This window comes from Pseudomonas sp. TE9122 (genome assembly GCF_056278925.1).
The window spans coordinates 3,130,819-3,246,161 of record NZ_JBWBQI010000001.1; the positions used below are offsets into that span (position 1 = coordinate 3,130,819).

A 115,343-nucleotide genomic window follows, 5' to 3' on the forward strand; every position below is an offset into this window, starting at 1 on the left:
GCCTTCGTGCCGATTCTCGGCGACAAGCCGCATGCGCTGGGACGTCCTTTCAGCGACATCTGGAAAGAAGCCTGGCATGAGATCAGCCCGATAGCCGAGGCGGCCTATGCCGGCCAAGCCACCTACATCGAAAACTTTGCCCTGAAGATCGAACGCGGCAACGGTCCGGAGCAGGCGTTCTTCACTTTCTGCTACAGCCCGATTCGTGACTCGCTGGGCAATGTCGTCGGCATGCTCGACACGGTCACCGAGACCACCCAGACCGTTTATCTCAACCAACGCCTGGCCGTCCTCGATGCCATCGGCGAAGCGGTGACCAATGCCACCGATGCGCAAGCAATCCTGGCGGCGAGCACCCGGCTGATGGTCGAGCAGTTGCAATTGTCCAACTGCGCGTACGCCGACATGGATGCCGACGAGGACGGCTTCACCATTCGCGGCGACTATGCGGCACCGGGTTCGCCAAGCATCGTCGGCCACTACCGCCTGCGCGATTTCGGTGAGAAGGCAGTGCGTCTGCTGCGCGCCGGGGAACCGCTGGTCATCCATGACAACCGCAGCGAGCTACCACCGGAAGAGTCGGCGACCTTTCAGGCCATCGGTATTACCGCGACCATTTGTGTACCACTGATCAAGCAGGGCCGTCTGACCGCATTGATGGCCGTCCACGACAAAGTGCCGCGGGTCTGGTCGCAATTTGAGCAGGCATTGATGAGCGAAGTGACCGAACGGTGCTGGGCGCACATCGAGCGGGTGCGCGCCGATGCCAATGTGCGCGAAGGCCTGCTGGCGCTGGCTGAGCTCAACGCCACGCTGGAGCAACGGGTCGAAGAGCGCAGCTTGCGCCTGGCCCAGGCCGAGTCGGCGTTGCGCCAGTCGCAGAAGCTCGAAGCCATCGGCCAATTGACCGGCGGCGTCGCCCACGACTTCAACAATCTGCTGACGATCATTCGTTCGTCGGTGGATTTTCTGCGCCAGCCCAACCTGCCGGAAGAACGCCGTCAGCGCTACATGCGCGCGGTGTCCGACACCGTCGAGCGCGCCTCCAAGCTGACCAGCCAGTTGCTCGCCTTCGCCCGCCGCCAGCCGCTCAATCCGCAGGTAGTCGACGCCGGCGAACGTTTGGCAAACATCGGCGAGATGCTCGAATCGGTCACCGGCGCGCAGATTCACGTGTGCGTCGAACGCCCGGATCACCCCTGCTACATCCGTGTCGACCTCAGTCAGTTCGAAACCGCGTTGATCAACATTGCGCTTAACGCCCGCGACGCCATGAATGGTCAAGGTGAGCTGAAATTGCGCCTGGAGTGCCACAAAGCGCTGCCGCCGATTCGCGGTCACGCCGGGTCCAGCAGCCATTTCGTGTCGATTGCCCTGGCCGACACCGGTGCCGGCATCGACGCACACACCCTTGAACACATCTTCGAACCGTTCTTTACCACCAAGGCGGTCGGCAAAGGCACGGGGCTGGGGCTGTCGCAGGTGTTCGGCTTCGCCAAGCAATCCGGCGGCAACGTCGATGTTTCCAGCGTCCTTGGCCAAGGCACCGAGTTCACCTTGTATTTGCCGCAAGTGCCGGCGATCGAGGCAGAAATGGACCAGGCAGAGGACGATGGCGAGGTGCAGCCGGCCTGCGAAAAACGCCGGGTGCTGGTGGTAGAAGACAATCTCGACGTCGGCCGTTTCGCCAATCAGATCCTCCAGGATCTGGGCTATGAAACCGCGTGGGCGACCAACGCCGAAGAAGCCCTGCAGTTGGCGGGTAGCGATGCCAGCGCGTTCGATGCGGTGTTTTCCGACGTGGTCATGCCAGGCATCACCGGCGTCGCGCTGGCCAGGGAGCTGCGCCAGCGCCGCCCCGATCTACCGGTGATTCTGACCTCCGGCTACAGCGAAGAACTGGCCCGCAGCGGGTACGAAGGTTTCGAGTTTCTCGCCAAGCCCTACTCCGCCGAACAGGTCTCGCGGATTCTCGGCAAGACCTGGCTCAAGGACGCAAAACCAGCGGCGTCAGTCGTGATCGACGCCGGCGCGCTTGAGTAATTTCTTGCAGCGTTCCGACAGATGAAACACCTGTAAGTGCTTGCCAGCCTTGGCGTAGCGTTCACGCAGGGTTTTCAACGCGGCAATCGCCGAGTAATCGACAAAGCTCAGGTGTCGGCAGTCGAGAATGACTTTCGCCGGATCGTTGGCCGGATCGAACTGATTGAGAAACGGCGTGGTCGAGGCAAAGAACAGCGTGCCGTGCAGGCGATAGAGCTTGCTGCCGTCGGCCTCCAGGTGTTCATCGGCGTACAGTTCGCGCGCCTGCTGCCAGGCGAAGTTGAGCGCGGCGATGATGATCCCGCACAGCACGGCCGTGGCCAGATCGGTGAACACGGTGATGGTGGTCACGGCGATGATCACCAGCACATCGTGCAGCGGCACCTTGTTGATCACCCGCAACGACGCCCAGGCGAACGTCTGCTGCGATACCACAAACATCACCCCCACCAGTGCGGCCAGCGGAATACGCTCGATCAGCGGTGACAGAAACAGAATGAACAACAGAATCAGCACACCGGCAACCACGCCGGACAAGCGCCCGCGCCCGCCGGAGCTGAGGTTGATCACGGTCTGCCCGATCATCGCGCAACCGCCCATGCCACCGAAGGCCCCGGACACCATGTTGGCCGCTCCGAGCGCTACGCACTCGCGATCCGGGTAGCCACGGGTTTCGGTAATCTCGTCGGTCAGGTTCAGTGTCAGCAAGGTTTCCAGCAGGCCGACCATCGCCATCAGGATCGCGTACGGAGCGATGATGCGCAGCGTTTCCAGGCTCCACGGAATGTCCGGCATGGCGAAAGTCGGCAGACCGCCGGCAATGTGCGCCATGTCACCGAGGGTACGGGTCGGCAGGCCGAACAGGTAGACCAGCAGGCCGACACCAAGGATCGCCACCAGGGCCGGCGGTACCGCTTTGGTCAGGCGCGGCAGGATGTAAACGATGGCCATGGTCAGTAGCACCAGCCCGGTCATCAGATACAGCGGCGTACCGCTGAGCCAGTGCTCGCCGCTTTTGAAGTGCTCCAGTTGCGCCAGGGCAATGATGATCGCCAGGCCGTTGACGAAACCGAGCATCACCGGATGCGGCACCATGCGCACCAGTTTGCCCAAGCGCAGCAGCCCGAACGCCATCATGATCAGACCGCCGAGCAGCACCGTTGCCAGCAGATATTGCACGCCGTGTTGCACCACCAGCGCGACGATCACCACCGCCATCGAGCCCGCCGCGCCGGAAACCATGCCCGGCCGGCCGCCAAACAACGCTGTCAGCGTGCAAATGATGAAAGCGCCGTACAGGCCCATCAGCGGATTGAGATGCGCGACCAGGGCGAAAGCAATGCATTCGGGCAACAGGGCGAACGAGGTGGTGAGTCCGGCGAGGACATCGGCGCGCAGACGAATCGGTTTCATGGCTTACCTGACTGAGCGGCCGCTGGGCACGGCTGCTGTTTTCGCGAAAAAAGAGGGAGGCGAATGTTACGGAATTGTTCGGCCTCGGGCCAGTGAAACGCTGACATGGAGTGGCGCGGGCCTTATCCTTGCAGGCTTGTCCATCGAATCGAGTCGCAGCATGTCAGCGTTTTTGTCCGCCCGGGATGTGTGTCAGCGTCTGCGCGAAGCTGCGCTGGGCGTGCTTGCGTTCGAAGTCTGCGAGGTAATGTCCCAGTCCGGGCTGATTGCCGTCTACATCGAGGGCTGGCATCTGCTGTTGGACTTCGCCGAGGGACACTTGCATCACTGTGAATACGCGCGCAACTGCGCCGGGGACGAAGCGACGCTGGACACTTGGCAGCGTTATGGCACGGACCCGGTGAGTCTGCTCAGCACATGGGAACTGGCGCAGATCGAGCGGTTGCTGTGTGAGGCGAATAGTGTCCAAACCTAGTGCATCGTTTCCGACTGCGGTGCTCTCTGATGTTGAGACCGACCAAACGCCTGTGGGAGCGAGCCTGCTCGCGAAGGCGGTATATCAGTCGGTTTGATCTTGGCTGTCATAGCGCTTTCGCGAGCAGGCTCGCTCCCACAGGGGGTTTGTGTGAGTTCAGAAGGTGATCTCGGCTGCCGGTTTGACGTCGATCCGTGCCACGGAACCGGTCAGGGCGGCGAAGTCCTTGTTGTGTTGGGCAATGATGTCTTCAGCGCTCATGTTGCCGTTATCGACCGTCGAATGCGCATCCCGTGCAACGACGATGTCGTAGCCCAGTGAATGCGCGCTGCGCACCGTGGCGTTGACGCAGTAATCGGTTTGCAGGCCGCAGATGATCAGGCGTTCGAAGTCCTCGCTGGGCAGCAGCTTGCCGAGATCGGTCTGGTAGAAAGAATCCCCGGTAGTCTTGCCTACACGCAGGTCTTTCGTCGAAGTCAGCAAACCTTCGGCCAGTTGCCAACCGTCCGCGCCATGCACGAACGGACCGTCCTTTTCTTCGTGCTGAATCAACACCACCGGAACGCCAGCCGTGCGGGCGCGTTGGCTGAGATCATTGATCGTGGCGATCACGCGGTCGATTTCAAAACACTGATATTCACCAGCACACAGCGCCTGCTGGACGTCGATGATCAGTAATGCGGTGGTCATGTCGAGCCTTCCTTGATCAGTCCTTGAGATGGGGCGGACCTGAGCCCGCCCCTTTTTACTCCGCTCAGTAACCCAGTGACAAGCCGGTATTACGCCGTGGATCATTGGCGCCGTAGAAGCGATTCTTGCCAACCGGTTTGCCGTCCAGTGACGGCGCGCCGACCAGAATCGCGGCGATGTGGTTGGGATCCTGCGGGCCGGCAAACTTGTGGCCCCAGCTCTCGAGGAGCTTTTTCGTATCCGGGCTGGCGGCGAAGTCTTCGAGGTTGGTTTCCTCCGGCATCCACTGCTGATGGAAGCGCGGCGCGTCGACCGCTTCCTGCAGCCCCATGCCGTAATCGATCACATTGAGCATGGTCAGCAAGGTCGCGGTGATGATCCGGCTACCACCCGGCGTGCCGACCACCATCACCACTTTGCCATCCTTGGTGACGATGGTCGGACTCATTGACGACAGCGGCGCCTTGCCCGGCGCGATGGCATTGGCTTCCCCCTGAACCAGACCGTACATGTTCGGCACGCCGACCTTGGAGGTGAAGTCGTCCATTTCGTCGTTGAGGATCACCCCGGTCTTGCTCGCCATCACGCCAGCGCCGAACCAGTCATTAAGGGTGTAGGTGACCGAAACGGCATTGCCCCACTTGTCGACGATCGAATAGTGCGTGGTGTTGCTGCCTTCATGCGGCGCTACACCGGGTTTGAGCTCAGCCGACACGCCGGCCTTTTGCGGCTGGATGGCGTTGCGCAGTTTGGTCGCATAGTTCTTGTCCAGCAGGTGCTCGATCGGATTCTTCACGAAATCCGGATCGCCGAGGTAGCTGTTGCGATCAACGTACGCGTGGCGCATCGCTTCGATCTGGTAGTGCATGCCCTGAGCGGAATGGAAGCCCAGGTCCTTCATCGGATAGCCTTCGAGGATATTCATGATCTGGCAGATCACCACCCCGCCGGAGCTGGGCGGTGGCGCCGAGACTACGTGATAGCCGCGATAATCGCATTCCACCGGGGCCAGTTCGCGAGTCTTGTATTTGTCCAGGTCGGCCTGGCTGATGATGCCTTTGTTGGCTTGGCTGGACGTGACAATGGCATCGGCGACCCAACCTTTGTAGAAGCCGTCGGCGCCCTTCTCGGAAATCGTCCGCAGGGTTTTCGCCAGATCCTTCTGCACCAGTTTCTGCCCGACCTGCATCGGCTCGCCGTTGCTGAGGAAGATCGAGCCGGAATCGCGCATGTCCTTCTTGAACACATCCGTCGCGTATTCGAGCAGCTCGACATCGCCCTGCTGCAGCTCGAAACCGTCTTCGGCCAGTTTGATCGCCGGGGCAATCATGTCCTTGCGCTGTTTGGTGCCATATTTGCTCAGCGCCAGCTCCATGCCGGACACAGTGCCCGGCACCCCGACGGCCAGATGGCCGCGCGTGCTCAGTTCCGGAATGACGTTACCGTCCTTGTCCAGATACATGTTGGCGGTCGCTGCCAGCGGGGCTTTCTCGCGGAAGTCGAGAAAGGTCTTGCGTCCGTCCGCCAGTTGAATGGTCATGAACCCGCCACCGCCAAGATTGCCCGCAGCCGGATAGACCACCGCCAGCGCATAGCCCACGGCCACTGCCGCATCCACGGCATTGCCGCCGTTTTTCAACACATCGACGCCGACATGGGTCGCCAGATGTTGCGCGGTGACCACCATGCCGTTTTCCGCCGCCACCGGCGCCACTGATGCCGCGTGAGCCATGAGACAGCTGAGCGCCAGGGAGGTCGCAATGAGCGATCTGGCCAAAGGTTCGTACTTCATGAGTCGATCTCTTTTTGTTTTTGGGGACTGCGCAAAACGCAGGGCAGCGCTTCAGGAGCAACAAGCAGTATGGCCGGCTTTGCGTATTGCGCCTCCCCGTTCAGCCAGTATGCTGAGCCATCGCAGCATTTGGCAGCTCCTGAAAAATGCGTCGAAGGCTGCGATCTTTCATCAAGCGAAGAGGTTGTTCATCGCTGCGTATTGCAACAGCATGATGGTCTTGGCGTCACAGATCTCGCCGCGTTGAAATGCTGCCAGTGCCTCATCGAAGCCCCACTCGAGCACTTCCAGTTCTTCGGTTTCCTCTTCCAGCCCACCACCGTCGCTGACTTTGGACGCGGCGTCGTATTCGGCGATAAAAAAGTGCAGCTTCTCCGTCACCGAGCCGGGGCTCATATACGCCTCGAATACTTTTTTCACGTCATGCACGCGATAACCGGTTTCTTCCTCGGCTTCGTCACGAATGCGTTGCTCAGGGGCGGCACCTTCCAGCAACCCCGCCGCCACCTCGATCAACAATCCATCGTGGCCGTTGACGAACACCGGCAAACGAAACTGGCGGGTCAGCACCACCGTGCGCTTTTCGCGGTTGAACAGCAGAATCGCCGCGCCGTTGCCCCGGTCGTAGACCTCGCGGGTCTGGCGCTGCCATTCACCGTTGTTGCGGTGGTAGTCGAAAGTGATTTTCTTCAGCAGATACCAGTCGTGGGACAACACCTGTGTGTCGACGATGTTGACCCGTTCGGCTGTGTTGGACATCGCGTCTGATCCTGTCTTCATGGGGGACTGCCATGGTCGGACAATTGCGCCGACAAAAAAAGCCCGGCAGCGCTACCGGGCTCGTTCAGCCTGGGTTGTTACTGGAAGTCGACGTCGAAGGCCTGGTAGAAGGCGTTGCCGGTGTTGGCGACGATCCACATCAGCACAATGACGTGATGACCCTTCTTGTTCGTCGGCAGTTGCACTTGGTGATCAACCTTGGCCTTCAATTCGCCGGCATGGCTGTAATACGGCACTTGCAGGTAGAAGTCTTCGAAGAACGGCTGGGTTTCGAGCTGCGCACGGCTGATGCGTTGCTGTGGATCCCAGCCGTCTTTGGTGATCAGCCAGCGATAACCACGGGTGGTGTGCGGCGCGGTGTAAGCCCAGCCGACCTCGAGAATCTGCCCCGGATCGACATTAAGCAGCGGCCAGTTGAATGAACGGCCGAGCTTCTTGCTCATCTCGTCGTCGGTGTAATTGACGCAATCGCGGGCATCGGTCTTGCCGCCGCTGAGAATGTAGCCATCGGCCGGCGGCGCGACGCTGTCCGAGTCGGTCTCGAAGGGTTGCGGGAACGGCCCGGCATTCACGGCCGGAAAGTTTTTGCCGCCCTCCATTTCATTGACTTGCCAAGCGCCGAGCAAGCCGAGGTCAATGGCCACTGCGCCGCGACTTGCTGGCGAGATGACACGACCGTGTTTGAGTTGGGTTTGTGGGATTGCCTGATTCATCATGTTCACTCCGTTGATTTGAGAACTCTCCTTCCCGAGGAGAGGCCTTCAAGCTAACGGAGGTGAATTTTTTGTCCATCGGCGCTTTTGTCACAGTCCCACCGTGCAAGACGTAAAACGCCCGGAAATACTGGATGCATAACCAGTGCCCGACGACGCATCGCACTCAACGTGTAGCTGAACACCTACACGCCGAGTCGCCTTTGGTCATTCAGACAGTTGCGCCTGATACTCCTTTTCGTACTGCCCGGCGAGTTGGGTTTTCTGTTTATCGTCGAGCAGCTTGCCGGCCATCTGGAAGAATTTGTGCTCTTCCTCTTCCAGGTGGTGATGCACCTTGTCGGAGAGCTTTTTGGCCGTGGCCAGCCACGCCGGACTGGACATCTCGGTCTCGTCGAGTTCTTCCATCATCTCGTCCATTTCGTGGTGCTCGGCGATGGCGTGGCGGCTCAGGTCAACGCCTTCGTCGATTTCCATCAACGGGATGTAGAAGTGCCGCTCTTCAGCGGTTTCATGCGCTTGCAGTTCTGCTTTGAGCTGCTTGTAGGCCTCGACCCGCTCAGGGCTGTCGCCGCTGGTCGCGATCAGAGCCTTGGCGTAAGTGCGCTGGCGCTCGTGGCTTTCGCGCAGGGCTTCAAAAATATTCACGGGATTTCCTCATCAATCGCGCTCAGGGAAAGACGCGATAAAAGCCTAGACCGCAACGCTGGTTTGACGGTTCCGCTTGTTCGATCGAAGGGCTTGGAGGCGTTTGCCCGGACGGGTTAGGCTGGGCGTTCAATTACACAAGGAAGTCATGCATGAATTTGCGTATCGAGTTGACAGAAAATCCTACCGAGGAACAGCGCCAGGCCATTCTCCAACCGTTGATTGAATACAACGATGCGAAGACCGGCATATCGAAAACCGAGCCGTTCGCCTTGATGGTAAAAGATGAGTATGGCGCGATACTGGGCGGGTTGTACGGGCGAGTGACTTTGCGCTGGATGTTCATCGATTTGCTGTCAGTACCGGAACAAAGTCGCGGACAGGGGATTGGTTCCAGGTTAATGGCACAGGCAGAAGCATTGGCCGAAGACAGGAACTGCTACGGAATCTGGCTCGACACCTTCGATTTTCAGGCGCCGGAGTTCTACAAGAAGCTGGGCTTCAGCCAGTTCGGTGAGATCGTTGACTATCCACCGGGGCACAAGCGGCATTTTTTCCAGAAGCGGCTGATCGACTGACTGTTTCGCCCTTTGCGCGAGCAGGCTCGCTCCCACACTGGAAAGCATTCAACCTGTGGGAGCGAGCCTGCTCGCGAAAGCGCCAGCCGCCTCGACACACAATCAGAGGCAGGTCGCCATCGCCGCCATCCGCCGCATCGCGACAAAATCACTCTTCTGCGCGTAGTAGTTCAAGGTTGTGCCGGACGCTTCGGTGATCACATCGACAAACGACTCCGCTGAACGCGTGTAGACCGTCGTGCCGCCAGACTCGCGCGGCTCCAGATAGGCCGCCGCGTCCACGCCGAAAACCGCTTCGTCCTGCCAGGCGAATTGCACGCACCGGGCGACGTCTTTCTCCGGCTTGTCCGAGGTCAGGACCTTGTCCGGGCTCTTGCTGCGAGCATCGTTCATCACCGAACCGGCGCACCCGGCCAACAGGGCCGCCGCCAGCACTACCATCAGCATTCGCATTGCATTTGCTCATCGAGAAAAAAGCGGACTGTAGCACTGCAACGCGGCAAATCGTTCTGCTTTACTGTTTTTATGCGCGACACGCGTGAGCAGCTGCGGCACTCTGAGATCTTCAGCCACACAAGGACATTACATGGCGCCTAGCGACCAACGACATGAACACGCCCTGAAACTGTTTCTCGATGCGCGCCCCGAACTGCGCGAGACCCTCGACCATCTCAACCCGCTGTTGGCTCAGGCCAAGGGTGAAACCCAGGCGCAGTACCGCGAAGAACGCTTGCATGAAGCATTCGAGGCTGAGGCGGAAAGCCAGGGGTTGTTTGCCTGGGAGCTGACGTTGCAGCTGACCGCTGATTCACCGGAGGACTATCACGCGCAACGGCTGGAAGTGCATCGGGAAGTGGCGGAAATGGCGGGGATGGACTGGATCGAGTATTGCGATCTTTACGGCATCACCCCGTAATCGATGTAGGAGCTGCCGAAGGCTGCGATCTTTTGATTTTGCTCTTCAAGATCAAAAGATCGCAGCCTTCGGCAGCTCCTACAAAGGTATCTGCGTAAAACTCGGGTTTCGCGGCACGAGCGATAAAGCTTTATCATGGCCGCAGTTTCGCTGATCGAGTCCATCATGAAGTTCGCCATCGCGCTGTTTTCCGCCGCCCATGCGCCCTCCTCGCGCCGTGCCCTGCTGTTTGCCCAGGCCGCGCTGGCCGGCGGCCATGAGATTGTCCGGCTGTTCTTCTATCAGGACGGCGTGTTCAACGCCTCCGATGCAGTGGTGACGCCGCAGGATGAACAGGATTTGCCCAAGCAATGGCGCGCCTTCATCAACGAAAAGCAACTCGACGGCGTGGTCTGCATCGCCGCCGCTCTGCGCCGTGGCGTGTTGAACGAAGAAGAAGCCAAGCGTTACCAGCGTGAAGCGATTTCGCTCAGCGCGCCGTGGGAATTGTCCGGTCTGGGTCAATTGCACGGTGCCGTGCAGGACGCTGACCGTCTCATCTGTTTCGGAGGTGCTTGAACATGGCCAAATCGCTGTTGATCATCAGCCGCCAATCGCCATGGTCCGGCCCCGGTGCGCGGGAAGCGCTGGATATCGTGCTGGCCGGTGGCGCCTTTGATCTGCCGATCGGTTTGCTGTTTCTCGATGACGGCGTGCTGCAACTGGCCGCCGGGCAGAACGCCAAGGCCTTGCAGCAGAAAGACCTCAGCGCCAATCTGCAGGCGCTGCCGATGTTTGGTGTCGAAGAGCTGTTCTATTGCGCCGAAAGCGCCAATGCTCGCGGTCTTGGCAACCTGTCGCTGGACGAGGCGCAGCCGCTTGCTGCTGACCACATCACCGCCCTTATTGACCGTTACGATCAGGTGATCACCCTCTGATGTCGACTTTGCATGTGTTGTCTCATTCCCCGTTCGGCGACGATCGTCTGAGCAGTTGCCTGCGCCTGCTCGGCAGCGCCGATGCGGTATTGTTGTCCGGCGATGCGGTGTATGCGCTGCAACCGGACACTGTGCCGTTCTCAACCCTTCAAGAGCGAGCAATCAGACTGTTTGTATTGATTGAGGACGCACAGGCGCGTGCGATCGAGATTCCAGACTGGGCCGAGGCCATCGACTACCCGGCGTTTGTCGAACTGTCGATCCATCACGCCAAGGTCAACAGCTGGCTATGAATTCAATGACCGTCGGCGCCCGCGCCATCGAACTGGACAAGGATGGCTTTCTCGTTGACCTCAGCGACTGGTCGGCTGAAGTCGCCAGCGCCCTCGCCGCCGCTGAAGACATCGAGTTGACGCCCGAACACTGGGAAGTCCTTGAGCTTCTGCGTAGCTTCTACGCCGAATTCCAGCTATCGCCGGCCACGCGGCCGCTGATCAAGTACACCGCGTTGAAACTCGGCGCGGACAAAGGCAACAGCCTGCACCTGAACCGACTGTTCAAAGGCACCCCTGCCAAACTCGCCGCGAAACTGGCGGGCCTGCCCAAACCGACGAATTGCCTATGAACGACTTTCCAGCATTGACCCTCGAAACGCCTGCCGAGCATCCGTTCGCGCAATTCGTGCGCATTCTCGGCAAGGGCAAGCGCGGCGCCCGCGACCTGACGCGCGAGGAAGCCCGCGAGGCCATGGGCATGGTGCTCGATGACAAGGTCGAAGATACGCAACTGGGTGCCTTCCTGATGTTGCTGCGCCACAAGGAAGAAAGTGCCGAGGAAATGGCCGGTTTCACCGAAGCCCTGCGCGCACGCTTGCAGGCGCCGTCGCTGAATGTCGACCTGGATTGGCCGACCTACGCCGGAAAAAAACGCCATCTGCCGTGGTACCTGCTGGCAGCCAAGTGCCTGGCGCAAAACGGCGTACGCATCTTCATGCATGGCGGCGGCGCGCACACGGCCGGGCGCCTGTATAGCGAACAACTGCTGGGCGGACTGAACATTCCCCTGTGCCGCAATTGGCAGCAGGTCGGCGCGGCACTGGACAACGGCGGCCTGGCGTTTATGCCGCTCGTGGACTGGGCGCCGCAGTTGCAAAAGATGATCGACCTGCGCAATACCTTGGGCCTGCGGTCGCCGATCCACTCGCTGGCGCGGATTCTCAATCCGTTGGGCGCACGCTGCGGCCTGCAAAGCATTTTTCACCCGGGTTACCAGGCGGTGCATCGCGATGCCAGCGGCTTGCTCGGCGACACGGCAATTGTGGTCAAGGGCGATGGCGGTGAAATCGAGATCAACCCCGACGCCACCAGCCACCTGTATGGCACCAGCGGCGGTCAGAGCTGGGATGAAGAATGGCCGCAGCTGTCAGCGCAGCGCCACGTCAAACCCGCCTCGCTGGACATCGAGCACTTGAAAGCCGTGTGGCGTGGCGATGTGGTCGACAGTTACCCGCAAATGGCTTTGATTGCGACCATGGCTCTCGCCCTGCGCGGTCTCGGTCAGAATCGCGAAGAGGCGTTCGCAACCGCCGAGCAGTATTGGGCGGCGCGCAACACATCGATCTAACCGATCATTAGCGCCCGATCTTTGCGCTTTTTGTTCGAACTCATCGGAATAGACTCGACTCCAACGAATATTGGTTTAGGGAGTCTTGATCATGGGTTTACTCGTCGACGGCCACTGGCAGGACAAGTGGTACGAAAGCAGCAAGGACGGCGCGTTCCAGCGCGAACAGGCGCAACGCCGCAACTGGGTGACCGCCGATGGTCAGCCAGGCCCCAGCGGTGAAGGCGGTTTCACTGCCGAAGCCGGACGCTATCACCTGTACGTTTCCCTCGCCTGCCCTTGGGCGCATCGCACGCTGATCGTGCGCAAACTCAAAGGGCTGGAAAGTCTGATCGACGTGTCGGTGGTCAGCTGGCTCATGCTGGAGAACGGCTGGACCTTCGACAAGGCGCTCGGTTCGACAGGCGACAAACTCGATGGCTTCGATTTCATGCACCAGCGGTATACGGCTGATACGCCTGACTACACCGGGCGCGTGACGGTGCCAGTGTTGTGGGACAAGAAACTCAAGCGCATCGTCAGCAATGAATCGGCGGAAATCATCCGCATGTTCAACAGCGCCTTCGACGGGATCACTGGTAACGATCTGGACTTTTATCCGGCGCCGCTACGCAACGAAATCGATGCGCTGAACGAGCGGATCTACCCGGCGGTGAACAACGGAGTCTATCGTGCCGGGTTCGCCACCTCGCAACAGGCGTACGAACAGGCGTTCGATGAAGTATTCGCCGAATTGGATCATCTGGAGCAACTGCTGGGTGCCAATCGCTACCTGAGCGGGGAATACCTGACTGAGGCCGACGTGCGCCTGTTTACCACGATGATTCGCTTTGACGCGGTGTATCACGGGCACTTCAAGTGCAACCTGCGGCGGATTGCCGATTACCCGAATCTGTCGAACTGGCTGCGCGAGATGTATCAATGGCCGGGTATTGCCGAGACGGTGGATTTCCAGCACATCAAGCATCACTACTATGGCAGTCACAAGACCATCAACCCGACCGGCGTGGTGCCGAAGGGGCCGCAGCAGGATTTCAGCGTGGCGCATGACCGGTCGCGGTTGATCGGGAAAGGGGTTTGGTTAAAGGGCTAACAGCAGAAGCAAAAGATCGCAGCCTTCGGCAGCTCCTACATGAGAATACGTTCCTCTGTAGGAGCTGCCGAAGGCTGCGATCTTTTGATCTGACTCAGACCTGCGCTTGAGCCCCTTCAAACCACGCCAGCTTCTCGCGCAGTTGCACCACTTCGCCGACGATCACCAGAGTCGGCGCATGCACTTCATGCTCCGCCACCATTCGCGGCAGATCCGCCAGCGTGCCGGTGAAAACCCGCTGATTGACTGTAGTGCCCTGCTGAATCAACGCCGCCGGGGTATCCGCCGCGCGACCATGCTTGATCAACTGCTCACAGATGATCGGCAAACCCACCAGGCCCATGTAAAACACCAGCGTCTGCGCCGGGGCGACAAGATCGGCCCATGGCAGATCGGTGGAACCATCCTTCAAGTGGCCAGTGACAAACCGCACGGACTGCGCATGGTCACGGTGGGTCAGCGGGATCCCCGCATAAGCGGCGCAACCGCTGGCCGCCGTGATGCCTGGCACCACCTGGAATGGAATACCGTGGGCCGCCAGCTCTTCGATCTCTTCGCCACCGCGGCCGAAGATAAACGGATCGCCGCCCTTCAACCGCACCACACGCTTGCCAGCCTTGGCCAGATCGACCAGTTGCTGGTTGATCTGATCCTGCGGCACGGCGTGTTCGGAGCGACGCTTGCCGACATACACCCGCTCGGCATCGCGACGGCACAACTCGAGAATCGCCGGCGCCACCAAGCGGTCATAGAGCACCACATCGGCTTGCTGCATCAGACGCAGTGCGCGGAAGGTCAACAGATCCGGATCACCCGGACCGGCACCGACCAGATAAACCTCGCCAGTGGTGACCATTGGCTCGCCATCGACCTTGGCCTGCAACAGGCGCTCGGCTTCAGCGCCCTGCCCGGCCAGTTGACGATCGGCGATCGGGCCCTGGAAAACGTCTTCCCAGAAGCCGCGACGCTGCTGAACATCCGGAAACAGGTTTTTCACCTGATTGCGGAAACGCGCAGCTAATCCAGCCAACTGGCCGTAAGTCGAAGGAATCCAGGTTTCGATTTTCGCGCGGATCAGACGCGCCAGTACCGGCGCATCGCCGCCGCTGGACACGGCGATGATCAACGGCGAGCGATCGACGATCGCCGGGAAGATCACGCTGCACAAGGCCGGCGCATCGACCACGTTGACCGGCACGCAACGGCGGTGGGCGTCGGTGGAGACTTGCGCGTTGAGCGTTTCGTCGTCGGTAGCGGCAATGATCAGCCCGCAACCGTCCAGATCCGTTTCGGCGTAACCGCGCAACAGGCATTCACCGCCGCTGGCAGCGACCAGTTCGGCCAGTTGCGTTTCGATTTCAGGTGCGACCACCCGCAGTAGCGCACCGGCATCGGCCAGCAGGCGGGATTTGCGCAAGGCAATTTCCCCCCCACCGACAACCAACACACGACTGCCGCGCAGGTTGTGAAACAGCGGCAGATATTTCATTTAGCCGATGACCTCAAGGCCACCCATGTAAGGCTTCAGCACGTCCGGCACACGGATCGAACCGTCGGCCTGCTGGTAGTTTTCCAGTACCGCAACCAGAGTACGACCGACCGCCAGACCAGAGCCGTTCAAGGTGTGCACCAGCTCAGGCTTGCCGGTTTCCGGGTTACGGAAACGCGCCTGCATGCGACGCGCCTGGAAGTCACCGCAGTTGGAGCACGAGGAGATTTCGCGGTATTTGTCCTGGCTCGGAATCCACACTTCGAGGTCGTAGGTCTTGACCGCGCTGAAGCCCATGTCGCCGGTGCACAGCGCCAGGGTGCGGTAAGGCAGACCGAGCAGCTGCAGGACTTTTTCGGCGTTGGCAGTCAGGCTTTCCAGCGCTTCCATCGATTGCGACGGCTCGACGATCTGGACCATTTCGACTTTGTCGAACTGGTGCTGGCGGATCATGCCACGCGTGTCGCGACCCGACGCGCCGGCTTCGCTGCGGAAGCATGGGGTGTGGGCGACAAACTTGATCGGCAACAACTTCGAATCGACGATTTCGCCGGCAACGATGTTGGTCAGCGACACTTCGGCGGTTGGAATCAGGTACAGATCAGCTTCGCCTTCGCGGGCAATCTTGAACAGATCTTCTTCGAACTTCGGCAGCTGGCCGGTACCTTGCAGCGCCGGAGCCTGAACCAGATAAGGCGTGTAAGCCTCTTCGTAGCCATGTTCGGTGACATGCAGGTTGATCATGAACTGCGCCAGTGCGCGATGCAGACGCGCGATCGGGCCGCGCAGCAAGGCGAAACGAGCACCGGACAGCTTGGCGGCGGTTTCGAAGTCCAGCCAGCCGAACTTCTCGCCGAGGGCGACGTGGTCTTTCACTTCGAAATCGAACTGAGTCGGGGTGCCCCAACGGCGTACTTCGACGTTGTCGTCTTCGTCCTTGCCGACCGGAACCGATTCGTGCGGCAGGTTGGGGATACCGAGCAGGATCGAATCGAGTTCGGTCTGGATCGCGTCCAGCTCAACCTTGCCAGCGCTCAACTCGCCTGCCATGCGCTCGACGTCCGCCATCAGCGGCGCGATGTCTTCGCCGCGCTGCTTGGCCTGCCCGATGGATTTGGAACGCGCGTTACGCTCAGCCTGCAGTGCTTCGGTGCGGGTCTGGACGGTCTTGCGCTGTTCTTCCAGCGCTTCGATGCGCGCGGTGTCCAGGGCAAAGCCACGGGAAGCCAGGCGGTCCGCTACGTCCTGAAGGTTGCTACGTAACAGTTTGGAATCGAGCATGTCGGTTTCTCGTTATCAAAGTTTGGTCAGGGACAGGCCGGCCCACGTTGCGAGCAGCCCGCCGAATACGCTGAGTGCCGCGTAGCTAAGGGCCAGCAACACTTGCCCGCTTTCCAGCAGGCGCACCGTATCCAGTGAAAAGGATGAAAAAGTCGTCAGCCCCCCGAGGAAGCCGACCATCAACCCGGCGCGCACCTCGATCGGCACCTCCGGGCGTATCAGAAACAGGCCGTACAACACGCCAATCAGCAGGCAGCCCACGATATTAACGGCCAGCGTCGCGGTATAGAAGTGCCGCGGCCAATTGGCGCTGACCCAATTACCGGTGGCGAAGCGCAACAAGGTGCCGGCAACACCGCCGACCGACACTGCGAGTATCAATGGAACCACTATTTTCTCCGCTGCCGAGGGCTCAGACGATCGAGTTGAGCGAGGTGATTGAGTTTTTCGCCGATCTTCAACTCCAGGCCGCGGGGCACGGGCTGATAGAACGGAATCGGCTCGAGTTCTTCCGGAAAATAGTCTTCACCGGCAGCATAAGCATCCGGTTCATCATGGGCGTAGCGGTATTCGTCGCCGTAACCCAATTGCTTCATCAGCTTGGTCGGTGCGTTGCGCAGATGCAGCGGCACTTCCAGCGAGCCGTTCTCAGCCGCCGCGCGCAGCGCGGTTTTGAAGCCCATGTACACCGCATTGCTTTTCGGTGCACAGGCCAGATAAGTAATGGCCTGGGCGACTGCCAATTCGCCCTCGGGGCTGCCAAGACGCTCCTGCACTTCCCACGCCGCCAGGCACAGGCTCAGCGCACGCGGGTCGGCGTTGCCAATGTCTTCGCTGGCCATGCGCACCACGCGCCGGGCCAGATACAGCGGATCACAGCCGCCGTCGATCATCCGCGCGAACCAGTACAACGCGCCGTCAGGGTTGGAACCGCGCACGGATTTGTGCAGCGCCGAGATCTGGTCGTAGAACGCTTCACCGCCCTTGTCGAACCGCCGGCGCGTATCGCCGAGCAGACTTTGCAGCAGCTCGATGCCGATTTCGCTGTTGTCTTCTGCCAGATCAGAGGCGTTTTCCAGCAAATTGAGCAGACGCCGGCCATCGCCATCCGCGGCCGACAGCAACATCTGGAAGCCTTCATCGCTCAGGGTCAGGTTGCGCTTGCCCAGGCCGCGCTCTTCGGTGAGTGCGCGGTGGACCAGTTTGCGCAAGGCAGCTTCGTCGAGGCTTTTCAGCACGTAGACGCGGGCCCGAGACAATAAGGCGTTGTTCAGTTCGAACGAAGGGTTTTCGGTGGTGGCGCCGATGAAGATCAGCGTGCCGTCTTCAACGTAAGGCAGAAACGCGTCCTGCTGCGACTTGTTGAAACGGTGTACTTCGTCGACAAACAGGATCGTGCGCTTGCCGTACTGGCCTGCCTGCTGCTTGGCAATTTCAACGGCCTGACGGATTTCCTTGACCCCGGCGAGCACCGCCGAGACCGTTTCGAAGTGCGCATCCGAGACTTCTGCGAGCAAGCGCGCCAGGGTGGTCTTGCCCACGCCCGGCGGTCCCCAGAAGATCATCGAATGCAGCGCGCCCTGCTCCAGCGCCTCACGCAAAGGCTTGCCGCGAGCGAGCACGTGTTCCTGACCGACGTACTCATCCAGATTGGCCGCACGCAGACGGGCGGCCAAGGGTTGGGCAATCGGTGCACTGCGAAACAGATCCATCACGTAGCGTTGAAACCTCTGATTTTCTGAAATCTGCTGAAGTACCTGTGGTGAGGGGATTTATCCCCGTTGGGCTGCGAAGCGGCCCCAAAAGCGACGACTGCTGCGCAGCCGGACGGGGATAAATCCCCTCGCCACAATAGCGCCTCAATAGCGGGCCCTCACCACAAAGGCCCTGACACAAAGGGCCGGTGTTTATTCCTGGATAACGTCGGCACCCTTGGGAATGTCGAATTTGAATTTGGACGCAGGCACCGCTTCGTTGGCCTTGACCCCGGTAAACAGGATATTGGTGCGCTGGCCGACGCTGTCAATCAGTTGCATGTCATTGAGCAGGCCGTTGCGGAACGACAGGCGCAGATTGTCGAACAGGGTGTCCTTGGTTTTCGGCTTGAGGGTGAAGTCGATGACACCGCCCGCCTCTTTTGCGCTGATATCGAAGCTCTGGCTGATCTTCGAGACATCGCCGGACAACAGCAAGGCCGGCGTCTGGGTCAGACGCTCATCGAGCTTCTTGATGGTTGCCTGCTCCAGATCCGGGTCCCACAGGGTGACTTTCTTGCCATCGGAGACCATGGTCTGCTCGGCCGGTGCGTTGGTGTGCCAGTAGAACAGGCCCGGACGCTGCAGGGTCATGTTGCCGGTGGTTTCCTGCAACTGGGTGCCGGTGCCATCGAGGGTCAACTGCGAAAAGTTCGCCGACAGGGTTTTCGATGTTTCGAGCAATTGGGTCAGACGCGCCACGTCCTTTTCATCGGCGTGGGCCGTGAGTGTGGTCAGCGCCAGTACTGGCAACAGCATGCGGATAAGGCGCATGAGAGTCCTCTTGAATACTCGTGGGAGAGCGAGTGGCGCGTCATTGCGCCACTCGAGTCGTTGCGTTTCAGTCGCGTACCGGGCCTGGGGCCAGGACTTCACGCGAACCGTTGGTGTTCATTGAGGTAACGACGCCAGCCATTTCCATCGCCTCGATCATCCGCGCGGCACGGTTGTAGCCGATCTTCAGCTTGCGCTGCACAGCGGAAATCGACGCACGACGACTTTCGAGGACGAACTGCACCGCTTCGTCATACAGCGCGTCGGCTTCCGGATCATCACCGTCGCCACCACCGCTGCTGCCTTCAAAGCCGCTGCCCGCCTCTTCGACACCGTTGAGAATGTCGTCGTTGTACTCAGGCGCACCGCGCAATTTCCAGGCCTCGACCACGCGGTGAACCTCATCGTCGGAGACGAACGCGCCGTGAACCCGGATCGGCAAACTGGTGCCCGGCGGCATGTAGAGCATGTCACCGTGACCGAGCAGTTGCTCGGCGCCACCCTGGTCGATGATGGTTCGCGAGTCGATCTTGCTCGATACCTGAAACGCCATACGAGTCGGGATGTTGGCTTTGATCAGACCAGTGATCACGTCCACCGACGGGCGCTGGGTGGCAAGAATCAAGTGAATCCCCGCCGCACGCGCCTTTTGCGCAATACGTGCGATCAGCTCTTCAACCTTCTTGCCGACGATCATCATCATGTCGGCGAATTCGTCCACCACTACGACGATGGTCGGCAGTTTCTGCAGCAGCGGCGCTTCGTCGTGAATGCTTTCGCGCTTGTAAAGCGGATCGCTCAACGGCTCGCCGGCATCCTGGGCTTCCTTGACCTTGGCGTTGAAGCCGGACAGGTTACGCACGCCCATTTTCGCCATCAGCTTGTAGCGACGCTCCATCTCGGCAACGCTCCAGCGCAAGGCGTTGGCAGCGTCCTTCATGTCGGTCACAACCGGGCAGAGCAGGTGCGGAATGCCTTCGTAGATCGACAGCTCAAGCATTTTCGGGTCGATCATGATCAGCTTGGCGTCGTCAGGGCCGGACTTGAACAGGATCGACAGAATCATCGCGTTCACGCCCACGGACTTACCGGAACCGGTGGTACCGGCCACCAGCAAGTGCGGCATCTTCGCCAGGTCGGTGATGACCGGCTTGCCGCCGATATCGTGACCGAGCGCCAGGGTGACCGGGGATTTGAAGTTGTCGTACTCGGGGGTCGACAGCACCTCGGAGAAACGTACGATCTGGCGGTCTTCGTTGGGAATCTCGATACCGACAGTGGTCTTGCCCGGAATCACCTCGACCACCCGCACACTGGTCACCGCCAGCGAACGCGCCAGGTCTTTGGCCAGGTTGGCGATGCGGCTGACTTTTACCCCGGCGGCAGGCTGGATTTCGTATCGGGTAATCACTGGACCCGGATGGATCGAATCAACGGTGACTTCGACGCCGAATTCCTTGAGCTTGATTTCCAGCAAGTGGCCGACTGCTGCCAAGGACTCAGGCGAATAGTTGAGCTGTTTCTTTTCCGCAGGATCAAGAATCGAGATCGGCGGCAAGGTGCCTTCGACCGCGCTGTCGACGAACAACGGCGCCTGCTTCTCTTTCTGCACGCGCTTGCTCGGCTCCGGCGCCTTGGCCGGTGCCGGCGCGATCACCGGTGGCACCTGCTTCTCGCGGTCGGACATGTGCTTGCTCAACGCTTGCTCACGCTCGATCAGGCGTTCCTTGACCTTGGCCTGTTCGCGTTTGTCGGTGACAGTCGGTGCGACCACATCGTGGACGCGGTCATCAACCTCACGCAGTTGCGCAACCAGTTGCTTGCGTTCAGTGCGCGCCGACCACCAGCGGTTGAGCGCGCCCTGGAACAGCTCGAACAGATCGAGGGTGATCTTGCCGGTGACGTCCATCACCTTGAACCACGACAGGTCGGTGAATACGGTCAGGCCGAACAGGAACAGAGCGATGAACAACAGCGTGCTGCCCTGGATGTTCAGCGCATTCTTCGCCAGATCGCCAAGGCTTTCGCCCAGGGCACCGCCAGCACCGGCCGGCAGACCGGTCGCGGCATGGAAATGAATGTGCGCCAGCGCAGCACCGGAGAGCACGAGGAATACCAGGCCGATCAGACGCCAGGAAAACAGCCAGCCGCTCCACTGCCATGGTTCGTGGCGTTGACGGAAGATCTGGTACGCCTTGACCGCCAGCAGCAACGGAAAGATATAGGCGAAGTAACCGAGCACCATGAACAGGATATCGGCGCTGTACGAGCCGGCCGGGCCGCCGAAGTTCTGCACATCGTCGATCTTGCTGTTATGGCTCCACCCCGGATCGTCCTTGCCGTAGGTCAGCAAAGCCATCATCAGGAACAGGCACAAAGCGCCAATGGCGATCAATGCACCTTCCTTGAGCCGGTAGTGCAGTTGCTGGCGCCAGAGCGGAACGACTGTTTTGGGTGCTTCGGTGGTCTTCTTCAAAACGCTTCTTTTCCTGCGCCCGAGGCGCGTCCATCTATTGAATGACGATAAAAAACTGCCCAATCCAGGCAGGTAAAAAAGGCGAAAAGCTCAACTGGGACTACTTTTAACACTGTGCCACTGGTTTTATAAACACAGCCATAAACACTGTGCGCAGCGTATAGCCTGTCACAACCCGGCATTGTACGGGTTTGTGCGTCCGATGCCATGTTTGAGACCCCAGCCTTGAGCATAGCCAAACGTACATGCACTGCGTTGCAATTGGAGCATGCATTGTCTTTTGTGACAAAGGCTTATGAGCTGTATTTGATGAACGTAGCGAACCTGGCCGGATCAGGCTCACAGGAATGCTCGACAGCATCGGTACGGTGACGCTTACGACCACGGGCGACACATCAAGTTGCAGCTCAATGCTCACTGCAGCAGACATCTGTGCAGGACAGCGGCGCCGTTTCGCGGCAAACTCTTTCGCGGGGGCTGCACGCCCCTGACTGCCCTCCCCTTCTGCAAGCCTGGATGCCATGCTGACTTGGTTACAACGTAACTCCCTGACCTTTCCGCCACTGGAAAAAGCCATGCGCGAGCCGAACGGATTGCTCGCCGCCGGCGGCGATCTTTCCGCCGATCGACTGATCCAGGCCTATCGCCATGGCTGCTTTCCCTGGTTCTCCGAGGGCCAGCCGATTCTCTGGTGGTCGCCAGACCCTCGCACCGTGCTGTTTCCCGACGAACTGCACGTCTCGCGCAGTCTCGGCAAGCTGCTGCGCAAGCAACGCTATCAAGTGACCTTCGATCAGGATTTCGACGCCGTCATCCGCGCCTGCGCTGCACCGCGTGATTACGCCGACGGCACCTGGATCACCGAGGCCATGCAGGATGCTTACGTAGAATTGCATCGGCGCGGTTTCGCTCATTCGGTTGAGGTCTGGGACGAGGGACAGCTGGTCGGCGGCCTGTACGGCCTGGCGATGGGCCAACTGTTTTTTGGCGAGTCGATGTTCAGCCGCGCTGACAACGCGTCCAAATATGGCTTTGCCACGCTGGTCCAGCATTTGAAAGCCGCCGGATTTGTGCTGATCGACTGCCAGATGCCGACCGATCACCTGCACAGCCTCGGTGCGCGGTCGATTCCGCGCGGCGAATTCGCCGACTATCTGCGGCGCCATCTAGATCAACCGAATTCAGCGACCTGGGTTTGCTGAGCGACTTTTGCGTAGGTGGCTTACACTTAATCCACCAGCTTATCCCGAGGGTTGATTCATGACCGAGTTGGCGCGTTTGAAGTTTTATGCCACTCAGCCCCACTCTTGCAGTTATCTGCCCGAGGAGCAGGCCACGACGCTGTTTCTCGACCCGAGTCAGCCCATGGATGTGCATGTCTACGCAGACCTGTCGGAAATGGGCTTTCGTCGCAGCGGCGATCATTTGTACCGGCCGCATTGCCAGAATTGCAATGCGTGCGTGCCTGCGCGCATTCCCTCCGCACAATTCATCACTAATCGCCAGCAAAAGCGCATCTACAAACGCAACGCGGATTTGCAGGTGCAGCCGGTCAAACCGCACTTCAGCGAAGAATATTTCGACCTGTACCAGCGCTACATAGAACAGCGCCATGCCGACGGCGACATGTACCCGCCAAGCCGCGATCAGTTCTCGACGTTCCTGGTGCGTGACCTGCCCTTCTCGCGCTTCTACGAGTTTCGACTCGACGGACGGTTGCTCGCGGTGGCGGTGACCGATCTGCTGCCCAACGGTTTGTCAGCGGTGTACACCTTCTACGAACCGAACGAAGAACGCCGCAGCCTCGGCCGTTACGCAATCCTCTGGCAAATCGCCGAGAGCCAGCGTCTGGGCCTTGAGGCCGTGTACTTGGGTTACTGGATCAAGAACTGCAAAAAGATGAACTACAAAACGCAATATCGGCCCATCGAATTGCTGATCAATCAGCGCTGGGTCATCCTGAACTGAACCCGCGGCCTAAACCCCTTGGCGTAAACACCATTTTTCGGGCACAATGCACGCCGCTTTTGCCTGGCGCAGTTGCACCGGGCCATTCATTGGATACCGAGGGCTTTACTGCATGTCGAAAGAAGACAGCTTCGAAATGGAAGGCACTGTCGTCGACACCCTGCCCAACACCATGTTTCGTGTGGAGTTGGAAAATGGGCACGTCGTAACCGCGCATATTTCCGGCAAGATGCGCAAGAACTACATTCGTATTCTTACCGGTGACAAAGTGCGCGTCGAGCTGACGCCCTATGACTTGAGCAAAGGGCGGATCACTTACCGCGCTCGTTAATCAAGTCAATACAGAACGCCCGGGTTATGCCGGGCGTTTTTGTTTGTCTGGGGTTTGGATTTTTGTGGGTTTTGCTGGCATATCCGTTGCTGCGGGTGCTGCGGCTGGCGGTTTCGCTCTTACAGCGACTCACTTTTTCAAACGCCGGAGTGCCGGCCCAGCAAAAAGTAAGCAAAAGGCTTTGCCCCGGCCTTCGGCCCACTCGCTGGGGCTCGGGGTTCCTTCGTTACGGGATCGATCCGGGCGCAGCGTCTCCGGTTTGCTTCGCTGCACCTACACTCGCTGTGTACGACTGCGTCGTACGGTCGCTGCGCTCCCACGCCCGGATCGATCCCGTAACGAAGCCTGCCGAAGGGGCAAAAGATCAAGAGCCAGAGCAAAAGCAGAAGCCAGATCAAAAGATCGCAGCCTTCGGCAGCTCCTACAGTTGGATCGTGGGTCTCTGATGGAAATTGGTTGACCAGCAGGGCGCCATCGCGAGCAGGCTCACTCCTACAATTGGATCGATTACAACCTCAAGAAACAGGTCGGCTGTCAGGCCGCCTTCGCGAGCAGGCTCGCTCCCACAAAAAGGCAAAGCAGCGCAGCTGCCCGCGGCGAAGCCGCACCACTCAACAATGAGCGTTAGCTCGAGTGCTTTTGATCTTGATCCACCGGCGACGTCGGAAGGCTGAGCGGAGGGATTGATCCGGGCTTGGGAGCGCAGCGACCGTCTGGCGCAGCCAGACACAGCGGAAGGAGGTGCAGCGAAGCAAACCGGAGCCGCTGCGCCCGGATCAGTCCCGCAGCGAAGGAACCCGAGCCTGCGAGGGCCGAACGCAGGAGCTAGCGTTTTTTGCTTACTTTTTTAGGCGCTTGTAAAAAAGTAAGTCGCCGTCAGGCGAAACCGTCAGTGGCCGCTACCGAAGCAACGGATATTCACCCAAACCCACCAAACAACGAGCAACAAAAAGGCGCCCGAAGGCGCCTTTCCAATCTACATCAAGCCATCAGGCCATCTCAGCCGTGGTTTCGAAGTCGAACGTCAACTCCCCATCCTTGATGTCGATGTGCACCACACCGCCATGCTCGGCCAGCTCGCCAAACAGAATCTCCTCCGCCAGCGGACGCTTGATCTTGTCCTGGATCAGACGCGCCATCGGACGTGCGCCCATCGCCGAGTCATAACCACCCGCCGCCAGCCAGCTGCGTGCCGCATCAGTAACCTCAAGCAACACACGCTTGTCTTCCAGCTGCGCCTGAAGCTCGGTGAGGAACTTGTCCACCACACTTTTGATGACCTCATGACTGAGGCGACCAAACTGGATAATGGTGTCCAGACGGTTACGGAATTCCGGCGTGAAGCTCTTCTTGATCACTTCCATCGCATCGGACGAGTGGTCCTGATGGGTGAAACCGATCGAAGCCCGCGCGGCCGTCTCGGCACCGGCGTTGGTGGTCATGATCACGATCACATTGCGGAAGTCCGCCTTGCGCCCGTTGTTGTCGGTCAGCGTGCCGTGGTCCATGACCTGCAACAACAGGTTGAAGACTTCCGGATGCGCCTTCTCGATTTCATCGAGCAGCAATACGCAATGTGGCTGCTTGGTGATCGCTTCGGTCAGCAGACCGCCCTGATCGAAACCGACATAGCCTGGAGGCGCACCGATCAGACGCGATACGGTGTGACGCTCCATGTACTCGGACATGTCGAAGCGCACCAGCTCGATGCCCAGCGCCTTGGCCAGTTGTCGCGCGGCCTCGGTTTTACCGACACCGGTAGGCCCGGCGAACAGGAACGAACCGACCGGCTTGTCTGGCGACTTGAGCCCGGCACGCGACAGCTTGATCGCAGTGGACAGCGAATCGATCGCCGCGTCCTGACCAAACACCGTAAGCTTCAGGTCACGCTCCAGGTTACGCAGCAGCTCCTTGTCGGAACTGGTGACGTGCTTCGGCGGAATCCGTGCGATCTTCGCGACGATGTCCTCGACCTGTGGCACTTCGATACGCTTGACGCGCATCTCCACCGGTTGCAGACGCTGGTAGGCGCCCGCCTCATCGATCACGTCGATGGCCTTGTCTGGCATGTGCCGGTCATTGATGTAGCGCGACGCCAGTTCGGCAGCGGCACGCAACGACTCATCGCTGTATTCGATATTGTGATGCTGCTCGAAACGCCCTTTCAGGCCACGCAGGATACCGATGGTGTCTTCCACCGACGGCTCGACGACATCGACCTTCTGGAATCGACGTGCCAAGGCACGGTCCTTCTCGAAGATGCCGCGAAATTCCTGGAATGTGGTCGAACCTATGCAACGAATGTCGCCAGACGACAGCAGCGGCTTGAGCAGATTGGACGCATCCATCACGCCACCGGACGCAGCACCCGCACCGATGATGGTGTGGATCTCGTCGATGAACAGGATCGCCTGCGGACGTTTCTTCAGTTCATTGAGCAGCGCCTTGAAGCGCTTCTCGAAATCACCGCGATACTTGGTACCCGCAAGCAGAGCGCCGAGGTCGAGCGAATAAACAACCGCATTGGCCAGCAGATCCGGCACCTGATTGTCGACGATGCGCTTGGCCAGGCCTTCGGCAATCGCGGTTTTACCCACGCCTGCCTCACCCACCAGCAGCGGATTGTTCTTGCGCCGGCGCGCAAGAATCTGCGCGACACGCTCGACTTCCGACTCACGACCAACCAACGGATCAATGCGACCCTGGCGCGCGAGTTCGTTGAGGTTGCTGGCATAAGCATCCAGAGGATTGCCTGAAGAAGAAGACTCACCGCCCTCGTCGTCCTGCATATCTTGTTCACCTTCAGAGTGATCGCCGTGCCCCGGTACTTTCGAAATGCCGTGGGCGATGTAGTTGACGACATCGATGCGCGCCACGCTCTGCTGTTTCAGCAGGAACACGGCCTGACTCTCTTGCTCACTGAAGATGGCGACCAGCACGTTGGCGCCGGTCACTTCGCGCTTGCCCGAGCTCTGTACGTGAAAAACAGCACGCTGCAGGACACGCTGGAAGCCCAGGGTTGGCTGGGTTTCGCGATCCTCGTCATGGACGGGGATCAATGGCGTGGTGGAGTCGATGAACTCCTGCAGATCATGCTTGAGTTTGTCGAGGTTTGCGCCGCAGGCACGCAAAACGGTGGCGGCAGCCTCATTATCCAATAGGGCCAGCAGGAGATGTTCGACGGTCATGAACTCATGACGCTTCGAACGAGCCTCCTTGAAGGCAAGATTGAGGGTGACTTCGAGCTCGCGGTTTAACATAGCTTCACCTCATACCCAAGTGGTCGGCGATTAACCGTCCTTCTCGATTTCACAGAGTAGCGGATGCTGGCTTTCCCTGGCGTACTGGTTGACCTGCATGGCCTTTGTCTCGGCGATGTCGCGGGTAAACACTCCACATACTGCCCGTCCTTCTGTATGGACGGCCAGCATGACCTTGGTCGCCAGCTCGCGATTCAGGTTAAAAAACACCTCGAGCACTTCGACGACGAAATCCATCGGTGTGTAGTCATCGTTGAACAAAACCACCTTGTACATCGGCGGCGCCTGTAACGCGGGCTTTGCTTCCTGAACAGCAACGCCTGCCGAATCGTCGTCGTGCTCCTGTGGAAGATCCTTTTGGAGAAGCGGGCGATCCTGATTGAATGTTAGTCGAATCTGGCTGATTGCATGCATGGAAAAAAAGGTTCGTCAGTTGTGCGAATACAGTGGTGGGGGCGGTTGCACACGTTTTCAACTACGACTGCCCGGTCACCTTGACTATCGGGAAAACGGTGTTACAACCAATAGAGCCCACAGTGGGTAAAAAAGATCCGCGGAGTCAATTCTTTTATCGAATTCGATTGCGGATGTCGTGGATGATACTCCAGCGATGGAGTCTGTTGCAGAGGGATTTGAGCATGGCTGTCGGCAAGGTGAAATGGTTCAACAATGCCAAGGGATTCGGCTTTATCAATACCGACGCCCGGGAAGGTCGCGATGAGGATGGCAAGGACATTGATTTCTTTGCCCACTACTCGGCCATTGAAATGGATGGGTACAAGACCCTGAAAGCGGGTCAGGCGGTGAACTTCGAGATCGTTCAAGGCCCCAAAGGCTTGCATGCCGTGAAGATAACTTCGGTCGAAGTCGCTTCGGCGCCGAGCGCGATTGCCACGGAAAAACAAACGGCAACCAGTTGAAGCCTCAAAATATTCGGTCATAAAAAAACCGCCTGACTCAACCCATCGAGCCAGGCGGTTTTTGCGTGCCTGCAACTTTTACATATGCGAAATCAGCGCATCTCCGAACCCGGAGGACGAAACCAGCTTCGCGCCATCCATCAAACGCTCGAAATCATAAGTAACAGTCTTCGCGCCGATCGCACCGTTGGTGCCTTTGATGATCAGGTCCGCCGCTTCAGTCCACCCCATATGACGCAACATCATCTCGGCCGAGAGAATCAGCGAGCCCGGGTTGACCTGGTCCTTGCCGGCATATTTCGGTGCGGTACCGTGGGTCGCCTCGAACATCGCTACGGTGTCGGACAGGTTGGCACCCGGCGCGATGCCGATACCGCCCACTTCCGCCGCCAGGGCGTCAGACAGGTAGTCACCGTTGAGGTTAAGCGTTGCGATGACATCGTATTCGGCCGGGCGCAGCAGGATCTGCTGGAGCATGGCATCGGCGATGGCGTCCTTGACCACAACGTTCTTGCCGGTTTTCGGGTTCTTGAACTGCATCCACGGACCGCCGTCCAGCAGCGTCGCGCCGAATTCTTCGGCCGCCACTTCGTAGGCCCATTCCTTGAAGGCACCTTCGGTGAACTTCATGATGTTGCCTTTGTGCACGATGGTCAGCGAGTCGCGGTCATTATCGACCACATATTGCAGAGCCTTGCGCGCCAGACGCCTGGTGCCTTCGCGGGAGACCGGCTTGACGCCGATGCCGCAGTTTTCGTCGAAACGGATCTTGGTGACGCCCATTTCTTCTTTAAGGAATTTGATGACCTTGGTGGCTTCCGGCGAACCGGCCTTCCATTCGATACCGGCGTAAATGTCTTCGGAGTTCTCGCGGAAGATGGTCATGTCGACATCGCCGGGCTTTTTCACCGGGCTTGGCACGCCTTCGAACCAGCGCACCGGGCGCAGGCAGACGTACAGGTCGAGCTGCTGACGCAGGGCCACGTTCAGCGAGCGGATACCGCCACCGACCGGAGTGGTCAGCGGGCCTTTGATCGAAACCACGTAATCCTTGACCGCGTCGAGGGTTTCCTGCGGCAGCCAGGTGTCCTGGTCATAAACCTGAGTGGCCTTTTCGCCGGCGTAGACTTCCATCCAGGAAATCTTGCGCTTGCCGCCGTAGGCCTTTTCAACAGCAGCATCGACAACCTTGATCATCACCGGACTGATGTCGACACCAATACCGTCACCTTCGATGAAGGGGATGATCGGGTTATCAGGAACATTGAGAGAATGGTCTGCATTGACGGTGATTTTGTCGCCGACGGCTGGAACCTGAATCTTCTTGTAACCCATGCTGAACTCCATTGTTTGGATTGAACACCTGGCTTGCTTCGAGCGTAACCCAGTTGAATCAACACGCAAACCCTATGTTCCTGCGCCGCGCACATCTCGTTTCGTACAAGCCTGAAAGCAAAGGGAAAAGCGCCAAACTCCAGCATTCGTAACGAGTCTTTGCCCGGTCGCGCCCTGCGACCTTTAGACCAATGGACGAGAATCGTTGCATATGAACCATCGGCAGATTGCCAGCTACCTATGTATAATGCCGCCCGCTGACCACAGGGTCACGACGGCTGGCCTCTCTAGCACGAGACTTTCCGCCTGATTGGTCGGGTTGTTACCGCAGCCTGACTGCTTGACGCTCTACTGATGCACCCAACATCACCGCGAAGAATCTCGACATTCGGTTCATGGATGACTTTGAACGAACGCGCTTACCCGGCGCCCCTCGAGTTTCTGCGCACGCTTTAGCAAAGAAGAGAGAGTTAATCCGAATATGCCCACCCGCTCGAAGATCATCTATACCTTCACCGACGAAGCTCCTGCCCTCGCCACCTATTCCCTGCTGCCGATCATCGAGGCTTACACCGCCTCGGCCGATATCGCCGTGGAAACCCGCGATATCTCTCTTGCAGCGCGCATCCTGGCAAGCTTCCCCGAGCAACTGGGCGACAAAGCCGTAGCCGACCACCTCGCCGAACTGGGCGACCTGGCCGTTACGCCTGAAGCCAACATCATCAAGCTGCCGAACATCAGTGCTTCGGTGCCACAGCTGCAAGCCGCGATCAAAGAGCTGCAGGCGCAGGGCTACAACCTGCCGGACTACCCGGAAACCGTGACCAGCGACGCCGACAAAGACGCCAAGGCGCGTTACGACAAGGTAAAGGGCAGCGCCGTGAACCCGGTTCTGCGTGAAGGCAACTCCGACCGCCGCGCTCCGCTGTCGGTGAAGAACTATGCGCGCAAGCACCCGCACAAAATGGGCGCCTGGGCCAAGGACTCCAAGTCCCACGTCGCTCACATGAGCACCGGCGATTTCTACGGCAGCGAAAAAGCTGTCCTGATCGACGCCGCTGACGCCGTGAAGATCGAACTGGTCGCCAAGGACGGTGCCGCTACCGTTCTGAAAGAAAAGACCACCGTTCAGGCTGGCGAGATCCTCGACTGCGCCGTGATGAGCAAAAACGCCCTGCGTGCGTTCATCGCTGCCGAGATCGAAAGCGCCAAGGCCCAGGGCGTGCTGCTCTCGGTTCACCTGAAAGCGACCATGATGAAGGTCTCCGACCCGATCATGTTCGGCCAGATCGTTGCCGAGTTCTATAAAGACGCACTGACCAAGCACGCTGACGTGCTGAACCAGATCGGCTTCAATCTGAACAACGGCATCGGCGATCTGTACGCGCGCATCAAGGCCCTGCCGGCCGAGCAGCAAGCGCAGATCGAAGCCGATATCGCAGCGGTCTACGCCGTTCGTCCGTCGCTGGCGATGGTCAACTCCGACAAAGGCATCACCAACCTGCACGTGCCTAGCGACGTCATCGTCGACGCCTCGATGCCAGCGATGATCCGTGACTCCGGCAAGATGTGGGGCACCGACGGTCAGCTGCACGACACCAAGGCTGTGATCCCGGATCGTTGCTACGCGACCATCTACCAGGCTGTGATCGAAGATTGCAAAGCCAACGGCGCTTTCGACCCGACCACCATGGGCAGCGTGCCGAACGTCGGTTTGATGGCGAAGAAAGCCGAAGAGTACGGCTCGCACGACAAGACCTTCCAGATCAAGGCTGACGGCGTTGTTCGCGTCACCGACAGCAAGGGCAAGCTGCTGATGGAACAGGCTGTCGAAGCCGGCGACATCTTCCGCATGTGCCAGACCAAAGACGCGCCGATCCAGGACTGGGTCAAACTGGCCGTCAACCGTGCTCGCGCGAGCAGCACGCCGGCGATCTTCTGGCTCGACCCGATGCGCGCTCACGATGGCGTGGTGATCGAGAAGGTTCAGGCCTACCTGAAGGACCACGACACCAGCGGTCTGGACATCCAGATCATGGCGCCGGTCGACGCGATGAAGTACACCCTGCAGCGCACCCGCGAAGGCAAGGACACCATTTCGGTGACCGGCAACGTACTGCGCGACTATCTGACCGACCTGTTCCCGATCATGGAACTGGGCACCAGCGCCAAGATGCTGTCGATCGTGCCGCTGATGAACGGCGGCGGCCTGTTCGAAACCGGCGCCGGCGGTTCGGCGCCGAAGCACGTGCAGCAACTGGTTGAAGAAAACTTCCTGCGCTGGGATTCGCTGGGTGAGTTCCTTGCCCTCGCCGCTTCCCTTGAGCACCTGGGCGTGAACTACAACAACCCGAAAGCACTGGTGCTGTCGAAAACCCTGGACCAGGCCACCGGCCAGTTCCTCGACAACAACAAGTCGCCATCGCGCAAGGTCGGCAACATCGATAACCGCGGCAGCCACTTCTACCTGGCGATGTACTGGGCTCAGGCCCTGGCTGCCCAGACCGAAGACGCTGCACTGCAAGCGCAGTTCGCGACTCTGGCCAAAACCCTGACCGAGAACGAGGCAACCATCGTTGCCGAGCTCAACGCCGTTCAGGGCAAGCCAGTCGACATCGGCGGTTACTACCACGCCGACGCCGAGCTGATCAGCAAGGCGATGCGTCCAAGCGCAACCTTCAACGCGGCGATTGCTGCGCTGGTTTAAGGTTGTAATGCGGTGAACAGACCCCGGCCTTGTGCCGGGGTTTGTGTTTCCGGGTTTTGTGATCACCACAAAACTTTGTGGGAGCTGGCTTGCCAGCGATGGCGGTTTATCATCCAGCATGGATGGTGACTGAACCACCGCTATCGCTGGCAAGCCAGCTCCCACAGGGATTGGGGTTTAACCAATAGATTGAGGAAGGTTTTATGGAATGGCTCCCCCACATCACCGTCGCCACCATCGTCGAGGACAACGGTCGCTTCCTGATGGTCGAAGAGCACAAAGGTGGGCGTAATGTGCTCAACCAGCCCGCCGGCCATCTCGATCCGGATGAAACCCTGATCGATGCGGCCATTCGCGAAACCCTCGAAGAAACCGGCTGGGACGTCGAACCGACAGGCGTGATCGGCATTTATCTGTACACCGCACCGAGCAACGGCGTGACTTACCAGCGCATATGCTTCAGCGCCAAAGCCGTGCAGCATCACCCGGATTACCAGCTTGACGACGGCATCGTCGGCGCCAAGTGGCTGACCCGCGACGAATTAATCGCCCAGCGCGATAACTGGCGCAGTGAACTGATCATCCGTTGCATCGACGATTATCTGGCCGGTCATCACTTCAGCCTCGAACTGATCCGCCCTTCTCTTTAGCCTTGCGGCCGCGAGCCTGATAGAATCGCGCCCTTTTCCAAGACACTCATTGAATCCCTATGCGTGATCCAGCCCCTTCTGACACATCCAAGAAGCGCGTCATTGTCGGCATGTCCGGCGGCGTGGACTCTTCCGTTTCCGCCCTTCTCCTGATCGAGCAGGGTTACGAAGTGGAAGGCCTGTTCATGAAGAACTGGGAAGAAGACGACGGAACGGAATACTGCACCGCGATGGACGACCTGGCGGATGCTCAGGCTGTCTGCGACAAGATCGGCATCAAGCTGCACACCGCCAACTTTGCCGCCGAGTACTGGGACAACGTGTTCGAGCACTTTCTCGCCGAATACAAGGCCGGGCGCACGCCGAACCCGGACATCCTGTGCAACCGCGAGATCAAGTTCAAAGCGTTCCTCGACTACGCGATGATGCTCGGCGCCGACCTGATCGCCACCGGCCACTACGTGCGCCGCCGTGATATCGATGATCGCACCGAACTGCTCAAGGGCCTCGATCCGAACAAGGATCAGAGCTATTTCCTGCACGCCGTCGGCGGCGAACAGATCGCCAAGACCCTGTTCCCGGTCGGCGAACTGGAAAAGCCGCAAGTGCGCGAGATTGCCGAGAAGTACGAACTGGCCACCGCCAAGAAGAAGGATTCCACCGGGATCTGCTTCATCGGCGAGCGCCGTTTCAGCGATTTCCTCAAGCAATACCTGCCGGCACAACCGGGCGAGATCAAGACCACCGAAGGCGAAGTCATCGGCCGTCACCACGGCTTGATGTACCACACCATCGGCCAGCGCCAGGGCCTCGGCATCGGCGGCTTGAAGGATGCCGGTGACGAGCCGTGGTACGTGCTGCGCAAGGATCTGCAGAGCAACGAGCTGATCGTCGGCCAAGGCAACAACCATCCGTGGCTGTTCTCCAGCGCCCTGCTCGCTTCGGAAATTTACTGGGTCAACCCGATCGACCTGAGCCAGCCGCTGCGCCTGACGGCGAAAGTGCGTTATCGCCAGAGCGATCAGGCCTGCACCCTGGAAAAAACCGCCAGCGGTTATCGCGCCGTGTTCGACGAACCGCAACGCGCGGTGACGCCGGGCCAATCGGTGGTGTTCTATGACGGTGAAATCTGCTTGGGTGGCGGCGTGATCGAAGTGGCCGAGCCGTGGAGCGGCCAGGCATGAGCCCGACTCAGGAGCAACTGACGGCGCTGGGCGGCGTGTTTCTCGCCGCCGTGCTGGTCGATCGCATCGCCAAGACCGGCCAGACCAACGAGGCCGGCCTGAGTTGCATGCTCGGCAGCCTGCTGGTCCGCGACCCAAAAGATACGCTGGACGTCTACGGCGGCGACGACATCAATCTGCGCGAGGGTTATCGCGCGCTGATTGGCGCCCTTGAGCGCGATCCGAGCACCTTGCAGCGCGAGCCGTTGCGCTACGCGCTGTCGATGCTCGGTCTGGAGCGGCAACTGGCCAAGCGTGACGACATGCTTGAGACGATTGCCAAACGCCTGCCGCAGATCCAGTCGCAGGTGGAGCATTTTGGCCCGGCCCACGAAAACGTCGTGGCCGCTTGCGGTGCGTTGTACCAGGACACTTTGAGCACTCTGCGCCAGCGCATTCAGGTGCACGGCGACATGCGCAACCTGCAACAGCCGAGCAATGCCTCGAAGATCCGCGCCCTGCTCCTCGCCGGTATCCGCTCGGCGCGCCTGTGGCGTCAGCTCGGTGGTCATCGCTGGCAGTTGGTGATCAGCCGCCGCAAGTTGCTTAAAGAGCTTTATCCGTTGATGCGCAGCGAGTAAACGCCGCGTCACGAAGGCTTTGTAGTCTGTAACGCGTAATACGCCGGTCAGTTGGCGACGGACCGGCGGATTTTTTCATGTATGATACGCGCCCCATTTCGTTGCCCGACTGTCCGAGAACACCCCATGCAGCTCTCTTCGCTCACTGCGGTTTCCCCTGTTGACGGCCGCTACGCCGGCAAAACCCAGGCCCTGCGCCCGATTTTCAGCGAGTACGGCCTGATCCGTGCCCGCGTTCTGGTTGAAGTGCGCTGGCTCCAGCGCCTGGCCGCCCATGCTGGCATCCCTGAAGTGCCAGCCTTCTCCGCCGAGGCCAACGACGTTCTCAATGAACTGGCTGAAAACTTCTCGCTGGAGCACGCCGAGCGCGTCAAAGAGATCGAGCGCACCACCAACCACGACGTCAAAGCGATCGAATACCTGCTCAAAGAGCAGGCGGCCAAGCTGCCGGAGCTGGCCAAGGTCAGCGAATTCATCCACTTTGCCTGCACCAGCGAAGACATCAACAACCTGTCCCACGCCCTGATGCTGCGCGAAGGTCGTGACGACGTGATGCTGCCGCTGATGCGCCAGACCGCCAACGCCATCCGCGAACTGGCGATCCGTTTCGCCGACGTGCCGATGCTGTCGCGCACCCACGGCCAGCCGGCTTCGCCGACTACTCTGGGTAAAGAACTGGCCAACGTGGTTTACCGTCTCGAGCGTCAGATCGCTCAAGTCGCTGCCGTGCCGCTGCTGGGCAAGATCAACGGCGCTGTCGGCAACTACAACGCACACCTCTCGGCCTACCCGCAGATCGACTGGGAAGCCAACGCCCGCGCCTTCATCGAAGACGAGCTGGGCCTGGGCTTCAACCCGTACACCACGCAGATCGAACCGCACGACTACATCGCCGAGCTGTTCGACGCTATCGCACGCTTCAACACCATCCTGATCGACTTCGACCGCGACATCTGGGGCTATATCTCCTTGGGTTATTTCAAGCAGCGCACCATCGCTGGTGAAATCGGTTCGTCGACCATGCCGCACAAGGTCAACCCGATCGACTTCGAAAACTCCGAAGGCAACCTGGGTATCGCCAACGCATTGTTCCAGCACCTGGCGAGCAAGCTGCCGATCTCCCGCTGGCAGCGCGACCTGACCGACTCCACCGTCCTGCGCAACCTCGGTGTCGGCTTCGCCCACAGCGTGATCGCTTACGAAGCCAGCCTCAAAGGCATCAGCAAACTCGAGCTCAACGAGCAGAAGATTGCCGCTGACCTCGATGCTTGCTGGGAAGTATTGGCTGAGCCGATCCAGACCGTGATGCGTCGCTACAACATCGAAAACCCGTACGAAAAGCTGAAAGAACTGACCCGCGGCAAGGGCATCAGCCCTGAAGCGTTGCAGACTTTCATCGATGGCCTGGACATGCCAGCCGAAGCCAAAGCCGAGCTCAAGCAACTGACGCCGGCCAACTACATCGGCAACGCAGTGGCACAAGCCAAACGCATCTGATCGACCGTTTGCTCCGTTTGAGACGCCCGGCCGCGCCGGGCGTTTTTATTCCCGTCTGAAAAGTGCTTTTTTTCAATAGGTTACATATGAATTCCGATATTCCTCTTCAACTTCTGGGCGGCCTCACAGCACGCGAATTCCTGCGTGACTACTGGCAGAAAAAACCGCTGCTGATTCGTCAGGCGATTCCTGACTTCGAAAGCCCGATCGACGCCGACGAACTGGCCGGCCTGGCCCTGGAAGAAGAAGTCGAATCGCGCCTGGTGATCGAACATGGCGAGCGTCCATGGGAACTGCGTCGCGGCCCGTTCGCCGAAGACGAGTTCAGCAAATTGCCAGAAAAAGAGTGGACACTGCTGGTGCAAGCGGTTGATCAGTTCGTGCCGGAAGTCAGCGAACTGCTGGAAAACTTCCGCTTCCTGCCGAGCTGGCGCGTCGATGACGTGATGATCAGCTTTGCCGCACCGGGTGGCAGCGTCGGCCCGCATTTCGACAACTACGATGTGTTCCTGCTGCAGGGCCATGGCAAGCGCAACTGGAAAATCGGCCAGATGTGCGATTCCGAGAGCCCGCTCCTGCAGCACGCTGACCTGCGCATCCTCGCTGAATTCCACGAGACCGAAGAATGGGTGCTGGAGCCAGGCGACATGCTCTACCTGCCGCCGCGTCTGGCCCATTGCGGCGTCGCAGTCGACAACTGCATGACCTACTCGGTCGGCTTCCGTGCGCCGAGCGCTGCTGAAGTGCTGACCCACTTCACCGACTTCCTCAGCCAGTTCCTGACCGACGAAGAGCGCTACACCGATGCCGACGCCAAGCCGGCGGTCGATCCGCACCAGATTCAACACGATGCGCTGGATCGTCTGAAAAGCCTGCTCGCCGAACACATGAGCGATGAGCGCCTGCTGCTGACCTGGTTCGGCCAGTACATGACCGAGCCGCGCTACCCGGAACTGGTGGTCGGCCCGGAAGACGTCGAAGAAGAAGACTTCCTCGCCGCCCTGCAGGACGGCGCCGTGCTGATCCGCAACCCGAGTGCGCGCCTGGCCTGGTCGGAAGTCGACGACGATCTACTGCTGTTCGCCAGCGGCCAGAGCCGTTACCTGCCGGGCAAGCTGCGCGAACTGTTGAAGCTGATCTGCGCCGCTGACGCCCTGCACGCCGACAACCTCGGCGAATGGCTGAGCGATGAAGACGGCCGCAGCCTGCTCTGCGAACTGGTCAAGCAAGGAAGCCTGGGGTTTGCCGATGAATAAAATTCGCGTTCGTGTCGCAGACTGGCAGAAGGATATCGCCGAGATCCGGCGCATTCGTGAAACGGTGTTCATCGCCGAACAATCGGTGCCACCCGAGCTTGAGTGGGACGCCGATGACGCGACCGCCGTGCATTTTCTGGCGTTCGAAGGCGACTTCCCGATCGGCACGGCGCGACTGCTGCCCGATGGGCATATCGGTCGGGTTTCGGTACTCAAAGACTGGCGCGGAATGAAGGTCGGTGACGCGCTGATGCAAGCGGTCATCGCCGAAGCCGAAGCGCGCGGCTTGAAGCAACAGAAGCTCAGCGCTCAGGTGCAAGCCACGGCGTTCTATGAGCGCCTGGGCTTCAGCCTGGTCAGCGAGGAGTTTCTCGAGGCCGGCATTCCGCATGTCGACATGGTTCGGCATTCGGCCTGATTCCGAGACCTCTAGATCCCCTCGCCACAATGGCCGCCAGCACACCACAAAACGCCCCGCCATTTTCGGATGCCGGGGCGTTTTGCTGTCTACGATTCAACTTGCCCCACCCCGGGCCGACAAACTGGCAATATCAAGCCTTTCGAACGCGGAGATAACGGACATGTCCCTACGCACCCTGCTCACCACCCTGCTGCTCGGCTGCAGTTTTTCGGTGCTGGCAGCCACAGAAATCGTCCCCCTCAAATACCACACCAGCGCTGACATGTTGCCAGTGGCGCAGGATTTCATCGGCCAGGACGGTCAGGTCAGCGCTTACGGCAATCAGCTGATCGTCAAAGCCGAGCCGGCCAAGATACAGGAACTGAAAGATCTGCTGGCGCAACTCGATACCGCACCGAAGCGCTTGCTGATCACCGTCGACACCAACGAAAACAATGGCCGTGGCGACGAAGGTTATGCGGTCAACGGCGCCCAGCCGAACCAGACCCGGATCATCAGCCGCAGCACCACCAGCCGCAATGGCGGCGTTCAGCAAGTGCAGACCAGTGAAGGCACTCCGGCGCTGATTCAGGTTGGCCAGAGCGTGCCGATCACCAACACCCAGAGCGACTCCTACGGCGGTTACAGCAGCGAGACCCAATACCGCAACGTCACCCAGGGTTTCTACGTCACCGCCAGCGTCACCGGCGAGACCGTTCATCTGGCGATCAGTACCAACCGTGACCGCATGAGCCAGGAACGTCCCGATGTAGTGAACGTGCAAAGTACCGACACAACCGTCACCGGGCGCCTCGGTGAGTGGATCACTCTCGCCGGCGTCAATAGCCAGACTCAGGCCGATAAACAGGGGCTTACCCGCAGCTACTCGACTCAAGGCCGGGATGACATGACCTTGCGGGTGAAAGTCGACACCCTGGACTAAAGCACCGAAAACTGACTGATTAGTCGTATTAGACGAAAGATGTAGTGCCTTAAAAAAAGCACTACAAAACGTTTGACGAGGCCAAAAAGCGAAGGCATGATGGCCTCGCTCCCGCTAATCAGAGGCCCTGGCAAGGGCCTTCGAAGCGCCGTTCGCACCTATCCCGCGAACCGTTTCGTGTCTGTACCGCCCACAAGGTGTGTTTGACGAGGTTGCCGACTGGAACGAAGTTGTCCCGAGGGACGGAAGCGTATTTAGGTAACCCGGCTTCACGCTGCAGACCGTATAAAGGCCCACGACGCCGGAATGCGCCCGCACCGCGCCACTACCTGCTCACCTCCCCTCGAGCCCATCGTTCATCCCGTCGCCTACCCCGCCGAATCCGACTTGACCACCTAAGCTTCTGGTCAGCGAGCGCAGGAATTTTCCACCGCAGAACAACTTTTCATAAAAGACGCGACGAGGTTTATCTCCATGGCACTGACACGCGAACAGCAAATTGCAGCCCTCGAAAAAGACTGGGCCGAGAACCCGCGCTGGAAAGGCGTGACTCGCACTTACTCCGCTGCTGACGTGGTCCGCCTGCGTGGCTCGGTTCAGCCTGAGCACACCTTCGCGAAGATGGGCGCCGAGAAGCTGTGGAACCTGGTTACCCAGGGTGCCAAGCCGTCCTTCCGTCCAGAGAAAGATTTCGTCAACTGCATGGGCGCCCTGACCGGCGGCCAGGCTGTTCAGCAGGTCAAGGCCGGTATCCAGGCGATCTACCTGTCCGGCTGGCAGGTGGCTGCGGACAACAACTCCGCCGAATCGATGTACCCGGATCAGTCGCTGTACCCGGTTGACTCGGTACCGACCGTGGTCAAGCGCATCAACAACTCGTTCCGTCGTGCTGACCAGATCCAGTGGAAAGCCGGCAAGAATCCGGGCGATGAAGGCTACATCGACTACTTCGCGCCAATCGTGGCCGACGCTGAAGCCGGCTTCGGCGGCGTACTCAACGCCTACGAGCTGATGAAGAGCATGATCGAAGCAGGCGCCGCCGGCGTTCACTTCGAAGACCAACTGGCTTCGGTGAAGAAGTGCGGCCACATGGGCGGCAAGGTTCTGGTGCCAACCCAGGAAGCCGTGCAGAAGCTGACCGCTGCCCGTCTGGCCGCTGACGTTGCCGGCACGCCGACCATCATTCTGGCCCGCACCGACGCCAACGCGGCTGACCTGCTGACTTCCGACTGCGACCCGTACGATCAGCCATTCGTGACCGGCGAGCGTACTCAGGAAGGTTTCTACAAGGTACGTGCCGGCCTGGATCAAGCGATCGCCCGTGGCCTGGCTTACGCACCGTACGCCGACCTGATCTGGTGCGAAACCGCCAAGCCGGATCTGGAAGAAGCCCGTCGCTTCGCTGAAGCGATCAAAAAGGAATACCCGGACCAGCTGCTGTCGTACAACTGCTCGCCTTCCTTCAACTGGAAGAAGAACCTGGACGACGCGACCATCGCCAAGTTCCAGCGCGAACTGTCCGCCATGGGCTACAAGCACCAGTTCATCACCCTGGCCGGCATTCACAACATGTGGCACAGCATGTTTAACCTGGCGCACGACTACGCCCGCAACGACATGACCGCCTACGTGAAGCTGCAAGAGCAGGAATTCGCTGACGCTGCCAAGGGTTACACCTTCGTTGCGCACCAGCAGGAAGTGGGCACTGGCTACTTCGACGACATGACCACCGTGATCCAGGGCGGCTCGTCCTCGGTGACCGCGCTGACCGGTTCGACCGAAGAAGAACAGTTCCACTGATTCGGCTTCACCTGAGCAAACGGCCTTTGCGGATCGAATAAAAAGCTAACCGCAGAGCCGCAAGACTGACGCCCCGACTGGATCGGGGCGTTTTTTTGCCTGTTGGAATCTCAAAGCCCCCATAAATTTCCTGTGGGAGCGAGCCTGCTCGCGAAGGCGATAAGTCAGCTTGCACATCTGGAGGCTGATCCACCGCTTTCGCGAGCAGGCTCGCTCCCACAGGGCTACCGTCAGCCGAGAGATGGAACATTGATCTGAAGCGCTACAAGCGTCAGAAATTTCCGCTAAAACGGTAGGCTTCGCTACTTGCAGTAATGCGCAAGTAAGACAACTTCCCAGCCACTCACTGGTTAAACAGTTACAAAACCACTCCAAACGATATCAATTATCATTTAGCAGCAACTATGTTCGTTACAAAGCCTACAAAACATAATTGACGGAAACCCGGCTAATGCCCGCAACGCATGGGCCGCAGCGCCTTCAGCAGACGCTATGTCCTTAATCCGGTAAATAATTTCGCCTTTGGAATTTTACTTGCCGGGTGTTTAGCCATAAAATCAGCCCGATTGATTGCTGCGACATATCGTCACTGCCTTATTTCTTTATCAAGCTCAGAGACCTTTGCTCTCTGTTAAGGATTACCAGCATGCCCGAAGCGACAGGACTCATGGCCCACAACTGGGGCTTTGCCATTTTCCTTCTGGGTGTCGTCGGCCTGTGTGCCTTCATGCTTGGCGTCTCCAGCCTCCTCGGGTCAAAAGCCTGGGGTCGCAGCAAAAACGAACCGTTCGAGTCGGGCATGCTACCTACCGGTGGCGCCCGCTTGCGGCTCTCAGCCAAATTCTATCTGGTCGCGATGCTCTTCGTGATCTTCGATATCGAAGCCCTCTTTCTCTTTGCATGGTCTGTGTCCGTCCGCGAAAGCGGCTGGACCGGATTCGTCGAAGCTCTCGTTTTCATAGCAATTCTGTTGGCAGGTCTTGTCTACCTGTTCCGAGTGGGCGCCCTTGACTGGGCTCCGGAAGCTCGTCGCAAGCGGCAGGCGAAGCTGAAACAATGAGGCTTTGGCAATGCAATACAATCTCACCAGGATCGACCCCGATGCTCCTAACGAGCAGTATCCGATTGGCCAGCGGGAAACCGTTGCCGATCCGTTAGAAGATCAAGTCCACAAAAACATTTTCATGGGCAAGCTGGAAGACGTGCTGAGTGGCGCGGTCAACTGGGGACGTAAGAACTCCCTGTGGCCGTACAACTTCGGCCTGTCGTGCTGCTACGTGGAAATGACCACCGCCTTCACGGCGCCCCACGACATCGCGCGCTTTGGCGCCGAAGTCATCCGGGCCTCGCCGCGTCAGGCCGACTTCATGGTTATCGCCGGTACCTGCTTCATCAAGATGGCGCCGATCATTCAGCGTCTCTACGAGCAAATGCTCGAACCGAAATGGGTTATCTCCATGGGTTCGTGCGCCAACTCCGGCGGCATGTACGACATCTACTCCGTGGTTCAAGGGGTGGACAAGTTCTTGCCCGTGGACGTCTACGTACCTGGCTGCCCGCCCCGTCCGGAAGCATTTCTGCAAGGCTTGATGCTGTTGCAGGAATCGATTGGACAGGAGCGTCGTCCGCTTTCCTGGGTCGTTGGTGATCAAGGCGTGTATCGCGCCGACATGCCATCGCAGAAGGAACAGCGCCGCGAACAGCGAATCGCAGTCACCAATCTGCGCAGCCCTGACGAAGTCTGATCCAGTTCTGTTCCAAGTAACGAGAAGCTGGCTTCATTCTTTACGTTGACCGAAAGCGAAAAAATAACCATGACTACAGGCAGTGCTCTGTACATCCCGCCTTACAAGGCAGACGACCAGGATGTGGTCGTCGAACTGAACAACCGTTTTGGCGCCGAAGCGTTCACCGCGCAGGCAACCCGCACCGGCATGCCGGTGCTGTGGGTGGCCCGTGCCAAACTGGTTGAAGTCCTGACTTTCCTGCGCAACCTGCCCAAGCCGTACGTCATGCTCTATGACCTGCACGGCGTGGACGAGCGTCTGCGCACCAAGCGTCAAGGGCTGCCGACCGGCGCCGATTTCACCGTGTTCTATCACCTCATGTCGCTGGAGCGTAATAGTGACGTGATGATCAAGGTGGCCTTGTCCGAAGGCGACCTCAGCATGCCTTCCGTCACCAGCATCTGGCCCAACGCCAACTGGTACGAGCGCGAAGTCTGGGACATGTTCGGCATCGACTTCAAAGGCCACCCGCACCTGTCGCGCATCATGATGCCGCCGACCTGGGAAGGTCACCCGCTGCGCAAGGACTTCCCGGCGCGCGCCACCGAATTCGATCCGTTCAGCCTCAACCTCGCCAAACAGCAGCTGGAAGAGGAAGCCGCGCGCTTCCGTCCGGAAGACTGGGGCATGAAGCGTTCCGGAGCCAACGAGGACTACATGTTCCTCAACCTCGGCCCGAACCACCCTTCGGCGCACGGTGCGTTCCGCATCATCCTGCAGCTGGACGGTGAGGAGATCGTCGACTGCGTCCCGGACATCGGTTACCACCACCGTGGCGCCGAGAAGATGGGCGAGCGTCAGTCCTGGCACAGCTACATTCCGTACACCGACCGCATCGACTACCTCGGCGGCGTGATGAACAACCTGCCTTACGTGCTCTCGGTCGAGAAGCTTGCCGGCATCAAGGTGCCGCAGAAGGTCGATGTCATCCGCATCATGATGGCCGAGTTCTTCCGGATCACCAGCCACCTGCTGTTCCTCGGTACCTACATCCAGGACGTCGGCGCCATGACCCCGGTGTTCTTCACTTTCACCGACCGCCAGAAGGCGTACACGGTGATCGAAGCGATCACCGGTTTCCGTCTGCACCCGGCCTGGTACCGCATCGGTGGCGTCGCCCACGACCTGCCGCGCGGCTGGGAAAAACTGGTCAAGGATTTCGTCGAGTGGATGCCCAAGCGTCTGGACGAATACACCAAGGCCGCCCTGCAGAACAGCATCCTCAAGGGTCGTACCGTCGGCGTCGCTGCCTACAACACCAAAGAGGCCCTGGAATGGGGCGTCACCGGTGCCGGCCTGCGGTCGACCGGTTGCGATTTCGACCTGCGCAAAGCGCGTCCGTACTCGGGCTACGAGAACTTCGAATTCGAAGTGCCGCTGGCCGTCAATGGCGATGCCTACGACCGCTGCATGGTCCGCGTCGAAGAGATGCGCCAGAGCATCAAGATCATCGATCAATGCATGCGCAACATGCCGGAAGGCCCGTACAAGGCGGATCACCCGCTGACCACGCCGCCGCCGAAAGAACGCACGCTGCAGCACATCGAAACCCTGATCACGCACTTCCTGCAGGTTTCGTGGGGCCCGGTCATGCCGGCCAACGAATCCTTCCAGATGATCGAAGCGACCAAGGGCATCAACAGTTATTACCTGACGAGCGACGGCGGCACCATGAGCTACCGTACCCGGATCCGTACTCCGAGCTTCCCGCATCTGCAACAGATCCCTTCGGTGATCAAAGGCAGCATGGTCGCGGACTTGATTGCGTACCTGGGTAGTATCGACTTCGTTATGGCCGACGTGGACCGCTAAGCATGAACAGCACGCTTATCCAGACAGACCGTTTCACCTTGAGTGAAACCGAGCGCTCGGCCATCGAGCACGAGCTGCATCACTACGAAGACCCGCGCGCGGCGTCGATCGAAGCCCTGAAGATCGTCCAGAAAGAACGCGGCTGGGTGCCGGATGGCGCCCTCTACGCGATCGGCGAGATCCTCGGCATCCCGGCCAGCGACGTTGAAGGCGTGGCGACGTTCTACAGCCAGATCTTCCGTCAGCCGGTCGGCCGCCACATCATTCGCGTCTGCGACAGCATGGTCTGCTACATCGGCGGCCACGAGTCGGTGGTCAGCGAAATCCAGAACAATCTGGGCATCGGCCTGGGTCAGACCACCGCCGACGGTCGTTTCACCCTGCTGCCTGTCTGCTGCCTCGGCAACTGCGACAAGGCACCGGCGCTGATGATCGACGACGACACCTTTGGCGACGTGCAGCCTGCTGGCGTGGCCAAACTGCTCGAGGGCTACGTATGACCCTGACATCTTTTGGTCCAGCCAACCGCATCCAGCGCTCGGCCGAGACGCACCCGCTGACCTGGCGTCTGCGCGATGACGGCGAAGCCGTGTGGCTCGACGAGTACCAGGCCAAGAACGGTTACGCCGCTGCGCGCAAAGCCTTCGCCGAGATGGATCAGGACGCGATCGTCCAGACCGTCAAAGACGCTGGCCTCAAGGGTCGCGGCGGTGCCGGCTTCCCCACTGGTGTGAAGTGGGGCCTGATGCCCAAGGACGAATCCATAAACATCCGCTACCTGCTGTGCAACGCGGATGAAATGGAGCCGAACACCTGGAAAGACCGCATGCTGATGGAGCAACTGCCCCATCTGCTGATCGAAGGCATGCTGATCAGTGCCCGCGCGCTGAAAACCTACCGTGGCTACATCTTCCTGCGCGGCGAATACACTACCGCCGCCAAGCACCTCAACCGTGCCGTGGAAGAAGCCAAGGCGGCCGGCCTGCTGGGCAAGAACATTCTCGGTTCGGGTTTCGATTTCGAGCTGTTCGTCCACACCGGTGCCGGGCGTTACATCTGCGGTGAAGAAACCGCGCTGATCAACTCCCTCGAAGGCCGCCGCGCCAACCCGCGCTCCAAGCCGCCCTTCCCTGCCGCCGTCGGCGTGTGGGGCAAGCCGACCTGTGTGAACAACGTCGAAACCCTGTGCAACGTGCCGGCGATCATTGCCGACGGCGTTGACTGGTACAAATCGTTGGCCCGCGAAGGTTCCGAAGACATGGGCACCAAGCTCATGGGCTTCTCCGGCAAGGTCAAGAACCCGGGCCTGTGGGAACTGCCATTCGGCGTCACCGGTCGTGAACTGTTCGAAGATTACGCCGGCGGCATGCGCGACGGCTTCAAGCTCAAGGCCTGGCAGCCAGGCGGCGCCGGTACCGGTTTCCTCCTGCCCGAGCACCTCGACGCACAAATGTATGCCGGCGGTATCGCCAAGGTCGGCACCCGGATGGGTACCGGTCTGGCGATGGCGGTGGATGACAGCGTCAACATGGTCTCGCTGCTGCGCAACATGGAGCAGTTCTTCGCTCGCGAATCCTGCGGTTTCTGCACCCCGTGCCGCGATGGTCTGCCATGGAGCGTCAAGCTCCTGATGGCCATCGAACAGGGCAAGGGCCAGCCGGGCGACATCGAGACCCTGTTGGGCCTGGTCGGTTTCCTCGGCCCGGGCAAGACCTTCTGTGCTCACGCACCGGGAGCCGTGGAGCCGCTGGGCAGCGCGATCAAATACTTCCGTCCAGAGTTCGAAGCCGGTATCGCGCCTGTCAGCGCCGCCGTCCCGCCTCTGGCAAGGCCGATCGTAGTCGGCGCTTAAACGCTTAAAAAGGCGAAGGGTCCGTGCCCTTCGCCTTTCGTCCGATGACGCCCTCCGGGGCTGTTTGGATTCGGACGCATAACAAGATTCCATTAGCCACGCCCGCTGACACCGGGCCAACGAAGACCTTTGAACCATGGCCACTATCCACGTAGACGGCAAAGCGCTCGAAGTCGACGGGGCAGACAACCTGTTACAGGCATGTCTGTCGCTGGGCCTCGACATTCCATATTTCTGCTGGCATCCCGCGCTTGGTAGCGTCGGGGCCTGCCGCCAGTGCGCGGTCAAGCAGTACACCGACGAGAACGACACCCGTGGTCGCATCGTCATGTCCTGCATGACGCCCGCCACCGACAACACCTGGATCTCCATCGACGATGAAGAATCCAAGGCGTTCCGCGCCAGCGTTGTCGAATGGCTGATGACCAACCACCCGCACGACTGCCCGGTGTGCGAGGAAGGCGGTCACTGCCACCTGCAAGACATGACAGTGATGACCGGCCACAACGAGCGCCGTTATCGCTTCAGCAAACGCACCCACCAGAACCAGCAACTCGGCCCGTTCATTTCCCACGAAATGAACCGCTGCATCGCCTGCTACCGCTGCGTGCGTTTCTACAAGGACTACGCCGGCGGTACCGACCTCGGTGTATTCGGCGCCCACGACAACGTGTACTTCGGTCGCGTTGAAGACGGCACCCTCGAAAGTGAGTTCTCCGGCAACCTCACCGAGGTCTGCCCGACCGGCGTGTTCACCGACAAGACTCACTCCGAGCGCTACAACCGCAAGTGGGACATGCAGTTCGCCCCGAGCATCTGCCATGGCTGCTCGAGCGGTTGCAACATTTCCCCGGGCGAGCGTTACGGTGAACTGCGTCGCATCGAAAACCGTTTCAACGGTTCGGTGAACCAGTATTTCCTCTGCGACCGTGGCCGTTTCGGTTATGGCTACGTGAACCGCACTGACCGTCCACGTCAGCCGCTGCTGGCCGATGGCACCAAGCTCAGCCTAGACGCTGCGCTGGACAAAGCCGCCGACCTGCTGCGCGGACGCAACATCGTCGGCATCGGTTCGCCACGCGCCAGCCTTGAGAGCAACTACGCGTTGCGCGAACTGGTCGGTGCCGAGCACTTCTATTCGGGTATCGAAGCCTCCGAACTGGAGCGCATTCGTCTGGTCCTGCAGGTGCTGAACGACAGCCCGCTGCCAGTGCCGAACATGCGCGACATCGAAGACCACGACGCGATCTTCGTCCTCGGTGAAGACCTGACCCAGACCGCTGCACGTATGGCGCTGGCTCTGCGTCAGTCGGTCAAGGGCAAGGCTGAAGACATGGCTGAAGCCATGCGCGTCCAGCCTTGGCTCGACGCGGCGGTGAAGAACATCGGCCAGCACGCGCTGAACCCGCTGTTCATCGCCAGCCTCGCCGAAACCAAACTCGACGACGTTGCCGAAGAATGCGTACACGCCGCTCCCGACGATCTGGCGCGCATCGGTTTCGCCGTGGCTCACGCGCTGGATGCCAGCGCGCCGGCCGTTGAAGGTCTGGACACCGAAGCCCTGGAACTGGCGCAGCGCATCGCCGATGCCCTGCTCGCCGCCAAGCGCCCGCTGATCATCGCCGGTACTTCGCTGGGCTCCAAAGCCTTGATCGAAGCTGCCGCGAACATCGCCAAAGCCCTGAATCTGCGCGAGAAGAACGGTTCGATCAGCCTGATCGTGCCGGAGGCCAACAGCCTCGGTCTGGCCATGCTCGGTGGCGAGTCGGTCGACGCCGCGCTGCAAGCGGTCATCGATGGCAAGGCCGACGCGATCGTCGTGCTGGAAAACGATCTGTACACCCGCACCGCCAAAGCCAAGGTCGATGCCGCACTGAACGCTGCAAAAGTGGTGATCGTTGCCGACCATCAGAAAACCGCCACCACCGATCGCGCGCACCTGGTTCTGCCAGCGGCGAGCTTCGCCGAGGGCGACGGTACGCTGGTCAGCCAGGAAGGCCGCGCCCAGCGCTTCTTCCAGGTTTTCGATCCGCAATACCTGGACGCGAGCATTCTGGTGCACGAAGGCTGGCGCTGGCTGCACGCCCTGCGCGCGACCCTGCTGAACCAGCCGATCGACTGGACGCAACTCGACCACGTCACCGCTGCCGTTGCCTCGAGCACCGCGCAACTGGCGCGCATCGTTGATGCTGCACCGTCGGCTGCTTTCCGCATCAAGGGTCTGAAACTGGCCCGTGAGCCGCTGCGTTACTCCGGTCGCACCGCAATGCGCGCCGACATCAGCGTTCACGAACCACGCACTCCGCAAGACCAGGACACCGCGTTCGCCTTCTCCATGGAAGGTTACTCGGGCTCTGCCGAACCGCGTCAGCAGGTGCCATTCGCATGGTCGCCGGGCTGGAACTCGCCACAAGCCTGGAACAAGTTCCAGGACGAAGTCGGTGGTCATCTGCGCGCTGGCGATCCGGGCACGCGCCTGATCGAAAGCACTGGCGACTCGCTGAACTGGTTCGCTGCTGCTCCGCGCGCATTCAATCCGGCGCCGGGCACTTGGCAGGCCGTGCCGTTCTACCACCTGTTCGGCAGCGAAGAAAATTCTTCGAAAGCCGCGCCGGTGCAAGAGCGCATTCCGGCTCCGTACGTGGCTCTGGCGAAATCCGAAGCGGATCGCCTCGGCGTCAACGACGGTGCTCTGCTGAGCCTGAACGTTGCCGGCCAGACCCTGCGTCTGCCGCTGCGCATCAATGAAGAACTGGGCGCCGGTCTGGTGGCATTGCCTGCGGGCATCGCCGGCATTCCACCGGCATTCGCCGGCGTATCCGTCGACGGTCTGCAGGAGGCAGCGCAATGACCTGGTTCACCCCTGAAGTGATCGATGTGATCCTGACGGTCATCAAAGCCATCGTGATCCTGCTGGCCGTGGTGGTCGCGGGCGCCTTGCTCAGCTTTGTCGAACGTCGCCTGCTGGGCTGGTGGCAGGACCGTTACGGTCCGAACCGCGTTGGCCCGTTCGGCATGTTCCAGATCGCCGCCGACATGCTGAAGATGTTCTTCAAGGAAGACTGGACCCCGCCGTTTGCCGACAAGGTGATCTTCACTTTGGCGCCGGTGGTGGCCATGTCCGCCCTGCTGATCGCCTTCGCGATCATCCCGATCACCCCGACCTGGGGCGTGGCGGATCTGAACATCGGCCTGCTGTTCTTCTTCGCCATGGCCGGTCTGTCGGTGTACGCGGTGCTGTTCGCCGGCTGGTCGAGCAACAACAAGTTCGCCCTGCTCGGCAGCTTGCGTGCCTCGGCGCAGACCGTGTCCTACGAAGTGTTCATGGGCCTGGCCCTGATGGGCATCGTGGTGCAGGTCGGCTCGTTCAACATGCGCGACATCGTCGAGTACCAGGCGCAGAACCTGTGGTTCATCATTCCGCAGTTCTTCGGCTTCTGTACCTTCTTCATCGCTGGCGTCGCCGTGACTCACCGTCACCCGTTCGACCAGCCGGAAGCGGAACAGGAACTGGCCGACGGTTACCACATTGAATACGCCGGTATGAAATGGGGCATGTTCTTCGTCGGTGAATACATCGGCATCATCCTGATCTCGGCGCTGCTGGTCACCCTGTTCTTCGGTGGCTGGCACGGTCCGTTCGGCATCCTGCCGCAACTGTCCTTCGTCTGGTTCGCACTGAAGACCGCGTTCTTCATCATGCTGTTCATCCTGCTGCGCGCTTCCATCCCGCGTCCGCGTTATGACCAGGTGATGGATTTCAGCTGGAAATTCTGCCTGCCACTGACCCTGATCAATTTGCTGGTGACCGCTGCGGTTGTGTTGATGAACACGCCTGCGGTTGCGGTTCAGTGAGGATTTGACCCATGTTCAAATATATTGGCGACATCGTTAAGGGTACCGGTACCCAGTTGCGCAGCCTGGTCATGGTTTTCGGCCATGGCTTTCGCAAGCGCGACACCCTGCAATACCCCGAGGAGCAGGTCTATCTGCCGCCGCGCTACCGTGGCCGCATCGTCCTGACCCGCGACCCCGATGGCGAAGAACGCTGCGTAGCCTGCAACCTGTGCGCCGTGGCCTGCCCGGTGGGTTGCATCTCGCTGCAGAAAGCTGAAACCGAAGACGGTCGCTGGTACCCGGACTTCTTCCGGATCAACTTCTCGCGCTGCATTTTCTGCGGTCTCTGCGAGGAAGCCTGCCCGACCACCGCAATCCAGCTGACCCCGGATTTCGAGATGGCCGAGTTCAAACGTCAGGACCTGGTGTACGAGAAAGAAGATCTGCTGATCTCCGGCCCCGGCAAAAACCCTGATTACAACTTCTATCGTGTTGCAGGTATGGCAATCGCTGGCAAGCCGAAAGGCGCTGCGCAGAACGAAGCCGAACCGATCAACGTGAAGAGCTTGCTGCCTTAAGGAAGAACGATGGAATTCGCTTTCTATTTCGCATCGGGTATTGCTGTGGTGTCCACGCTGCGTGTGGTCACCAACACCAACCCCGTGCACGCCCTGCTCTACCTGATCATCTCGTTGATCGCCGTGGCCATGACCTTCTTCGCCCTCGGCGCGCCGTTCGCCGGTGTGCTCGAAGTGATCGCCTACGCCGGTGCCATCATGGTGCTGTTCGTGTTCGTGGTGATGATGCTCAACCTCGGTCCCGCCTCGGTGCAGCAGGAACGCACCTGGCTCAAGCCCGGCATCTGGGCAGGACCGGTGATTCTTGCCGCGCTGCTGCTGGCCGAACTGCTGTATGTGCTGTTCGCTCACCAGAGCGGTCAGGCCATCGGCCACACCACCGTAGACGCGAAAGCCGTGGGCATCAGCCTGTTCGGCCCGTACCTGCTGGTGGTCGAACTCGCCTCGATGCTGCTGCTCGCCGCAGCCGTCACGGCGTTCCATTTGGGCCGTAACGAGGCGAAGGAGTAAGACATGCCTGCTATCCCTCTCGAACATGGACTGGCCGTCGCCGGCATCCTGTTCTGCCTTGGTCTGGTCGGCCTGATGGTCCGCCGCAACATTTTGTTCGTGTTGATGAGTCTGGAAGTGATGATGAACGCCTCTGCCCTGGCCTTCATCGTTGCGGGCGCCCGCTGGGCGCAGCCGGATGGACAGATCATGTTCATCCTGGTGATCAGCCTTGCCGCAGCCGAGGCCAGTATTGGCCTGGCGATCCTGCTGCAACTGTATCGCCGCTTCCACACGCTCGATATCGACGCTGCCAGTGAGATGCGCGGATGAACCTACTCTTTCTGACTTTCGTATTCCCTCTGATCGGGTTCCTGTTGCTGTCGTTCTCGCGCGGCCGCTTCTCGGAAAACCTCTCGGCGCTGATCGGTGTCGGTTCGATCGGCCTGTCGGCCATCGTCACCGCTTACGTGATCTGGCAATTCAACGTCGCGCCGCCGGAAGGTGGCGTGTACACCCAGGTGCTGTGGCGCTGGATGTCGGTGGAAGGTTTCCAGCCGAACTTCGCGCTGTACCTGGATGGCCTGTCGGTGACCATGCTCGGCGTGGTCGTCGGCGTCGGCTTCCTGATCCACCTGTTCGCGTCCTGGTACATGCGTGGCGAAGACGGTTACTCGCGCTTCTTCTCGTACACCAACCTGTTCATCGCCAGCATGCTGTTCCTGATCCTCGGCGATAACCTGCTGTTCATCTACTTCGGTTGGGAAGGCGTGGGCCTGTGCTCGTACCTGTTGATCGGTTTCTACTACAGCAACCGCAACAACGGTAACGCGGCACTCAAGGCGTTCATCGTCACCCGCATCGGCGACGTGTTCATGGCCATCGGCCTGTTCATCCTGTTCCAGCAACTGGGCACGCTGAACGTCCAGGAACTGCTGGTACGTGCGCCGGAGCACTTCAAGGTCGGTGACTTCTGGATCGTTCTGGCAACCCTGATGCTGCTCGGTGGTGCTGTCGGTAAATCGGCGCAACTGCCGCTGCAAACCTGGCTCGCGGATGCGATGGCCGGCCCTACCCCGGTTTCGGCACTGATCCACGCCGCAACCATGGTGACCGCCGGTGTCTACCTGATCGCCCGTACCCACGGTCTGTTTGCGCTGGCGCCGGACATCCTGCACCTCGTCGGCATCGTCGGTGGCGTGACCCTGGTACTGGCCGGTTTCGCCGCGCTGGTGCAGACCGACATCAAACGTATCCTCGCCTACTCGACCATGAGCCAGATCGGCTACATGTTCCTGGCGCTGGGCGTTGGTGCCTGGGAAGGCGCTATCTTCCACCTGATGACTCACGCCTTCTTCAAGGCCCTGCTGTTCCTTGCTTCCGGTGCGGTGATCGTTGCCTGCCACCACGAGCAGAACATCTTCAAGATGGGCGGTCTGTGGAAGAAACTGCCACTGGCCTACGCCAGCTTCATCGTCGGTGGTGCCGCGCTGGCCGCTCTGCCACTGGTTACCGCAGGCTTCTACTCCAAGGACGAAATCCTCTGGGAAGCGTTCGCCAGCGGTAACCAGGGTCTGCTTTACGCAGGTCTGGTCGGTGCGTTCATGACGTCGCTGTATACCTTCCGCCTGATCTTCATCGCGTTCCACGGTGAAGCCAAGACCGAAGCCCACGCCGGCCACGGCATTGCCCACTGGCTGCCATTGTCGGTGCTGATCGTGCTGTCGACTTTCGTCGGCGCGATGATCGTGCCACCGCTGCACGGCGTACTGCCGCAAAGCGTCGGGCATGCCGGTGGCGAAGCCAAGCACAGTCTGGAAATCGCCTCGGGCGCCATCGCCCTGGCCGGTATCCTGCTGGCAGCGCTGCTGTTCCTCGGCAAGCGTCGCTTCGTCACGGCAATTGCCAACAGCGGCATCGGCCGTTTCCTTTCGGCCTGGTGGTTCGCTGCCTGGGGCTTCGACTGGATCTACGACAAACTGTTCGTCAAGCCGTACCTTGCGATCAGCCATGTACTGCGCAAAGACCCGCTCGACCAGACCATCGGTCTGATCCCGCGTATGGCCAAGGGTGGTCACACTGCCCTGAGCCGCACCGAGACCGGTCAACTGCGTTGGTACGCCGCCTCGATGGCTGCTGGTGCCGTGCTGGTGATCGGCGCCATCGTGCTGGTAGCGGTCTGATATGAACCTTGCGAATTTGCGAAAGGAAACGAGCCCGTCATGATTCTGCCTTGGCTAATCCTGATCCCCTTCATCGGCGGCCTGCTGTGCTGGATGGGTGAGCGCTTCGGCGCTACCCTCCCGCGCTGGATTGCGCTGTTGACCATGACCCTGGAACTCGCGCTCGGCCTCTGGCTGTGGGCCCACGGTGACTATTCATTCGCACCGGCGCCGGGCGCCGATCCGACCTGGGCGCTTGAGTTCAAGCATGTCTGGATCCAGCGTTTCGGCATCAACGTGCACCTGGCCCTCGACGGCCTGTCGCTGTTGATGATCCTGCTGACCGGTCTGCTGGGTATCCTCTCGGTACTCTGCTCGTGGAAAGAGATTCAACGTCACGTTGGCTTCTTCCACCTGAACCTGATGTGGATCCTGGGCGGCGTCGTCGGCGTGTTCCTCGCCCTCGACCTGTTCATGTTCTTCTTCTTCTGGGAAATGATGCTGGTGCCGATGTACTTCCTCATCGCGCTCTGGGGTCACAGTTCTTCGGACGGCAAGAAAACCCGGATCTACGCAGCGACCAAGTTCTTCATCTTCACTCAGGCGTCCGGCCTGATCATGCTGGTGGCGATCCTCGGTCTGGTGCTGGTCAACTTCAACAACACCGGCGTGATCACCTTCAACTACGCCGACCTGTTGAAAACCAAGATGTCGATGACCACCGAGTACATTCTGATGCTCGGCTTCTTCATCGCCTTCGCGGTCAAGCTGCCCGTCGTACCGTTCCACTCCTGGCTGCCTGATGCTCACGCCCAGGCACCGACAGCCGGTTCCGTCGACCTCGCCGGTATCCTGCTGAAAACTGCGGCCTACGGTCTGCTGCGTTTCGCCCTGCCGCTGTTCCCGAACGCTTCGGCGGAGTTCGCGCCGATCGCCATGACCCTCGGTCTGATCGGGATCTTCTACGGCGCGTTCCTCGCGTTCGCACAAACCGACATCAAGCGTCTGATTGCCTTCTCTTCCGTTTCCCACATGGGCTTCGTGTTGATCGGTATCTACTCCGGCAGCCAACTGGCGCTGCAAGGCGCAGTGATCCAGATGCTGGCGCACGGTCTGTCGGCAGCTGCGCTGTTTATCCTCAGCGGTCAGTTGTACGAGCGTCTGCATACGCGTGACATGCGTGAGATGGGCGGTCTGTGGTCGCGTATCGCTTACCTGCCGGCGATCAGCCTGTTCTTCGCGGCGGCGTCGCTGGGCTTGCCGGGCACCGGTAACTTTGTCGGCGAGTTCCTGATCCTGATCGGTTCCTTCGCCAGCGCTCCATGGGTCACGGCGATTGCCACTTCCGGTCTGGTGTTCGGTTCGGTCTACTCGCTGATCATGATTCACCGTGCCTACTTCGGCCCGTCGAAATCCGACGCGGTGCTGCACGGCATGGACGCGCGCGAACTGATCATGGTGCTCGGTCTGGCGGTGTTGCTGATTTACCTCGGCGTCTACCCGCAACCGTTCCTCGACACCTCTGCCGCCACCATGCATGGCGTGCAGCAGTGGCTCGGCACCGCCTTCTCTCAACTCGCTTCGGCCCGGTAAGAGCGCTATGGAATTCACGATTCAACACTTTATTGCGCTTGCGCCACTGTTGATCACCAGCCTCACCATTATCGTGGTGATGCTGGCAATCGCCTGGCGCCGCAACCACTCGCAGACCTTCCTGATTTCGGTGGCGGGTCTGAACCTGGCCCTGCTGTCGATCCTGCCTGCGTTGAAAGTCGCGCCTCTGGCCGTCACCCCGTTGCTGCAGATCGACGCGTTTGCCTGCCTGTACATGGCGATGATCCTGGTCGCCACCCTCGCCTGCGTCACCCTCGCCCACGCCTATCTGGGTGATGGCGGTTCGGGTTACCCGGGCAATCGCGAAGAACTGTACCTGCTGATCCTGATGGCCGCCGCCGGTGGTCTGGTGTTGGTCAGCGCGCAGCACCTGGCCGGGTTGTTCATCGGTCTGGAGCTGCTCTCGGTACCGGTCTACGGTCTGGTCGCTTACGCCTTTTTCAACAAGCGTTCGCTGGAAGCCGGCATCAAGTACATGGTGCTGTCGGCCGCCGGTTCCGCGTTCCTGCTGTTCGGTATGGCGCTGCTCTACGCCGACGCCGGTTCGCTGAGCTTCGTCGGCATCGGTCAGGCCCTGGCCGCGACCGGCCTGCCAAGCCCGCTGGCGCAACTGGGCCTGGGCATGATGCTGATCGGTCTGGCGTTCAAGCTGTCGCTGGTACCGTTCCACCTGTGGACGCCGGACGTCTACGAAGGTGCTCCGGCACCGGTGGCGGCGTTCCTCGCCACCGCTTCGAAGGTGGCGGTGTTTGCGGTGATGGTGCGTCTGTTCCAGCTCTCCCCTGCTGCCAGCAGTGGTGTGCTGAGCGATGTGCTCAGCGTTATCGCGGTCGCCTCGATCCTGTTCGGTAACCTGCTGGCCCTGACCCAGAGCAACCTCAAGCGTCTGCTCGGTTACTCGTCGATTGCGCACTTCGGCTATCTGCTGATCGCGCTGGTGGCGAGCAAGGGTCTGGCGGTGGAAGCCATCGGCGTCTATCTGGTGACTTATGTCATCACCAGCCTCGGCGCGTTCGGCGTGATCACCCTGATGTCCTCGCCGTACAACGGCCGCGACGCCGACGCCCTGTACGAGTACCGCGGCCTGTTCTGGCGCCGTCCGTACCTGACCGCCGTGCTCACCGTGATGATGCTGTCCCTGGCCGGCATTCCGCTGACCGCTGGCTTCATCGGCAAGTTCTACATCATCGCCAGCGGCGTCGAAACGCGTCAGTGGTGGCTGGTCGGCGCACTGGTACTGGGCAGCGCCATCGGGGTGTTCTACTACCTGCGCGTGATGGTCACCCTGTACCTGATCGAGCCAAACCTGCGTCGCCACGACGCCCAATTGCACTGGGAACAGAAGGCAGGCGGCGTAATGCTGCTGGCCATCGCCCTGGTCGCTTTCTTCCTGGGCGTGTACCCGCAGCCATTGCTGGTGCTGGTACAGCAGGCGGGTCTGGCGGGCTGATTGCTCGGCTGATCTGGCTACACATGAAAACGGCACCTTCGCAGGTGCCGTTTTTTTTGTCCGGGATTTGTTGCACAGCAAACTACCCTCGACGATTACCGCGCCTCACTCCCCTTGTCGACGCTTGCTCAGCCACTACTTTCCATAGCGGTTACGAATGGTCAGGCTTGCAGACTCTCCGTCGTAGTAGCTGATAAATATCCAGCCATCGCGAGCAGTAACATTTTCCATGGTTGGCTTGCCAGTCACCGCGACGGTCACCGGCACTCCCCCCGCCGGCAGCCCCGTGAAAGTGGAAACCGCGCGAATGCCATATCTCCAGAACGAGGCCGAACCTCCCATTTGCTGAGGGCCGAATCTTTCAGATACCTCAGCACTGTTATGCGCCAGCGACATGGGCAACTCCAGCGAACTGAATTCCAGCGCCGGCACCTTCAACCAGACTGCGAAATCGCCGGCACTGGTACTGTCGACGCAGTTCAGCAACCAGCTCAACCCGTCCTCGCCGAGCGTTTGCGGGATGCTCGGACTCAAGGTCACGCCTAGATCGGCCGCTTGCGCACTCAACTCCAGAACCACGTCCTGGCCGAGCAAAAAACTGCTGTCCTGGGGTCGCAAAGTCAATGTATGCGTGGCCCCAAGGCAGGGGTACGCCGGGGCACCACCGAACACCTGGGGGAACCCATCCAGATCAAACCTCACGGCGTCAGCCAAATCCCCCGCTTCCACTCGCCCGGGCAGCTCCCAGTCGGGCAGTATCGAACTGGCCAGACTCAAACCATAAAAACCACTGTTCGCCTCTTCGGTAGAAATATACCAATGGATTGACGATCCTTTGTTTATTGTCAGCGGCGTGCCCAGATCAGGGTTGAAAGTCAGGCCTCGTTCCTTCGCGCCCCAGAAGTTCTGCAAAGTGACGGTAGAGCCAATCAAAACACTGTCGTCGGCAATCTTCAGCTCCAGCTTATAGGGCAGGTTTTTTCTCAACAGCACGAGTTCGCTTGCAGCGTCGACGCGCTCACCGTCCAGATAAAGCTCTGCTGCCTGCGCCCAGACATCGTCCAGTACGGCATTCACTTCATAGAGTTCGGTCAAAATCACACCGGCGTTATCCTGAGTGACGTCCGCCAGAATGTCATGCTTGCCGACTGTCTCAGGTGTATAGCGATAACTGGTCCAGCCGTTGACATCGGTCTGCGTTGTCGCCAGCAATTCCTCCTCGCCATTGACGCGCCACTTCACCTCCACGCCAGCCGCTACCTCCCCGCTGACACCGGAGATGACCTGGATTCGCAACAGCACGCTCTGCTCGGTGCCCACCACCGGTGTACCGATGGCGGGTGTAGCGTCGCCAATGGCATACCGCGATTCGCTGACCTTGAAGGAGCGAGCCTCAGTCCAGTCGGACCAGTCGCCGTCGAATGTCTGCCGGGCCTGCACGGCGTAGTCTCCGAGGGGCCACGCTTTTTCTGCGGTCCAATTCCACCGGGTTGAACCGTCGACGATGGCAAACTCTTCCTTGGGATCAAGCGCATGACGCAGGACAATCTCACCTCCCGTTGCTCCTGTGCCTCGAATCCTCGGATAGCGGGATGTTTCGGAGTTCGCCCGTGGCGCTTCGATCGATGGAGTTGACGGGGCAGCCTTGACCGTAAACCGATGCGGCGCGCTCCAATCCGAATCAGTCCCACCGCTGGCCTGTTTAGCCTCAAGGACAATGGTGCCTGGATCCAACGGTTCCACCACTGTGAATGTCAGGATCCCGTCTGCACCCGCTGTCTCTTCGTGCAACGTCGCACCGTTCTCAAAACGAACGGTTTGCAGCGCGCCTGGCAGGCCGGCGATCTTGAGGGAGGGATACCGTGAGGTTAAGCCCCCCGCCTGCGGTTGCTGGAATTGAGGGGCGTCGGGCCGGTCCTCCACCTCCACGGTGAAAGTGCACAAGTCACTGGGGTCAGAGTCCACGCCGTCTACTGTTTGCATGACGTAGACGGTGTTTTCGCCGGGCGACCAGTCCTCCACCGGAGTGAAGAGGCGGTTGGCTCCGCTGGCAGTGAATTTGCCAGCCAACGGTCTGTTGGCCTCAGTGAGCATTTGCAAGCTGACGGCGCCTGACGCTACACCGGTGATTTTCAGAGATTGCTTCAGCGCGACCGGGTGGCTTGGCGGCTCGATAGCAGGCGTCGCCGGCTTGATGGAGAACTCAAGAATCTCGGTAGCTTCAGACGTTTCCCCACCAATGCTCTGCTGTGCTTTGATCTGTTGCGGACCGGCCAGCCAGGCATACTCGAAATACCATGTCGTGCCACTGTAGGTCAGGTTGCCTTGCAGAAAGTTGCCAGCGGCATCTTGCACGGCGATCGTCGCTCCAGCCACGCAGGTTCCTTGCACCCTGAGATCGGCATGATGACTGGTGTGGGGTAAAGGCTGAGTGATTACGGGTGTGGGAAGCTTCCCTATTACCGAAACAGTGACCGGATCGCTTGGATGGGAAAGTACATCATCTACGATCTGTACCACATTGACTTTGGTGGTTCCTGTCCAGTCAATGGCCGGCGTGAAGGTGCGGAATTCGCCATCGCCGTTGAAATAACCCGGCACCGTTTCGCCGTCCTCGTAGAACATGTGCAGGGTCACGTCACCGGCATACACGCTGGAAATACTCAGTTGGTGCTTCGAAGTGACAGGGTTGTATGGTGGTTGGATGAAGGGCTTTCGGGGAAGGATCTCTAATAAAACAGGATCGCTAAACTCGGAACCCACGCCGTTTATGTCCTGTTTTGTCATGACCTCGGTCCTCCCCGGTGGCCACCCGTTTCTTGGCGTGAAGGTGGCGGGAGTACTGTACGCGCTGAATTCGCCATCCAGCCTGATGCCCGCTGCCGTGTACATTCGCAGGATGACGGGACCGTATGAACGTCCCCTGTTGATGTTCAGCACATGACTAAATGTTGCCGGGATGGGTGGTTGTTCTATTTCCGGCTTCGGCGGGGGCGCATACACAGTAACAACATTACTAGGCTGCGACGCGCCACCGTCGACAGTCTGCACGACCACGATTTTGCGCGTGCCTGCCCAGTCCTCAGCGGGTGTGAAGATACGAGACGTGTCGACTCCCGTGAAATCACCTTCAATCGCCGCCCCGTCCTCGGTAAGCATCTGCAAGGTAACGGCGCCGGGGTCGACCCCGATAATGTTCAGTCGCTGTCTCGGCAAGGCAGGTTTTGGTGGCGGCTCGATTTCCGGCTTGGCGGGTATGACCAAAAACCTGACAACGTTGCTTGGTGCGGATGGCACTCCGTCGACGAACTGCACGGCCATGACCGCATTGTAGCCCGCTGGCCACCGCGGCGAGGGTTTGAACTTGCGTGGGGTTCCAGTGGTGAATTCGCCCGTCACCGGTGCGCCTGCTTCGGTAAGCATCTGCAACACACTGCCCGAGGAAGATGGAGGGGCCGACAAAAGCGTCAGTTGTAGGTCCGAGCTCACGGAGCCTGGCGGATTGGCAAGCGACAGTTCAGAGGGTTGTACCGCAAGGGTAACCAGATTGCTCCAATTGACGACGCCACCCACGACCTGGTGAACGCTGACCGTGGTTTTTCCCTGCTTCCACTCCTCCTTCGGGGTGAAGTACCGGACGGAGCCGCTTTCCAGGAAGGTGCCTTCAACCAATCCGCCGCCCTGTATGTACATTCGCAAGTCGTCATCGCTGGCCAGGAAAAAACTGATGGCCAGCTTTTCTTTCGCGGCTGCCGGATCAGATGGCGGAGCAATGAAGAGTTTCACCACTATAGGCACCAGCGCGCTTGGATTGGAGCGGACACCGCCTACGGTCTGTACGATTTTGACCTGGCTGGATACAGACCAGTCCTGCGCCGGGGTGAAGGTACGGGACGTACCACTTCCGGTAAATTCACCCGACACGCTTTCGCCAACTTCGTTGAACATTTCCAGCAAGGTAGCATCGGGTGAAACGAATTTGATACTCAGCGTCTGCCGGGCTGCAATCGGGACGGCGGGAGGCTCGATGACCGGTCTCGAGGGTCGAATCTTGACGGATACCGCACTGCTCGGGTCGGATGTCGCTCCGTCCACTGTCTGCACCGCCCTGAGGCTTGTGGTGCCTACCGCCCACTGTCCCGACGGTGTAAAAGTGCATGTGAAGCGATCGAAAGTGCCAACGACAATTTCGTCTTTGTCAGTGAATATTTGCACGGATGCCCTTTCGGGCCAGACATTCATAATCTTCAGCGCCTGTTTTACCGAGCTGGATGCGGGTGGAACTTCAATCCGTGGAGTTGGCGGTTTTACGTTGACGACGTAGGTATCTGACCAGTCAGAGCTCTGTCCGCTGACCGATGCCACCTGTTTTGCAGTGAGCAGATGCTTGCCAGGAAGCCACGCTTCAACACTGAGCGCCAACCAGGTGCCGTCCTGCCAGACAGTCGTGGCTAACTGAATTCCCTTGCTCTTGTCTTCAAGCCAGAGCTCAAGTTTCGCGCCCGCCAAGCCACCGCCGCCGTGGACGCTGAGTTTACGTTCCGGAGTAACAGTTGTGCCAAGAATGTGGGGCGCAAAAAGAACCGCAAAAGAGGAATGGACTGCCCAGCGAGAGGGTACATTCTCATAGAGCTGCAAGGCTGTTATCGAAAAGCTCTCGGTCATGGACAAAGGCTTTGTCAGGGGAGTCGTCCATCTGCCATGGTTGTCTACAATTGCAGCTCCGATCACCAACTCAAGTTGATCAACCTCATACAGTTTAACCAAGGCGCCTGGATAGCCTGTTCCACTTATTTGCGGCAGCGGCGAATGTACAACATGAGGATGCACGAAAATGGGAGGACGAAAGTCAACTTCAAAACTCATGGTTACCGAGGTATCTTTCGACTTGTCAGCACTAAGCTCATGATCAAACACAAACTTGAAATTGATCTCGGCCGAATGTTTGTTACCTGTTACGGAACCTCCACCACTGATAGCATGCCATCGACCATCCTGAATCGCATCATCGTTCGTCAGTTCCGTCTCAGGCCACCTCCCTGACGAGCTGAAACTCAAGTAGACATTGCCCTTTCGCCTGCCATTATTGGTGGCCGCGTACTGCTTCGCGTGACAAGTAAACAAAGTACCTGAAGGATTCCAAAAACATTCAACTGTAAGAAATGCCTCCCACGGAAGGAATAAATCCGGATATTTCACATGCATTGTAATTGTTGAAATAAGCCTGACATATCTTCCTTCGGCAGCCTCTCTCTGAGTAATTGAACTGCCTTCTTTCTTAGTGACGTCATTTTCCATTATGGCTTCTCGGATGAATAGGTTCATATCAGACAAACGCACAACGCCAGACAACAATCAAAACAGAGCGAAGCGTGCCTTTATATGGAAAGGAAACTTCAGTTCACAGTAATTCACTACAGAGCTCATTCACACTGTCATTCCTGACAGGCTTTTATAATAAATAGCGATTACCAGAACAAAACAAAATGACTTCTCATTATAAAAACAGAGATATCAAAGACAAAACGGACGAAACCGAAAACCAAGACAACCGAAGCCGCCAGCACATAAAGCCCTTAAATTATTCCGTCTTATTCGAATTAGTTCTAATCAATGCGGCAATACCTGTCAGGTCTGACAGGTTACGTCCCTGTTGTTTACCGTTAGTTTGCTCTAACCGCGCATTGCCTCAATGCCACTCTTGAAAGTAGGAGAATCACAGTCATGGCTGACAACAACTCGTTGCTGCAGAGACTGGTAAAGCCACACGTTTCGGTACAGAAAGACCGCAGCGACTTCCCCACCGCCATGCAGCAAATGGGCTTCACGTCAGTTTTCGACATCGTCCGTTTATCCAAAGCAGCGTTCGCTCGCCAGCTCGCCCTTCACAGCGACGCCAACGCCGATGTGGCTTATGACAATGCGATGAAATATGCGGCGCTCATTTCGCGCCTGTATCGGGAATACCAGACCTCTTCCGGCACGTTGCAGCAACTGGCTCAACGCAGTGGTGTGAGCTCGCTGGTTTCGCTGGGCGCTACCTATCAACGCATGTTCAATGAAAACTGGGACGAGTTCACCAAGGTCGGAGCCATTGCCGCCAACGATAGTCCGGTGGCCTACCTGACTGAACTGCGGAGATTCTCCCTTCAACTGGAAGCCACCAGTGAGGATCCCAAGCGGCTGTTGATGGATCAACGCCGTCCTGACCTCAAGGACCTGTTGATCAGCCAGGAGAGCACCTTCACACCGAGGCCAATGCTGGAAATTGTCACGCAGGTATTGGAAAGTCATCTGCGCACCTATCTGGATGGCAATCTTCCCGACAAAAGCAAATCCACCTATCAGGTACTGGCCGAACGGAGCTACCCCTTCGAACTGCCCTACAACTTCTATCATCACCAATGCCAACTTGGGCTCGCTGATAATAAGCCGCGTCTGGGCGAGTTGAATTACCGGGCCAGTCTGTTGCTACCGATCAAACAGGTGGCAATCAATGACTATGGGCAATTGCAGCAACCGGCGCTACAGGCACAACGGTTGCTGTGCGGGTTGAGCCCGCAACAACAGCAATTGCTGCTCGCCCCCCCGGTGTTCAGCCATTTTTATCTGACCCGCAGCAATCTCATCAACGGCTGGCAAAACCCTCTCACTGCCTACCTGCGGCCACATACCACACCAAGCAGATGTTACTTGCTCCTGTCCGGGCAGCCCGACGACGTGGTCGCGACTCCGTTGGCGGACGCACCAACGAATCAAGGCGGCTCCAAAACCGTTGTCTCACTGACCTTTCGTAAAGACGACAAGACCGTGCCTGCCAGTATCGATCTGAGCTCTAACGTGCCGGACCTCACAGGGACTGGCTGGCTGATAAATCGTCTGCACGCTGCGATAGATAAACCCATCGTTGTGCATTTCCAGGCTGCCACCCTTCCCACGCCGACCGAGCAGGAATACACAGCCAGATTCGATCTGATCACCGCCACCGGGACGGTGGAGCAACCGGTCCGTCTGGCCAGACAGCGCTTCGCCTTTACGCTGGATGAGCAGTACCGCCTGACGACGACAGAAAAGAACTTTTTCAAAGGCGCCTACGGTGTCGAAGTCACCAGCGATGCGCCTGTGCAGCAATTGACCCTGTTGACCGACTTCATGCAGCACACTGGCCTCACCGCTGAACAGGTCGAGCAACTTGTGGCCCGCCGCAGCTTTGCAGTGCGATTGTCGCCCAATTGTCCATACCTGCAGCCGACCCCGAACAGGATTGACCTGCTGACCGGGTCTTTTCCAAATCACTACGGTGCCTGCTACGTCAATGGCATCGGTCCCGGTGCTGAACTGTCCGACAACGCGCCGGAACCGGCCCCGGAAACAGACCTGAGCGATGAGTCAGACCACGCCATAGGACTGGAGCGGATAGCGTCGGGTGACAACACACAATGGCGTCTGACCAAAACCTCACTTGATCGTCTCGATCGTCTTCAGCGGATGATCCGCCTGCAACGCTGGAGCGGCATTCCTTTCGCCAGGCTCGACACGTTGATCTGCAGTGCCATCCGCGCCGAGGGCGAATCAAACCTGGGCATGGAACTCAACGCAAACACCCTGCGTGCGCTGGGCGTCTATCGCTACCTGAACCAGCGCTACAGCATCGAACCTGAAGAGTTCGCGGCGCTGCTGCACGACCTCAGCCCCTATGCCAGCGGCAAGGACGCGGTGCCGTTGTTCGATCAAGTGTTCAACCATGTGCAACTGTTCGACACACCGCTGATTCTCGATCAAACACCCATCGATTTGACCACCCTCGATGCCGCGACGCAGAAAACCCTGCTGCAACTCTGTGCCGGGCTCGGTGTGCAACCCACCGAAGACTCTTTGCTGTTGATTGCCCGTCAGACCGAAAAGCACGTGGGCGCGCTCAAGCGTGACTTGCCTACCGTTTCCTCGTTGTACCGCCAGGCGCGGATAGCCCGGTTGTTCGGTCACTCGGTCGAAGAACTGCTGGCGTTGGCGGGACTTCTCGGAGGCTCGTCTTACAAAACCGCACTGGCCAGCGGCCGCTTGAGTGCAACGACTGCGGAGGCGAATCCGGACATCCTCGATGTGCTGATGCAACTGGATTGGGCCTTCGCCTGGCTCAAAGACAGTCAGCAGACCGTGACGCAGGTATTGCAACGCCTGGGCATCGATGCCCCGCCAAATCCCGAAGAGCAGGAAAATGATCAGCAGATCAGATTGGCCGAGCAAGCTCCCCTGCCCGATGAGTTGCGGGCGCGTCTGACCACGCTGCAGAGCGATACGCGCCGCAGCCTGGCGACCGAGGCGCAAGTCAATGCGCTGGGTCTGCCACTGCAAGAGGATGGCAAACGCAAGCGAGGAGAAATCAACTGGTTTCAGTTGCTGATCGAACACCATCTGATCACTGCTGACGGCCTGCTGTCTGGCCTTGATCGCACACTGACCCTGACAGATGAACCCGTTGCCTGGTTACAGGCCGATGTCGCGCAAGCGCTCAAAGGTCTAGGGCTGGCCCAACCTGTCAAAGATGCTTGCGCAGACAGACTCGTCAAGTTCCTGCTCGATGTGCATGACCGTCAGGCCCAGTTGCTCGAAGGGCTTTTCCAGGAAACCGCGAAACTCGCGCCGGATTGCTGCCGGGCGGTCATTCACTGGGCGTGGGCCACGCCCTATAGCATTTTGCAGCAAGCACTCAAGACCCCGCTGCCCCAAGCGTTGATCGAGGATTATCAACGGGTGGCTCGCCACGCCGAGATCGCCAGAGAGCTGCGTTTGAGCAATAGCGCTCTGCGCCTGTTTGCAATCAATCCGATGTGGCTGGGTGGCGCGGCATACGAGGAAGGCAGTAACAGCATGCCTTCGCTTTCCGATCTCTATCTGCTTGAACGCTTCAGTCATTGGTTCCACAGCCAGAGCCAGTCCGAAGACCATGTCCTGAGTTATTTCAGCTGCGCCAATCCAGCCAAGGCCCAATTGAAAAACAAGGCCCTGCGCCAGCTCGCCAGCGAAACGGCCGATGCTGCCCTTGCTCGTTTGCTGAACTGGCCGCAGGCGCAAGTTGCCGAGCTGACCAGCTCGCTCCCCGATAAACGCGCCACCTCGATGGCTCAAGTCGACTGGGTCCGTCGTTGCCAGGCCGCTTGTCAGGCCAGCGGCTTGGCCGCCAGAACCCTATTGCAAGCCACCGCGCTGGGCGAACAAAGCGATCTGCTGGCCTGGAAAGCCGTCGGTGAGGGAGTCATGGCCGCCCACTCTAACGCCGCCCCATCACGTGACAATGGTTGAGGAACGATCATGACGACTGCCTTCGATGCGCCGCTTAACGAAGCACTGCGTGACGCGATGCTCGCCCTGTATCTGCACGAAGCAATACCCAGCGATCCCTACCTGATCGAGCAAGGGCTGGCTCAAACGATCAAGACCGCCAACGACCTTTATGAATTCTGGTTGCTGGATGTACTGGTCAGCCAGGATGTCCCGACCAGTCCGGTGGCCTGCGCCATTGCCAGCTACCAACAGCAAATCAACAGCATGATGCTGAACCTGGAGCCCGGTTACAGCGATGACAGCTTTACGCCTTTGCAAACCAGCACCTGGCGCGACGGCCTCAATCGCTACTCGATCTGGCCCGCCCTCCAGCAGTTGCGCACGTTCCCGGACATCTATCTGGACCCGACCCTGCGCCTGACCAAGAGCGCCAGTTTCGAGCAACTGGAGAATGACCTCAACCAGGCGCAGATTCAGCCCGAAACAGTACAAACCGCAGTGCTGGCTTACCTTGCCAGGTTCGAAGAAATTGCCAACCTGAAAATCTGCAATGGCTACATTGACGGGGAAGATTTTGCCAACAGTACTTATTATTTCATCGGCAAATCCCCTGCCGAGAATGCTTATTACTGGCGCTCACTGGACATGTCGCAGCGCGCGGTCAAAGCGCCCGCGAGTGCAGCAGGCGAAACCCCGGTCAAATATGACAAGCCGCTGCCCAATGCCTGGTCGGATTGGCAAAAAGCCAACGTGCCCATTTCGGAAAAGGCGCTGGAACACACCATTCGCCCGTGCTGGTTCAACAATCGTCTGTTCGTGATCTGGGCCGAGCTGGAGCTTCAGGATGCGGACGCCATGCAGGCCCCCGCTGACGGCAAGGCCGACCAGAGCGTCAAGGTCAATCCCAGGTTCCGCCTATATGCCAGCTACAAGAAATATGACGAGACCTGGAGTACGCCGCGGGTTTACATCGAGAGTTACTGCCAGACCAAAGCGCTGATCGAAAAACCGCAGGAAGAAATTGCGGAGCAAACCCAGACCATTGCGGTGTATGACCACTCGACGTCACCTGAGTCGATGGTGCTCATGCTGTATTCGAACTATCAGGGCCTCCCTTCCGAGATTCCGGGCGATGCAGATACCTATGATTTTCTGCGAACGGTACAGATAGACAAGAACTTCAATGTGACACCGCTGCCACCGTCATTCGGCATGGCGCCGGAGGTCAGACCGGCCTCACCTCCCTCCGTCGAGGTCCTCAAGAACGGCGAAGCCCACGTGAGGCTGATCGGCAATATTTTCGCCAATGGCAACGCTGGTCGTTTCCAATACTGGCTTCCCTCCGGCACGCCAATGTTTGGTGCAGTGGAGCACCAGACACCGGATAGCGAAAAGACCACCTGGGATTATCAGGGGTGGCAGTCGCGAATCGAGACCAGCGTGAAAGACGTCGACTTTGTCTATAACCGGGCGGCGTCCAATATCGAGTTGACCGCAAGGCTGGCGGCAGGATTCAACAACCTCCTGATTTTCAAACTTTCCGTCTTCGACAAACACGACGAAAACAAGGAGCTCATCAAAGTTACGCTGGTGTTCGATCCTTCGGAAAATCACCTTGAAGTTCCGCTACTTCCAGGCTCCATCATTGAACCTGTTGGTACCGACTTCATGGATGTCGCAGATACGGCATTCTGTTTCAAGGGGTACCCTGATCGGCTGCGTAGCTTGATCGCCGACCCTGTCGGGAATCCGACTGAATTTACGGTACCCGCCACCAAGCAAGGAGAAACGGCGTGCCTTGCAGGTAAACATGCAAATCGAAGGGTGCTCTATGAACTGATCGGCTCCAGCATGGTTTTGTTTACGTCCTTTTGGCGTTCTACCACCGATCACCATGAAATCGATCTTCATCCTTCAGCAGGGCGCTATAACAGCAGCGTGGGCTACCAGTTTTTCATCGCACACCCGCTGAATGTTCTGTCAACAAAGCCGCCTGAAACATTCAGCGCAATGCGCAAGCTGGCGTCTACAGCCATCGTCAATAGCCTGTCGAAGGACTCCTCGCTGACTTATTCGTTTTCGGTCGATCAATCCACCCTCCAGCCCGACGGCTGGCCAGTGGAGTGGCCTGAGGATCCAAAGGAACTGAAAATCCCGCTGATCTATGGTGTTCTGGTTTATCACGCAGGCTCCTTGGCAACCACGCTGATTGGCGGAGCACTCAAGGCGCTGACCGTTGAATGGGCAGAAGTGCCTCCCTCAAACTTGCAAATAGCGCCCAGCATCAACAGCATGATCGACCCGTCTCTGGGGGACAGCCCTTCTTTGGGCAAGGCGCAATTCATTGACTTCAGCGGCTCCGGCATCGAGTTGAGCGACGGGCAGGAACCCGAAGGATCACGTCGGGCCGCTGTGCGCATGAACACCACCTTCGCCCGGCAACTGATCAACCTTGCCGAAGGCGGCATGGAACCTCTGCTGAGCTGGGAAACCCAGACCCAGCACACAGAACCACCTATCCCGGACGGTCAGGGATCGCAAGCCATGGATTTCTCGGGCGCTTACTACCTGTATTTCCTGGAACTGTTCCTGTACCTGCCCTGGCTGGTGGCCTACCGCTTGAACGAAGAGCAGCAGTACGACGAAGCGAAACAGTGGCTTGCGTATCTGTTTGACCCGACACGACAAAGCGCGGACGCGGGACACCCCGGTTACTGGCAGGCCGTACCGTTGGAAGAGCCGGTATGGCCCGGTCCGGTCGACCCCAGCCTGGCCATTCTGTACCCGGACGATCCGCATCAGATTGCCTTGAGTTTTCCGGTGCACTTTCGCAAGGCGCTGTGGAAACTGTTTATCGAGATCGAAAGCCGCCAGGCTGATCTGGCGTATGCAGAGTTGACGCCGGACGGCCTGGCTGAAGCCAAGATGCGCTACGTCCACATCATGGATCTGCTGGGACCGCGCCCGGATGTACGCCAGATCGACGAATGGTTGCCGCTCACGCTCGACGAATTGAGTTCGTCGAAGAATGTGCAACTGCGTCAATTCGAACAGCGCCTGATCAGCGCGCACCGGCAGCTGCAACAACAGCCACCTTTGCGCATCGGCAGGGCCCCGGCTTCGCAGCCTGCACCACTATTGTGTCTGCGGCCTGACGGCCATGACCCGCTACTGGCGAGCGCGGACACTGAGTATTTCCGTCGGCCCTTCAACCCCGAACTGATCATGCACTGGGATCGAGCCGAAAGCCGCTTGTTTAACCTGCGACATAACCTCGATATGGCCGGCGCTCCGCTGAACCTGCCGTTATTCGCCACGCCGCTGGATCCGCGCGCACTGCTCGCCGCTTGGGGCCAAGGCTTGTCCGGGGCAGCACTCAGCCGCTTGTTGAACCCGCAGATTCCCCATTGTCGCTTCAGTTTCATGTTCGCACTCGCGCAGAACGCGGTGGACAGCGTGATCGCGTTCGGCGCCACGCTACTGTCGCTGATCGAACGCAAGGAGCAGGCGCAGTACCTGGAACTGCAACAGCAGCAGGCGTGGAACCTCGCGGAGATGGCGGTGCAAATACAGGTTCAGGCCGAGAAGATTGATGAAAAAAACAAGGAGGCGTTGCTGGCGAGTCAGGACACCATTCTGGACCGAGTGAGTTATTACGAGAAATTGCTGAAAGACGGTGTCAGCACCTTGGAAATCGGCGCGGGAGCTTCTTACCTGCTGGGAAGTCTCGGCCAGACCGGAGCGACGATTGCCCACGGAATCGGCCAGGCAATGACTGTAGCGCCGAACATATTTGGCATGGCGGCCGGTGGCGCACGCCTGGAAGGTGCTGCCAACGGCTTCGCGGCCCATATGCAAGCGTTTTCACACGTTGCGTATGGCGCAAGCCAAACCATGGATCGCATCGAACAATACCGGCGCCGCGCCCAGGAATGGACCCAGGCCCGCGACCAGGCAAAACTCGAAGCCGAGCAAATCAAGGCCCAGCTTGCCGTCTCCGACGAACAACACAAAGCCACGCAACTGCAACTGCGCCAGGCGCGAGCAGCACTCAACCAGGCCAAGGCCACCCACGATTTCCTGCTGAGCAGCAATCGTTTCAGCCGATCACAGACCTACGACTGGCTCAACAGCAAATTCGCCGGTTTCTACCATACCGCCTTCACCAACGCACAATCGCTATGCCAGGCCGCTGAGGCCTGCTGGCAATACGAAATGGGCGATTTCACCCGAACCTTTGTCCATCCCGGCGCGTGGAATGCCACGTACCGCGGCCTCGGTGCCGGGGAAGAGTTGAAGATGAGCCTGCAACAGATGTACAGCCAGTACGTGCAGCACAACCGCCGCGATCTGGAAATCAGGAAAACCGTGTCACTGAAGGATTTGACCGGCAAGGACCCGAGTTCAACCATCAATAAACCGTGGGCACAGATCAAGCAATCGCTGATCGACAACGGCACGTGTGAATTGGAACTGACTCAGCAAATGTTCGACGATGATTACGCCGGGCAAAATCATTACCTGCGCCGGATCAAGACTATAAGCGTGACGCTACCGGCCGTGCTTGGGCCTTATCAAGATATTCGAGCGGTGCTGAAACAGACCTACAGCAAAGTTGAAATGGCCCCCACGGTCGGCAGCAGCGTCAAAGAAAACCTGCGATCCAGTCAACAGATCGCCCTGTCGAGTTCGCTGGAAGACAACGGCATGTTTCAGCTCAACTTCCAGGACGAACGCTATCTGCCATTCGAATACACCGGCGCGATTTCACGCTGGATCCTGACGTTTCCCAAGGGTCAGGAGCACATACTCCAGCGCTTGCCCGACATCATCCTGCATGTGTGCTACACCGCGAGATGCGAAGGCGGTTCGCTATGAACGAACAGCCGCCGCCGCAACAGTCGACAATGCAGATCAACACACCGAGCCTGCCCAAGGGCGGCGGCGCCATCCAGAGTATTGGCAAGGGATCGGCCGGCGTGGGTACCAAAGGCACTGCGTCGCTGGAACTGTCGTTGCCGATTTCCACCGGACGCGGTTTTGCCCCGCCATTGGGTCTGGGCTATAGCAGTGGCACGGGCAACAGTTCCTGCGGGATTGGCTGGCAGTTGACGGTTGACGCGGTGACCCTGCGCACGGTCAATGGCGTGCCGACTTATGACGGCACTGACCAGGTCGTGGGGCCTGACGGTGATGTATGGCTGCCCGAGCGCAATGAAAGCACCGGTGAATTGATCTTCCGCACTACTGAGCAATACAACGGCTTGCCCCTGACGACAGCGTATGACGTCGTTCGCCACTGGCCACGGGTCGAGGGTGCATTCGCCTTGATCGAACATTGGTCGAACGAGACCGACAAAGCCGGTTTCTGGCTGATTCACGGTGCCGACGGCAGCCTGCATATCTATGGCACCACCGCCAATTCACGCCGGGCCGACCCTGCCGACCCGCAGCGCGTCGGCGTCTGGATGATCGACGAAAGCCTCAATACCCGCGGCGAACACATCATCTACGAATACAAGGCGGAAACCGAACTGCCAGTCGCTCCGCAGTATCGCGACTATCGCGCTCAGCGCTATCTCAAACGCGTGTGTTATGGCAACGAAAAAGCCTCAGCGCACCTGTATGCCTGGGACAGCGGTAGCCGGGAAAAACAGTTGTGGCACTTTCAACTGGTGTTCGACTATGGCGAACGCAGCAGCGATCTGGAACAAGTGCCAACGTTTGAAGAGCAACAGCCATGGGCCGAGCGCAGCGACCCTTACTGGATCTACGCCTACGGTTTCGAGCTGGGCAACCGACGCCTGTGTCGACAAGTGCTGATGTTTCATCACTTCCCCAAAGAGTTGGGTGACCATCCGGTTCTGGTGCAGCGCCTGCTCCTGCAATATCGCCTCAGCCCACTGGGTTACAGCCATCTGAGCGCGGCGCATCAGCAGGCCTATGACGGCCTCGGCCAGATCGAAAGCCGACCGCCCATGGAGTTCAGCTACAACACGTTCGACCTCGCCCCGCAGCCGCAAGGCTGGAAAGAATTCACGGCCATGCCCGGCCTCGACGATGGTCATCAATATCAGTTGGTTGACCTGTACGGTGAGGGCCTGGCGGGTGTGCTCTGCCGTTATGACCACGGCTGGTATTACCGCGAGCCGTTGCGCGCAGAGACCGGCAGCGATCAGGTCGAGTACAGCGAGTGGAAACTTCTTGAAGGCGTGCCGATGTCCGACGCCGGCAAACCCGTGCATCAGTCGCTTACCGATCTGACCGGCGACGGCAAGCTCGACTGGGTGCTCGCCGCGCCGGGCATGTGCGGATTTTTCACCCTCGACCCAGATCGCAACTGGTCAGGGTTCGTGCCCTTCGATGCATTTCCCGGCGAATTTTCCCACCCGATGGCGCAGATCGCCGACTTGCTGGGTGACGGCCTGAGCGACCTGACGCTGGTCGGCCCGCGCAGCGTGCGTTTGTATGCCAATCGTCGCGCGGCTGGCTTCGCCGAGGCCGTCGACGTGCCGCATGCGGAAAAAACCGCCGCAGGCGATGATGATGAGCTGCCTGTGCTGAGCAATACACCGAGCGAAATCGTTGCATTCGCCGATCTCATCGGCAGCGGTCAGCAACATCTGGTGCGGATCCGTCATAACGAAGTCAAGTGCTGGCCGAATTTGGGACATGGTCGTTTCGGCAAAGGCTTTGTGCTGTGCACCCTGCCCTTCGCCTACGATGAATTCAACGCCTCACGGGTCTTGCTGGCGGATCTCGACGGCTCGGGTGCGGCTGACCTGATCTACATGGAAGCCGAGCGCCTGCGTATTTTCATGAACCATGCCGGCAGCGGTTTCGCCCAGACATCCATTGATCTTCCCTGGCCTGAGGGCCTCGCCCATGACGCGCTCTGGCAGGTCACCAGCGCAGATCTGCAAGGCCTGGGCTGCTCGAGCCTGGTGGTGACATTGCCGCACATGTCGCCCAGACACTGGCGTTACGATTTCGTCGACGCCAAACCCTATCTGCTCAACAGAAGCTGCAACAACATGGGTTGCAGCGCCAGCGTGAATTACCGCAGTTCGGCGCAGGAATGGCTGGATGAAAAACGTGAGCAACAGGCAGCCGGTGTTGAAAATCCAGTGTCCGGTCTACCCATGGCCATGCACCTGGTACACGAGCAAATCCAACATGATGAGATCACCGGCAACACACTGACACAGCTCTTCAGCTATCGCGGCGGTTATTACGACCGTTTCGAGCGCGAATTCCGTGGTTTTCGCCTGCTGCTGCAAAGCGACACCGAAGCGTCAGCAACCGAGTTCACCGCGCCGATTCTCAGTAAGACCTGGTTTCACACAGGCGAAACCATCGACCCGTCAAGAACCGGTTATTACAGCCGTGACGGTGATGCGGTCGATCTCAAATCCACACTGCTGCAGCTCTATCACTTCAATGATCGCATCGCGCAACCTTTCACCGAAGCTGATGAGGAGACTGCGCGAGAGATCGCCCGCACCCTGAGCGGCCGAGTGATGCGCTCGGAAGTGTTCGCCGCCGGTGACGACGCGGCGACCGCAGTCCCCTATGTGGTCCAGGAACATCGCTATGGCGCACGGGTGCTGCGCCCCAAAGGCAAGTACCAGCCTTATGCAGTGATCTTGCCCCTGGACGCGGAATCCATCAGTTATCAGTACGAACCGGCAATTGCCGACGATCCGATGTGCCAGCACCAGTTAAATCTGGAATGGGACCCCTACGGCCGTGTGGTGCATGCTTTCACGGTGAACTACGCGCGACGCAAAACCAGCAGCGATGCGCCGCCGTTCACTGAAGAGCATCAGCAGAACTGGTGGAAGGATGCTCATGACGATGCGCAACAAAAATGGTACCTGACGCAGCTCCGGTCAGAATCGATTCATTTGCCCAATGACGAGGCCTGGCGCCTTGGATTGCCCTGCCGCTTGCGCAGCAATTCGCTGGTGCTGGAAAAAGCGGCGCTGAGTGCCGCAACGATCCACCATGAACATATTTTGCTAATGGCCCGCGAGGATGGCGAATGGGCGCAGCAAGCAGTGTTGTCTGCATTGACGCTGCAGCGCTACATCGACCCTCGCAGCGGTGCAACGCTGGATCCGGGCGACGCGACTTTCGAGGGTTTGCCCGCCTACATGGAGACGGCCGAACTGGACGCCGTCGCCCTCAGCGCATATGACAAACTCGAGGTGGATGGCCAATTACCCTTCAACCTGAAAGAAAAACTCGAATCGCAGGAGGTCGGTTACCACATCATGCCGCTGTTCCTGCCCGAGCAAGATCACGGTCCGATCGATGATCCTGACGATGCGAAGAACTATCTGTGGTCAGTGCACAGAGGTTTCTCCACCTACCACGCACTCGACGGCTTTCATAACGTGCAGAAATACCGTGAAACCCGCAGTCACGGCGAAACCCTGATTACCTATGACGCGTATTGGTGTGTGACAACCGCTGTGACCTTACCGGACGGCTGCACTACCCGCAGCCTCGACGTGGACTACCGCACCTTCCTCCCTGCGGCCATTGAAGATGCCAACCGCAACCTGCAGGAAGCGCGCTACAACGCTTTCGGCGAGCCGCTGGTGAGCAGTTTCCACGGCACCGAACTTGGAGAACCGGTGGGTTTTGACCCGCTGCAAACCTACGTCCCGCCGGCAGACCGCGACCCGGCCATTGCCATCGCCGATCCGAAACAAGCCATTGGCAACTTCGCCCATGCCGCTTTCTGGGATACGTTCAGTTGGATGGGTTGCATCTCCCGCACGTCCTCACGCTCCCAAGAGTGGTGGGACTGGGCGAAAAGCCAAGGCTACATTCTGCCCGAAGGACACATTTGCGATCGCGCCCGACAGTACCTTGCCGCTGTGGAAAATCCCGATCGGAATGAAACCGAACTCCAGCAGCAAATCGATAATGCACAGCGTGAGCCCGTGTATGCCGTCTCTCTGGTGGCCGACCGCTATCCGCTTGATCCCGATCTGCAAGTGCGAGTCAGCATTGCTTGCCTGGACGGTTTCGGCCGCACTCTGCAAACCAAACATGAGGTCCCCCCGGGCGTGGCCTGGCAGGTCGATGACAACGGTGAGTTGGTCCTCGACGACAATGGCAAACCAATAGACGCCCAGGCCCAGCGACGCTGGCGTGTCAGCGAGCCAGTGGAATACAACAACAAAGGCCAGACTGTGCGGATTTACCGGCCCTACTTCGCCGATCAACCGCGCTACATCAATGATCGCTCGATGCGCAAGCATGCTTTTCACGACCAGCAGTTCTACGACGCGGTGGGCCGACCGACCGCAACCGTGCTGGCGAAGCAAATGCTGCAAGGCAATCCACCGACGCTCAAACCCCTGCGCCGGGAAGTCTGGTACTGGATCTGGTGTAACGTCGCCTTCGACGAAAATGACCTGTTCGACCCGCCACCGGAACAACGGCGACGCAACTGGTGGACAGGAAGGTGAGCAAGCATGCGCAGACACCGCATCTTAGCGTCACTGATGCCCGAGGCTTACCGGTGCGGCAGGTTGCCTACTGGCGCGAAGATGGCAGCGAATCTGAAGCGCGCATCACCGCGGTTCAGCATGACGTTGACGGGCGACGGGTGGCGCAGCGCGATCCACGATTGTTCGCCGACGCATCAGCCCCCGCCAATCTCAGGACGGTTTACTCACTGACCGGTCAGGTGCTGATCACGCTCAGCGTCGATGCCGGATGGCACGTCAGTCTGTGGGGCGAGGCGCGTCAACCGCTGCACGGTTGGGATGGCCGGGGTAGCGTGCGCAGCATCGAGTATGACGAACAGCTGCGACCACTGGCTGTGTTCGAACACGCCGATGACGGAGAACCTTTGTGCACGGAGCGATATGGTTATGCCGGCAGCAATCCGACATTTGCCACGCGGAATCAGTGCGGACAGATCATCCGCCTCGATGATCCGGCCGGCACGCAGTTGTTCGAACAGTTCGGATTGACCGGTGGAATCATCGCGCAGTCTCGACGCTTTCTGCGCTCACTCGACACTCCTGACTGGCCGGTATCGCTCAGCGAGCGTGACAAATTGCTCGAAGACGCACCTGCCGCCACGAGCTACTCGCGTTTCAACCCGCTCTCGGAAACCATCGAACAAATCGACGCCAGAGGACACCGACAGCTTTTCAGCCAGACCCTGGACGGCCAGTTGCGAGACGTTCGACTGCAATTGAAGGGCATCGCGCCGAAAACCCTGGTCGGCGCCATCCAGTACGATGCCCAAGGACATACCCTTCGGGAAACCGCTGACAACGGAGTGATCACCACATTGGACTACGCCGCCGAGGATGGCAGGCTGATCAGCCTGCAAAGCCAGCGCGGCAATGACATCCTGCAAGACCTGCGTTATGTCTACGACCCGGTAGGCAACGTGCTGAGTATTGAAGACGCCGCCCTCCCGATTCGATACTTTGCCAACCAGCGCATCGAACCGGTCAACCGCTACCGTTATGACAGTCTCGATCAGTTGATCGAGGCCACGGGTTGGGAGGCCGGTCAGACATCGAAGTTTTCACTGGCAGATCCTGCAGCGATCGCCAATTACACCCAGACCTATCACTATGACTGCGGTGGCAATTTGCTCAAATTGATCCACGACGGCCCACAAGGCCACGGTCACCGCCTGGTCGCCGCCAAGCACAGTAACCGCTGCTTGCCGGTGCGCGATGGCATGGACCCGGGCGAGGAAGATTTGCGCAACGGCTTCGATGCCAATGGCAATCTGCTTGGCCTGCAACCAGGACAGACTTTCAACTGGGACTTGCGTAACCGATTGCGTGAAGTCCGGCTGGTTTTGCGTGAAGACCGTTCGGCTGATAACGAGCAATACCGATACGCCTCAGACGGCATGCGCGTGCGCAAAGTGCGGCTGATGCAGACCAACGCTAAAACGCTGATGAACGAAGTGCGTTATCTGCCGAATCTGCAAATCCGTACCCACAGTGGTACGGGAGAAATACTGCAGGTGATCAGTGTCCAGGCCGGGCGCAGCAGCGTGCAGGTGTTGCACTGGGAATCCGAACCGCCCCAAGGCATCGACAACGATCAAGCGCGTTACAGCCTCAACGACCATTTGGGTTCCTGCACCCTGGAACTCGACGCCACGGGCAAGCTCATCAGTCAGGAGCGATACCACCCTTTCGGCACCACCGCGTGGTTTGCCGGGCGTAGCGAAATCGAGACAAGCTATAAAACGCTGCGCTATTCGGGCAAAGAGCGGGATGCGACCGGGCTTTATTATTACGGGTTCAGGTATTACGTGGCGGGTTGGCAGCGATGGTTGAATCCGGATCCGTCCGGGGCGATTGATGGTCTGAATCTGTTCAGCATGGTGAAAGGCAATCCGTTGGCCTACTTCGATACTGATGGGCGAATTCGTGAAGGCGTCAATGAGGAGTACCCGACTCAAGCGACCATCGGATCTTCGCCTTCGCCGCAATCATCAACGCCATTTTCAGCAAACTCTGTCATTAACGAAAGCACGAGATTTGGATTTCCTGATACACCACCATTGTCTCCAGAAGTAAAGAGCGCAAGCCACTCCATCGAAATGTTGATGGAGAAAGTGCAATTGACCGATTCTTCGCTGAAGAACAAGCCAACGTCGATTGCCGATGATATTGGTGGTCGCCCTGCTATAGGCGGCGGGGGCGAAGGAGAAATATACGAAAGCGCCGACGGAAAACATGTCTATAAAAAGTTCAGAGGAGCCGACAAGCGAAACAGTATTCCGGGGTATGTAAAAACCGAAGCCGAGGGTTTCAATGCTTACTATGGAGCAGGCTCGGCGACGGCACTTATTGAAGACAATCAGAGTTACCTCAAGATGATAAAACTCGATGGCATCCCCCTCGGCGACATCAAGAAAGTTTCCATTCCGGCAAGCGGCGCCAATGCACTTTTGGAGATGTTTAATGAAATGGAAGCAAAGGACCTATATCACCAGGATGTACAGGACCATAATTTCCTCTGGTCGGAGAGAGATACTAAAGTTTACCCCGTCGACATGCAGCCGTTCCCCTTTGAGCTTGCCCAGTACACGATAGACTCATACGAGCGAAGTAAAAAACAGTTGCTGACTCAATTTGCTCGCAACGTGAAACGCTGACTTCCATTCCCTCAAGCCCTTGATGGAATGCGCGCACCTCAAAACATATGGAAGCCAGGTTGCTATTGCTTCAGATCGATGCGAAGAAAGCTAAACGGCACCTTCCGGTGCCGTTCGCTTCTCACATTTCCAACTTCATTTTCGCGCATCCGCCCAGGATTTCAGCAGTTCGCTATAGCTCACCGTTTCACCCTTCGGCTTCTCGTTAGCCAGTTTCGGCTTCGGTGCGCCCGGTTGATCGAACCAGTATTGCGCATCGCGTTCCGGGTTCATCTTCGGCGCGCAAGTGGCCTGGGCCTTGGAGCGTTCGAGGCGTTCCATGATGCGGTCCTGATCCTTGGCCAGGCCATCGAGCGCTTGTTGTGGGGTCTTCTCGCCGCTGGCGGCTTCGGCGATATGGCTCCACCACAGTTGCGCCAGACGCGGGTAGTCCGGCACGTTGGTGCCGGTCGGCGACCATTGCACGCGGGCCGGGCTGCGATAGAACTCGACCAGACCACCGAGTTTCGGCGCCAGATCGGTCATCGCTTGCGAGTTGATGTCCGACTCGCGAATAGGTGTCAGACCGACGATGGTTTTCTTCAGCGAAACAGTTTTCGAGGTCACGAACTGCGCGTACAGCCACGCCGCGAGTTTCTGTTTCTCAGGCGTGGATTTCATGAATGTCCACGACCCCACATCCTGGTAGCCGAGCTTCATACCCTCTTCCCAATACGGGCCTTTAGGCGACGGCGCCATGCGCCATTTCGGCGTGCCGTCGGCGTTGACCACCGGCAGGCCGGGTTTGGTCATGTCGGCGGTGAACGCGGTGTACCAGAAGATCTGCTGGGCGATGTTGCCCTGCGAGGGCACCGGGCCGGACTCGGAGAAGGTCATGCCGGCCGCTTCCGGTGGCGCGTATTTCTTCAGCCAGTCGACGTATTTGGTGGTGGCAAACACGGCCGCCGGGCCGTTGGTGTCGCCGCCACGGGTCACGCTGGAGCCGACCGGGTGGCAGTCCTCAACACGAATCCCCCACTCGTCCACCGGCAAGCCGTTGGGCAGTCCCTTGTCGCCGCCACCGGCCATGGAGAACCAGGCATCGGTGAAACGCCAGCCCAGCGACGGGTCTTTCTTGCCGTAGTCCATGTGGCCGTAGACGCGTTTGCCGTCGATTTCCTTGACGTCTTCGCTGAAGAATTTGGCGATGTCTTCATAGGCCGACCAGTTCACCGGCACGCCTAATTCGTAGCCGTACTTTTCCTTGAACTTGGCTTTCAGATCGGCGCGTTCGAACCAGTCGGCACGGAACCAGTACAGGTTGGCGAATTGCTGGTCGGGCAGTTGATAGATCTTGCCGTCCGGCGCGGTGGTGAAGGAGATGCCGATGAAGTCCTTGATGTCGAGGGTCGGCGAAGTGAAGTTTTTGCCCTCGTTGGCCATCAGGTCGGTGATCGATTCGGTCTTGCCGTAGCGAAAGTGCGTGCCGATGAGGTCGGAGTCGTTGACCCAGCCGTCATAGATGTTCTTGTCCGACTGCATCACCGTCTGCATTTTCTCGACCACGTCGCCTTCCTGCAGCAGGTCGTGGGTGAGTTTGATCCCGGTGATTTCGCTGAAGGCCTTGGCCAGCACCTTGGACTCGTATTCGTGGGTGGTCAGGGTTTCGGAAACGACCTTGATGTCCATGCCACGAAACGGCTCGGCGGCCTTGATGAACCACTTCAATTCTTCAAGCTGCTGTTCGGCCGTCAGGGTCGAGGGCTTGAACTCGCTGCCGATCCATTTTTTCGCAGCATCTTCGTAGGCGTCGGCCCAGGCAGATGCGCTCAGACCGCTGAGTGCCAGCATGGCTGCCAATGAAATGCTATGTCGCAGCTTATTGTTTTTATCGAACATAGAGACCTCCTGTTTAAGTTGTGGAGCCGCGTTGCCGAACGATTCGACTAGCCCCAACGCATCACAGCCAACAGCCACACCAGGGACAACGCGGACGCCACCCAGATGCTCCAGTCGGTGACGCCGATTACCAGCAAATGCAGGTAGGCGCTGCCGAGAAGACCGATAAACAAGCGATCGCCACGGGTGGTGGCAATCGGCAAAAACCCGCGCCGCAGAATGCTCGGCGAGCGCAATTCCCAGGTGGTCATGCCCACCAGAATCAGACCGATGCCGATGAAGAACGCGGCGGTCGGTGTCGTCCAGCTCATCCATTCCATCATCAGCTCCTCAGACTCGACCGAGGGCAAAGCCCTTGGCCACGTGGTTGCGCACAAACCAGATCACCAGCATGCCCGGCAGGATGGTCAACACCCCCGCTGCTGCCAGCACGCCCCAATCGATCCCCGATGCCGACACCGTGCGCGTCATCACTGCCGCAATCGGCTTGGCGTTGACCGAGGTCAGCGTGCGCGCCAGCAGCAGTTCGACCCAGGAAAACATGAAGCAGAAAAACGCCGTGACGCCGATGCCGGAGCCGATTAACGGGATGAAAATCTTCACGAAGAACTTGGGAAAACTATAGCCGTCGATGTAGGCCGTTTCGTCGATCTCCTTGGGCACGCCAGACATGAAACCTTCCAGAATCCACACCGCCAGGGGCACGTTGAACAAGCAGTGCGCCAAGGCTACGGCGATGTGCGTGTCGAACAGGCCGATCGACGAATACAACTGAAAGAACGGCAGCAAAAACACCGCCGGCGGCGCCATGCGATTGGTCAGCAGCCAGAAGAACAGGTGTTTGTCGCCGAGGAAACGATAGCGTGAAAACGCATAGGCCGCCGGTAACGCCACGCTCAGGGAAATCACCGTGTTGAGGCTGACGTAGTACAGCGAGTTGAGATAGCCGGTGTACCAGCTCGGATCGGTGAAGATCACCTTGTAGTTCGCCAGCGTGAATTCCTGTGGGAAAAGCGTCAGGCCGCCGAGGATTTCGGTGTTGCTCTTGAACGACATGTTCAGCAGCCAGTAGATCGGCACCAGCAGGAACAGGATGTAGACCAGCAACGGAATAAGCTTTTTCTTGCTCATGGCCGGGCCTCAGCGGTTGGCGTCGGAGTGCGTCATGGCGGTATAGAACAGCCACGACACCAACAGGATGATCAGGAAGTACACCAGCGAAAACGCCGCTGCCGGACCGAGGTCGAATTGCCCTACAGCCATCTGCGTCAACGTCTGACTCAAAAAGGTCGTGGCATTGCCCGGCCCGCCGCCGGTGAGCACGAACGGCTCGGTGTAGATCATGAAACTGTCCATGAAGCGCAGCATCACCGCGATCAGCAGCACGCTCTTCAGCTTGGGCAACTGAATGTGGCGGAACACTGCCCAGGCCGAGGCGCGATCGATCCGCGCCGCCTGGTAATACACGTCGGGAATCGCCCGCAAACCGGAGAAACACAGCAGCGCGACCAGAGAAGTCCAGTGCCAGACGTCCATCACCAGCACCGTCACCCAGGCGTCCATGGTGTTGGCCGCGTAGTTGTAGCTGATGCCCATCGCATTGAGGCTGGAACCGAGCAGGCCGATGTCCGCGCGGCCGAAAATCTGCCAGATGGTACCGACCACGTTCCACGGAATCAGCAACGGAATCGCCAGAATGATCAGCACCACCGAGGACCAGCGACCCTTGGTCGGCATGGTCAGCGCGACGGCGATGCCCAGCGGGATTTCTATCAGCAGCACGCAGGCGGAATAGATGAACTGACGCAGCAACGAGTCGTGCAAACGCGGGTCGAGCAGCACTTGCTTGTACCAGTCAGCGCCAACGAAGTAGCGGCTGGACTGGTCAAAGATGTCCTGCACCGAATAGTTGACCACGGTCATCATCGGGATCACCGCACTGAACGCCACCAGCAGGAACACCGGCAACACCAGCCACCAGGCCTTGTTGTTCTGCACCTTGTTCATGGCTGCACCTCCTCGTCGCTGACTTCCAGGAGAAATTCATCGGCATAGACCATCAGCCATTGCGCCGGGAAACTGATGTAAGCCGTGCCCTGCGGCACCGGTTTGTCTTCGGCCAGACGCACCTTCAACGGCGCGCCGTCGAGGTTGAGAGTCATGATCTTGTAGGTGCCGAGGTCTTCGACGTGTACGACTTTGGCCTGCATCGCATCGTCAAACGGCTCGTCCCACACATGAATGAATTCAGGGCGGATGCCGACCTTGAGATTTTTCCACTGGCCGTGCTCGATATGGCGCTGCAAGGCGTCGGACAACGGCAGGTGCGTCGAAGCGAAACCGACGCCACCGGGCTGCGGCTGCACCTCAATCAGATTCATCCCCGGGCTGCCGATGAAATAGCCGACAAAGGTGTGGCTCGGCCGCTCGAACAATTCCCGTGGCGTACCGAACTGGACGATCTGGCCGCCGTACATCACTGCGATCTTGTCGGCGAACGTCGAGGCTTCAAGTTGGTCGTGGGTGACGTAGACCATGGTGATGTTGAACTGCTCGTGGATCTGCTTGAGCTTGCGCCGCAGCTTCCACTTCAGGTGCGGGTCGATCACCGTCAGCGGCTCATCGAAGAGGATTGCCGAGACGTCATCGCGCACCAGTCCACGGCCCATGGAGACTTTCTGCTTTTCGTCGGCGGTGAGGTTGCGCGCTTTTTTGCTCAGCAGATTCTGCAGGTCGAGCACTTCGGCAATTTCCTGCACCTTGCTGTGCACTTTCGCCTCGGCCATGCCCTGGTTTCGCAGCGGGAAAGCGAGGTTGTCGAACACGGTCATGGTGTCGTAGACCACCGGAAACTGGAAAACCTGGGCGATGTTGCGCTTCTCCGGCGTGAGGTCGTTGACCGCTTTGCCGTCAAACAACACGTGGCCCTGGGACGGGCTGAGCAGGCCGGAAATAATGTTGAGCAAGGTCGACTTGCCGCACCCGGACGGGCCGAGCAAGGCGTAGGCGCCGCCCTGCTCCCAGACGTGATCCATCTCGCGGATCGCATAATCCTCCGCGCCGCTCGGGGTTTTGCTGTAGCTGTGGGCGAGGTGCTGCAAACGGATTTCGGCCATCAGGCAACCCTCGCGACACGCCGGCCCGGTGCTTGCACCAGACGGCCCTGCGCATCGAAAACGAACAGTTTGTGGGTCGGGATATAGATGCGGATCGGCGCATCGACGTCGTATTCATGAACACCCGGCAAGTGCAGCACCAGCAGGAAATGCTCGTTGCGCACATGCAGGAAGGTTTCCGAGCCGCTGATTTCGGCGACCTCGACGGTCACGGCCAGTTCGAGATCGTCATCGTTGCTCGGCACCAGCGAGATATGACTCGGGCGTACGCCGAAGCGGAACTCACCCTCGCCCACCGGGCGCAGATCGACGTTCAACGGAAAGTGTACGAAGTTGGCGAAGCTGACTTCGTTGCCGGCAATGCGTCCCGGCATCAGGTTGATCGGCGGTTCGGAGAACAATTCAGCGGCGAGCACCGACTGCGGCTGGTGATAGACCTCGGTCGACGGCCCGCTCTGGATCACCCGGCCTTCGTGCAGGATGGTCGTGGTGCCGCCGAGGGCCAGCGCTTCGTTGGGTTCGGTGGTGGCGTAAATGGCGATGGTGTGGCGCGCCTTGAACAGCTCGCGCATTTCCTGACGCAGCTCTTCGCGCAGCTTGTAGTCGAGGTTGACCAACGGCTCGTCGAAGAGGATCAGTTCAGCATCCTTGACCAGGGCGCGGGCCATGGCCGTGCGCTGTTGCTGCCCACCGGAGAGCTCCAGCGGATAGCGCTGCAAGAACTTCTCGATGCGCAGCATGCGTGCGGTTTCCTGCACCTTGCTGTGGATGATCTCTTTCGAAATACCGGCCTGACGCAGTGGCGAGGCGATGTTCTCGAACACCGTCATGGTCGGGTAATTGATGAACTGCTGATAGACCATCGACACGTTGCGCAGCCGCACCGGGCGCTGGGTGACGTCGACACCGTTCATCAGCACGCGGCCGCTGTCGGGCTTGTCGAGGCCGGCCATCAGGCGCATGAGGCTGGTCTTGCCGGACAGGGTGCGCCCGAGCAGTACGTTGAAGGATCCGGGTTCGAATTTCAGGCACGCATCGTCGATCCAGATCTGGCCCTCGACGGTACGGCTGACGTGCTCCAGGGTGAGTGACATGGCTCGGCCTTTTTTATTTTTGGAGTCAAGCGACCGGAGCAACAGAGCGACATTCGTGCCAGAAATGGCAAGTGGTTGATTTGCCGTGAAAATCGTTGATTGCACGGGGAAATGGCGTTCACAGCTGAACACTTTTGAACAGTCGGAGTGATTGACAATGAACAATAGTGAACAACACTCTATGCACGCTTTTGCCCAATCCTGAATGCAAAATGGATCCCCTGTGGGAGCGAGCCTGCTCGCGAAAGCGGTGTGTCATTCAATGAATCCATTGACTGAACCGACGCTTTCGCGAGCAGGCTCGCTCCCACATGGGGATTTGTGTAGTTTTGAAGATCGGGCTCATAACAATAATAAAATCGCTGCACTCAGAGGCTCGCCCCATGGCCGCACCTGCTTCGCCGCTGTCCCACGACGCGATCGTCCAGACCTCCTGGCAACGTTGCCGCGCGTTCGGCCTCGACCACCAGAGCGCGCCGGCCTTCGATCAATTACCCGCCGCCGGCATTGCACGATTGCTCGACAGCCATCATTCGCTGGTGCAGACCACGCATCAGGAAGTCCTGCCCTACTACGAAAACATCCTCAGCAATTCCAACTGCCTGATCATGCTCGCCGACAATCAGGGCCAAGTGCTGACCTCGTGGGGCACGCAGCGCTTTATCGAACCGAATCTGGCCCGGGGCTTTCAGGCCGGGGCGAGCTGGATGGAGCGCAGCAGCGGCACCAATGCAATCGGCACCGCACTGGCCTGTGAGCAGGCTGTGCACATCGAACACGATGAACACTTCCTCAAGGCCAACCGCTTCATGACCGGCTCCGCCGCGCCGATTTTCGACGCCGAGCGCAAGGTCATCGCCGTGCTCGATGTCTCCAGCGACAGCTATCTGCCACCCTCGCACACCCTCGGCATGGTCAAGATGATGAGCCAGACCGTGGAAAACCGGCTGATCCTCAACCTGTTCCATGGCCAGCACTTTCAACTGACATTCAACACCGGGTTGAACAACCTCGACAGCCAGTGGGCCGGGTTGCTGATCTTCGATGAAAGCGGTCAAGTGCTGTCGGCCAATCGCCGCGCCGACAATTTGCTCGGTGTGCGTTTGTCGCGCGTCAGCGTTGAAAGCCTGTTCAAGGTGTCGCTGCTGGAGTTGATCAATCAGCCCGAGGGTCTGCCGTTTGCCCTGCAGACCTCTGGACGCAACCGTTTCCAGTGTTTGCTGAAACGGCCGAAACAGGCACCGGTGCAGGCGCGAGTGTTTGTCGCCGAGGACAAGCCTGCGCCTGCCAGTGCGATCAGCCTCAATACGCTGCATTTCGGCGACAGTCGCGTGGAAAAAGCCGTGCGCCAGGCCGAGCGCTTGCTGGAAAAAGACATTCCGTTGTTGATCCACGGTGAAACCGGCGTCGGCAAGGAAGTGTTCGTCAAAGCCTTGCATCAGGCCAGCTCCCGGCAAAAACAGGCATTCATCGCGGTGAACTGTGCAGCGATCCCCGCTGAACTGGTCGAGTCCGAGTTGTTCGGTTACGAGAAAGGCGCGTTCACCGGGGCCAACCAGAAAGGCAGCATCGGCCTGATCCGCAAGGCCGACAAAGGCACGCTGTTTCTCGATGAGATCGGTGACATGCCGCTGCCGACCCAGGCGCGTTTGTTGCGCGTGTTGCAAGAGCGCTGCGTGCAGCCGGTGGGTAGCAGCGAGTTGTTTCCGGTGGACTTGCGGATCATTTCCGCGACCAACCGTTCGTTGCGCGAGCAGGTGCAACTGGGCCGTTTCCGCGAAGACTTGTACTACCGCATCGGCGGCCTGACCCTGGAGCTGCCACCGTTACGCGAACGCAGTGACAAGCAGGCGCTGTTCAAACGGCTGTGGGAGCAACATCGCGAGCCAACGCAATGGGCGGGGCTGAGCCCGGAGGTGTTGGAGCTGTTTGAAAAGCATCCGTGGCCGGGGAATTTGCGTCAGGTCAGCAGCGTGATGCAGGTGGCGCTGGCCATGGCCGAGGAACAACCAGTGCGACCGGAGCATTTGCCGGATGATTTTTTTGTCGATCTGGAGATGGAGCCGGTGGAAACAGCGGCGCCGCTGGGGCTGGATTTGAATGATGTTGAGGCGTTGAATCGCGAGTTGAAGGCGGCCGGGGGGAATATTTCGCATCTGGCGCGGCGGCTGGGGGTTAGCCGCAATACGCTTTACAAGCGGTTGCGGCAGGCTGAATGACAAGTTGTCTGGACGGGCCTCTTCGCGAGCAGGCTCGCTCCCACACGGCATTTGTGTCGTGCACGGAAAACGGACATGGCGAAAATCCACTGTGGGAGCGAGCCTGCTCGCGAAGGCGTCCGCCCGGTCAACGCTGGTCCTGAGGAAGAAAAAACAAAACCCGCACAAGGCGGGTTTTGTCTGTAACAGGTAAGGCTATCAGTCAGCCAGACGCCAGGTAGTCCCACCCTTGCCATCTTCCAGCACGACACCCATCGCCGTCAGCTGATCACGAATCCGGTCCGACTCGGCCCAGTCTTTCGCCGCCCGAGCTGCCAGACGCGCCGCAATCAGTGCATCGACTTGAGCCGCATCGACCCGCCCTTCAGCGCCGGCCTGCAGGAAGTCATCCGCCTCCAACTGCAACACACCGAGCACACTCGCCAGTTCCTTCAGACGTGCCGCCAGCCCCGCCGCTGCATCAAGATCGCTCTCGCGCAGACGGTTGATCTCGCGCACCATCTCGAACAGCACAGCGCACGCTTCAGGGGTGCCGAAGTCGTCGTTCATCACCGTGGTGAAACGCTCGACGAACGCCTCGCCACCGGCCGGCGCCACGCTCGGCAGGCCTTTCAGCGCATGGTAGAAACGCTCCAGTGCGCCCTTGGCGTCCTTGAGGTTGTCTTCCGAATAGTTGATCGCGCTGCGGTAGTGGCTCGAGACCAACAGGTAACGCACCACTTCCGGGTGGTACTTGTCGAGCACGTCGCGGATGGTGAAGAAGTTGTTCAAGGACTTGGACATCTTCTCGCCATTGATGCGAATCATCCCGCAATGCATCCACGCGTTGGCGTAGGTCTTGCCGGTGGCCGCTTCGCTCTGGGCGATTTCGTTTTCGTGGTGCGGGAACTCCAGGTCGCTGCCGCCGCCATGAATGTCGAAAGTCTCACCGAGGCAGCAGGTCGACATCACCGAGCACTCGATGTGCCAGCCCGGACGCCCGGCGCCCCATGGCGATTCCCAGCTCGGCTCGCCCGGCTTGGCGGCTTTCCACAAAACGAAATCGAGCGGGTCTTGTTTCGACTCGTCGACCTCGATGCGCGCACCGATGCGCAAATCTTCGATCTTCTTGCGCGACAGCTTGCCGTAGCCCATGAACTTGGCGACGCGATAGTACACGTCGCCATTGCCCGGCGCGTAGGCGTAGCCCTTGTCGATCAGGGTCTGGATCATCGCGTGCATGCCAGCGATGTGATCGGTGGCGCGCGGTTCCATGTCCGGCTTCTGGATGTTCAGGCGCGCTTCGTCTTCGTGCATCGCGGCGATCATGCGCTCGGTCAGCGCTTCGAACGACTCACCGTTCTCGCGGGCGCGATTGATGATCTTGTCGTCGATGTCGGTGATGTTGCGCACGTAGGTCAGGTCATAACCGCTGAAGCGCAGCCAGCGCGTCACCAGGTCGAACGCAACCATGCTGCGGCCGTGGCCGAGGTGGCAGTAGTCGTACACGGTCATCCCGCAGACGTACATGCGCACCTTGTTGCCATCCAGCGGCTTGAAGACTTCTTTGCTCTTGGTGAGCGTGTTGTAGATCGTTAGCACGTTAGTTCCTTGACTCACTCACTGGCCCCACGAATCACGCAGGGTCACGGTACGGTTGAATACCGGCTGACCGGGTTTCGAGTCCTTGAGGTCCGCGACAAAGTAGCCTTCGCGCTCGAACTGGAAACGGTCTTCCGGCTGTGCGTTGCCGAGCGATGGCTCAGCGCGACAACCGGTCAGCACTTGCAGCGAGTCAGGGTTGATGTTGTCGAGGAAGCTGGCGCTGTCTTCGGCCTTCTCCGGGTTCGGCGAACGGAACAGGCGATCGTACAGACGTACTTCGCACTCGACGCTGGCGGCGGCCGGCACCCAGTGGATCACGCCCTTGACCTTGCGCCCTTCCGGGTTCTTGCCCAGGGTGTCCGGGTCGTACGAGCAACGCAGTTCGACGATGTTGCCGTCGGCGTCCTTGATCGCTTCGTCGGCGCGGATCACGTAGCTGCCACGCAGACGCACTTCACCGGCCGGTTCCAGGCGCTTGTAGCCCTTCGGCGGCTCTTCCATGAAGTCTTCACGGTCGATGTAGATTTCCCGGGCGAACGGCAGCGCGCGCACGCCCATGTCTTCTTTCGGGTGGCGTGGCAGTTCGAGGTTTTCGACCTGGCCTTCCGGGTAGTTGGTGATGACCACTTTCAGCGGACGCAGCACGCACATGGCGCGCGGGGCGCTGTGGTCGAGGTCGTCACGGATGCTGAATTCGAGCATGCCGAAATCGACCACGCCGTCGGACCGGTTGGTGCCGATCATTTCGCAGAAGTTGCGGATCGATTTCGGCGTGTAGCCACGGCGGCGGAAGCCCGACAGCGTGGACATGCGCGGATCGTCCCAGCCGTTGACGTGCTTCTCGTCAACCAGTTGCTTGAGCTTGCGCTTGCTGGTGATCGTGTAGTTCAGGTTCAGACGGCTGAACTCGTACTGGCGCGGGTTCGCCGGCACCGGCAGGTTCTCCAGGAACCACTCGTACAGCGGACGATGGCTTTCGAACTCGAGGGTGCAGATCGAATGCGTGATGCCTTCGATGGCGTCCGACTGACCGTGGGTGAAGTCGTAGTTCGGGTAGATGCACCACTTGTCGCCGGTCTGGTGGTGATGGGCGTGGCGAATGCGATACATGATCGGGTCGCGCAGGTTCATGTTCGGCGAGGCCATGTCGATCTTCGCCCGCAGCACGCGCGCGCCGTCCGGGAATTCACCGGCCTTCATGCGCGCGAAAAGGTCGAGGTTTTCCTCAACCGAACGGTCACGGAACGGGCTGTTCTTGCCCGGCTCGGTCAGGCTGCCACGGTATTCCTTGGCCTGTTCCGGGGTCAGGTCGTCGACGTAGGCCTTGCCGGCCTTGATCAGCTCGACGGCCCAGTCGTGCAACTGGTCGAAATACTGCGAGGCGTAGCGCACTTCACCGGACCATTCGAAGCCCAGCCATTTGACGTCGCTTTCGATGGCGTCGATGTATTCCTGATCTTCCTTGGCCGGGTTGGTGTCGTCGAAACGCAGGTGCGTGACGCCGCCGAACTCCTGGGCCAGGCCGAAGTTGACGCAGATCGACTTGGCGTGGCCGATGTGCAGGTAGCCGTTGGGCTCCGGCGGAAAGCGAGTCACGATCTGGGTGTGCTTGCCCGAGTCCAGGTCTGCCTGGATGATCGGCCGCAGGAAGTTGACCGGCACGGCAGGGCCGGACTTGGCATTCGAGGTAGGGTCGACAGTGGGCTTGCTCATAGGATCCTTGACGTACAGGTGCGCGGCCGCAAAGAGGGGCCAGACAAAACAAAGCCGCTATCATAGCCGATGCTGTCAAGGGCCTGACAGAGCAGCTCTTATAAAGGCACGCATTTAATCGCCGGGAAATGAAAAACCGCCTCGAAATTCGCGCCTGTCACGCTAAACTGCGCACCTTGGCCGAAGCAGGCTGAACCGGTTGTGGGGCTAAAGGTCCCAGAACCACGAATTCCCTATGAAGAGTAATGACCATGACTCAAGTCAAACTGACCACCAACCATGGCGACATCGTCATCGAACTGAACGCTGAAAAGGCGCCGATCACCGTTGCCAACTTCATCGAGTACGTCAACGCCGGTCACTACACCAACACCGTATTCCACCGTGTCATCGGCAACTTCATGATCCAGGGCGGCGGTTTCGAGCCTGGCATGAAAGAAAAGAAAGACAAGCGTCCAAGCATCCAGAACGAAGCGGACAACGGTCTCTCCAACGACAAATACACCGTCGCCATGGCCCGCACCATGGAGCCGCATTCGGCTTCGGCGCAGTTCTTCATCAACGTCGCCGACAACACCTTCCTCAACCACAGCGGCAAGACCACTCAGGGCTGGGGCTACGCGGTATTCGGTAAAGTGACCGCCGGCACCGACGTTGTCGACAAGATCAAAGGCGTGTCGACCACTTCCAAGTCCGGCCACCAGGACGTACCCGCAGACGACGTGATCATCGAGAAAGCCGAGATCATCGCAGCGTGATATTGCTGATTTCAGACTTGCATCTGGAAGAGGAGCGCCCGGACATTACCCGGGCGTTTCTGGATTTGCTCGCCGGACGCGCCCGCTCGGCGAGTGCGTTGTACATCCTCGGCGACTTCTTTGAGGCGTGGATTGGCGACGACGCCATGACGCCCTTTCAGCGTTCCATCTGCCAGGCCCTGCGCGACTTGAGCGACAGCGGCACGGCCATATTCCTGATGCACGGCAATCGCGACTTCATGCTCGGCAAGGCTTTCTGCAAACAGGCCGGCTGCACCTTGCTGAAGGATCCGAGTGTCGTGCAGTTCTACGGCGAGCCAGTGCTGCTGATGCACGGCGACAGCCTATGTACCCGCGACGTTGGCTATATGAAGCTGCGGCGTTATCTGCGTAACCCGATCACCCTGTTCATCCTCCGTCACCTGCCACTGCGCAGCCGCCACAAACTGGCGCGCAAGCTACGCAGCGAAAGCCGCGCACAGACGCGGATGAAGGCCAATGACATCGTTGATGTCACCCCGGAAGAGATTCCGCGAGTGATGCAGGAGTTCGGCGTGAAAACCCTGATCCACGGCCACACCCACCGCCCGGCAATTCACAAGTTGCAGCTGGGTGAACAAGCGGCTAAGCGGATTGTGCTGGGAGATTGGGATCGTCAGGGTTGGGCGTTGCAGGTGGATGAGAGCGGGTATGCCTTGGCGCCGTTCGATTTCGCCCCGCCGCTGGCATTGCCGCACGGCTGAAGAGCTTTACCCCCTCACCCCAGCCCTCTCCCCCAGGGGGGCGAGGGGGAAAGGGAGCTGATCGCATGCAGTTCAAAACCTGAGTTCGACTCGGTATCGCAAGTCGATGTACCTCGAACATGCACCGCGGTCAGTCCCCTCTCCCTCCGGGAGAGGGTTAGGGTGAGGGGCTCTTGATTCTAGTGCCCCGAAGCTGCCGGCCCGGCCTTGGCGGCAAACGGCGGTTTCGCCAGCCATACAATCAAAATCAGCCCCATGAATCCCCACCCTAGCAACGTGAAGTAATCCACGGTCGAAAGCATGTACGCCTGGCTGGTGAGGATCTGGTCCATCTGCGCATACGCCGACTGACTCGCTCCACCCAACTGATTCAAGGTCTCGCGGGTGGCAGGCTCAAACGTGCTGATGCTTTCGCTCATATACGCATGATGCTGATCGGCCCGGCGAATCCAGATCCAGGTGGTCAACGACGCCGCAAAGCTGCCGCCCAGTGTCCGCAGGAAAGTCGCCAGGCCTGCGCCATCAGCGATCTGGCTCGGCGGCAAGTCCGACATCAGAATACTCAGGGTCGGCATGAAGAACAGCGCCACACCGATACCCATGAACAACTGCACCAGAGCGATGTGCTGGAAGTCGACCTCGTTGGTGAACTCGGCGCGCATGAAACAGCTCAGGCCAATCGCCAGAAACGCAATGCCGGCGAGCAGACGCAGGTCGAACTTGTGCGCGTATTTGCCGACAAATGGCGACAGCAACACCGGCAGAATCCCGATCGGCGCCACGGCAAGTCCCGCCCAGGTCGCGGTGTAACCCATTTGCGTTTGCAGCCACTGCGGCAGGATCAGGTTGATGCCGAAGAACCCGGCGTAACCCAAGACCAGCACCAGCGTGCCGATGCGGAAGTTGCGATGGGCGAACAGGCGCAGGTTGACCACCGGATGGCGGTCGGTCATTTCCCATATCACGAACACCGCCAGGGCGACCACGGAAATCGCCGCGCCGACGATGATGAAGTTCGATTCGAACCAGTCCAGGTCATTGCCCTTGTCGAGGATCACCTGCAACGCGCCGACGCCAATGATCAGCGTGATCAGGCCGACGTAATCCATCGGCTGGCGACTGGTCACCACCGGCCGTTTCGCCAGTTGCGAACGCACCACCATCACCGCAAAGATGCCGATCGGCACGTTGATAAAGAAGATCCACGGCCAGCTGTAACTGTCGGTGATCCAGCCGCCGAGAATCGGCCCGGCAATCGGCGCGACCACCGTGACCATCGCCAGCAATGCCAGGGCCATCCCGCGTTTCGCCGGCGGATACACCGCGATCAACAGGGTCTGCGTCATCGGATACAACGGCCCGGCCACCAGGCCTTGCAGCACACGAAAGCCGATCAGCTCGGGCATCGAAGTCGAGATACCGCAGAGAAACGACGCCAGCACAAACAGCATCGTCGCCCACAGAAACAGCTTCACCTCGCCGAAGCGGCGGCTGAGCCAACCGGTCAGCGGCAGCGCAATCGCGTTGCTCACGGCAAACGAAGTGATGACCCAAGTGCCCTGCTCCGAACTCACCCCGAGGTTGCCGGAAATCGTCGGCAGCGCCACGTTGGCGATGGTCGTGTCGAGCACTTGCATGAACGTCGCCAGCGACAGGCCGATGGTGCTGAGCAACAGGCTGGGCGGCGTGAAAGAAGCGTTATTGCTCATTGTGAATCCTATGAAACCTGATGGTCGCTGCGGTCTGATGAACACAGCCGGCCCTGTGGTAACAGGCCCTTGTGGCGAGGGGATTTATCCCCGCTGGGTCGCGAAGCGGCCCCTCTTTTGGCTCAGGAAAAACGGGCCTGCTGCGCAGTCCAGCGGGGATAAATCCCCTCGCCACAGATAAATCCCCTCACCACAGATAACCGCTCACCACAGAGCCTACTTCTGATCCGGTGTGCTCTCAGCGCTGCGCGGTCTTGCCTGCTGCTGCGCTGTTGTCGTGAATCAACTGGGCAATCATCGCGTCCGCTTCGGCCAGTTGGCGCTCGTAGACGTTGGTGCTGAACGAGGCCTTTTGCGGCGGTTGCTGGGCCAGCACCGGGCCGCTCTGGTCGTGCAGATTGACCTCGACATTGGTCGACAGACCGACACGCAGCGGGTGCTTGGCCAGCTCTTCGGCGTTGATGTGGATACGCACCGGCACACGCTGAACAATCTTGATCCAGTTACCGGTGGCGTTCTGTGCCGGCAGCAGAGCAAACGCGCTACCCGTACCGGCACCGAGGCTGTCGACGGTGCCGCTGTATTTCACATCGCTGCCGTAAATATCGGCCTCGATATCGACAGGCTGGCCGATGCGCATGTCACGCAGTTGGGTTTCCTTGAAGTTGGCGTCGATCCACAGCTGATCCAGCGGAATCACCGCCATCAATGCGGTGCCCGGTTGTACGCGCTGGCCGAGCTGCACGGTGCGCTTGGCGACGTAACCGGTGACCGGCGCGATCAAGGTGCTGCGCGCATTGGTCAGGTAGGCCTGACGCAGATCGGCAGCCGCCGACATTACGTCCGGATGGGACGAGACCACGGTGTCGTCGACCAGTGCGCTGGTGGTTTTCAGTTGCTGTTTGGCGTTAGCCAAGGCGTTCTGCGCCGAGGTCAGGTCGTCGCGGGCGTGGGACAGCTCTTCCTGGGAAATCGCCCCGCCCTGGGCGAGATTTTTCCGCCGGTTGTAGTTGTCCTGGGCTTTCTGCACTTCGGCCTGCTGCGCGTTGACCTGGGCTTTCATGCCGTCGACGTTGCTATACAGGCCGCGCACCTGACGCACGGTGCGGGCCAGTTTGGCCTTGGCACTTTGCAGGCCGACTTCGGCATCGTTGGGGTCGAAGTTGACCAGCACCTGGCCTTCCTGGACCAGATCACCGTCGTCAGCGCCGATGCTGACCACGGTGCCGGTGACCAGCGGTGTGATTTCCACGACGTTGCCATTGACGTAGGCATCGTCGGTGCTTTCGTTAAAGCGCCCGATGAACTCGTGATAGGCCCAGACGCCGGCAATGGCGAGCAGGACGACCACGGCGAGGGCCAGCAGCATCACCTTGCGTTTGCGCGGGTTGCCGGTGTCCGGGGTGTTGCCTTGAGCTTGGGTGTTTTCGGCAGTGGCCATGACAAATACCTTGAATTAATGGTGCGACGAGGCGGGGCTGGCGTTGGCTGCGTTCAGGTTTTCACCCTGAAAGCCGCCGCCCAGCGCTTGCATCAGTTGAATCGACAGGTCGATCTGCTCGGCATTGAGGGTCGCCAGCTGACGCTGGGCCTGGAGCAATTGCTGCTCGATGCTGAGCACGTCCAGGTAGTTGCCGATACCGGAACCGTAACGCTGGACGACGGTGTTGTAAGAATCCTGAGCAATGTCGGTGGCATGTTGCTGCGCGCCGATCTGCCGGCCGATATCGCGCAGCTGATTGATCGTATCGCCGACATCCCCCAGGGCTTTGACCAGACTCTTGTTGTACTGCGCCACCGCCAGATCGTAATCGGCGTCGCGCGCATCGAGGTTGGCGCGCAGGCGTCCGCCATCGAAAATCGGCAGCGATACGGTCGGCGCGATGTTGAAGAAACGGCTGGCCGAACCGAACATCGCATCACCCAGCAACGACTCGGCGCCGGCCGAGGCCGACAGGTTGAGGTTGGGATAGAAGCGGGTTTTCGCCGCATCGATGTCTTTGCTCGCCGCCTCGACCCGCCAGCGCGCCGCGACCAGATCCGGGCGGCGGCCGAGCAGTTCCGCCGGCAACACCGACGGCACCGCCACGGCGCTGGCTTGCAGAACTTTCGGTCGAGCGATTTCGTTGCCACGATCCGGGCCTTTGCCGAGCAATACCGCCAAGGCGATTTTCGCGCTGTTCAGGCGTTTTTCCGCGTCGATCAGGCTGGCCTGGGAACTGGCTTCCAGACTCTGGGTTTGCTGGAACTGGTACTGGCTATCGATCCCCGAACTCAAGCGGCGCTGACTGAGGTCGAGCATTTGCCGGGTGCGCTTGAGGTCTTCGCTGGCAAGGTCGTAAACGATGTGCGCCTGACCGAGATCGCTGTACGCACGGGCGACGTCAGCGGCAAGTGTCAGCTGCGCGGCCTGACGGTCGACTTCAGCAGCGCGAGCCTCGCCGAGGGCGGCTTCCCAGGCAGCGCGCTGGCCGCCCCACAAATCGAAGTTGTAATTGAAACCGGCGCTGACATTGCGCACCGTCGCATAGGCACCGCCCTGCCCCAGCGGATCCTGATCACGAGCCAGCCGCGAACGGCTGATGCCGGCGCTGGCGTCGAGGGTCGGATAACGCTCGGCATCGGCGGCATAGGCGGCGGCACTGGCCTGATGGGCGCGGGCTGCGGCGATCTGCATGTCCGGGCTGTCGTGCAGGGCTTCGCGGATCAGGCCGTCGAGCTGCGGATCGCCGAGGCTGCTCCACCAATCGCTTTTCGGCCACGCCGCCGGCGACAGGCTGACGCCTTCCAGAGACTGCGCTGTCTTCAGGCTCTTCGCGTCGAGGCGCTGGCCTTCGGTGTCGAGGCCGCTGTAATTGGCGCAACCGGCGAGGATCATCGCCGACAGCAACAGCGTCAGGCTGCTGCGCATGACTTTAGCGTTCATTGTGTTCACCCAAACGCTGGACGGTGATCGGGTCACCGGCGGCCAGGAGGATTTTCTTCAGGATGTATTCCAGGGTTTTCAACTCTTCGCGGGAGATCGCGCCGGCCAGCTCATTCATCGCATCGGCACCGATGTGCGGCAGACGATCAGCCAGTTGCTGGCCCTGCTCGGTCAGCTTCAACTGCACCTGACGCCGGTCGCCTTCGCTGCGCTGACGAAGCAGAAAAGCCTTCTGCTCGAGGCGATCGAGCATGCGCGTCATCGACCCGCTGTCCAGCGACAGATGGCGGCACAGCTCGGCCGGGGTGTCGACGCCGAACTGGGCCATGATGATCAACACCTTGAACTGCGCGGCGGTGATGCCGTGGGGTTCCATGTGGGTATCGATGATCCGGTCCTTGAGCAACGCGGCACGACCGAGCAACAGGCCGAGGTGGCAATGTTTGAATTCTTCCGGAGTGAAATGCTTCATGGGTCGACCTGATAACTGCCTAGGCAGTGAATGTATGTCGGGATGTTACTGCTTAGGCAGCGAATGTCAACGCAATAGTTAGGGGGCTTTGTAATTAATCACTGACCGGCCACGCGGGATCGTTCCCACGCTCCGCGTGGGAATGCAGCCGGGGACGCTCTGCGTCCGTTTTTTTTGAGAGCCGGGACGCAGAGCGTCCCTTGAGGCATTCCCACGCAGAGCGTGGGAACGATCATTGGAGAGAACGCGCTCTAGAAATCCCGCTTGTAGAAAATATCCAGCGAACTCGCCACGCCGCTCGCCGCTTCGACGTAGACCTTCTTGCTCAGCTTGTAGCGCAAGGCGATGGTGCTCGCCGGTTCGAAGACGCCGACGCCGTAGCGCAGGCTGAGTTTTTCGGAGATGTTGCCGCTGGCGACGACGCTGGTGTCATTGCCGCTGCCCTGGGTGTCGAGCTGGAAATCCTCGATGCCCAGATCCTTGGCCAGACCACTGGTGACCCCGGCGCTGCCCATCAGGCCCAGGCCCAGCGCGGCTTGCGCGAGCATGTTGTTGTCTTCGCCATTGGTGCTCAGCGGGCGGCCCAGCACCAGGTACGACAGCGCCTGTTCCTGACTCATCGCCGGTTCGGAGAAGATCTGCGTGGTCGGCTGTTCGGCGCTGCCGCTCAGGCGAATACCGGCGATGACGTCGTCGGTCTGGCGGATCGCTTCGATGTCCAGATACGGCTGGTCGATGGGGCCGGCGAACAACAGGCGCGCACGCCGCACCGTCAGGCGCTGGCCGTAGGCGCGATAGCGGCCGTCGTTGAGCCAGAGCTCGCCACGGGTGTCCATGTTGTCGCCGATGTGCACCTGACCTTGCAGATTGGCGGTCAGGCCGAAACCGGCAAAGCTCAGCTTGTCCTGGCCGACGATCACGTCGATGTCCATTTTCATCGCGATCGGTGGTTTGCCCTCTTCGGTCTGCGCGCCAACGATGATCGTGTCGTCGGAGACTTTTACCGTCGATGGCGGCAGCTCGCGCACGGTGATTTCGCCTTTCGGCACCAGCACCTTGCCAGCAACTTTCAGCTCATCGCCGGCCATGGAAATCTTCAGGTCCGGGGCCATTTCCAGTTTGGCGTAGGGCTCGACGCTGACCGGCAATTGCGTGCCCTTGAGCGCCAGATCGACCACCAGCGCCTGCCCCCAGGCGACGTTGCCGTTGAGGCTGCCCTTGCCAGTCTCGCCGCTGTTCCAGCCTCCGTCCAGGCGCATCGACTCGCCGGCGATCGCCGCAGTCAGTTGCAGATTCTGCAGCTCCATCGGCAGTTCGGCGCCGGACACTTCGCCATCGCTGAGCTGCACGGTGCCGTTGACCAGCGGTGCGAGCAAACCACCGGAGATCGTGCCACTGCCGTTGAGGCGGCCGGTGAGTTTCTCGACCATCGGTACAAACGGCCGCGCCACCGACAGATCGAGGCCGGAAAGACGGAAGGAGCCGCTCAGCGGTTTGTTTTTCGGCAGCGGATTGAGCTGCGCCTGGACCAGCAATTCGCCGAGTTTGCCGCCGACAAAATTGAGCTCGGTGTCGACCCGCTTGGGCGTGAGCTTGCTGCTGAATTTGAGGGTCTGGTAGGGGAAATCCAGCCAGCGATCCTTGTCGCGCACGCGCAGGGTGCCGCCGCTGGCATCGACACTGACCACGCCGTTCGGGCCGCTGGCGGGCAGGTCCAGTTGCAGATCGGCGTTGAGCCGGCCCTGCCAGGCGAAGTCTTTGGGCAGCCATTGCGCAAGGCTTTCGATCGGGAATTGCTTGAGGTGATAACGCAGCTTAGGCTCGGGCATCAGGCGCTGATCTTCGCCACACAGGCTGGCATTGCCGGACAGCCAGCAATGCGCGCCGAAATTGATCTGGCCGTCCGCCAGGCGCTCCATTCTGGCCGGGCTTTGCAGCTTCCAGTCCTGGCCACCGGCCTGAATGTCGCCACTGGCCAAGCGTCCGCGCCAGTTGCCCTTGTCGAGATTGCCGTCCAGACCCAGCGCCAGTTTCAGCTTCGGTCCGATCAGGTCGAGGTTGAGTTTCTGGCTTTTGATATCGCCCTGAGCACTGGCGGTCAGGGTGCCCAGCGAGGTGTCGCCGGTCTGAATGCCGCTGCCTTTGAGATTGATCTTCGCCCGCTGCGCACTGTCGAGCGTGGCGTCGAGGTTGAGGCTTTGCAGGCGATTGTCCTGAAAGGCCAGTTGCGAACCTTGCAGATCGAGCTTGCCCTGCGGGGCCTTCAGCGTGCCGGCGACGTTGATCTGACCGTTGACCTGACCGCGCAATTGCGGCCACAGCTGGGCCAGACGCGGCAGTTTGATGTCGATCTGACCGCCGAGTTTGTCCTGCAGGCTGCCCTTGCCATTGATGCTGTTGTCGCCGAGGCGGATCTGCAAGGCATTGAGGTTCCAGCGCTCACCCGCGCCGTCAGCCTTGGCCTGCAGAATCGCCGGTTGGCCGCGCAATTTGCCTTTGAGGTCGAGGTCGGCGCTGAGGCTGAGCTGATCATTCTTCATCTCGCCCTTACTCTTCAACGGCCCGGCCAGAGTACCCGGCAGTTCGGCGACCCAGTACGCCGGGTTGAGCGCCGACAGATCCAGCGCAGTATCCCAGGCGATGCCATCGGCGAAGCGCACATTCACGTGTCCTTCGGCCTTGCCCTGCCCGGCCTGCATGACCAGTTGCGGCAAGGCGATCTGTTCCAGACTGCCACTGAACGGACTGCTCAAGGTGAACGCCCCGGCCGGGCCATCCAACGCAGCGTCGAAGTTGCCGAGGTACTGACCGTCGGTGTAGGACACTTCGCCAGTGAAAGTACGCAATGCGACTTGTGGCTCGTCGATCTCCGGATAGAGCCGGTGCCACGGGAAGTCTTGCCAGTTGATATTGGCCTGGGCGCTGAGACCCTTGCTCCAGTCGACATTGCCGGTGAGCTTGAGGCTTTGCGTGTCGTTGGCGTTGAGGTCGAGGCCGGCGATCTGCGCGCCGTTGGCGTCAACCTTGCCCTTGAGCAGCAGCGCCACCGGTGATTTCTCGGCGGGCAACGATGCGTTGCCGAGCAGTTGATAACCGTTTTTCAGGTCGCCTTCGCCCGTGAGCACAAGCTGATTGAATTGCAGGGTGTCCGGCAGATCGGCGCTCGGCTTGAACGCGTCGCTGGTGATGCGCACCTTGGCCGGCAGGTTTTCCGCCAGCGCTTGCAGCTCGCCGTTCAACTGGCCGTCGAGGTAGCCGCGGCTGTCGGCGTGCAGGTTGAGGGTTTTCAGCAGATCACCTTCAACTTTCAGCGCCAGCGTCCACGGCTCGCTGCCGGGAGACGGCAAAGTCAAATCGCCCTGAATCGTCAGCGGCCAGTTGCCGCTCGGTTGCAGCAGGCCGGACAGGTTCAGGCTGAGCTCGTCGCGCTGCAATTTCACGCTGTCGATCTGCAGGCCTTGTGCGGTCCAGTGCGCCGCCAGTTGCAAGCCCTTGAGCTGTTCGCTGCCGTTGAACAATAGGCTGCCGACCTCGACGTCGCCCAATTCGATGGCCAACGGCAATTGCAGGTCCGGCAGTTTGATCGGGCCGCTCTCGGTGGTTTCTTCGCTCGGCGGGAATTGCAGGATCACCTGAGCGGCCTTGAGCTGATCGATGCACAAGGTCATGCGCGTCAGGCACAGCGGCGACCAGGCGAAGATTGCCTTGTTCAGCTCGACGCGGCTTGTGTCCTGCTGCCACACCAGGTGATCGGCACTCCACTGCCCAGCGAGGCGACCGTGGAAATTCTCCACGCTCAAGCCGGGCACAAGGCCCAGCGCCCAACGGCTGCCGGCCTGCGTGCCAAGCAGTGCGGCCAGGCTCAAGACAATCAACACGACCAGCGCCAACAGCGTCAGCGCCGTTATTTTCACACCACGCTTCACAGCTCAGGCCCCATGGAAAAGTGCAGCCGGATGCCGCCGTCGTCGTCCAGCGCATGGGCCAGGTCAAGGCGGATCGGCCCGACCGGCGAGACCCAGCGCACACCTACACCGACCCCGGTCTTGAGGTCGGGCAGTTCGAGTTTGTTGAAAGAGTTGCCTTGGTCGACGAAGGTCGCGACCCGCCATTTCTCGGCGATCGAATACTGATACTCGACGCTGCCGGCAATCATGTAACGGCCACCGATGCGGTCGCCGTCAGAGTTTTTCGGCGACAGGCTCTGATAGTCGTAACCGCGCACGCTCTGATCGCCACCGGCAAAGAAGCGCAGCGACGGCGGAATCGAGTTGTAGCCGTTGGTGGCGCTGCCGCCGACCTGCATGCGACCGAGCAAGCGGTGCTTGTCGAACACCGTGGTCAGGCCCTTGACCAGCGCGGTGCCGTATAGAAGGTTGTTGTCCGAACCGAGGCCTTCCTTGGCCACTTTGCTTTCGAAGCTCAGGCGATAGCCGTTACGCGGGTCGATGCGGTTGTCGCTTTTCAGATAGGAATAACTGATGCCGGGCATGAGCAACGTGCTCAGGCCGGAGTCGTCGCCGAGTTCGTATTCTTCACGTTGCCATTTCAGCGAGATCACCCGCTGCCAGCCGCTGGGCAACTTGCTGTGCCATTCCGGGCCGAACGTCAGCAGCTTGCTGAGGGTGTCGGAGCCTTCGATGTCTTCGAACTGATAGCCGCCGGCCCAGCGCAGTTTGTCGGTCAATGGCGGGTCGAGCGGGATGTCGTAAAACAGCCCGACGTTCTGCCGGGGCGCCGAGAGCTCGGCCTCCCAGCCATAGCTGTCGCCCTGCGGGTTGACCCAGTGACGCGTCCAGTTGGCCTTGATCCGTGGGCCGACGTCGGTCGAATAACCGAGGCCCAGACCCATGGTGCGCGGCTTGCGCGTGTCGAGTTTGACGGCGACCGGAATCACATCGTTCTGCGCTGCCGTCGGTGCCGCGTCGACGCGCACGCCTTCGAAATAGCCGCTCGATTGCAGATCGCGATTGAGTTCGGCGATCAGTTCCGAATCGTAAGGCTCGCCTGCCTTGAACGGCACCATGCGTTGCAGCAGGTCTTCGTCGAACGGCGTGTCGCCCTCGAAACTGACTTTGCCCAGCGCATAGCGCGGGCCGCTGTCGTAGATCAATTCGATGTCGGCCACGCCCGCGCGGGGATCGACCATGAGTTTCTGGCTGGTGAAATGACCGCTGAAGTAACCGAAGCGCGAGGCCTGATTCTGGATCACGCGCTTGGCGTCTTCGTAACGGCCATGGTTGAGCACGGCGCCGGACTTGAGCAGGTCGCTTTTCGGCACGCGAAAGGATTTCAGCGAGGCCGCCGGGCCGTCGACGCGCACGGTGACGTTGCGCAGGCGAATCGGCTCCGCCGGGATCGATGTTCAACACCAGACGCGGTTTTTCTCCGCCCTTGATGTCACTGTCGATCTGCGGCTGGTAGTAGCCCAGCGCCTGAGCCGCTTTGCGCGCCTGCTCTTCGGCGCCGCGACTGAAACGCAGCAAGGCTTCTTCGTCGCGATCGCCGAGGCTGCCGATATAGCCTTCTATATTGGCCTTGAGTTCATCGTTGGACGGCTTGATCCGTACATCCAATTCACTTTGCGCCAGCGCCGCGCAGCTGGATAACAGCATCAGCACGCCGCTGGTAAATCTTCGTGGAAACTTCATAGGCGCGGATGCTATCACGGGCTCGGGAGCCTGATAGAACAGGTAATTTGTGAAGAAGTTCGATCATTATCCCGTTGCTGTTTGTAACACCTGCGGATTGGCGTGGAAAAATACGTGTTCGCGCACCGGCCCGACGGCAACCTCGCCGATCTCCTGATAACCCTGCCTTTTATAGAATTCCAGGTAGCGCGGGTTGCCGGTGTCGAGCACCACGCCTTGCGATGTTTCATCAACGGCGCACCAGTTGTGCACGGCGGTGAGCAACTGTTCGCCGTAGTGCTTGCCCTGAAACTGCGGGTGCACACCGAGCAGCGGCAGCATGTGCACCGAGTCACCCGGCACGCATGCAGCAACGGCATCGTGGTATTCCAGATAACGCCGGGTGCAGCGAAAACCGGTGCTGAGCACCATGCGCAAGCGCCATGCCCAGCTTTCGGTAACGCCCAGGCGCCGTTGCGGCGGTGCGATCAGGGCGATGCCGATCAAGCGATCGTTGACCAACAGGCCGATTGCCGGCAGGTCCTGGAGAAAATGCTGTTTGACCAGCTCGCGCACCGTGGCGCGCACCCGTTGTTCATAGCCGGGACGTTCGGCTTCGAACAGGTAGCCGAAGGTCGGCTCGTGGCGATAGGCCTGATACAGCAACGAGCGGGCTTCGCGCGAATAGCCGCGGTCGAGCATATGGATGTCGGCAACGGCGGTCTGGGTTTCAGGCATTGCAGTGATTCTCCCCGGGGGCGCGCTCGTAGGCTGGCGCGCTTGTTGGTACGAACCTTGGGCGGATGTGGTGGTTCCCCTGACAGGTATAGACCAAGTCGGGATCTTCATCGATCTCGCCGGCCTCTTCGCGAGCAGGCTCGCTCCCACAGAGGCGCTGCATAGGGCATCACAAATCCCACAGGCCAAAATGATTTGTCCCACACTGGCCCATCTCCCCCATGTCAGCTAGCATCGCCCTTTTGCCAGGACTGCCGACCATGAAGATTGTTTCCTTCAACATCAACGGACTGCGTGCCCGTCCGCATCAGCTGGCAGCGCTGATCGAAAAACATCAGCCCGACGTGATCGGCCTGCAGGAAACCAAGGTCCACGACGACCAGTTCCCCCTCGAGGACATCCGCGCCCTCGGCTACCACGTGCACTTCCATGGCCAGAAAGGTCATTACGGGGTCGCCCTGCTCTCGCGCAACGAACCGATCGCCATCCACAAAGGCTTTGCCACCGATGAAGAAGACGCGCAGCGGCGGTTTATCTGGGGCACTTTTGCCGATGCCAACGGCGTGCCGGTGACGATCATGAACGGCTATTTCCCACAAGGTGAAAGCCGTGACCATCCAACCAAATTCCCTGCCAAAGAGCGTTTCTACAGCGACCTGCAAACGCTGCTGGAAAGCCAGTTCCACAATGAACAGCCACTGGTGGTGATGGGCGATGTGAACATTTCCCCGGAAGACTGCGACATCGGCATCGGCCCGGACAACATGAAGCGCTGGCTGAAAACCGGCAAATGCAGCTTCCTGCCGGAAGAACGCGAGTGGATGGCGCGCCTGAAAAACTGGGGCCTGACCGACAGCTACCGTCACCTCAATCCCGACGTGAGCGACATGTTCAGCTGGTTCGACTACCGCAGCCGTGGCTTTGAAGATGAGCCCAAACGCGGCCTGCGCATCGATGTAATTCTGGCTTCCCATGGCCTGCTGCCACGGGTCAAGGACGCCGGCGTGGACTACGAACTGCGCGGCATGGAAAAGCCATCGGACCATGCGCCGATCTGGCTTGAGCTGGCCTGAGGGAATTTTCATTGTGGGAGCGAGCCTGCTCGCGAAAGCGGTGGATCAGCGACAAATTTTTCGACTGACACGCCGCCTTCGCGAGCAGGCTCGCTCCCACAGGTAATCCCCTGTCATATTTCGGTCACGCGCCTGACTTAATCTCCCCGGCAATCCCCTTGGCTTGATTCGGTGCCGGCATGACCCTGCGTGTTCTCTGCGTTTTCCTGTTGAGTGGCTGGCTGTCGATCTACGCCGCCGCCCTGCCGATCCCCGAAAACGGCCCGGCATTGCGCATTCAGGGTTCCAACACCATCGGTGCCGATCTGGGTCCGGCGCTGGTCGAAGGCCTGCTGCAGGAACAAGGCCTGCTGAAAATCCACCGCGAAACCCCGGACACCGCCAACGAACAACGCATCGTCGGCCAGACCGCACAAGGGCAACGCGTCATCATCGAAGTCGCCGCTCACGGTTCCAGCACCGGTTTCGCTGCGCTGAAAAACGCCAGCGCCGATCTGGCCGCCTCTTCCCGTGAGATCAAGGACAGCGAACTGCTTGCCCTGCAAGCCCTCGGCGATCTGAAAAGCCCGGCGGCCGAGCAAGTCATTGCCATCGACGGCCTGGCGATCATCCTCAACCCGGCCAACCCGCTTGAGCAGTTGAACACCGAGCAACTGGCGCGGATTTTTGCCGGCGAAGTGAAAACCTGGGAAGAACTCGGTGGCCGTGGCGGCGCCATTCATTTATATGCGCGGGATGATCAGTCGGGAACATACGACACCTTCAAGGAACTGGTCCTGAGCCGGCGTGGGAAAAGTCTGAGCAGCGCGGCGAAACGTTTCGAATCCAGCGAGCAATTGTCCGATGCGGTCAGCAACGATCCGCAAGGTATCGGCTTCATCGGCTTGCCCTATGTGCGTCAAGCCAAAGCCGTAGCGATTGCCGACGGCGCGTCGCAAGCGATGCTGCCGCTGAACAGCCTGATCGCCACCGAAGACTATCCGCTGTCGCGGCGCTTGTTCTTTTATCTGCCGCCGGACAGCCGCAATCCGTGGGCGCAGGCGTTGGCCAGCTTTGCCCAGAGCCCAGAGGGTCAGGCGATCGTCGCGGCCAGCGGTTTTGTCAGCCAGACCGTACAAGCCATGAGCGTGGCGCCGAATGCGCTGATGCCCGAGGGTTACCAATCCCTCAGCCGGCATGCCCAGCGTCTGACAGTGAATTTCCGTTTTGCCGAGGGCAGCGCCAGTCTGGACAACAAGGCGCGGCAGGATCTGGCGCGGGTGCTCGACTATATAAAGCGCCATGGCAAGACCGAACGGGCGGTGACGCTGGTGGGGTTTGGTGATTTGAAGGATGACCCGGCGCGGGCCGATCTGCTGTCGAAGCTGCGAGCGATGGCGGTGCGGCGCGAGCTGGTCAAAAACGGTGTGGTCATGCGCGAAGTACGCGGCTTTGGTGCGCTGATGCCGGTGGCGACCAACAGCGCGGATGAAGGGCGGATCAAGAATCGGCGGGTTGAGGTTTGGGTGTATTGATCCTGATGTCGATGTGCTGAGTGTACAGGCCCTTTCGCGAGCAGGCTCGCTCCCACATTGGATCTGTGGCGTGCACAAATCTTGTGGGAGCGAGCCTGCTCGCGAATGAGGCGACGCGGTGTTACTGGCCGCTACGCATCATCTCCTTCGGCACATACTTGCCGATCTCGAACTTGCCAATCGCCGCGCGGTGCACTTCGTCGGGGCCGTCGGCCAAGCGCAGGGTGCGCTGCATCGCATACATATAGGCCAGCGGGAAATCGTTCGACACCCCTGCCCCACCGTGCATCTGGATCGCCCGGTCGATCACCCGCAAGGCCACGTTCGGTGCGACGACTTTGATCTGCGCGATCTCGCTTTTCGCCACTTTGTTGCCGACGGTGTCCATCATGTACGCCGCTTTCAACGTCAGCAGGCGCGCCATGTCGATCTCCATTCGCGAGTCGGCGATCTTGTCGATGTTGCCGCCCAGACGGGCCAGCGGTTTGCCGAATGCGGTGCGGCTCACCGAGCGTTTGCACATCAGTTCCAGCGCACGTTCGGCCATGCCGATCGAACGCATGCAGTGGTGAATGCGGCCTGGGCCAAGGCGACCCTGAGCGATTTCGAAGCCGCGTCCTTCACCGAGCAGGACGTTTTCGTACGGCACGCGAACGTTGTCGAACAGCACTTCGGCGTGACCGTGCGGTGCGTCGTCGTAGCCGAACACCGGCAGCGGACGGACGATTTTCACCCCGGGGGTGTCGACCGGCACGAGAATCATCGAGTGCTGGGCGTGACGCGGCGCGTCGGGGTTGCTCAGGCCCATGAAAATCAGGATCTTGCAGCGCGGATCGCAGGCGCCGGAAGTCCACCATTTCTTACCGTTGATCACCCACTGATCGCCATCGCGCACGGCCCGAGCGGCCATGTTGGTCGCGTCGGAAGATGCCACGTCGGGCTCGGTCATGGCGAACGCCGAACGGATCTCGCCGCGCAGCAGCGGCTCGAGCCAGCGCTGTTTCTGCTCTTCGTTGGCGTAGCGCACCAATACTTCCATGTTGCCGGTGTCCGGCGCCGAGCAGTTGAACGGCTCCGGCCCCAGCAGGGAACGGCCCATAATTTCCGCCAACGGCGCGTATTCAAGATTGCTCAGGCCGGCGCCCAGCTCGGACTCAGGCAGAAACAAATTCCACAGACCCTCAGCCTTGGCCTTGGCCTTGAGCTCTTCCATGATTGCGGTCGGCTGCCAGCGATCGCCCTCGGCGACCTGGCGTTCGAACACCGCTTCGGCCGGGTAAACGTAAGTGTCCATGAACGCAGTCACGCGCTCACGCAGTTCCTGAACCTTGGGCGAATAAGCGAAATCCATGGGTAGTTACCTTCTCGGGCAGAGGTTGTTCAAGTCATGCAATCGATGCTAGAACAGCGCTGATCATTTACCTAGCCTATTCTCGGCGTGTATAAACATTCATCACCAATATATGATCCGCTGATCGTCAGCCCCAAAACACTTGCACTTAATAACAAGAGAAGCCGCGTTATGAATCTGAGCAAGGTCGACCTGAACCTTTTCATCGTCTTCGACGCGATCTACACCGAAGCCAACCTGACCCGTGCCGGGCAGATTGTCGGCATCACCCAGCCGGCGGTGTCCAATGCCCTGGCGCGGTTGCGCGAAACCTTCAACGACCCGCTCTTCGTGCGTACTGCCCAAGGCATGGTGCCCACGCCGATGGCGCAAAACATCATCGGCCCGGTGCGCAACGCCCTGTCGCTGCTGCGCGTGTCGGTGCAGGAAAGCCGCATCTTCAACCCGGCGCAGGCGGCCAAGACTTATCGCATCAGCATGACCGATTTGACGGAGGCAATCATTCTGCCGCCCCTGTTCCAGCGCCTGCGCCGCCTGGCGCCGACGGTGATCATCGAAAGCTTTCTGTCCAAACGCCGGGAAACCACCAAGGAACTGGCCGCCGGGCGTTTGGATTTCGCTGTGGATGCGCCGCTCAACACCGACCCGCAGGTACGCCACGTCAAGCTGATGGATGACCGTTACGTCTGCGCCATGCGCAAGGGCCATCCGATGGCGGGCAAGGAAAAGCTCAGTCTCGATGACTATTTGTCGCTGACTCACATCCATATTTCCAGCCGCCGCAGTGGTCTGGGTTATGTCGATCTGGCGCTGGGCAAAATGGGCATCCAGCGCAAGATCGCCCTGCGCTCGCAGCACTATCTGATGGCCTCGCAAGTGATGCAGCAGACCGACATGGTCATGACCGTGCCGGAACGCTTCGCCCGCCGCCATGATCTGCAATCGTTCAATTTGCCGGTGAATGATGTGCCCTCGGTGGAAACGCACCTGTATTGGCATGAGAGCACCGACCAGGACCCGGCCAACCGCTGGATGCGCGAGCAGATGATCGAGTTGTGCCAACAGGTGACGGCGCAGGAGAAGAAGCTGGAGAAGGTGTAGGGCTTTTTTACCGCGTTATCGTTCTTCGCGAGCAGGCTCGCTCCCACAATGAATTGCATTTCATCTGAAGGAACGCGGTCGAATGTGGGAGCGAGCCTGCTCGCGAAGAGGCCTGTACGGACACCCCAAATCCATCCCGCTTGACGTAAACGTAAACCACCGATTAGCTTAGCGCCATGCCCCTTTTCCGAGCGCTTTCATGAGCAGTCAGACCTATAGCATTTCCGACCTCGCCCGCGAGCTGGACATCACCACCCGGGCGATCCGCTTTTATGAAGAGCAAGGCCTGCTCAGCCCCGAGCGTCGTGGCCAGGAACGTATCTATTCGCCGCGCGACAAGGTCACCCTGAAGCTGATCCTGCGTGGCAAGCGCATCGGTTTTTCCCTGGCCGAATGCCGCGAGCTGATCGAGCTCTATGATCCGTCCGGCGGTAACACCAAACAGCTCAACAGCATGCTGGCAAAAATCAGCGAACGCCGCGAACAGCTCGAACAGCAGTTGCTGGATATCGAACAGATGAAGCTTGAGCTGGATACAGCAGAAGAGCGCTGCGTGCAGGCATTGGAGCAGACGCTCAAGAGCCAGCAGGCGGTCTAGCCAACACTGGCGCCCCTGTGGGAGCGAGCCTGCTCGCGAATGCATTCTGTCATCCAACATTAACGGTGACTGATCCACCGCTTTCGCGAGCAGGCTCGCTCCCACAGGGTTCTTCGTGAACTAAAAAAACAGGCAGGTCCCACCCATGTCCCTCCCCTCCCAAGTACGCCTGATCGAAGTCGGCCCGCGCGATGGCCTGCAGAACGAAGCCCAACCGATCAGCGTGGCTGACAAAGTGCAACTGGTCGATGCGCTGAGCGCCGCCGGGCTCGGCTACATCGAAGTCGGCAGTTTCGTTTCGCCCAAATGGGTACCGCAGATGGCCGGCTCCGCCGAGGTGTTCGCGCAAATTCAGCGCAAGCCCGGCGTGACCTACGGCGCGCTGGCGCCGAACCTGCGCGGCTTTGAAGACGCGCTCGCCGCCGGGGTCAAGGAAGTCGCGGTGTTCGCCGCCGCCTCCGAGGCGTTCTCGCAGCGCAACATCAATTGCTCGATCAGCGAGAGCCTGGCGCGGTTTGCGCCGATCATGGAAGCCGCGAAACAACACGGCGTTACCGTGCGCGGTTATGTTTCCTGTGTGCTGGGCTGCCCGTATGAAGGCACGGTTGCGCCGGAGCAAGTGGCGATGGTCGCGCGCGAGCTGTACGCGATGGGCTGCTACGAAGTGTCGCTGGGCGACACCATCGGCACCGGCACGGCGGGCGCGACCCGGCGCCTGTTCGAGGTGGTCTCGGCGCAGGTACCACGGGACAAGCTTGCCGGGCATTTCCACGACACCTATGGCCAGGCCATGGCCAATATCTACGCCAGCCTGCTCGAAGGCATTGCGGTGTTCGACAGCTCTATCGCCGGCCTTGGCGGCTGCCCTTACGCCAAAGGCGCGAGCGGTAACGTTGCGACCGAAGACGTGGTGTACCTGCTCAATGGCCTGGGCATCGAGACCGGTATCGACCTGGACGCCTTGATTGCTGCGGGCCAGCAGATCAGTGCAGTGCTCGGCCGTCCAAGCGGTTCGCGAGTGGCCAAGGCACGCAGCGCGCAGTGAGGTGTTACCGCTGGGTCAGTGCTGTGGGCAAAAGCGAGTAACACGGAAACAAATTGTCTGGCTTTGCCCTGGGGTGAAAAAGCCAGAAAAACCTAAATCACTGATTTGTAAGGCTTTTTAAAAGTTGGCACGACACCTGCTATCTCTATGGCATAACAAGAATAAAAAGCCGCAAACCAATAAAAACAAGACGAAACGACTCTGACATAACAAGAACAACACGGCAGAGACGCAGCTAACAGATTTTTTTGGAGAAGGTGTGCTTTTCAGGGTGCTCTCAGGAGTGACCCGCAACCGGGCAGAGAACAATAAAACTACCTTCAGGTAGCTCCCGAATCGGTTGGATCGTTAAACGAGAAAGCAGATCAGCGCTCAAAAAAATACGTTTGCTCTTGACCCCGGATGGGGGTCGCCAAAAAGCTGTACAGGGCCACGGTTGCCAAAAACAACAACAGACCGACCCTCAATAATAAAAAGAGCACGCAACGACAAATTAAAGGGGAGCTTCGGCTCCCCTTTGTGCTTTCTGTGATTCCTGAATCCCCCGATCCCTGTGGGAGCTGGCTTGCCAGCGATTGCGGTAGAACATTCAACATTGATGCTGGCTGACCTGACGCCATCGCTGGCAAGCCAGCTCCCACAGGGTTTAGGTTACCGCTCGATTGTTTTCAGCTCCTCGATACTGATCTCACGCATCCTGAATTTCTGGATCTTGCCCGTCACCGTCATCGGAAACGCGTCGACGAATTTGAAGTAACGCGGTGTCTTGAAATGGGCGATGCGTTCCTTGCACCAGGCTTGCAGCTCCAGTTCGGAGGCGCTGTGGCCGGGGTGGAATTTGATCCAGGCGACGATTTCCTCACCGTAGCGCGAGCACGGAATACCGATCACCTGCACGTCCGCCACCGCCGGATGGGTGAAGAAGAATTCCTCCAGCTCACGCGGATAAACGTTCTCGCCGCCACGAATGATCATGTCCTTGTTACGCCCGGCGATGTTGACGTAACCCTCCTCGTTCATGCTCGCCAGGTCGCCGGTGTGCATCCACCCCGCCTCATCGATGGCTTCGGCAGTAGCCTGCGGGTTGTTCCAGTAGCCGAGCATCACGCTGTAACCGCGCGTGCACAATTCGCCAATGGTGCCGCGCGGCACAAGGTTGCCGGCGGTGTCGATGATCTTGCTTTCCAGTTGCGGCTGGGTGCGGCCGACGGTGGTGACGCGCAACTCCAGCTCATCCGCTGGCCCGGTCTGCAGCGACACCGGACTGGTTTCGGTCATGCCGTAGGCGATCTGCACTTCGCTCATGTGCATTTCCTTTATGACCCGGCGCATGACCTCAATCGGACAGGTCGCGCCGGCCATGATCCCGGTGCGCAGGCTCGACAGGTCGAAAGTCTGCCGCTGCGGCTGATCGAGCATGGCGATGAACATGGTCGGCACACCGTACAGCGCCGTGGCTTTTTCTTCGGAGACCGCTTGCAGGGTCAGCGCCGGATCGAAAGCGTCGTTGGGGTAAATCATCGTGCTGCCATGGGTGACGCAACCGAGGTTGCCCATGACCATGCCGAAGCAGTGATACAGCGGCACCGGAATCACCAGACGATCGGCAGTCGTCAGGCCGAGGCTTTCGCCGACCATGTAGCCGTTGTTGAGAATGTTGTAGTGACTGAGGGTCGCGCCCTTGGGGAAACCGGTGGTGCCGGAGGTGTACTGGATGTTCACCGGTTGATCGAAATGCAGACTGGCGCTGCGTTCGCGCAATTGATCGGGCGAGACGCTGACGGCCAGATCGCTGAGCTGCGACCACGGCAGAAAACCCGGCGGCGGATTGGCATCGAGGCTGATCACCCCGCGCAACTCCGGCAGGCGTTCGCTACGCAGCTGACCGATGGCGTGCTCAGCCAATTCCGGCGCCAGGCCCTGGAGCATTTCGTGGTAATTCGAGGTTTTGAACGCTCCGGCACAGACCAGCCACTGGCAGCCGGATTGCTTGAGCACGTACTCGAGTTCGGAGCTGCGGTAGGCGGGATTGATGTTGACCAGGATCACGCCGATCTTCGCCGTGGCGAACTGGGTGATGCACCACTGCGCGCAATTCGGTGCCCAGATACCCAGGCGATCACCGGTCTGCAAGCCCAGTGCGAGCAAGGCCCTGGCCTGCTCATCCACCGCCTCGGCCAGTTGCCGCCAGGAGTAACGCAACTGTTGATGGCGCACCACCAAAGCCTCGCCGTCCGGGTATTGCGCGACAGTCTGATCGAAGCGCTGACCGATGGTCATCGCCAGCAGGGCTTTGTCCTGAGAGCCACGGGTGTAGCTGCGCTGCGGGTTTGCACTGGGTAGATCCATGACGACCCCTATTGTCTTTATTAGTGGGTTTTCCCGGTTTTTGAATCCCTGTGGGAGCGAGCCTGCTCGCGAATACGCTGCGTCATTCAGCCTTGAGGGCGACTGATACAGCGCTTTCGCGAGCAGGCTCGCTCCCACCAGAAACAAACCGATATCTGATCCTGAACTGTCCTTACTCTCGCCCAAGTTGACGCTTACGTAAAGCCGATTGACAGTCGAACTCCGGAAGCTTTACGTTAACGTAAAGCTGAACGCCGATTCGTCGTGCGCTCCACCCGATAAAAAAGCCAAAAGGTGCCTCATGAGCTATCCATCCCTGAATTTCGCCCTCGGTGAAACCATCGACATGCTGCGCGATCAGGTGCAGTCCTTCGTCGCCGATCAGATCGCCCCGCGCGCCGCGCAGATCGACCACGACAACCTGTTCCCCGCCGACATGTGGCGCAAATTCGGTGACATGGGCCTGCTCGGCATCACCGTGCCGGAGGAGTACGGCGGCGCAGGTCTGGGTTACCTCGCGCATGTGGTGGCGATGGAAGAAATCAGCCGTGGCTCGGCGTCGGTGGCGTTGTCCTATGGCGCGCACTCCAACCTTTGCGTCAACCAGATCAACCGCAACGGCAACCACGAACAGAAAACCAAATACCTGCCGAAGCTGATCAGCGGCGAGCACGTCGGCGCCCTGGCGATGAGCGAGCCCAACGCCGGCTCCGATGTGGTCTCGATGAAGCTGCGCGCCGACAAACGCGGCGATCGCTTTGTACTCAACGGCAGCAAAACCTGGATCACCAACGGCCCTGACGCCAATACCTACGTGATATACGCCAAGACCGATCTGGAAAAAGGCCCGCACGGCATTACTGCGTTCATCGTCGAGCGTGACTGGAAAGGCTTCAGCCGCAGCAACAAATTCGACAAACTTGGCATGCGTGGCTCCAACACCTGCGAGCTGTTTTTCGATGACGTCGAAGTACCGGAGGAAAACATCCTCGGCGTGCTCAACGGTGGCGTGAAAGTGCTGATGAGCGGCCTCGATTACGAACGCGTGGTGCTTTCCGGTGGCCCGACCGGGATCATGCAGTCGTGCATGGACCTGATCGTGCCTTACATCCACGACCGCAAACAGTTCGGCCAGAGCATCGGCGAATTCCAGCTGATCCAGGGCAAAGTCGCCGACATGTACACCCAGCTCAATGCCAGCCGCGCCTATCTGTACGCGGTGGCACAGGCCTGCGAGCGCGGCGAAACCACCCGTAAGGACGCTGCCGGGGTGATCCTCTACACCGCCGAACGCGCCACGCAAATGGCCCTCGACGCGATCCAGATTCTCGGCGGTAACGGCTACATCAACGAATTCCCCGCCGGGCGCCTGCTGCGCGACGCCAAGCTCTACGAAATCGGCGCCGGCACCAGCGAGATCCGCCGCATGCTGATCGGCCGCGAACTGTTCAACGAAACGCGCTAAACGGAGCTGACCATGGCAACTTTGCACACTCAGCTCAACCCGCGCTCGGCGGAGTTCGCTGCCAACTGCGCGGCGATGCTCAAACAGGTCGACGCGCTGCACACCCTCCTCGCCCAAGTGGCGCAGGGTGGCGGTGTCAAAGCGCAGGAACGCCACACCTCGCGGGGTAAATTACTGCCGCGCGAGCGCATCAATCACTTGCTCGATCCGGGCTCGCCGTTTCTCGAAATCAGCCAACTGGCCGCCCATGCGGTTTACGGCGAAGACGTGCCGGCTGCCGGGGTGATCGCCGGGATCGGTCGCGTTGAAGGCGTCGAGTGCATGATCGTCGCCAACGATGCGACGGTGAAAGGTGGCTCGTATTACCCGCTCACCGTGAAAAAACACCTGCGCGCGCAGACCATCGCCCAGCAGAATCGCCTGCCGTGCATTTATCTGGTGGATTCCGGTGGCGCCAACCTGCCGCGTCAGGACGAGGTGTTTCCGGATCGCGAGCATTTCGGGCGGATATTCTTCAATCAGGCCAACATGAGCGCCATGGGCATCCCGCAGATCGCTGTGGTGATGGGTTCGTGCACCGCAGGCGGCGCGTATGTGCCGGCGATGGCAGACGAAGCGATCATGGTGCGCAACCAGGCGACGATTTTCCTCGCCGGCCCGCCGCTGGTAAAAGCCGCGACCGGCGAAGTGGTCAGCGCCGAAGACCTCGGCGGCGCCGATGTGCACTGCAAGACCTCCGGCGTGGCCGACCATTACGCCGAGAACGACGAACACGCCCTCGCCCTCGCCCGCCGCAGCGTCGCCAACCTCAACTGGCGCAAGCTCGGCGAGGTGCAGCAACGCACACCGATCGCGCCGCTGTACGCCAGCGACGAGTTGTACGGCGTGGTTCCGGCTGACGCCAAGCAGCCATTCGATGTGCGCGAAGTGATCGCGCGGCTGGTCGACGGTTCGGTGTTCGATGAATTCAAAGCGCTGTTCGGCACCACGCCACGCTGGTCTGCGGTTTCGCGCACTTGCACGGCTACCCGATCGCGATTCTGGCAAACAACGGCATCCTCTTCGCCGAAGCCGCGCAGAAAGGCGCGCACTTCATCGAACTGGCGTGCCAGCGCGGCATTCCGCTGCTGTTTCTGCAGAACATCACCGGTTTCATGGTCGGCCAGAAATACGAGGCCGGCGGCATCGCCAAGCACGGCGCGAAACTGGTGACCGCGGTGGCCTGCGCCAAGGTGCCGAAATTCACCGTGATCATCGGCGGCAGCTTCGGTGCCGGCAACTACGGCATGTGCGGGCGCGCTTACGATCCGCGTTTCTTGTGGATGTGGCCGAACGCGCGGATTGGCGTGATGGGCGCCGAACAGGCAGCCGGTGTGCTGGTGCAGGTCAAGCGCGAACAGGCCGAACGCAGCGGTCAGGCGTTTACCGCTGAACAGGAGACCGAGATCAAGCAGCCGATTCTCGATCAGTACGAAGAACAGGGTCACCCTTATTACTCCAGCGCTCGGCTGTGGGACGACGGCGTCATCGACCCGGCGCAGACCCGCGATGTACTGGCCCTGGCCTTGTCCGCGTCGCTGAACGCGCCAATCGAACCGAGCCGCTTCGGCGTGTTCCGGATGTGATGTTTTTTTGTGGGAGCGAGCCTGCTCGCGAATGCGCTCTGTCAGGCGGCGGATAGATCGACTGATACCCCGCTTTCGCGAGCAGGCTCGCTCCCACAAGAGCCGTGGAGACGGATGAATATGAGCGACTTCAATACCCTCGAACTGCAAACCGACCCACGCGGTTTCGCGACGCTGTGGCTCAATCGCGCCGAGAAAAACAACGCGTTCAACGCCGAGATGATCCGCGAACTGATCCTCGCCCTCGACAAGGTGGCCAGCGATTCGAGCCTGCGTTTCCTGCTGCTGCGTGGGCGCGGCAAGCACTTCAGTGCCGGCGCCGACCTGGCGTGGATGCAGCAATCAGCGGAACTCGATTACCACACCAACCTCGATGACGCCCGCGAGCTGGCCGAGCTGATGTACAACCTCGCCAAGCTGAAAATCCCCACGCTGGCCGTGGTGCAAGGCGCGGCGTTCGGTGGCGCGCTGGGCTTGATCAGTTGCTGTGACATGGCGATCGGCGCCGATGACGCGCAGTTCTGCCTGTCGGAAGTGCGCATCGGTCTGGCGCCAGCGGTAATCAGCCCGTTCGTGGTGCAAGCGATCGGTGAGCGTGCGGCACGGCGCTATGCGCTAACTGCCGAGCGCTTCAGCGGACAGCGGGCGCGAGAGATCGGCTTGTTATCCGAAAGCTATCCGGCCGCTGAACTTGAGCAGCACGTCGAACAGTGGATCGACAACCTGTTGCTCAACAGCCCCGCCGCGATGCGCGCCAGCAAGGACTTGCTGCGTGAAGTCGGCAACGGCGCGCTGACCCCGGCCCTGCGCCGCTACACCGAAAATGCCATCGCACGGATTCGCGTCAGCCCTGAAGGCCAGGAAGGCTTGCGCGCCTTTCTGCAAAAGCGCCCGCCGAGCTGGCAAGCCGCATCCACCAAGGAGTCGCGTTGATGAGCGCACCTGTGATTACCACTGTGCTGGTGGCCAACCGTGGCGAAATCGCCTGCCGGGTCATGCGCACCGCCAAGGCCTTGGGCCTGACTACCGTCGCTGTGCACAGCGCCACCGACCGCGATGCGCGCCACAGCCGTGAAGCCGATATCCGCGTCGATCTGGGCGGCAGCAAGGCTGCCGAGAGTTATCTGCAAATCGATAAATTGATCGCCGCCGCCAAGGCCAGCGGTGCCCAGGCGATTCATCCCGGCTACGGTTTTCTCTCGGAAAACGCTGGATTCGCCCGCGCCATCGAAGCCGCCGGGCTGATCTTCCTCGGCCCGCCCGCCTCGGCCATCGACGCGATGGGCAGCA

84 protein-coding genes and 2 pseudogenes (2 of these 86 only partly in view) are annotated in these 115,343 nt (G+C 59.7%); 52 read left to right on the top strand and 34 right to left on the bottom strand.

The window, feature by feature from the left end:
• Window positions 1–2,043: the 3' portion of a response regulator gene (locus ACZ9BE_RS14095; protein ID WP_476249588.1), read on the top strand. Its footprint begins 189 nt before the window's first position; only the last 2,043 of its 2,232 coding nucleotides appear in the window; the start codon falls outside the window, past its left edge; its stop codon occupies window positions 2,041–2,043.
• On the opposite strand, the gene ACZ9BE_RS14100 is transcribed toward ACZ9BE_RS14095, so the two are convergent.
• Entirely contained in the window at window positions 2,011–3,456 is a 1,446-nt protein-coding gene (locus ACZ9BE_RS14100) for a SulP family inorganic anion transporter (protein WP_476249589.1), read from the bottom strand. The genes ACZ9BE_RS14095 and ACZ9BE_RS14100 overlap by 33 nt on opposite strands.
• A gap of 160 nt (window positions 3,457–3,616) precedes the next feature.
• On the opposite strand from ACZ9BE_RS14100, the gene ACZ9BE_RS14105 reads away from it, so the two are divergent.
• The gene (locus tag ACZ9BE_RS14105) at window positions 3,617–3,931 is read left to right on the top strand and encodes a DUF7693 family protein (RefSeq protein WP_476249590.1); all 315 of its coding nucleotides are present in this window, start codon (window positions 3,617–3,619) and stop codon (window positions 3,929–3,931) included.
• A gap of 156 nt (window positions 3,932–4,087) precedes the next feature.
• Here ACZ9BE_RS14105 and ACZ9BE_RS14110 read toward each other — a convergent pair whose 3' ends face one another.
• The 5 genes from ACZ9BE_RS14110 to ACZ9BE_RS14130 form a co-directional block, all read right to left on the bottom strand.
• Window positions 4,088–4,621: a cysteine hydrolase family protein gene (locus tag ACZ9BE_RS14110; RefSeq protein ID WP_476249591.1), complete on the bottom strand. Its 534-nt coding sequence runs from the start codon at window positions 4,619–4,621 to the stop codon at window positions 4,088–4,090.
• Window positions 4,622–4,685: 64 nt separating this feature from the next.
• Window positions 4,686–6,413, bottom strand: a complete 1,728-nt coding sequence (gene ggt, locus ACZ9BE_RS14115) for a gamma-glutamyltransferase (protein WP_095182053.1) — start codon at window positions 6,411–6,413, stop codon at window positions 4,686–4,688.
• A 171-nt stretch (window positions 6,414–6,584) separates the two neighbouring features.
• Complete coding sequence (locus tag ACZ9BE_RS14120) at window positions 6,585–7,172, bottom strand: NUDIX domain-containing protein (RefSeq protein ID WP_024013397.1); 588 nt, start codon at window positions 7,170–7,172, stop codon at window positions 6,585–6,587.
• Window positions 7,173–7,270: 98 nt separating this feature from the next.
• Window positions 7,271–7,906 carry a lytic polysaccharide monooxygenase auxiliary activity family 9 protein gene (locus ACZ9BE_RS14125; RefSeq protein WP_476249592.1) on the bottom strand — a complete coding sequence of 212 codons (636 nt, stop codon included), beginning with the start codon at window positions 7,904–7,906 and terminating at the stop codon, window positions 7,271–7,273.
• Window positions 7,907–8,113: 207 nt separating this feature from the next.
• On the bottom strand, window positions 8,114–8,554 hold the full coding sequence (locus tag ACZ9BE_RS14130; RefSeq protein ID WP_016775257.1) for a hemerythrin domain-containing protein: 441 nt from the start codon (window positions 8,552–8,554) through the stop codon (window positions 8,114–8,116).
• Window positions 8,555–8,706: 152 nt separating this feature from the next.
• Here ACZ9BE_RS14130 and ACZ9BE_RS14135 point away from each other — a divergent pair, with 152 nt between their 5' ends.
• Window positions 8,707–9,132 carry a GNAT family N-acetyltransferase gene (locus tag ACZ9BE_RS14135; RefSeq protein WP_476249593.1) on the top strand — a complete coding sequence of 142 codons (426 nt, stop codon included), beginning with the start codon at window positions 8,707–8,709 and terminating at the stop codon, window positions 9,130–9,132.
• Window positions 9,133–9,234: 102 nt separating this feature from the next.
• On the opposite strand, the gene ACZ9BE_RS14140 is transcribed toward ACZ9BE_RS14135, so the two are convergent.
• Window positions 9,235–9,585, bottom strand: a complete 351-nt coding sequence (locus ACZ9BE_RS14140; protein WP_024013401.1) for a hypothetical protein — start codon at window positions 9,583–9,585, stop codon at window positions 9,235–9,237.
• Window positions 9,586–9,718: 133 nt separating this feature from the next.
• Between ACZ9BE_RS14140 and ACZ9BE_RS14145 the strand changes: the two genes are divergently transcribed.
• From ACZ9BE_RS14145 to ACZ9BE_RS14175, 7 genes are all read left to right on the top strand, one after another.
• The gene (locus ACZ9BE_RS14145) at window positions 9,719–10,048 is read left to right on the top strand and encodes a DUF6388 family protein (protein WP_476249594.1); all 330 of its coding nucleotides are present in this window, start codon (window positions 9,719–9,721) and stop codon (window positions 10,046–10,048) included.
• Between the two features lie 165 nt (window positions 10,049–10,213).
• A complete protein-coding gene (gene tusD / locus ACZ9BE_RS14150) occupies window positions 10,214–10,606 on the top strand; it encodes a sulfurtransferase complex subunit TusD (RefSeq protein ID WP_476249595.1) in 393 nt (130 codons plus the stop codon).
• Between the two features lie 2 nt (window positions 10,607–10,608).
• Window positions 10,609–10,965, top strand: coding sequence for a sulfurtransferase complex subunit TusC (gene tusC / locus ACZ9BE_RS14155; protein WP_095182056.1), 357 nt, complete (start codon window positions 10,609–10,611; stop codon window positions 10,963–10,965).
• Window positions 10,965–11,258: a sulfurtransferase complex subunit TusB gene (gene tusB / locus ACZ9BE_RS14160; protein ID WP_056788919.1), complete on the top strand. Its 294-nt coding sequence runs from the start codon at window positions 10,965–10,967 to the stop codon at window positions 11,256–11,258. Before tusC ends, tusB begins: the two co-directional genes overlap by 1 nt.
• Window positions 11,255–11,590, top strand: coding sequence for a TusE/DsrC/DsvC family sulfur relay protein (locus ACZ9BE_RS14165; RefSeq protein WP_016770652.1), 336 nt, complete (start codon window positions 11,255–11,257; stop codon window positions 11,588–11,590). The genes tusB and ACZ9BE_RS14165 overlap by 4 nt, the downstream gene beginning before the upstream one ends.
• A complete protein-coding gene (locus ACZ9BE_RS14170; RefSeq protein ID WP_236168576.1) occupies window positions 11,587–12,588 on the top strand; it encodes a glycosyl transferase family protein in 1,002 nt (333 codons plus the stop codon). Before ACZ9BE_RS14165 ends, ACZ9BE_RS14170 begins: the two co-directional genes overlap by 4 nt.
• 91 nt (window positions 12,589–12,679) lie before the next feature.
• The gene (locus ACZ9BE_RS14175; RefSeq protein ID WP_150741138.1) at window positions 12,680–13,681 is read left to right on the top strand and encodes a glutathione S-transferase family protein; all 1,002 of its coding nucleotides are present in this window, start codon (window positions 12,680–12,682) and stop codon (window positions 13,679–13,681) included.
• Between the two features lie 94 nt (window positions 13,682–13,775).
• On the opposite strand, the gene cysG is transcribed toward ACZ9BE_RS14175, so the two are convergent.
• The 6 genes from cysG to ftsK all read right to left on the bottom strand — a co-directional run bounded on the left by cysG (window position 13,776) and on the right by ftsK (window position 21,455).
• On the bottom strand, window positions 13,776–15,170 hold the full coding sequence (cysG, locus tag ACZ9BE_RS14180; RefSeq protein WP_041477064.1) for a siroheme synthase CysG: 1,395 nt from the start codon (window positions 15,168–15,170) through the stop codon (window positions 13,776–13,778).
• Complete coding sequence (gene serS / locus ACZ9BE_RS14185; protein ID WP_041477066.1) at window positions 15,171–16,451, bottom strand: serine--tRNA ligase; 1,281 nt, start codon at window positions 16,449–16,451, stop codon at window positions 15,171–15,173.
• Window positions 16,452–16,466: 15 nt separating this feature from the next.
• Window positions 16,467–16,841: a fluoride efflux transporter CrcB gene (crcB, locus tag ACZ9BE_RS14190; RefSeq protein WP_236168575.1), complete on the bottom strand. Its 375-nt coding sequence runs from the start codon at window positions 16,839–16,841 to the stop codon at window positions 16,467–16,469.
• A complete protein-coding gene (locus tag ACZ9BE_RS14195) occupies window positions 16,841–18,163 on the bottom strand; it encodes a replication-associated recombination protein A (RefSeq protein WP_051600478.1) in 1,323 nt (440 codons plus the stop codon). Before ACZ9BE_RS14195 ends, crcB begins: the two co-directional genes overlap by 1 nt.
• Before the next feature lie 195 nt (window positions 18,164–18,358).
• Window positions 18,359–18,979, bottom strand: coding sequence for an outer membrane lipoprotein periplasmic chaperone LolA (gene lolA, locus ACZ9BE_RS14200; RefSeq protein ID WP_016775262.1), 621 nt, complete (start codon window positions 18,977–18,979; stop codon window positions 18,359–18,361).
• A gap of 67 nt (window positions 18,980–19,046) precedes the next feature.
• On the bottom strand, window positions 19,047–21,455 hold the full coding sequence (ftsK, locus tag ACZ9BE_RS14205; RefSeq protein ID WP_041477069.1) for a DNA translocase FtsK: 2,409 nt from the start codon (window positions 21,453–21,455) through the stop codon (window positions 19,047–19,049).
• 521 nt (window positions 21,456–21,976) lie between these two features.
• Here ftsK and aat point away from each other — a divergent pair.
• From aat to infA, 3 genes are all read left to right on the top strand, one after another.
• On the top strand, window positions 21,977–22,657 hold the full coding sequence (gene aat, locus ACZ9BE_RS14210) for a leucyl/phenylalanyl-tRNA--protein transferase (RefSeq protein WP_095182060.1): 681 nt from the start codon (window positions 21,977–21,979) through the stop codon (window positions 22,655–22,657).
• A 58-nt stretch (window positions 22,658–22,715) separates the two neighbouring features.
• Entirely contained in the window at window positions 22,716–23,423 is a 708-nt protein-coding gene (locus ACZ9BE_RS14215; protein WP_041477071.1) for an arginyltransferase, read from the top strand.
• 112 nt (window positions 23,424–23,535) lie between these two features.
• A complete protein-coding gene (gene infA, locus ACZ9BE_RS14220) occupies window positions 23,536–23,754 on the top strand; it encodes a translation initiation factor IF-1 (RefSeq protein WP_002553999.1) in 219 nt (72 codons plus the stop codon).
• Between the two features lie 989 nt (window positions 23,755–24,743).
• On the opposite strand, the gene clpA is transcribed toward infA, so the two are convergent.
• Both clpA and clpS read right to left on the bottom strand, forming a co-directional pair.
• Window positions 24,744–27,014, bottom strand: coding sequence for an ATP-dependent Clp protease ATP-binding subunit ClpA (gene clpA, locus ACZ9BE_RS14225; protein ID WP_016775266.1), 2,271 nt, complete (start codon window positions 27,012–27,014; stop codon window positions 24,744–24,746).
• A 30-nt stretch (window positions 27,015–27,044) separates the two neighbouring features.
• Window positions 27,045–27,428, bottom strand: a complete 384-nt coding sequence (clpS, locus tag ACZ9BE_RS14230; RefSeq protein WP_011334948.1) for an ATP-dependent Clp protease adapter ClpS — start codon at window positions 27,426–27,428, stop codon at window positions 27,045–27,047.
• Between the two features lie 224 nt (window positions 27,429–27,652).
• Here clpS and ACZ9BE_RS14235 point away from each other — a divergent pair, with 224 nt between their 5' ends.
• Window positions 27,653–27,934 carry a cold shock domain-containing protein gene (locus ACZ9BE_RS14235; RefSeq protein ID WP_236168574.1) on the top strand — a complete coding sequence of 94 codons (282 nt, stop codon included), beginning with the start codon at window positions 27,653–27,655 and terminating at the stop codon, window positions 27,932–27,934.
• Window positions 27,935–28,012: 78 nt separating this feature from the next.
• Here ACZ9BE_RS14235 and icd read toward each other — a convergent pair whose 3' ends face one another.
• Complete coding sequence (icd, locus tag ACZ9BE_RS14240; RefSeq protein ID WP_056788899.1) at window positions 28,013–29,269, bottom strand: NADP-dependent isocitrate dehydrogenase; 1,257 nt, start codon at window positions 29,267–29,269, stop codon at window positions 28,013–28,015.
• Between the two features lie 481 nt (window positions 29,270–29,750).
• On the opposite strand from icd, the gene ACZ9BE_RS14245 reads away from it, so the two are divergent.
• The 22 genes from ACZ9BE_RS14245 to nuoN all read left to right on the top strand — a co-directional run bounded on the left by ACZ9BE_RS14245 (window position 29,751) and on the right by nuoN (window position 55,907).
• On the top strand, window positions 29,751–31,976 hold the full coding sequence (locus ACZ9BE_RS14245; protein ID WP_076563521.1) for an NADP-dependent isocitrate dehydrogenase: 2,226 nt from the start codon (window positions 29,751–29,753) through the stop codon (window positions 31,974–31,976).
• Between the two features lie 203 nt (window positions 31,977–32,179).
• Window positions 32,180–32,626 (top strand): NUDIX hydrolase, encoded by a 447-nt coding sequence (locus ACZ9BE_RS14250; protein ID WP_016775271.1) that lies wholly within the window; start codon window positions 32,180–32,182, stop codon window positions 32,624–32,626.
• Window positions 32,627–32,685: 59 nt separating this feature from the next.
• Window positions 32,686–33,810, top strand: coding sequence for a tRNA 2-thiouridine(34) synthase MnmA (mnmA, locus tag ACZ9BE_RS14255; protein WP_150634940.1), 1,125 nt, complete (start codon window positions 32,686–32,688; stop codon window positions 33,808–33,810).
• Window positions 33,807–34,430 carry a high frequency lysogenization protein HflD gene (gene hflD, locus ACZ9BE_RS14260; protein WP_039763308.1) on the top strand — a complete coding sequence of 208 codons (624 nt, stop codon included), beginning with the start codon at window positions 33,807–33,809 and terminating at the stop codon, window positions 34,428–34,430. The genes mnmA and hflD overlap by 4 nt, the downstream gene beginning before the upstream one ends.
• A gap of 126 nt (window positions 34,431–34,556) precedes the next feature.
• Window positions 34,557–35,927: an adenylosuccinate lyase gene (gene purB, locus ACZ9BE_RS14265; RefSeq protein ID WP_423665254.1), complete on the top strand. Its 1,371-nt coding sequence runs from the start codon at window positions 34,557–34,559 to the stop codon at window positions 35,925–35,927.
• Window positions 35,928–36,013: 86 nt separating this feature from the next.
• The gene (locus tag ACZ9BE_RS14270) at window positions 36,014–37,183 is read left to right on the top strand and encodes a ribosomal protein uL16 3-hydroxylase (RefSeq protein WP_016775274.1); all 1,170 of its coding nucleotides are present in this window, start codon (window positions 36,014–36,016) and stop codon (window positions 37,181–37,183) included.
• The gene (locus ACZ9BE_RS14275) at window positions 37,176–37,601 is read left to right on the top strand and encodes a GNAT family N-acetyltransferase (protein ID WP_016775275.1); all 426 of its coding nucleotides are present in this window, start codon (window positions 37,176–37,178) and stop codon (window positions 37,599–37,601) included. Before ACZ9BE_RS14270 ends, ACZ9BE_RS14275 begins: the two co-directional genes overlap by 8 nt.
• Window positions 37,602–37,764: 163 nt before the next feature.
• The gene (locus ACZ9BE_RS14280; protein ID WP_476249596.1) at window positions 37,765–38,526 is read left to right on the top strand and encodes a secretin N-terminal domain-containing protein; all 762 of its coding nucleotides are present in this window, start codon (window positions 37,765–37,767) and stop codon (window positions 38,524–38,526) included.
• A gap of 474 nt (window positions 38,527–39,000) precedes the next feature.
• Window positions 39,001–40,326 (top strand): isocitrate lyase, encoded by a 1,326-nt coding sequence (gene aceA, locus ACZ9BE_RS14285; RefSeq protein WP_003223815.1) that lies wholly within the window; start codon window positions 39,001–39,003, stop codon window positions 40,324–40,326.
• Between the two features lie 646 nt (window positions 40,327–40,972).
• Window positions 40,973–41,386: an NADH-quinone oxidoreductase subunit A gene (locus tag ACZ9BE_RS14290; protein ID WP_003223812.1), complete on the top strand. Its 414-nt coding sequence runs from the start codon at window positions 40,973–40,975 to the stop codon at window positions 41,384–41,386.
• Window positions 41,387–41,396: 10 nt separating this feature from the next.
• Complete coding sequence (locus ACZ9BE_RS14295; protein ID WP_016775278.1) at window positions 41,397–42,071, top strand: NuoB/complex I 20 kDa subunit family protein; 675 nt, start codon at window positions 41,397–41,399, stop codon at window positions 42,069–42,071.
• A 69-nt stretch (window positions 42,072–42,140) separates the two neighbouring features.
• Entirely contained in the window at window positions 42,141–43,925 is a 1,785-nt protein-coding gene (gene nuoC / locus ACZ9BE_RS14300; protein ID WP_076563524.1) for an NADH-quinone oxidoreductase subunit C/D, read from the top strand.
• Window positions 43,926–43,927: 2 nt separating this feature from the next.
• Entirely contained in the window at window positions 43,928–44,425 is a 498-nt protein-coding gene (gene nuoE / locus ACZ9BE_RS14305; protein ID WP_003223804.1) for an NADH-quinone oxidoreductase subunit NuoE, read from the top strand.
• Window positions 44,422–45,777: an NADH-quinone oxidoreductase subunit NuoF gene (gene nuoF / locus ACZ9BE_RS14310; RefSeq protein ID WP_024013417.1), complete on the top strand. Its 1,356-nt coding sequence runs from the start codon at window positions 44,422–44,424 to the stop codon at window positions 45,775–45,777. The genes nuoE and nuoF overlap by 4 nt, the downstream gene beginning before the upstream one ends.
• A 136-nt stretch (window positions 45,778–45,913) precedes the next feature.
• Window positions 45,914–48,628, top strand: coding sequence for an NADH-quinone oxidoreductase subunit NuoG (gene nuoG, locus ACZ9BE_RS14315; protein WP_476249597.1), 2,715 nt, complete (start codon window positions 45,914–45,916; stop codon window positions 48,626–48,628).
• Window positions 48,625–49,632, top strand: coding sequence for an NADH-quinone oxidoreductase subunit NuoH (nuoH, locus tag ACZ9BE_RS14320; protein ID WP_016775282.1), 1,008 nt, complete (start codon window positions 48,625–48,627; stop codon window positions 49,630–49,632). The genes nuoG and nuoH overlap by 4 nt, the downstream gene beginning before the upstream one ends.
• Window positions 49,633–49,643: 11 nt before the next feature.
• Window positions 49,644–50,192 (top strand): NADH-quinone oxidoreductase subunit NuoI, encoded by a 549-nt coding sequence (gene nuoI, locus ACZ9BE_RS14325; RefSeq protein WP_016775283.1) that lies wholly within the window; start codon window positions 49,644–49,646, stop codon window positions 50,190–50,192.
• Between the two features lie 9 nt (window positions 50,193–50,201).
• A complete protein-coding gene (gene nuoJ, locus ACZ9BE_RS14330; RefSeq protein WP_007951462.1) occupies window positions 50,202–50,702 on the top strand; it encodes an NADH-quinone oxidoreductase subunit J in 501 nt (166 codons plus the stop codon).
• Between the two features lie 3 nt (window positions 50,703–50,705).
• Entirely contained in the window at window positions 50,706–51,014 is a 309-nt protein-coding gene (gene nuoK, locus ACZ9BE_RS14335) for an NADH-quinone oxidoreductase subunit NuoK (RefSeq protein WP_003180046.1), read from the top strand.
• The gene (gene nuoL / locus ACZ9BE_RS14340) at window positions 51,011–52,864 is read left to right on the top strand and encodes an NADH-quinone oxidoreductase subunit L (protein ID WP_024013419.1); all 1,854 of its coding nucleotides are present in this window, start codon (window positions 51,011–51,013) and stop codon (window positions 52,862–52,864) included. The genes nuoK and nuoL overlap by 4 nt, the downstream gene beginning before the upstream one ends.
• Window positions 52,865–52,903: 39 nt before the next feature.
• The gene (nuoM, locus tag ACZ9BE_RS14345) at window positions 52,904–54,436 is read left to right on the top strand and encodes an NADH-quinone oxidoreductase subunit M (protein ID WP_016775285.1); all 1,533 of its coding nucleotides are present in this window, start codon (window positions 52,904–52,906) and stop codon (window positions 54,434–54,436) included.
• A gap of 7 nt (window positions 54,437–54,443) precedes the next feature.
• Window positions 54,444–55,907, top strand: a complete 1,464-nt coding sequence (gene nuoN, locus ACZ9BE_RS14350) for an NADH-quinone oxidoreductase subunit NuoN (RefSeq protein ID WP_024013420.1) — start codon at window positions 54,444–54,446, stop codon at window positions 55,905–55,907.
• Between the two features lie 135 nt (window positions 55,908–56,042).
• On the opposite strand, the gene ACZ9BE_RS14355 is transcribed toward nuoN, so the two are convergent.
• Window positions 56,043–61,205, bottom strand: coding sequence for a hypothetical protein (locus tag ACZ9BE_RS14355; protein WP_476249598.1), 5,163 nt, complete (start codon window positions 61,203–61,205; stop codon window positions 56,043–56,045).
• A 426-nt stretch (window positions 61,206–61,631) separates the two neighbouring features.
• Here ACZ9BE_RS14355 and ACZ9BE_RS14360 point away from each other — a divergent pair, with 426 nt between their 5' ends.
• The 4 genes from ACZ9BE_RS14360 to ACZ9BE_RS14375 are packed head-to-tail and all read left to right on the top strand — an operon-like array spanning window position 61,632 to window position 77,352.
• Entirely contained in the window at window positions 61,632–65,210 is a 3,579-nt protein-coding gene (locus ACZ9BE_RS14360; protein ID WP_476249599.1) for a Tc toxin subunit A, read from the top strand.
• Window positions 65,211–65,219: 9 nt separating this feature from the next.
• Entirely contained in the window at window positions 65,220–70,070 is a 4,851-nt protein-coding gene (locus tag ACZ9BE_RS14365) for a Tc toxin subunit A-related protein (RefSeq protein WP_476249600.1), read from the top strand.
• Window positions 70,067–74,677, top strand: coding sequence for a SpvB/TcaC N-terminal domain-containing protein (locus tag ACZ9BE_RS14370; RefSeq protein WP_476249601.1), 4,611 nt, complete (start codon window positions 70,067–70,069; stop codon window positions 74,675–74,677). The genes ACZ9BE_RS14365 and ACZ9BE_RS14370 overlap by 4 nt, the downstream gene beginning before the upstream one ends.
• Window positions 74,674–77,352 (top strand): RHS repeat domain-containing protein, encoded by a 2,679-nt coding sequence (locus ACZ9BE_RS14375; protein ID WP_476249602.1) that lies wholly within the window; start codon window positions 74,674–74,676, stop codon window positions 77,350–77,352. The genes ACZ9BE_RS14370 and ACZ9BE_RS14375 overlap by 4 nt, the downstream gene beginning before the upstream one ends.
• Before the next feature lie 135 nt (window positions 77,353–77,487).
• On the opposite strand, the gene ACZ9BE_RS14380 is transcribed toward ACZ9BE_RS14375, so the two are convergent.
• The 6 genes from ACZ9BE_RS14380 to ACZ9BE_RS14405 are packed head-to-tail and all read right to left on the bottom strand — an operon-like array spanning window position 77,488 to window position 83,440.
• A complete protein-coding gene (locus ACZ9BE_RS14380) occupies window positions 77,488–79,230 on the bottom strand; it encodes an ABC transporter substrate-binding protein (RefSeq protein ID WP_016775286.1) in 1,743 nt (580 codons plus the stop codon).
• 47 nt (window positions 79,231–79,277) lie between these two features.
• Window positions 79,278–79,550 (bottom strand): DUF2160 domain-containing protein, encoded by a 273-nt coding sequence (locus ACZ9BE_RS14385; RefSeq protein ID WP_038861868.1) that lies wholly within the window; start codon window positions 79,548–79,550, stop codon window positions 79,278–79,280.
• A 10-nt stretch (window positions 79,551–79,560) separates the two neighbouring features.
• Window positions 79,561–80,361 carry a carbohydrate ABC transporter permease gene (locus ACZ9BE_RS14390; protein WP_073471306.1) on the bottom strand — a complete coding sequence of 267 codons (801 nt, stop codon included), beginning with the start codon at window positions 80,359–80,361 and terminating at the stop codon, window positions 79,561–79,563.
• 9 nt (window positions 80,362–80,370) lie between these two features.
• A complete protein-coding gene (locus ACZ9BE_RS14395) occupies window positions 80,371–81,237 on the bottom strand; it encodes a carbohydrate ABC transporter permease (protein ID WP_007912484.1) in 867 nt (288 codons plus the stop codon).
• Window positions 81,234–82,346, bottom strand: coding sequence for an ABC transporter ATP-binding protein (locus ACZ9BE_RS14400; RefSeq protein WP_041477087.1), 1,113 nt, complete (start codon window positions 82,344–82,346; stop codon window positions 81,234–81,236). The genes ACZ9BE_RS14395 and ACZ9BE_RS14400 overlap by 4 nt, the downstream gene beginning before the upstream one ends.
• A complete protein-coding gene (locus ACZ9BE_RS14405) occupies window positions 82,346–83,440 on the bottom strand; it encodes an ABC transporter ATP-binding protein (protein WP_016775291.1) in 1,095 nt (364 codons plus the stop codon). Before ACZ9BE_RS14405 ends, ACZ9BE_RS14400 begins: the two co-directional genes overlap by 1 nt.
• Window positions 83,441–83,823: 383 nt before the next feature.
• Between ACZ9BE_RS14405 and ACZ9BE_RS14410 the strand changes: the two genes are divergently transcribed.
• The gene (locus tag ACZ9BE_RS14410; RefSeq protein ID WP_076563533.1) at window positions 83,824–85,659 is read left to right on the top strand and encodes a sigma-54-dependent Fis family transcriptional regulator; all 1,836 of its coding nucleotides are present in this window, start codon (window positions 83,824–83,826) and stop codon (window positions 85,657–85,659) included.
• 198 nt (window positions 85,660–85,857) lie between these two features.
• Here the strand turns inward: ACZ9BE_RS14410 and cysS are convergent, their stop codons facing one another.
• Complete coding sequence (gene cysS, locus ACZ9BE_RS14415) at window positions 85,858–87,240, bottom strand: cysteine--tRNA ligase (protein WP_434766019.1); 1,383 nt, start codon at window positions 87,238–87,240, stop codon at window positions 85,858–85,860.
• An 18-nt stretch (window positions 87,241–87,258) separates the two neighbouring features.
• A complete protein-coding gene (locus ACZ9BE_RS14420) occupies window positions 87,259–88,956 on the bottom strand; it encodes a glutamine--tRNA ligase/YqeY domain fusion protein (RefSeq protein ID WP_024013424.1) in 1,698 nt (565 codons plus the stop codon).
• Between the two features lie 251 nt (window positions 88,957–89,207).
• Between ACZ9BE_RS14420 and ACZ9BE_RS14425 the strand changes: the two genes are divergently transcribed.
• Together ACZ9BE_RS14425 and lpxH are read left to right on the top strand one after the other, a co-directional pair.
• Window positions 89,208–89,714, top strand: coding sequence for a peptidylprolyl isomerase (locus tag ACZ9BE_RS14425; RefSeq protein ID WP_150634928.1), 507 nt, complete (start codon window positions 89,208–89,210; stop codon window positions 89,712–89,714).
• Window positions 89,711–90,457 carry a UDP-2,3-diacylglucosamine diphosphatase gene (lpxH, locus tag ACZ9BE_RS14430; RefSeq protein WP_056788853.1) on the top strand — a complete coding sequence of 249 codons (747 nt, stop codon included), beginning with the start codon at window positions 89,711–89,713 and terminating at the stop codon, window positions 90,455–90,457. The genes ACZ9BE_RS14425 and lpxH overlap by 4 nt, the downstream gene beginning before the upstream one ends.
• Window positions 90,458–90,636: 179 nt before the next feature.
• Here the strand turns inward: lpxH and ACZ9BE_RS14435 are convergent, their stop codons facing one another.
• From ACZ9BE_RS14435 to ACZ9BE_RS14465, 7 genes and pseudogenes are all read right to left on the bottom strand, one after another.
• A complete protein-coding gene (locus ACZ9BE_RS14435; protein WP_024013426.1) occupies window positions 90,637–92,166 on the bottom strand; it encodes a DHA2 family efflux MFS transporter permease subunit in 1,530 nt (509 codons plus the stop codon).
• 238 nt (window positions 92,167–92,404) lie between these two features.
• The gene (locus ACZ9BE_RS14440; protein WP_258706922.1) at window positions 92,405–93,607 is read right to left on the bottom strand and encodes an HlyD/EmrA/EmrK family protein; all 1,203 of its coding nucleotides are present in this window, start codon (window positions 93,605–93,607) and stop codon (window positions 92,405–92,407) included.
• 15 nt (window positions 93,608–93,622) lie between these two features.
• Window positions 93,623–95,092: an efflux transporter outer membrane subunit gene (locus ACZ9BE_RS14445; RefSeq protein WP_476249603.1), complete on the bottom strand. Its 1,470-nt coding sequence runs from the start codon at window positions 95,090–95,092 to the stop codon at window positions 93,623–93,625.
• Window positions 95,082–95,564: a MarR family winged helix-turn-helix transcriptional regulator gene (locus tag ACZ9BE_RS14450; RefSeq protein WP_056788847.1), complete on the bottom strand. Its 483-nt coding sequence runs from the start codon at window positions 95,562–95,564 to the stop codon at window positions 95,082–95,084. Before ACZ9BE_RS14450 ends, ACZ9BE_RS14445 begins: the two co-directional genes overlap by 11 nt.
• Before the next feature lie 251 nt (window positions 95,565–95,815).
• Window positions 95,816–99,490 carry a translocation/assembly module TamB domain-containing protein gene (locus tag ACZ9BE_RS14455; RefSeq protein WP_476249604.1) on the bottom strand — a complete coding sequence of 1,225 codons (3,675 nt, stop codon included), beginning with the start codon at window positions 99,488–99,490 and terminating at the stop codon, window positions 95,816–95,818.
• Window positions 99,487–101,215: pseudogene (locus ACZ9BE_RS14460) on the bottom strand (autotransporter assembly complex protein TamA). Before ACZ9BE_RS14460 ends, ACZ9BE_RS14455 begins: the two are co-directional and overlap by 4 nt.
• 66 nt (window positions 101,216–101,281) lie before the next feature.
• A complete protein-coding gene (locus tag ACZ9BE_RS14465) occupies window positions 101,282–101,932 on the bottom strand; it encodes a GNAT family N-acetyltransferase (RefSeq protein ID WP_041477100.1) in 651 nt (216 codons plus the stop codon).
• A 260-nt stretch (window positions 101,933–102,192) separates the two neighbouring features.
• Between ACZ9BE_RS14465 and xthA the strand changes: the two genes are divergently transcribed.
• Together xthA and ACZ9BE_RS14475 are read left to right on the top strand one after the other, a co-directional pair.
• Window positions 102,193–103,005 (top strand): exodeoxyribonuclease III, encoded by an 813-nt coding sequence (gene xthA / locus ACZ9BE_RS14470; RefSeq protein ID WP_258706925.1) that lies wholly within the window; start codon window positions 102,193–102,195, stop codon window positions 103,003–103,005.
• A gap of 179 nt (window positions 103,006–103,184) precedes the next feature.
• Entirely contained in the window at window positions 103,185–104,519 is a 1,335-nt protein-coding gene (locus tag ACZ9BE_RS14475) for a substrate-binding domain-containing protein (RefSeq protein WP_476249605.1), read from the top strand.
• Window positions 104,520–104,640: 121 nt separating this feature from the next.
• On the opposite strand, the gene ACZ9BE_RS14480 is transcribed toward ACZ9BE_RS14475, so the two are convergent.
• Window positions 104,641–105,870 (bottom strand): acyl-CoA dehydrogenase, encoded by a 1,230-nt coding sequence (locus tag ACZ9BE_RS14480; protein ID WP_024013435.1) that lies wholly within the window; start codon window positions 105,868–105,870, stop codon window positions 104,641–104,643.
• A 171-nt stretch (window positions 105,871–106,041) separates the two neighbouring features.
• On the opposite strand from ACZ9BE_RS14480, the gene ACZ9BE_RS14485 reads away from it, so the two are divergent.
• The 3 genes from ACZ9BE_RS14485 (at window position 106,042) to ACZ9BE_RS14495 (ending at window position 108,614) form a co-directional block, all read left to right on the top strand.
• Window positions 106,042–106,971: a LysR family transcriptional regulator gene (locus ACZ9BE_RS14485; protein ID WP_056788837.1), complete on the top strand. Its 930-nt coding sequence runs from the start codon at window positions 106,042–106,044 to the stop codon at window positions 106,969–106,971.
• Between the two features lie 199 nt (window positions 106,972–107,170).
• Entirely contained in the window at window positions 107,171–107,569 is a 399-nt protein-coding gene (locus ACZ9BE_RS14490) for a MerR family transcriptional regulator (RefSeq protein ID WP_039763349.1), read from the top strand.
• A 145-nt stretch (window positions 107,570–107,714) separates the two neighbouring features.
• Window positions 107,715–108,614, top strand: a complete 900-nt coding sequence (locus ACZ9BE_RS14495) for a hydroxymethylglutaryl-CoA lyase (protein ID WP_137214772.1) — start codon at window positions 107,715–107,717, stop codon at window positions 108,612–108,614.
• Window positions 108,615–109,265: 651 nt separating this feature from the next.
• On the opposite strand, the gene ACZ9BE_RS14500 is transcribed toward ACZ9BE_RS14495, so the two are convergent.
• Window positions 109,266–110,963: an AMP-binding protein gene (locus tag ACZ9BE_RS14500; protein ID WP_476249606.1), complete on the bottom strand. Its 1,698-nt coding sequence runs from the start codon at window positions 110,961–110,963 to the stop codon at window positions 109,266–109,268.
• Window positions 110,964–111,264: 301 nt separating this feature from the next.
• Here ACZ9BE_RS14500 and ACZ9BE_RS14505 point away from each other — a divergent pair, with 301 nt between their 5' ends.
• From ACZ9BE_RS14505 to ACZ9BE_RS14520, 4 genes and pseudogenes are all read left to right on the top strand, one after another.
• Window positions 111,265–112,428 carry an isovaleryl-CoA dehydrogenase gene (locus ACZ9BE_RS14505; RefSeq protein ID WP_130903010.1) on the top strand — a complete coding sequence of 388 codons (1,164 nt, stop codon included), beginning with the start codon at window positions 111,265–111,267 and terminating at the stop codon, window positions 112,426–112,428.
• A gap of 12 nt (window positions 112,429–112,440) precedes the next feature.
• Window positions 112,441–114,053, top strand: a pseudogene (locus ACZ9BE_RS14510) (carboxyl transferase domain-containing protein).
• 120 nt (window positions 114,054–114,173) lie between these two features.
• Window positions 114,174–114,986 carry a gamma-carboxygeranoyl-CoA hydratase gene (locus ACZ9BE_RS14515; RefSeq protein WP_476249607.1) on the top strand — a complete coding sequence of 271 codons (813 nt, stop codon included), beginning with the start codon at window positions 114,174–114,176 and terminating at the stop codon, window positions 114,984–114,986.
• Window positions 114,986–115,343 carry the beginning of an acetyl/propionyl/methylcrotonyl-CoA carboxylase subunit alpha gene (locus tag ACZ9BE_RS14520; protein WP_476249608.1) on the top strand. It continues 1,592 nt past the right edge of the window, so only the first 358 of its 1,950 coding nucleotides appear in the window; the start codon lies at window positions 114,986–114,988; its stop codon lies off the right edge, out of view. Before ACZ9BE_RS14515 ends, ACZ9BE_RS14520 begins: the two co-directional genes overlap by 1 nt.

Coding starts and splice junctions, on each gene's coding strand:
- ACZ9BE_RS14100 (WP_476249589.1), bottom strand. CDS start 3,456: ATGAAACCGATTCGTCTGCGCGCCGATGTCCTCGCCGGACTCACCACC.
- ACZ9BE_RS14105 (WP_476249590.1), top strand. CDS start 3,617: ATGTCAGCGTTTTTGTCCGCCCGGGATGTGTGTCAGCGTCTGCGCGAA.
- ACZ9BE_RS14110 (WP_476249591.1), bottom strand. CDS start 4,621: ATGACCACCGCATTACTGATCATCGACGTCCAGCAGGCGCTGTGTGCT.
- ggt (WP_095182053.1), bottom strand. CDS start 6,413: ATGAAGTACGAACCTTTGGCCAGATCGCTCATTGCGACCTCCCTGGCG.
- ACZ9BE_RS14120 (WP_024013397.1), bottom strand. CDS start 7,172: ATGTCCAACACAGCCGAACGGGTCAACATCGTCGACACACAGGTGTTG.
- ACZ9BE_RS14125 (WP_476249592.1), bottom strand. CDS start 7,906: ATGAATCAGGCAATCCCACAAACCCAACTCAAACACGGTCGTGTCATC.
- ACZ9BE_RS14135 (WP_476249593.1), top strand. CDS start 8,707: ATGAATTTGCGTATCGAGTTGACAGAAAATCCTACCGAGGAACAGCGC.
- ACZ9BE_RS14140 (WP_024013401.1), bottom strand. CDS start 9,585: ATGCGAATGCTGATGGTAGTGCTGGCGGCGGCCCTGTTGGCCGGGTGC.
- ACZ9BE_RS14145 (WP_476249594.1), top strand. CDS start 9,719: ATGGCGCCTAGCGACCAACGACATGAACACGCCCTGAAACTGTTTCTC.
- tusD (WP_476249595.1), top strand. CDS start 10,214: ATGAAGTTCGCCATCGCGCTGTTTTCCGCCGCCCATGCGCCCTCCTCG.
- tusC (WP_095182056.1), top strand. CDS start 10,609: ATGGCCAAATCGCTGTTGATCATCAGCCGCCAATCGCCATGGTCCGGC.
- tusB (WP_056788919.1), top strand. CDS start 10,965: ATGTCGACTTTGCATGTGTTGTCTCATTCCCCGTTCGGCGACGATCGT.
- ACZ9BE_RS14165 (WP_016770652.1), top strand. CDS start 11,255: ATGAATTCAATGACCGTCGGCGCCCGCGCCATCGAACTGGACAAGGAT.
- ACZ9BE_RS14170 (WP_236168576.1), top strand. CDS start 11,587: ATGAACGACTTTCCAGCATTGACCCTCGAAACGCCTGCCGAGCATCCG.
- ACZ9BE_RS14175 (WP_150741138.1), top strand. CDS start 12,680: ATGGGTTTACTCGTCGACGGCCACTGGCAGGACAAGTGGTACGAAAGC.
- cysG (WP_041477064.1), bottom strand. CDS start 15,170: ATGAAATATCTGCCGCTGTTTCACAACCTGCGCGGCAGTCGTGTGTTG.
- serS (WP_041477066.1), bottom strand. CDS start 16,451: ATGCTCGATTCCAAACTGTTACGTAGCAACCTTCAGGACGTAGCGGAC.
- ACZ9BE_RS14195 (WP_051600478.1), bottom strand. CDS start 18,163: ATGGATCTGTTTCGCAGTGCACCGATTGCCCAACCCTTGGCCGCCCGT.
- lolA (WP_016775262.1), bottom strand. CDS start 18,979: ATGCGCCTTATCCGCATGCTGTTGCCAGTACTGGCGCTGACCACACTC.
- aat (WP_095182060.1), top strand. CDS start 21,977: ATGCTGACTTGGTTACAACGTAACTCCCTGACCTTTCCGCCACTGGAA.
- ACZ9BE_RS14215 (WP_041477071.1), top strand. CDS start 22,716: ATGACCGAGTTGGCGCGTTTGAAGTTTTATGCCACTCAGCCCCACTCT.
- infA (WP_002553999.1), top strand. CDS start 23,536: ATGTCGAAAGAAGACAGCTTCGAAATGGAAGGCACTGTCGTCGACACC.
- clpA (WP_016775266.1), bottom strand. CDS start 27,014: ATGTTAAACCGCGAGCTCGAAGTCACCCTCAATCTTGCCTTCAAGGAG.
- clpS (WP_011334948.1), bottom strand. CDS start 27,428: ATGCATGCAATCAGCCAGATTCGACTAACATTCAATCAGGATCGCCCG.
- ACZ9BE_RS14235 (WP_236168574.1), top strand. CDS start 27,653: ATGGCTGTCGGCAAGGTGAAATGGTTCAACAATGCCAAGGGATTCGGC.
- icd (WP_056788899.1), bottom strand. CDS start 29,269: ATGGGTTACAAGAAGATTCAGGTTCCAGCCGTCGGCGACAAAATCACC.
- ACZ9BE_RS14245 (WP_076563521.1), top strand. CDS start 29,751: ATGCCCACCCGCTCGAAGATCATCTATACCTTCACCGACGAAGCTCCT.
- ACZ9BE_RS14250 (WP_016775271.1), top strand. CDS start 32,180: ATGGAATGGCTCCCCCACATCACCGTCGCCACCATCGTCGAGGACAAC.
- mnmA (WP_150634940.1), top strand. CDS start 32,686: ATGCGTGATCCAGCCCCTTCTGACACATCCAAGAAGCGCGTCATTGTC.
- hflD (WP_039763308.1), top strand. CDS start 33,807: ATGAGCCCGACTCAGGAGCAACTGACGGCGCTGGGCGGCGTGTTTCTC.
- purB (WP_423665254.1), top strand. CDS start 34,557: ATGCAGCTCTCTTCGCTCACTGCGGTTTCCCCTGTTGACGGCCGCTAC.
- ACZ9BE_RS14270 (WP_016775274.1), top strand. CDS start 36,014: ATGAATTCCGATATTCCTCTTCAACTTCTGGGCGGCCTCACAGCACGC.
- ACZ9BE_RS14275 (WP_016775275.1), top strand. CDS start 37,176: ATGAATAAAATTCGCGTTCGTGTCGCAGACTGGCAGAAGGATATCGCC.
- ACZ9BE_RS14280 (WP_476249596.1), top strand. CDS start 37,765: ATGTCCCTACGCACCCTGCTCACCACCCTGCTGCTCGGCTGCAGTTTT.
- aceA (WP_003223815.1), top strand. CDS start 39,001: ATGGCACTGACACGCGAACAGCAAATTGCAGCCCTCGAAAAAGACTGG.
- ACZ9BE_RS14290 (WP_003223812.1), top strand. CDS start 40,973: ATGCCCGAAGCGACAGGACTCATGGCCCACAACTGGGGCTTTGCCATT.
- ACZ9BE_RS14295 (WP_016775278.1), top strand. CDS start 41,397: ATGCAATACAATCTCACCAGGATCGACCCCGATGCTCCTAACGAGCAG.
- nuoC (WP_076563524.1), top strand. CDS start 42,141: ATGACTACAGGCAGTGCTCTGTACATCCCGCCTTACAAGGCAGACGAC.
- nuoE (WP_003223804.1), top strand. CDS start 43,928: ATGAACAGCACGCTTATCCAGACAGACCGTTTCACCTTGAGTGAAACC.
- nuoF (WP_024013417.1), top strand. CDS start 44,422: ATGACCCTGACATCTTTTGGTCCAGCCAACCGCATCCAGCGCTCGGCC.
- nuoG (WP_476249597.1), top strand. CDS start 45,914: ATGGCCACTATCCACGTAGACGGCAAAGCGCTCGAAGTCGACGGGGCA.
- nuoH (WP_016775282.1), top strand. CDS start 48,625: ATGACCTGGTTCACCCCTGAAGTGATCGATGTGATCCTGACGGTCATC.
- nuoI (WP_016775283.1), top strand. CDS start 49,644: ATGTTCAAATATATTGGCGACATCGTTAAGGGTACCGGTACCCAGTTG.
- nuoJ (WP_007951462.1), top strand. CDS start 50,202: ATGGAATTCGCTTTCTATTTCGCATCGGGTATTGCTGTGGTGTCCACG.
- nuoK (WP_003180046.1), top strand. CDS start 50,706: ATGCCTGCTATCCCTCTCGAACATGGACTGGCCGTCGCCGGCATCCTG.
- nuoL (WP_024013419.1), top strand. CDS start 51,011: ATGAACCTACTCTTTCTGACTTTCGTATTCCCTCTGATCGGGTTCCTG.
- nuoM (WP_016775285.1), top strand. CDS start 52,904: ATGATTCTGCCTTGGCTAATCCTGATCCCCTTCATCGGCGGCCTGCTG.
- nuoN (WP_024013420.1), top strand. CDS start 54,444: ATGGAATTCACGATTCAACACTTTATTGCGCTTGCGCCACTGTTGATC.
- ACZ9BE_RS14355 (WP_476249598.1), bottom strand. CDS start 61,205: ATGGAAAATGACGTCACTAAGAAAGAAGGCAGTTCAATTACTCAGAGA.
- ACZ9BE_RS14360 (WP_476249599.1), top strand. CDS start 61,632: ATGGCTGACAACAACTCGTTGCTGCAGAGACTGGTAAAGCCACACGTT.
- ACZ9BE_RS14365 (WP_476249600.1), top strand. CDS start 65,220: ATGACGACTGCCTTCGATGCGCCGCTTAACGAAGCACTGCGTGACGCG.
- ACZ9BE_RS14370 (WP_476249601.1), top strand. CDS start 70,067: ATGAACGAACAGCCGCCGCCGCAACAGTCGACAATGCAGATCAACACA.
- ACZ9BE_RS14380 (WP_016775286.1), bottom strand. CDS start 79,230: ATGTTCGATAAAAACAATAAGCTGCGACATAGCATTTCATTGGCAGCC.
- ACZ9BE_RS14385 (WP_038861868.1), bottom strand. CDS start 79,550: ATGGAATGGATGAGCTGGACGACACCGACCGCCGCGTTCTTCATCGGC.
- ACZ9BE_RS14390 (WP_073471306.1), bottom strand. CDS start 80,361: ATGAGCAAGAAAAAGCTTATTCCGTTGCTGGTCTACATCCTGTTCCTG.
- ACZ9BE_RS14395 (WP_007912484.1), bottom strand. CDS start 81,237: ATGAACAAGGTGCAGAACAACAAGGCCTGGTGGCTGGTGTTGCCGGTG.
- ACZ9BE_RS14400 (WP_041477087.1), bottom strand. CDS start 82,346: ATGGCCGAAATCCGTTTGCAGCACCTCGCCCACAGCTACAGCAAAACC.
- ACZ9BE_RS14405 (WP_016775291.1), bottom strand. CDS start 83,440: ATGTCACTCACCCTGGAGCACGTCAGCCGTACCGTCGAGGGCCAGATC.
- ACZ9BE_RS14410 (WP_076563533.1), top strand. CDS start 83,824: ATGGCCGCACCTGCTTCGCCGCTGTCCCACGACGCGATCGTCCAGACC.
- ACZ9BE_RS14420 (WP_024013424.1), bottom strand. CDS start 88,956: ATGAGCAAGCCCACTGTCGACCCTACCTCGAATGCCAAGTCCGGCCCT.
- ACZ9BE_RS14425 (WP_150634928.1), top strand. CDS start 89,208: ATGACTCAAGTCAAACTGACCACCAACCATGGCGACATCGTCATCGAA.
- ACZ9BE_RS14435 (WP_024013426.1), bottom strand. CDS start 92,166: ATGAGCAATAACGCTTCTTTCACGCCGCCCAGCCTGTTGCTCAGCACC.
- ACZ9BE_RS14440 (WP_258706922.1), bottom strand. CDS start 93,607: ATGGCCACTGCCGAAAACACCCAAGCTCAAGGCAACACCCCGGACACC.
- ACZ9BE_RS14445 (WP_476249603.1), bottom strand. CDS start 95,092: ATGAACGCTAAAGTCATGCGCAGCAGCCTGACGCTGTTGCTGTCGGCG.
- ACZ9BE_RS14450 (WP_056788847.1), bottom strand. CDS start 95,564: ATGAAGCATTTCACTCCGGAAGAATTCAAACATTGCCACCTCGGCCTG.
- ACZ9BE_RS14465 (WP_041477100.1), bottom strand. CDS start 101,932: ATGCCTGAAACCCAGACCGCCGTTGCCGACATCCATATGCTCGACCGC.
- xthA (WP_258706925.1), top strand. CDS start 102,193: ATGAAGATTGTTTCCTTCAACATCAACGGACTGCGTGCCCGTCCGCAT.
- ACZ9BE_RS14475 (WP_476249605.1), top strand. CDS start 103,185: ATGACCCTGCGTGTTCTCTGCGTTTTCCTGTTGAGTGGCTGGCTGTCG.
- ACZ9BE_RS14480 (WP_024013435.1), bottom strand. CDS start 105,870: ATGGATTTCGCTTATTCGCCCAAGGTTCAGGAACTGCGTGAGCGCGTG.
- ACZ9BE_RS14485 (WP_056788837.1), top strand. CDS start 106,042: ATGAATCTGAGCAAGGTCGACCTGAACCTTTTCATCGTCTTCGACGCG.
- ACZ9BE_RS14490 (WP_039763349.1), top strand. CDS start 107,171: ATGAGCAGTCAGACCTATAGCATTTCCGACCTCGCCCGCGAGCTGGAC.
- ACZ9BE_RS14495 (WP_137214772.1), top strand. CDS start 107,715: ATGTCCCTCCCCTCCCAAGTACGCCTGATCGAAGTCGGCCCGCGCGAT.
- ACZ9BE_RS14500 (WP_476249606.1), bottom strand. CDS start 110,963: ATGGATCTACCCAGTGCAAACCCGCAGCGCAGCTACACCCGTGGCTCT.
- ACZ9BE_RS14505 (WP_130903010.1), top strand. CDS start 111,265: ATGAGCTATCCATCCCTGAATTTCGCCCTCGGTGAAACCATCGACATG.
- ACZ9BE_RS14515 (WP_476249607.1), top strand. CDS start 114,174: ATGAGCGACTTCAATACCCTCGAACTGCAAACCGACCCACGCGGTTTC.